The sequence below is a fragment of the Nocardia sp. XZ_19_231 genome (assembly GCF_015355705.1).
In the GTDB taxonomy this organism is placed as follows: Bacteria; Actinomycetota; Actinomycetes; order Mycobacteriales; family Mycobacteriaceae; genus Nocardia; species Nocardia salmonicida.
The window spans coordinates 173,015-288,357 of record NZ_JACUZI010000001.1 but is presented as its reverse complement, the minus strand read 5'-3'; the positions used below and the strand labels follow the sequence as shown (position 1 = coordinate 288,357).

Annotated in this window: 98 protein-coding genes and 2 tRNA genes (2 of these 100 running past the window's edge); 35 read left to right on the top strand and 65 right to left on the bottom strand. The window is 66.2% G+C overall.

Translation table 11 applies throughout. The features are described 5' to 3' along the window. The 3 genes from IBJ82_RS01220 to leuC form a co-directional block, all read right to left on the bottom strand. A protein-coding gene (locus IBJ82_RS01220; protein ID WP_056811975.1) for an HU family DNA-binding protein crosses the window boundary here: on the bottom strand, window positions 1–543 show its 5' portion. The gene continues 105 nt to the left of window position 1, outside the view; 543 of the gene's 648 nt are visible here — the first part of the coding sequence; it begins with the start codon at window positions 541–543; its stop codon lies off the left edge, out of view. 156 nt (window positions 544–699) lie between these two features. Beyond that, window positions 700–1,308 carry a 3-isopropylmalate dehydratase small subunit gene (gene leuD / locus IBJ82_RS01215; RefSeq protein WP_194824116.1) on the bottom strand — a complete coding sequence of 203 codons (609 nt, stop codon included), beginning with the start codon at window positions 1,306–1,308 and terminating at the stop codon, window positions 700–702. A 34-nt stretch (window positions 1,309–1,342) separates the two neighbouring features. Beyond that, entirely contained in the window at window positions 1,343–2,767 is a 1,425-nt protein-coding gene (leuC, locus tag IBJ82_RS01210) for a 3-isopropylmalate dehydratase large subunit (RefSeq protein WP_194824115.1), read from the bottom strand. Window positions 2,768–2,830: 63 nt separating this feature from the next. Between leuC and IBJ82_RS01205 the strand changes: the two genes are divergently transcribed. Further along, window positions 2,831–3,532 (top strand): IclR family transcriptional regulator, encoded by a 702-nt coding sequence (locus IBJ82_RS01205; protein ID WP_194824114.1) that lies wholly within the window; start codon window positions 2,831–2,833, stop codon window positions 3,530–3,532. A 51-nt stretch (window positions 3,533–3,583) separates the two neighbouring features. On the opposite strand, the gene IBJ82_RS01200 is transcribed toward IBJ82_RS01205, so the two are convergent. From IBJ82_RS01200 to IBJ82_RS01185, 4 genes are all read right to left on the bottom strand, one after another. Next, a tRNA-Glu gene (locus IBJ82_RS01200) sits at window positions 3,584–3,656 on the bottom strand. A 28-nt stretch (window positions 3,657–3,684) separates the two neighbouring features. Continuing rightward, window positions 3,685–3,756: transfer RNA gene (locus IBJ82_RS01195), tRNA-Gln, on the bottom strand. A gap of 191 nt (window positions 3,757–3,947) precedes the next feature. Next, window positions 3,948–5,423 (bottom strand): glutamate--tRNA ligase, encoded by a 1,476-nt coding sequence (gltX, locus tag IBJ82_RS01190; RefSeq protein WP_194824113.1) that lies wholly within the window; start codon window positions 5,421–5,423, stop codon window positions 3,948–3,950. A gap of 19 nt (window positions 5,424–5,442) precedes the next feature. Further along, window positions 5,443–6,216: a fumarylacetoacetate hydrolase family protein gene (locus IBJ82_RS01185; protein ID WP_056811986.1), complete on the bottom strand. Its 774-nt coding sequence runs from the start codon at window positions 6,214–6,216 to the stop codon at window positions 5,443–5,445. 303 nt (window positions 6,217–6,519) lie between these two features. Between IBJ82_RS01185 and IBJ82_RS01180 the strand changes: the two genes are divergently transcribed. Next, the gene (locus IBJ82_RS01180) at window positions 6,520–7,695 is read left to right on the top strand and encodes an MFS transporter (protein WP_194825102.1); all 1,176 of its coding nucleotides are present in this window, start codon (window positions 6,520–6,522) and stop codon (window positions 7,693–7,695) included. A 154-nt stretch (window positions 7,696–7,849) separates the two neighbouring features. Here the strand turns inward: IBJ82_RS01180 and IBJ82_RS01175 are convergent, their stop codons facing one another. Next, window positions 7,850–8,857 (bottom strand): 3-isopropylmalate dehydrogenase, encoded by a 1,008-nt coding sequence (locus IBJ82_RS01175; protein WP_194824112.1) that lies wholly within the window; start codon window positions 8,855–8,857, stop codon window positions 7,850–7,852. Between the two features lie 118 nt (window positions 8,858–8,975). Continuing rightward, window positions 8,976–10,574 carry a phosphoglycerate dehydrogenase gene (gene serA, locus IBJ82_RS01170; protein WP_194824111.1) on the bottom strand — a complete coding sequence of 533 codons (1,599 nt, stop codon included), beginning with the start codon at window positions 10,572–10,574 and terminating at the stop codon, window positions 8,976–8,978. Window positions 10,575–10,709: 135 nt separating this feature from the next. Between serA and IBJ82_RS01165 the strand changes: the two genes are divergently transcribed. After that, the gene (locus tag IBJ82_RS01165) at window positions 10,710–11,513 is read left to right on the top strand and encodes a nucleotidyltransferase domain-containing protein (protein WP_194824110.1); all 804 of its coding nucleotides are present in this window, start codon (window positions 10,710–10,712) and stop codon (window positions 11,511–11,513) included. A gap of 72 nt (window positions 11,514–11,585) precedes the next feature. Here the strand turns inward: IBJ82_RS01165 and IBJ82_RS01160 are convergent, their stop codons facing one another. Beyond that, the gene (locus tag IBJ82_RS01160) at window positions 11,586–11,789 is read right to left on the bottom strand and encodes a cold-shock protein (RefSeq protein WP_056812000.1); all 204 of its coding nucleotides are present in this window, start codon (window positions 11,787–11,789) and stop codon (window positions 11,586–11,588) included. 420 nt (window positions 11,790–12,209) lie between these two features. On the opposite strand from IBJ82_RS01160, the gene IBJ82_RS01155 reads away from it, so the two are divergent. Next, complete coding sequence (locus IBJ82_RS01155) at window positions 12,210–12,992, top strand: MHYT domain-containing protein (RefSeq protein WP_194824109.1); 783 nt, start codon at window positions 12,210–12,212, stop codon at window positions 12,990–12,992. Between the two features lie 13 nt (window positions 12,993–13,005). On the opposite strand, the gene IBJ82_RS01150 is transcribed toward IBJ82_RS01155, so the two are convergent. Next, on the bottom strand, window positions 13,006–13,209 hold the full coding sequence (locus tag IBJ82_RS01150) for a cold-shock protein (RefSeq protein ID WP_194825101.1): 204 nt from the start codon (window positions 13,207–13,209) through the stop codon (window positions 13,006–13,008). Window positions 13,210–13,377: 168 nt separating this feature from the next. On the opposite strand from IBJ82_RS01150, the gene IBJ82_RS01145 reads away from it, so the two are divergent. Next, window positions 13,378–14,670 (top strand): hypothetical protein, encoded by a 1,293-nt coding sequence (locus tag IBJ82_RS01145; protein ID WP_194824108.1) that lies wholly within the window; start codon window positions 13,378–13,380, stop codon window positions 14,668–14,670. Here IBJ82_RS01145 and IBJ82_RS01140 read toward each other — a convergent pair. Beyond that, window positions 14,660–15,103 (bottom strand): NUDIX domain-containing protein, encoded by a 444-nt coding sequence (locus IBJ82_RS01140; RefSeq protein WP_194824107.1) that lies wholly within the window; start codon window positions 15,101–15,103, stop codon window positions 14,660–14,662. The genes IBJ82_RS01145 and IBJ82_RS01140 overlap by 11 nt on opposite strands. A gap of 75 nt (window positions 15,104–15,178) precedes the next feature. On the opposite strand from IBJ82_RS01140, the gene IBJ82_RS01135 reads away from it, so the two are divergent. Continuing rightward, entirely contained in the window at window positions 15,179–15,823 is a 645-nt protein-coding gene (locus tag IBJ82_RS01135) for a hypothetical protein (RefSeq protein ID WP_194824106.1), read from the top strand. A 17-nt stretch (window positions 15,824–15,840) separates the two neighbouring features. Here the strand turns inward: IBJ82_RS01135 and IBJ82_RS01130 are convergent, their stop codons facing one another. Together IBJ82_RS01130 and IBJ82_RS01125 are read right to left on the bottom strand one after the other, a co-directional pair. Further along, on the bottom strand, window positions 15,841–16,104 hold the full coding sequence (locus tag IBJ82_RS01130; protein WP_194824105.1) for a hypothetical protein: 264 nt from the start codon (window positions 16,102–16,104) through the stop codon (window positions 15,841–15,843). A gap of 161 nt (window positions 16,105–16,265) precedes the next feature. Next, window positions 16,266–17,144, bottom strand: a complete 879-nt coding sequence (locus IBJ82_RS01125; protein ID WP_194824104.1) for a hypothetical protein — start codon at window positions 17,142–17,144, stop codon at window positions 16,266–16,268. A gap of 224 nt (window positions 17,145–17,368) precedes the next feature. On the opposite strand from IBJ82_RS01125, the gene IBJ82_RS01120 reads away from it, so the two are divergent. Next, window positions 17,369–17,887 carry a hemerythrin domain-containing protein gene (locus IBJ82_RS01120; protein ID WP_194824103.1) on the top strand — a complete coding sequence of 173 codons (519 nt, stop codon included), beginning with the start codon at window positions 17,369–17,371 and terminating at the stop codon, window positions 17,885–17,887. A gap of 65 nt (window positions 17,888–17,952) precedes the next feature. On the opposite strand, the gene IBJ82_RS01115 is transcribed toward IBJ82_RS01120, so the two are convergent. Next, the gene (locus tag IBJ82_RS01115; protein WP_194824102.1) at window positions 17,953–19,110 is read right to left on the bottom strand and encodes an MFS transporter; all 1,158 of its coding nucleotides are present in this window, start codon (window positions 19,108–19,110) and stop codon (window positions 17,953–17,955) included. Between the two features lie 77 nt (window positions 19,111–19,187). Here IBJ82_RS01115 and IBJ82_RS01110 point away from each other — a divergent pair, with 77 nt between their 5' ends. Then, complete coding sequence (locus IBJ82_RS01110; RefSeq protein ID WP_194824101.1) at window positions 19,188–19,934, top strand: helix-turn-helix domain-containing protein; 747 nt, start codon at window positions 19,188–19,190, stop codon at window positions 19,932–19,934. Window positions 19,935–20,011: 77 nt separating this feature from the next. Here IBJ82_RS01110 and IBJ82_RS01105 read toward each other — a convergent pair whose 3' ends face one another. The 9 genes from IBJ82_RS01105 to IBJ82_RS01065 all read right to left on the bottom strand — a co-directional run bounded on the left by IBJ82_RS01105 (window position 20,012) and on the right by IBJ82_RS01065 (window position 41,118). Then, on the bottom strand, window positions 20,012–20,455 hold the full coding sequence (locus IBJ82_RS01105) for a hypothetical protein (RefSeq protein WP_194824100.1): 444 nt from the start codon (window positions 20,453–20,455) through the stop codon (window positions 20,012–20,014). Between the two features lie 124 nt (window positions 20,456–20,579). Further along, window positions 20,580–22,943 carry a UvrD-helicase domain-containing protein gene (locus tag IBJ82_RS01100; RefSeq protein WP_370585096.1) on the bottom strand — a complete coding sequence of 788 codons (2,364 nt, stop codon included), beginning with the start codon at window positions 22,941–22,943 and terminating at the stop codon, window positions 20,580–20,582. A gap of 247 nt (window positions 22,944–23,190) precedes the next feature. Then, window positions 23,191–24,927, bottom strand: a complete 1,737-nt coding sequence (gene drmB, locus IBJ82_RS01095) for a DUF1998 domain-containing protein (protein ID WP_228536384.1) — start codon at window positions 24,925–24,927, stop codon at window positions 23,191–23,193. Then, complete coding sequence (locus IBJ82_RS01090) at window positions 24,927–28,151, bottom strand: helicase-related protein (RefSeq protein WP_370585095.1); 3,225 nt, start codon at window positions 28,149–28,151, stop codon at window positions 24,927–24,929. Before IBJ82_RS01090 ends, drmB begins: the two co-directional genes overlap by 1 nt. Further along, window positions 28,148–29,959 carry a UvrD-helicase domain-containing protein gene (locus tag IBJ82_RS01085; RefSeq protein ID WP_370585094.1) on the bottom strand — a complete coding sequence of 604 codons (1,812 nt, stop codon included), beginning with the start codon at window positions 29,957–29,959 and terminating at the stop codon, window positions 28,148–28,150. The genes IBJ82_RS01090 and IBJ82_RS01085 overlap by 4 nt, the downstream gene beginning before the upstream one ends. 2 nt (window positions 29,960–29,961) lie before the next feature. Next, window positions 29,962–34,575: a DEAD/DEAH box helicase gene (locus IBJ82_RS01080; RefSeq protein WP_194824098.1), complete on the bottom strand. Its 4,614-nt coding sequence runs from the start codon at window positions 34,573–34,575 to the stop codon at window positions 29,962–29,964. 413 nt (window positions 34,576–34,988) lie between these two features. After that, entirely contained in the window at window positions 34,989–36,143 is a 1,155-nt protein-coding gene (locus IBJ82_RS01075) for a DNA cytosine methyltransferase (protein WP_194824097.1), read from the bottom strand. 494 nt (window positions 36,144–36,637) lie between these two features. After that, complete coding sequence (locus tag IBJ82_RS01070) at window positions 36,638–39,589, bottom strand: Z1 domain-containing protein (RefSeq protein WP_370585093.1); 2,952 nt, start codon at window positions 39,587–39,589, stop codon at window positions 36,638–36,640. Then, window positions 39,586–41,118, bottom strand: a complete 1,533-nt coding sequence (locus IBJ82_RS01065) for an ATP-binding protein (protein WP_370585092.1) — start codon at window positions 41,116–41,118, stop codon at window positions 39,586–39,588. Before IBJ82_RS01065 ends, IBJ82_RS01070 begins: the two co-directional genes overlap by 4 nt. 302 nt (window positions 41,119–41,420) lie before the next feature. Between IBJ82_RS01065 and IBJ82_RS01060 the strand changes: the two genes are divergently transcribed. Continuing rightward, window positions 41,421–41,636, top strand: coding sequence for a hypothetical protein (locus tag IBJ82_RS01060; protein ID WP_056812051.1), 216 nt, complete (start codon window positions 41,421–41,423; stop codon window positions 41,634–41,636). Then, window positions 41,633–42,904 carry a hypothetical protein gene (locus IBJ82_RS01055; protein WP_228536383.1) on the top strand — a complete coding sequence of 424 codons (1,272 nt, stop codon included), beginning with the start codon at window positions 41,633–41,635 and terminating at the stop codon, window positions 42,902–42,904. Before IBJ82_RS01060 ends, IBJ82_RS01055 begins: the two co-directional genes overlap by 4 nt. A gap of 6 nt (window positions 42,905–42,910) precedes the next feature. Here IBJ82_RS01055 and IBJ82_RS01050 read toward each other — a convergent pair whose 3' ends face one another. Both IBJ82_RS01050 and IBJ82_RS01045 read right to left on the bottom strand, forming a co-directional pair. Beyond that, a complete protein-coding gene (locus IBJ82_RS01050; RefSeq protein WP_194824096.1) occupies window positions 42,911–43,288 on the bottom strand; it encodes a hypothetical protein in 378 nt (125 codons plus the stop codon). A 37-nt stretch (window positions 43,289–43,325) separates the two neighbouring features. After that, on the bottom strand, window positions 43,326–44,285 hold the full coding sequence (locus IBJ82_RS01045; RefSeq protein ID WP_194824095.1) for a YafY family protein: 960 nt from the start codon (window positions 44,283–44,285) through the stop codon (window positions 43,326–43,328). A gap of 89 nt (window positions 44,286–44,374) precedes the next feature. Here IBJ82_RS01045 and IBJ82_RS01040 point away from each other — a divergent pair, with 89 nt between their 5' ends. Beyond that, the gene (locus IBJ82_RS01040; protein WP_194824094.1) at window positions 44,375–44,902 is read left to right on the top strand and encodes a DinB family protein; all 528 of its coding nucleotides are present in this window, start codon (window positions 44,375–44,377) and stop codon (window positions 44,900–44,902) included. Here the strand turns inward: IBJ82_RS01040 and IBJ82_RS01035 are convergent. Continuing rightward, on the bottom strand, window positions 44,862–47,351 hold the full coding sequence (locus IBJ82_RS01035; protein ID WP_370585091.1) for a tetratricopeptide repeat protein: 2,490 nt from the start codon (window positions 47,349–47,351) through the stop codon (window positions 44,862–44,864). The genes IBJ82_RS01040 and IBJ82_RS01035 overlap by 41 nt on opposite strands. A gap of 175 nt (window positions 47,352–47,526) precedes the next feature. Between IBJ82_RS01035 and IBJ82_RS01030 the strand changes: the two genes are divergently transcribed. The 3 genes from IBJ82_RS01030 to IBJ82_RS01020 all read left to right on the top strand — a co-directional run bounded on the left by IBJ82_RS01030 (window position 47,527) and on the right by IBJ82_RS01020 (window position 49,249). Further along, the gene (locus tag IBJ82_RS01030; protein WP_194824093.1) at window positions 47,527–47,982 is read left to right on the top strand and encodes a carboxymuconolactone decarboxylase family protein; all 456 of its coding nucleotides are present in this window, start codon (window positions 47,527–47,529) and stop codon (window positions 47,980–47,982) included. A 32-nt stretch (window positions 47,983–48,014) separates the two neighbouring features. Further along, window positions 48,015–48,470 carry a nitroreductase family deazaflavin-dependent oxidoreductase gene (locus tag IBJ82_RS01025; protein WP_194824092.1) on the top strand — a complete coding sequence of 152 codons (456 nt, stop codon included), beginning with the start codon at window positions 48,015–48,017 and terminating at the stop codon, window positions 48,468–48,470. 125 nt (window positions 48,471–48,595) lie between these two features. After that, window positions 48,596–49,249, top strand: coding sequence for a hypothetical protein (locus tag IBJ82_RS01020; RefSeq protein ID WP_194824091.1), 654 nt, complete (start codon window positions 48,596–48,598; stop codon window positions 49,247–49,249). Window position 49,250: 1 nt separating this feature from the next. Here the strand turns inward: IBJ82_RS01020 and IBJ82_RS01015 are convergent, their stop codons facing one another. From IBJ82_RS01015 to IBJ82_RS01005, 3 genes are read right to left on the bottom strand one after another with little or no spacing between them, the layout of a single operon-like run. Then, window positions 49,251–50,624, bottom strand: coding sequence for a VWA domain-containing protein (locus tag IBJ82_RS01015; RefSeq protein ID WP_194824090.1), 1,374 nt, complete (start codon window positions 50,622–50,624; stop codon window positions 49,251–49,253). After that, window positions 50,624–51,508, bottom strand: coding sequence for a MoxR family ATPase (locus IBJ82_RS01010; protein ID WP_194824089.1), 885 nt, complete (start codon window positions 51,506–51,508; stop codon window positions 50,624–50,626). Before IBJ82_RS01010 ends, IBJ82_RS01015 begins: the two co-directional genes overlap by 1 nt. A 54-nt stretch (window positions 51,509–51,562) precedes the next feature. After that, window positions 51,563–52,288, bottom strand: coding sequence for a TetR/AcrR family transcriptional regulator (locus IBJ82_RS01005; RefSeq protein ID WP_194824088.1), 726 nt, complete (start codon window positions 52,286–52,288; stop codon window positions 51,563–51,565). Window positions 52,289–52,398: 110 nt separating this feature from the next. Here IBJ82_RS01005 and IBJ82_RS01000 point away from each other — a divergent pair, with 110 nt between their 5' ends. After that, entirely contained in the window at window positions 52,399–53,061 is a 663-nt protein-coding gene (locus IBJ82_RS01000) for a hypothetical protein (RefSeq protein ID WP_228536381.1), read from the top strand. Here the strand turns inward: IBJ82_RS01000 and IBJ82_RS00995 are convergent. The 5 genes from IBJ82_RS00995 to IBJ82_RS00975 form a co-directional block, all read right to left on the bottom strand. Beyond that, the gene (locus tag IBJ82_RS00995) at window positions 53,031–54,389 is read right to left on the bottom strand and encodes a DUF2252 domain-containing protein (protein WP_194824087.1); all 1,359 of its coding nucleotides are present in this window, start codon (window positions 54,387–54,389) and stop codon (window positions 53,031–53,033) included. The genes IBJ82_RS01000 and IBJ82_RS00995 overlap by 31 nt on opposite strands. Before the next feature lie 110 nt (window positions 54,390–54,499). Further along, window positions 54,500–55,579 (bottom strand): DUF4185 domain-containing protein, encoded by a 1,080-nt coding sequence (locus tag IBJ82_RS00990; protein WP_194824086.1) that lies wholly within the window; start codon window positions 55,577–55,579, stop codon window positions 54,500–54,502. A gap of 158 nt (window positions 55,580–55,737) precedes the next feature. Continuing rightward, window positions 55,738–56,739 carry a ketol-acid reductoisomerase gene (gene ilvC / locus IBJ82_RS00985; RefSeq protein WP_174551969.1) on the bottom strand — a complete coding sequence of 334 codons (1,002 nt, stop codon included), beginning with the start codon at window positions 56,737–56,739 and terminating at the stop codon, window positions 55,738–55,740. Window positions 56,740–56,813: 74 nt separating this feature from the next. Further along, a complete protein-coding gene (gene ilvN / locus IBJ82_RS00980; RefSeq protein WP_019048314.1) occupies window positions 56,814–57,317 on the bottom strand; it encodes an acetolactate synthase small subunit in 504 nt (167 codons plus the stop codon). A gap of 76 nt (window positions 57,318–57,393) precedes the next feature. After that, window positions 57,394–59,322 (bottom strand): acetolactate synthase large subunit, encoded by a 1,929-nt coding sequence (locus IBJ82_RS00975; RefSeq protein ID WP_194824085.1) that lies wholly within the window; start codon window positions 59,320–59,322, stop codon window positions 57,394–57,396. Between the two features lie 315 nt (window positions 59,323–59,637). On the opposite strand from IBJ82_RS00975, the gene IBJ82_RS00970 reads away from it, so the two are divergent. Both IBJ82_RS00970 and ilvD read left to right on the top strand, forming a co-directional pair. After that, the gene (locus tag IBJ82_RS00970; protein WP_370585090.1) at window positions 59,638–60,405 is read left to right on the top strand and encodes a PH domain-containing protein; all 768 of its coding nucleotides are present in this window, start codon (window positions 59,638–59,640) and stop codon (window positions 60,403–60,405) included. A gap of 290 nt (window positions 60,406–60,695) precedes the next feature. Beyond that, on the top strand, window positions 60,696–62,537 hold the full coding sequence (gene ilvD / locus IBJ82_RS00965) for a dihydroxy-acid dehydratase (RefSeq protein WP_194824084.1): 1,842 nt from the start codon (window positions 60,696–60,698) through the stop codon (window positions 62,535–62,537). A gap of 69 nt (window positions 62,538–62,606) precedes the next feature. On the opposite strand, the gene IBJ82_RS00960 is transcribed toward ilvD, so the two are convergent. After that, window positions 62,607–64,226 (bottom strand): DHA2 family efflux MFS transporter permease subunit, encoded by a 1,620-nt coding sequence (locus tag IBJ82_RS00960; protein WP_194824083.1) that lies wholly within the window; start codon window positions 64,224–64,226, stop codon window positions 62,607–62,609. An 86-nt stretch (window positions 64,227–64,312) separates the two neighbouring features. Between IBJ82_RS00960 and IBJ82_RS00955 the strand changes: the two genes are divergently transcribed. Then, window positions 64,313–64,804, top strand: a complete 492-nt coding sequence (locus IBJ82_RS00955; RefSeq protein ID WP_194824082.1) for a MarR family winged helix-turn-helix transcriptional regulator — start codon at window positions 64,313–64,315, stop codon at window positions 64,802–64,804. A 68-nt stretch (window positions 64,805–64,872) separates the two neighbouring features. Further along, a complete protein-coding gene (locus IBJ82_RS00950) occupies window positions 64,873–65,985 on the top strand; it encodes a sorbosone dehydrogenase family protein (protein WP_194824081.1) in 1,113 nt (370 codons plus the stop codon). A gap of 110 nt (window positions 65,986–66,095) precedes the next feature. Here the strand turns inward: IBJ82_RS00950 and IBJ82_RS00945 are convergent, their stop codons facing one another. Then, a complete protein-coding gene (locus IBJ82_RS00945; RefSeq protein ID WP_194824080.1) occupies window positions 66,096–66,947 on the bottom strand; it encodes a DoxX family protein in 852 nt (283 codons plus the stop codon). Window positions 66,948–67,260: 313 nt separating this feature from the next. Between IBJ82_RS00945 and IBJ82_RS00940 the strand changes: the two genes are divergently transcribed. After that, window positions 67,261–68,382 (top strand): PQQ-dependent sugar dehydrogenase, encoded by a 1,122-nt coding sequence (locus tag IBJ82_RS00940; RefSeq protein WP_194824079.1) that lies wholly within the window; start codon window positions 67,261–67,263, stop codon window positions 68,380–68,382. 119 nt (window positions 68,383–68,501) lie between these two features. Here the strand turns inward: IBJ82_RS00940 and gatB are convergent, their stop codons facing one another. The 6 genes from gatB to IBJ82_RS00910 form a co-directional block, all read right to left on the bottom strand. Then, a complete protein-coding gene (gene gatB, locus IBJ82_RS00935) occupies window positions 68,502–70,007 on the bottom strand; it encodes an Asp-tRNA(Asn)/Glu-tRNA(Gln) amidotransferase subunit GatB (RefSeq protein ID WP_194824078.1) in 1,506 nt (501 codons plus the stop codon). A gap of 44 nt (window positions 70,008–70,051) precedes the next feature. Next, a complete protein-coding gene (locus tag IBJ82_RS00930) occupies window positions 70,052–71,431 on the bottom strand; it encodes a S9 family peptidase (protein ID WP_194824077.1) in 1,380 nt (459 codons plus the stop codon). 38 nt (window positions 71,432–71,469) lie between these two features. Next, window positions 71,470–72,504 carry an ATP-dependent 6-phosphofructokinase gene (locus tag IBJ82_RS00925; protein ID WP_194824076.1) on the bottom strand — a complete coding sequence of 345 codons (1,035 nt, stop codon included), beginning with the start codon at window positions 72,502–72,504 and terminating at the stop codon, window positions 71,470–71,472. Between the two features lie 28 nt (window positions 72,505–72,532). After that, the gene (locus IBJ82_RS00920) at window positions 72,533–73,417 is read right to left on the bottom strand and encodes a hypothetical protein (protein ID WP_194824075.1); all 885 of its coding nucleotides are present in this window, start codon (window positions 73,415–73,417) and stop codon (window positions 72,533–72,535) included. Between the two features lie 108 nt (window positions 73,418–73,525). Then, on the bottom strand, window positions 73,526–74,335 hold the full coding sequence (gene fdhD, locus IBJ82_RS00915) for a formate dehydrogenase accessory sulfurtransferase FdhD (RefSeq protein ID WP_194824074.1): 810 nt from the start codon (window positions 74,333–74,335) through the stop codon (window positions 73,526–73,528). Window positions 74,336–74,360: 25 nt separating this feature from the next. After that, a complete protein-coding gene (locus tag IBJ82_RS00910) occupies window positions 74,361–74,531 on the bottom strand; it encodes a hypothetical protein (RefSeq protein WP_165610217.1) in 171 nt (56 codons plus the stop codon). A 151-nt stretch (window positions 74,532–74,682) separates the two neighbouring features. Here IBJ82_RS00910 and IBJ82_RS00905 point away from each other — a divergent pair, with 151 nt between their 5' ends. After that, the gene (locus IBJ82_RS00905; RefSeq protein WP_194824073.1) at window positions 74,683–75,183 is read left to right on the top strand and encodes an NAD(P)H-dependent oxidoreductase; all 501 of its coding nucleotides are present in this window, start codon (window positions 74,683–74,685) and stop codon (window positions 75,181–75,183) included. Between the two features lie 48 nt (window positions 75,184–75,231). On the opposite strand, the gene IBJ82_RS35250 is transcribed toward IBJ82_RS00905, so the two are convergent. The 3 genes from IBJ82_RS35250 to IBJ82_RS00890 are packed head-to-tail and all read right to left on the bottom strand — an operon-like array spanning window position 75,232 to window position 80,149. Further along, window positions 75,232–78,099 (bottom strand): protein kinase, encoded by a 2,868-nt coding sequence (locus IBJ82_RS35250; protein ID WP_370585089.1) that lies wholly within the window; start codon window positions 78,097–78,099, stop codon window positions 75,232–75,234. Window positions 78,100–78,143: 44 nt separating this feature from the next. Next, window positions 78,144–78,833 carry a response regulator transcription factor gene (locus IBJ82_RS00895; RefSeq protein ID WP_131816592.1) on the bottom strand — a complete coding sequence of 230 codons (690 nt, stop codon included), beginning with the start codon at window positions 78,831–78,833 and terminating at the stop codon, window positions 78,144–78,146. Beyond that, on the bottom strand, window positions 78,830–80,149 hold the full coding sequence (locus IBJ82_RS00890) for a sensor histidine kinase (protein ID WP_194824072.1): 1,320 nt from the start codon (window positions 80,147–80,149) through the stop codon (window positions 78,830–78,832). Before IBJ82_RS00890 ends, IBJ82_RS00895 begins: the two co-directional genes overlap by 4 nt. Window positions 80,150–80,306: 157 nt before the next feature. Here IBJ82_RS00890 and IBJ82_RS00885 point away from each other — a divergent pair, with 157 nt between their 5' ends. Genes IBJ82_RS00885 through IBJ82_RS00875 form a run of 3 tightly spaced genes read left to right on the top strand, consistent with a single transcriptional unit; the run spans window position 80,307 to window position 83,869 of the window. After that, window positions 80,307–80,630 carry a hypothetical protein gene (locus IBJ82_RS00885; protein WP_194824071.1) on the top strand — a complete coding sequence of 108 codons (324 nt, stop codon included), beginning with the start codon at window positions 80,307–80,309 and terminating at the stop codon, window positions 80,628–80,630. 27 nt (window positions 80,631–80,657) lie between these two features. Beyond that, complete coding sequence (locus IBJ82_RS00880) at window positions 80,658–81,380, top strand: ABC transporter ATP-binding protein (RefSeq protein ID WP_228536380.1); 723 nt, start codon at window positions 80,658–80,660, stop codon at window positions 81,378–81,380. Beyond that, window positions 81,377–83,869 (top strand): ABC transporter permease, encoded by a 2,493-nt coding sequence (locus tag IBJ82_RS00875; protein WP_194824070.1) that lies wholly within the window; start codon window positions 81,377–81,379, stop codon window positions 83,867–83,869. The genes IBJ82_RS00880 and IBJ82_RS00875 overlap by 4 nt, the downstream gene beginning before the upstream one ends. An 83-nt stretch (window positions 83,870–83,952) precedes the next feature. Here the strand turns inward: IBJ82_RS00875 and IBJ82_RS34425 are convergent, their stop codons facing one another. Then, complete coding sequence (locus IBJ82_RS34425) at window positions 83,953–86,529, bottom strand: protein kinase (protein WP_370585088.1); 2,577 nt, start codon at window positions 86,527–86,529, stop codon at window positions 83,953–83,955. A 156-nt stretch (window positions 86,530–86,685) separates the two neighbouring features. On the opposite strand from IBJ82_RS34425, the gene IBJ82_RS00865 reads away from it, so the two are divergent. Then, the gene (locus IBJ82_RS00865) at window positions 86,686–87,582 is read left to right on the top strand and encodes a hypothetical protein (RefSeq protein WP_370585087.1); all 897 of its coding nucleotides are present in this window, start codon (window positions 86,686–86,688) and stop codon (window positions 87,580–87,582) included. Between the two features lie 10 nt (window positions 87,583–87,592). Here IBJ82_RS00865 and IBJ82_RS00860 read toward each other — a convergent pair whose 3' ends face one another. After that, a complete protein-coding gene (locus tag IBJ82_RS00860; RefSeq protein ID WP_056812133.1) occupies window positions 87,593–88,258 on the bottom strand; it encodes a response regulator transcription factor in 666 nt (221 codons plus the stop codon). A 78-nt stretch (window positions 88,259–88,336) separates the two neighbouring features. Then, entirely contained in the window at window positions 88,337–89,500 is a 1,164-nt protein-coding gene (locus tag IBJ82_RS00855) for a sensor histidine kinase (RefSeq protein WP_194824069.1), read from the bottom strand. 167 nt (window positions 89,501–89,667) lie between these two features. Between IBJ82_RS00855 and IBJ82_RS00850 the strand changes: the two genes are divergently transcribed. Then, on the top strand, window positions 89,668–90,426 hold the full coding sequence (locus tag IBJ82_RS00850; protein ID WP_194824068.1) for a hypothetical protein: 759 nt from the start codon (window positions 89,668–89,670) through the stop codon (window positions 90,424–90,426). A 40-nt stretch (window positions 90,427–90,466) separates the two neighbouring features. Beyond that, window positions 90,467–90,898: an SRPBCC domain-containing protein gene (locus IBJ82_RS00845; RefSeq protein ID WP_056812143.1), complete on the top strand. Its 432-nt coding sequence runs from the start codon at window positions 90,467–90,469 to the stop codon at window positions 90,896–90,898. An 83-nt stretch (window positions 90,899–90,981) separates the two neighbouring features. Here the strand turns inward: IBJ82_RS00845 and gatA are convergent, their stop codons facing one another. Continuing rightward, entirely contained in the window at window positions 90,982–92,469 is a 1,488-nt protein-coding gene (gene gatA / locus IBJ82_RS00840; protein ID WP_194824067.1) for an Asp-tRNA(Asn)/Glu-tRNA(Gln) amidotransferase subunit GatA, read from the bottom strand. Next, the gene (gene gatC / locus IBJ82_RS00835) at window positions 92,466–92,762 is read right to left on the bottom strand and encodes an Asp-tRNA(Asn)/Glu-tRNA(Gln) amidotransferase subunit GatC (RefSeq protein WP_194824066.1); all 297 of its coding nucleotides are present in this window, start codon (window positions 92,760–92,762) and stop codon (window positions 92,466–92,468) included. The genes gatA and gatC overlap by 4 nt, the downstream gene beginning before the upstream one ends. A gap of 235 nt (window positions 92,763–92,997) precedes the next feature. Here gatC and IBJ82_RS00830 point away from each other — a divergent pair, with 235 nt between their 5' ends. Then, the gene (locus IBJ82_RS00830; protein WP_194824065.1) at window positions 92,998–93,648 is read left to right on the top strand and encodes an amino acid-binding protein; all 651 of its coding nucleotides are present in this window, start codon (window positions 92,998–93,000) and stop codon (window positions 93,646–93,648) included. A 4-nt stretch (window positions 93,649–93,652) separates the two neighbouring features. On the opposite strand, the gene IBJ82_RS00825 is transcribed toward IBJ82_RS00830, so the two are convergent. The 3 genes from IBJ82_RS00825 to IBJ82_RS00815 all read right to left on the bottom strand — a co-directional run bounded on the left by IBJ82_RS00825 (window position 93,653) and on the right by IBJ82_RS00815 (window position 95,782). Further along, window positions 93,653–94,168 (bottom strand): GNAT family N-acetyltransferase, encoded by a 516-nt coding sequence (locus IBJ82_RS00825; RefSeq protein ID WP_194824064.1) that lies wholly within the window; start codon window positions 94,166–94,168, stop codon window positions 93,653–93,655. Window positions 94,169–94,237: 69 nt separating this feature from the next. Further along, window positions 94,238–94,582 (bottom strand): hypothetical protein, encoded by a 345-nt coding sequence (locus tag IBJ82_RS00820; protein ID WP_194824063.1) that lies wholly within the window; start codon window positions 94,580–94,582, stop codon window positions 94,238–94,240. A 21-nt stretch (window positions 94,583–94,603) separates the two neighbouring features. Then, window positions 94,604–95,782 carry an ATP/GTP-binding protein gene (locus tag IBJ82_RS00815; RefSeq protein WP_370585086.1) on the bottom strand — a complete coding sequence of 393 codons (1,179 nt, stop codon included), beginning with the start codon at window positions 95,780–95,782 and terminating at the stop codon, window positions 94,604–94,606. 169 nt (window positions 95,783–95,951) lie between these two features. Between IBJ82_RS00815 and IBJ82_RS00810 the strand changes: the two genes are divergently transcribed. Next, complete coding sequence (locus IBJ82_RS00810; RefSeq protein WP_194824061.1) at window positions 95,952–96,305, top strand: hypothetical protein; 354 nt, start codon at window positions 95,952–95,954, stop codon at window positions 96,303–96,305. Between the two features lie 23 nt (window positions 96,306–96,328). On the opposite strand, the gene ligA is transcribed toward IBJ82_RS00810, so the two are convergent. The 4 genes from ligA to IBJ82_RS00790 all read right to left on the bottom strand — a co-directional run bounded on the left by ligA (window position 96,329) and on the right by IBJ82_RS00790 (window position 102,086). Further along, window positions 96,329–98,452: an NAD-dependent DNA ligase LigA gene (gene ligA, locus IBJ82_RS00805; protein WP_370585085.1), complete on the bottom strand. Its 2,124-nt coding sequence runs from the start codon at window positions 98,450–98,452 to the stop codon at window positions 96,329–96,331. Window positions 98,453–98,552: 100 nt separating this feature from the next. After that, on the bottom strand, window positions 98,553–99,605 hold the full coding sequence (locus IBJ82_RS00800; RefSeq protein ID WP_228536508.1) for a methionine synthase: 1,053 nt from the start codon (window positions 99,603–99,605) through the stop codon (window positions 98,553–98,555). A 142-nt stretch (window positions 99,606–99,747) separates the two neighbouring features. After that, window positions 99,748–100,866, bottom strand: a complete 1,119-nt coding sequence (gene mnmA / locus IBJ82_RS00795; RefSeq protein WP_194824059.1) for a tRNA 2-thiouridine(34) synthase MnmA — start codon at window positions 100,864–100,866, stop codon at window positions 99,748–99,750. Then, entirely contained in the window at window positions 100,863–102,086 is a 1,224-nt protein-coding gene (locus IBJ82_RS00790) for a cysteine desulfurase family protein (RefSeq protein WP_194824058.1), read from the bottom strand. Before IBJ82_RS00790 ends, mnmA begins: the two co-directional genes overlap by 4 nt. Window positions 102,087–103,155: 1,069 nt before the next feature. On the opposite strand from IBJ82_RS00790, the gene IBJ82_RS00785 reads away from it, so the two are divergent. Genes IBJ82_RS00785 through IBJ82_RS00770 form a run of 4 tightly spaced genes read left to right on the top strand, consistent with a single transcriptional unit; the run spans window position 103,156 to window position 105,593 of the window. Continuing rightward, window positions 103,156–103,494 carry a WXG100 family type VII secretion target gene (locus IBJ82_RS00785; protein ID WP_194824057.1) on the top strand — a complete coding sequence of 113 codons (339 nt, stop codon included), beginning with the start codon at window positions 103,156–103,158 and terminating at the stop codon, window positions 103,492–103,494. Further along, window positions 103,494–103,796 carry a WXG100 family type VII secretion target gene (locus IBJ82_RS00780; protein WP_194824056.1) on the top strand — a complete coding sequence of 101 codons (303 nt, stop codon included), beginning with the start codon at window positions 103,494–103,496 and terminating at the stop codon, window positions 103,794–103,796. Before IBJ82_RS00785 ends, IBJ82_RS00780 begins: the two co-directional genes overlap by 1 nt. Before the next feature lie 5 nt (window positions 103,797–103,801). Beyond that, window positions 103,802–105,127, top strand: a complete 1,326-nt coding sequence (locus tag IBJ82_RS00775) for a hypothetical protein (protein WP_194824055.1) — start codon at window positions 103,802–103,804, stop codon at window positions 105,125–105,127. 22 nt (window positions 105,128–105,149) lie between these two features. After that, window positions 105,150–105,593 (top strand): hypothetical protein, encoded by a 444-nt coding sequence (locus IBJ82_RS00770; protein WP_194824054.1) that lies wholly within the window; start codon window positions 105,150–105,152, stop codon window positions 105,591–105,593. Window positions 105,594–106,580: 987 nt separating this feature from the next. Here the strand turns inward: IBJ82_RS00770 and IBJ82_RS00765 are convergent. Both IBJ82_RS00765 and IBJ82_RS00760 read right to left on the bottom strand, forming a co-directional pair. Beyond that, window positions 106,581–107,027 carry an ester cyclase gene (locus IBJ82_RS00765; protein ID WP_194824053.1) on the bottom strand — a complete coding sequence of 149 codons (447 nt, stop codon included), beginning with the start codon at window positions 107,025–107,027 and terminating at the stop codon, window positions 106,581–106,583. A 196-nt stretch (window positions 107,028–107,223) separates the two neighbouring features. After that, window positions 107,224–108,207, bottom strand: a complete 984-nt coding sequence (locus tag IBJ82_RS00760; RefSeq protein ID WP_194824052.1) for a YafY family protein — start codon at window positions 108,205–108,207, stop codon at window positions 107,224–107,226. A 62-nt stretch (window positions 108,208–108,269) separates the two neighbouring features. Between IBJ82_RS00760 and IBJ82_RS00755 the strand changes: the two genes are divergently transcribed. Next, the gene (locus IBJ82_RS00755; RefSeq protein WP_370585084.1) at window positions 108,270–109,316 is read left to right on the top strand and encodes an epoxide hydrolase family protein; all 1,047 of its coding nucleotides are present in this window, start codon (window positions 108,270–108,272) and stop codon (window positions 109,314–109,316) included. Window positions 109,317–109,427: 111 nt separating this feature from the next. Here IBJ82_RS00755 and IBJ82_RS00750 read toward each other — a convergent pair whose 3' ends face one another. The 5 genes from IBJ82_RS00750 to IBJ82_RS00730 form a co-directional block, all read right to left on the bottom strand. Next, a complete protein-coding gene (locus IBJ82_RS00750) occupies window positions 109,428–110,465 on the bottom strand; it encodes an oxygenase MpaB family protein (protein ID WP_194824051.1) in 1,038 nt (345 codons plus the stop codon). 14 nt (window positions 110,466–110,479) lie between these two features. Then, entirely contained in the window at window positions 110,480–111,133 is a 654-nt protein-coding gene (locus tag IBJ82_RS00745) for a TetR/AcrR family transcriptional regulator (RefSeq protein WP_194824050.1), read from the bottom strand. A 63-nt stretch (window positions 111,134–111,196) separates the two neighbouring features. After that, window positions 111,197–112,033, bottom strand: a complete 837-nt coding sequence (locus IBJ82_RS00740) for an alpha/beta fold hydrolase (RefSeq protein ID WP_194824049.1) — start codon at window positions 112,031–112,033, stop codon at window positions 111,197–111,199. 50 nt (window positions 112,034–112,083) lie between these two features. After that, a complete protein-coding gene (locus IBJ82_RS00735; protein WP_194824048.1) occupies window positions 112,084–113,757 on the bottom strand; it encodes an FAD-binding dehydrogenase in 1,674 nt (557 codons plus the stop codon). Next, window positions 113,754–114,377: a TetR/AcrR family transcriptional regulator gene (locus tag IBJ82_RS00730; RefSeq protein ID WP_194824047.1), complete on the bottom strand. Its 624-nt coding sequence runs from the start codon at window positions 114,375–114,377 to the stop codon at window positions 113,754–113,756. The genes IBJ82_RS00735 and IBJ82_RS00730 overlap by 4 nt, the downstream gene beginning before the upstream one ends. A 102-nt stretch (window positions 114,378–114,479) precedes the next feature. Between IBJ82_RS00730 and IBJ82_RS00725 the strand changes: the two genes are divergently transcribed. Further along, a protein-coding gene (locus tag IBJ82_RS00725; protein ID WP_370585083.1) for an MBL fold metallo-hydrolase crosses the window boundary here: on the top strand, window positions 114,480–115,343 show its 5' portion. It continues 234 nt past the right edge of the window; the window shows 864 of its 1,098 coding nt (coding positions 1–864); the start codon lies at window positions 114,480–114,482; its stop codon lies off the right edge, out of view.

Sequence of the window (115,343 nt, the reverse complement as noted above, 5' to 3'; positions counted from 1 at the left end):
CTTCTTGGCAGGCGCCTTCTTGGCCGCCGTCACCTTCTTGGCGGGCGCCTTCTTGGCCGCCGTCACTTTCTTTGCCGCCGTGGTCTTCTTGGCGGCAGGTGCCTTGGTGGCGGCTTTGCGGGCCGTGGTCTTCGCGGGACCCTTCGACGGCGTCGCCTTCTTGGCCGCGGTCTTCTTCGCCGCGGTCTTCTTGGCTGCCGCCTTCTTCGCCGCCACCGGGGCATTCACGCCCCGCTTGACGGCAGGCCCGGACGAGGCCAGCTTCTGCTTACCCGCGATGACCGCCTTGAACTGTGCGCCCGGTCGGAAGGCAGGCACCGAAGTGGCCTTCACCTTCACGGTTTCACCGGTACGGGGGTTACGGGCAACCCGGGGAGCACGCTTGCGCTGTTCGAACACACCGAATCCGGTGATGGTGACGCTTTGACCCTTGTGCACGGCACGGACGATGGTGTCGACAACATTCTCGACAGCCGCAGTAGCCGTCCGCCTGTCCGTACCCAACTTTTCGGTCAGAACGTCGATCAGTTCCGCCTTGTTCATTGAATCCTCCGCAGACTAATGGCCCGTCGTCGGACCGACTAGGTACCACGGTAAACCCAGTTTGAGCAAGAGTCTATGTGCCACGCCAAAATTCATGTGGTTTAGCACACGTCCAGCTACCGCCGCCCGGGAAGCCCGCCTAAGCGCCCCAGCTGATTACGCCCGTGAAATAGGCTCCGGCAGCGTCACGGGTTTCCATGACGGCCTTCCCTTTTCGAACTCGCCGATGACGTCGGCCTGTCGCAGCGTGAGGCCGATGTCGTCCAAACCCTCCAGCAGACGCCAGCGGGTGTAGTCGTCAATATCGAACGGCAACACGACGGTTCCCGCTGTGACGGTGCGAGAGGACAGGTCGACAACCAATTCGATGCCGGGCTGTTCCTCGATCAGCTTCCAGAGCATTTCGACATCGTTCTGTGACATCTGTGCGGCCAACAACCCGCCCTTACCCGCATTTCCACGGAAGATGTCAGCGAAACGAGACGAGATGACCACCCGAAAGCCGTAGTCCGACAGCGCCCACACAGCGTGCTCTCGCGAAGAGCCGGTGCCGAAATCCGGGCCTGCCACCAGCACGCTGCCACGGTTGAACGGCTCGTTGTTGAGAATGAACTCCGGATCGGCACGCCAACCGGCGAACAAGCCGTCCTCGAAACCCGTTCGGGTCACGCGCTTCAGGTAAACGGCGGGGATGATCTGATCGGTGTCGACATTGGACCTGCGCAGCGGCACACCGATGCCTTTGTGAACGGTGAAGGCTTCCATAACGATTCCCTTTCGATCTGTGGTGATCGGTGGCTCAGGCCAGATCAGCAGGCGAGGACAGGGTTCCACGGACCGCCGTAGCGGCCGCGACCAGCGGCGAGACCAGGTGCGTGCGACCGCCCTTGCCCTGCCTGCCCTCGAAATTGCGGTTCGAGGTCGAGGCGCAGCGCTGGCCCGGTTCGAGCTGATCGGGATTCATACCGAGGCACATCGAGCAGCCCGCCTGACGCCATTCCGCGCCCGCGGCGGTGAAAATCTCGCCGAGTCCTTCCTTTTCCGCCTGCGCGCGCACCCGCATCGAGCCGGGCACAACCAGCATTCGCACGCCGTCGGCGACCTGGCGGCCCTTCAAAACATCGGCGACGGCGCGCAGGTCCTCGATCCGGCCGTTGGTGCAGGAGCCGACGAATACGGTGTCGACGCTCACCTCTCGCAGCGGCATTCCCGGCGTCAGGTCCATGTACCGCAACGCCTTCTCGGCGGATTCACGCTCGTTCTCGTCGGTGATCTGGGCCGGGTCGGGCACATTCGCGCCCAGCGGCAGGCCCTGGCCGGGATTGGTGCCCCACGTGACGAACGGGGTCAGCGTGTTCGCGTCGATGTGGACCTCGGCGTCGAACTCCGCGCCCTCCTCGGTGACCAGCGCGTCCCAGGAGGCCACTGCGGCATCCCAGTCGGCTCCCTGCGGAGCGTGCGGGCGGCCCTTCAGGAATTCGTAGGTCACCTCGTCGGGACCGATCATGCCGGCGCGAGCGCCCGCTTCGATGGACATGTTGCAGATCGTCATCCGCGCTTCCATCGACAGCTTGCGAATCGCCTCGCCGCGGTACTCCAGCACATAGCCCTGGCCGCCGCCGGTGCCGATCTCGGCGATCACGGCCAGGATCAGGTCCTTGCTCGTGACGCCGGGCGCCAATGCGCCGTCGACGGTGATGGCCATCGTCTTGAACGGGCGCAGCGACAACGTCTGGGTGGCGAGCACGTGCTCGACCTCACTGGTGCCGATGCCCATCGCCAGTGCGCCGAACGCGCCGTGGGTGGAGGTATGGCTGTCGCCACAGACGACGGTCATACCGGGCTGGGTGAGACCCAGCTGCGGGCCGACGACGTGCACGATGCCCTGCTCCACATCGCCCATCGAGTGCAGGCGCACGCCGAATTCGGCACAGTTGCGGCGCAGCGTGTCCACCTGGGTGCGCGAGATCGGGTCGGCGATCGGCTTGTCGATATCGGTGGTGGGGACGTTGTGGTCCTCGGTGGCGATGGTGAGATCGGTTCTGCGCACCGGCCGGCCGGCCGCGCGTAGCCCGTCGAAGGCCTGCGGGCTGGTCACCTCGTGCACGAGGTGCAGATCGATGTAGATCAGGTCGGGTTCACGGGAGGAACCATCGCCTTCGCCTTTGGCGACGACGTGCTGTTCCCACACCTTCTCGGCCAGTGTGCGAGCGCGCTCGGCCATAGCTTGATCACCTTTCGACGGGCATACTTGGTATCTCAGCATTTGAGACGTTAGTATCGTTCTATGAGACAGCATAGCGGTATCGGTGTTCTCGACAAAGCCGTGGCGGTGCTCTACGCCGTCGCCGACGAGCCCTGCGGTCTCAATGACCTGTGCACCCGCACCGGCCTGCCGCGTGCCACCGCGCACCGGCTGGCGGTCGGGCTGGAAACGCACCGGCTGCTGGCGCGCGACGGCAACGGATTGTGGCGGCCGGGGCCCGCGCTCACCGAGTTGTCGGCGGGGGCGGCCGATCCACTGGTGGAGGCCGCGGCTGCCATTCTGCCCCGTCTACGCGAGATCACCGGCGAAAGCGTCCAGCTGTACTGCCGCGACGGACACGCCCGCGTCTGCGTCGCGGCACTGGAGCCGCCGGTCGGCCTGCGCGACACCGTGCCGGTCGGTTCGCGGCTACCGCTCACCGCGGGTTCGGCGGCGAAGGTGTTGCTGGCGTGGGCCGATCCCGAGTTGCAGCGCACAGTCCTCGCCGACGCGGTGTTCGGCGACCGAGCGCTGGCCGAGGTGCGCAAGCGGGGCTGGGCGCAGAGCGCCGCCGAGCGGGCGCAGGGTGTGGCGAGTGTGTCGGCGCCGGTGCGCGATGCCGGCGGGGTGATCGTGGCCGCCGTTTCGGTGTCGGGACCGATCGATCGAATGGGCCGCAGGCCGGGCGCGCGCTGGGCCGCGGATCTGGTCGCGGCTGCCGAGGCACTGCACAAGCGATTGTAGAAACGAAGAAGGCCCCCGGTCGCATTCGACCGGGAGCCTTACTTTGCTTTGTAGCCCCGACGGGATTCGAACCCGCGCTACCGCCTTGAGAGGGCGGCGTCCTAGGCCGCTAGACGACGGGGCCAGGACGATCTCACCAGGGTGAAACCTTGCTGGGGTACCAGGACTCGAACCTAGAATGGCTGTACCAGAAACAGCTGTGTTGCCAATTACACCATACCCCAAAGACCGAAACGCCCGACCTTGCAATCTCCACCGAGTGGTTGTCGGTGTTGCGAGGCCGTGTTCCGCGGCGATGAGAAGATTACCAAACACTAGGGGGTAAACTACAAATCGCCTGGTCAGAACCTGCTTTTCGGCTGTTTTCGCACCCTGGGAGCGGATGCGGCGCGGTGGCCGCATCCGCTCCACCCAGCTACTGCGCGGCAGGAGCCCAACCACGCGCGGCACGCAGCCGATCGAGCGAGGCCTCGCGGCCCAGCAATTCCATCGACTCGTACAGCGGCGGGCTGATGTGCGAGCCCGTCACCGCGACCCGCACCGGCGCGAATGCCTTGCGCGGCTTGAGCCCCAGATCGTCGATCAGCGCCTTTTTCAGCGCCTCCTCCAGTGCCGGAGTGGTCCACTCGCTCAGCGGCTCCACAGCGGCGATCGCGGCGTCGAGCACCGGGTCGGCCTCGGCGCCGAGGTTCTTGGTGCCCGCCGCTTGGTCGATCGCGAACTCCTCGGGCGCGACGAACAGGAATTTCAGCAGGTCCCACGCGTCACCGAGCACCACGATGCGGGTCTGCACGAGTTCGGCGGCGACCAGGAAGGCCTTCTCGTCGATTTCGGCGCCGATGTGGCCCTGCGCGGTGAGGAACTCGCGCAAACGGTGACCGAAATCGCCGGGCTCGAGAAGACGAATCTGCTCGGCGTTGATCGCGTCGGCCTTCTTCTGATCGAAGCGGGCCGGATTCGAATTCACCGAGGAAATATCGAAAGCCGCGACCATTTCCATCATGGAGAACACATCGCGATCCTCGCCGATGCTCCAGCCGAGCAGAGCGAGGTAATTCAGCAAACCCTCGGGGATGAATCCGCGGTCGCGGTGCAGAAACAGATTCGATTCCGGGTCGCGCTTGGACAGTTTCTTGTTGCCCTGGCCCATCACGAACGGCAGATGCCCGAACTCGGGCGTGAACTCGGCAACCCCGATACGCTGCAGCGCGGCATACAGTGCGAGCTGACGCGGCGTCGAGGAGAGCAGATCCTCACCCCGCAACACATGGGTGATCCGCATCATCGCGTCGTCGACCGGATTCACCAATGTGTAGAGCGGGTCGCCATTGCCACGGGTGAGGGCGAAATCGGGAACGGTACCGGCTTTGAAGGTGGTTTCCCCGCGAACGAGATCGTTCCATCCGAGATCTTCGTCTGGCATCCGCAATCGGACCACCGCGGGGCGGCCCTCGGCTTTGTACGCCGCGATCTGCTCGGCGCTGAGATCGCGATCGAAATTGTCGTAACCGAGTTTCGGATCGCGACCGACAGCCCGGTGCCGGGCCTCGACCTCCTCCGGCGTCGAGAACGCTTCATAGGCCTCGCCCGCCTCGAGCAGCTTGCGCACCACATCGAGGTGCTGATCGCGGCGCAGCGACTGCCGGTAGGGCTCGTAGGGTCCGCCGACCTCGGGGCCCTCGTCCCAGATGAGGCCGAGCCAGCGCAGCGCGTCGAGCAGCGCGCGGTAGGAATCCTCGGAATCGCGTGCGGCGTCGGTGTCTTCGATGCGGAACACGAACTTGCCGCCGTGGTGGCGTGCGTATGCCCAGTTGAACAGCGCCGTGCGCACCAGGCCGACGTGCGGCGTGCCGGTCGGCGACGGGCAGAAACGAACCCGGACTTCAGTCATGACTCTCTTCTCCGCTGTATCAGCGCTTGGTGGCAACAGGATTGGTGAGGGTACCGATGCCCTCGACGGTGACCGACACGTTCTGCCCGGCCTGTAGCGGACCGACGCCTTCCGGTGTGCCGGTGAGGATCACGTCACCGGGCAGCAGGGTCATCACCGAGCTGATCCATTCGATGATCTTCGGAATATCGTGCAGGAACAGCGAAGTGCGGCTGCGCTGGCGGACCTCACCGTCGACTTCGGTGGTGATCTCCAGATCGCTTGGGTCCAGCGCGGTTTCGATCCACGGGCCGAGCGGGCAGAACGTGTCGTAGCCCTTGGCCCTGGTCCACTGGCCGTCGTGGCGCTGCTGATCGCGAGCGGTGACATCGTTGGCGACGGTGTAGCCGAGGATCACCTCGGATGCCTTCGCCGCCGAGACGTCCTTGCACGGACGGCCGATCACCACGGCCAGCTCGCCCTCGAAATCGACCTGAGAAGAGCTGGGCGGCAGGATGATCGATGCGTTCGGGCCGATGATCGACGTATTCGGCTTGATGAAGATCACCGGGTCCACCGGCGCCTCGCCGCCCATCTCGGCCGCGTGGGCGGCGTAGTTCTTGCCGATGCAGATCACTTTGCTCGCCAGGATCGGCGCCAGCAGGCGGATATCGGCCAGCGGCCAGCTCCGCCCGGTGAACGTCGGCGAGCCGAACGGATGTTCGGCGATCTCCTTGGCGACGGCATCGCTTCCGTCGCCCTCGATGCTCACGAAAGCAACTCCATCGGGACTGGCAACTCGACCTAAGCGCATGCCCCGGAGTCTATCGAGACGGGGCTACCTGCCCGAACGCGCCCGTGATGCGGCCGGGGTCGCTCGATAGCGGTTCGGAAGAAGTGTGGACAAGCTCACACCGGTGCGATTCGAAGCCACTGCCCGCGTGCGGGATTCGCGAGTGCCGTGATGTGACCCGTCAGACACCTCTCCGGTGGGCAAGATCCACGGGTCATCGGTGTAGCGTGATCATCAATGTTCAAACAATGAGACATCAATCTCAGATAGTGAGATGCAATCGTGCAATCCGGCGAGGTGAGAATCGTGACAGACGCGCGGGCGATGGTCGAAGTAGCGCAGATCGGTGACGGCAGACGCTGGTTGATGCTCGCCCTCGGCGTCTTCGCGCAGACCTCGAGTTCGATCTTCATCCACGGCACCCCGTTCCTGCTGCCCGCGCTCACCGCTCGTGGCGATTCGCTCGCGTCCGCCGGCGCGCTGGTGGCACTACCGACCGTAGGTCTGGTCTGCACCCTGATCGCGTGGGGGTACGTGGTCGACCGGATCGGCGAACGCATCGTGCTGGTAGCGGGAACGCTGCTGATGTTCGCGGCAGGCGTCGGCGCGGCCGTGGTGGACGACCCGGTCGCGTTCGGCGTGCTGCTGTTCGTGGGCGGCATCGGCGCTGCCAGCTCCAACGGCGCCAGTGGCCGGGTGATCGTCGGCTGGTTCCCGCCGGATCGGCGCGGCCTGGCCATGGGTATCCGCCAGACCGCGCAACCGCTGGGTGTCGGCATCGGCGCGCTCACCATTCCGTGGGTGGCCGCACACCACGGCATCCCCGCGGCCCTGTTGGTGCCCGCGCTGATGGCCGGTGTCGCCGCGATCGGCTGCCTGGTCGGCATCGTCGACCCACCGCGACCGGCGGCGAAGGCCGCCGACCGCGCCAACCCCTATCGCGGGGACTCCACCCTGTGGCGCATCCACGGCGTCTCGATCCTGCTGGTCGTCCCCCAGGCCACCCTGTGGACCTTCGGCCTGCTGTGGCTGCACGTCGACCTGGGCTGGTCACTGGCCGCCGCGGGCGCGCTGATGACCGCCACCCAATTTCTGGGCGCCGCGGGAAGAATCGGCGCGGGAGCCTGGTCGGACCGAGTCGGCTCCCGCCTCGGCCCCCTGCGCCAGGTAGCCATCGCCGCCGCGGTCGCCATGGCCGCCCTGACGATCACCGCCTGGACCGACTGGTGGTGGGTCGCCGTCCCCCTGATGGTCGCGGCTTCGGTGATCTCGGTGTCCGACAACGGCTTGGCCTTCACCGCCGTGGCCGAAATCGCGGGCCCGTTCTGGAGCGGCCGAGGCCTCGGTATCCAGAACACCGGCCAGAACCTCGCAATAGCCGCCGTCCCACCACTTTTCGGTGCCGTCATCACAGCAACCGGCTTCCCCGTGGTGTACGCCTTGGCGGCGGTCGCCGCTGCGGCAGCGGTGCCCTTGGTACCCAGAGGACCCCGAAAGTAGCTGCGCGGCACGGGCATCACGGCCCGCGAATTGCGTTCCGGCACAGCCGAATACCTGTATTCCTCACTCGCCGAACGTAGTTCCGCTCGTACCCGCAGATGACAAAGGCTCGCTCCGGCATTCAGCCGGAGCGAGCCTTTCGCGTGCGGTGGGATCAGACGATGGCCGCGATGCGGTCGCCGACCTCCACGGTGGAGGCGGTACCGGTGCGCGAGGCAAGGTCCTTGGCCACAGCGGATTCGATGCGGGCCGCGCCCTCGGTGTTGCCGAGGTGGTTGAGCAGCAGCGAAACCGAGAGGATGGCGGCGGTCGGGTCGGCCTTGGACTGGCCCGCGATGTCGGGGGCACTGCCGTGGACCGGCTCGAACATCGACGGGTTGACGCCCGAGGCGTCGATGTTGCCCGAGGCGGCCAGGCCGATACCACCGCTGACGGCGGCGGCGAGGTCGGTGATGATGTCGCCGAACAGGTTGTCGGTGACGATCACGTCGAAGCGGCCCGGGTCGGTCACCATGTGGATGGTGGCGGCGTCGATGTGCTGGTAAGCCGTGGTCACCTCGGGGAATTCGACGGCGACCTCGTCGACGGTGCGCTGCCACAGCGAGCCGGCGAAAGTGAGCACATTGTTCTTGTGCACCAGGGTGAGGTGCTTGCGGCGGGCCTGCGCGGTGGCGAAGGCGTAGCGCACCACCCGCTCGATGCCGAAGCGGGTGTTGTTGGAAACCTCGGTCGCCACCTCGTGCGGCGTGCCGACGCGGATCGCGCCGCCGGTGCCGGTGTAGGGGCCCTCGGTGCCCTCACGCACGACCACGAAGTCGATATCCGGGTTGCCCGACAGCGGGCTGGTGACACCGACGTGCAGCTTCGACGGACGCAGGTTCACGTGATGGTCCAGCGCGAAACGGGTCTTGAGCAGCAGCCCACGCTCGAGCACACCGCTGGGCACCGACGGATCGCCGATCGCGCCGAGCAGGATCGCGTCGTGCTGCTTGAGCTCGGGCAGCACCGACTCCGGCAGGATCTCCCCGGTGCGGTGGTAGCGCGCGGCGCCCAGGTCGTATTCGGTCTTCTCGACCCCGGGCACCACCACGTCGAGCACCTTGAGCGCCTCGGCGATGACCTCGGGACCGATGCCGTCACCGGCGATAACTGCGAGTTTCATGAACTAGCTCCGTTCGAAGTCGGGGCGGACCGTGCCGCGCCGGGATACAGGTGCGCGCCGCCACCGTGAGGTGACGGCGCGCAGCTGCCGATGTCCCGGCTGTACCGGGACGAACAACTCAAACCAGGTCGACCAGGACGACCTTCGAGGCACCGACGGCCTCGGCGATCGCGGTCTGCACCTCGGCGGGAACCTCGGCGTTGACGCGCAGCACCACGGTGGCGCCTTCGGCATCCACGTCCTGGCTCAGCTGCGCGGCCAGGATGTCGATCTCGGCCTCGCCCAGCAGGGTGCCGATCTTGCCCAGCGCGCCCGGCTTGTCGCTGTAGTTCAGCACGGCCAGGTTCAGGCCCTCGGCGCGCATGTCGTAGTTGCGGCCGTTGATGTTGACGATCTTCTCGACCAGGTTCGGCTCGGTCAGGGTGCCTGCCACGTTCAGAGTCGAACCGTCGCCGAACACGGCGCGCAGGTCGACAACGCTGCGGTGGGTCGGGCTCTCCGACGCGGTGGTGACGGTGGCGGTGATGCCACGATCCTTGGCCAGCGCCGGGGCGTTGACGAAGGTGACCTGGTCCTCGACCAGCGCCGAGAACACACCGCGCAGCGCGGACAGTTCCAGCACGGCGACGTCCTGCGCGGACAGCTCGCCACGGACCTGCACCTCGACACTGACGGGCAGCTCGCTGGCGATGGCGCCCAGCAGCGCGCCCTGCTTGCGGACGACATCCAGCCAGGGGGCGACCTCGTCGGTCACGGCGCCACCGGTGACGTTCACCGCGCCCGGTACGAACTCACCGGCCAGCGACAGCAGCACCGACTTGGCGACATCGGTGCCCGCGCGGTCCTGAGCTTCCGAGGTGGAAGCGCCGAGGTGCGGCGTCACGACGACCTGCGGGAGGTCGAACAGCGGCGAGTCGGTGCACGGCTCGGTCTCGAACACATCCAGACCGGCGGCCCGCACGTGGCCGGACTTGATGGCGTCGGCGAGCGCCTGCTCGTCGATCAGCCCACCACGGGCGGCGTTGACGATGATGACGCCCGGCTTGGTCTTGGCCAGCGTCTCGGCGTTGAGCATGCCCTTGGTCTCGGGCGTCTTCGGCAGGTGGATGGAGATGAAGTCGGCGCGCTCGAGCACCTCCTCCAGGCTCAGCAGCTCGATGCCGAGCTGGGCGGCGCGAGCGGGCGAGGTGTAGGGGTCGTAGGCGATGATCTTGGTCTCGAAAGCGGCCAGACGCTGCGCGAACAGCTGACCGATGCGGCCGAGGCCGATCACGCCGACGGTCTTGCCGAAGATCTCGACACCGTTGAACTTGCTACGCGCCCAGGTCTTCTCCCGCAGGGTCGCGTCGGCGGCCGGGATCTGGCGCGCGGCCGAGAGCAGCAGCGTGACAGCGTGCTCGGCGGCGGTGTGGATGTTGGAGGTCGGCGCGTTGACGACCATCACGCCACGCTCGGTGGCGGCGGGCACGTCGACATTGTCGAGGCCGACACCGGCCCTGGCGACGATCTGCAGCTTCTTGCCCGCGTCGAGCACCTCGGCGTCGACAGTGGTGGCCGAGCGCACGAGCAGCGCATCGGCCTCGGGGACCGCGGCGAGCAGCGCCGGGCGGTCGGGTCCGTCGACCCAGCGAACCTCGACACCGTCACCGAGTGCGTCGACGGTCGACTGGGCGAGCTTGTCGGCGATCAGAACTACAGGACGGCCTGCTTGGCTCACTGTGGGGTACTCCTGGGGAAGAATGGGGGTCGGCAGTTACCGCGGCCCAGAATAGTCGCCCGAACTTCGGCTGCCCTTACCCCCCTGCCCGAAAACCGGGTGAACCCTGGGCGCCGCCCCCTCTACCATCACCGCATGTCCTTGCGCACCGTCCCCGAATCGATGGACCCGGCCGTGGTGGCCGCCGTCGACACAGAGCTCGATCGGGTGGCGGCCGAGCACAACGTGTCCATCCGGCTCGCTATCGAAAGCGGCAGCCGTGCTTGGGGTTTCCCCTCGCCGGACTCCGACTACGACTGCCGTTTCGTGTACGTGGCCGGCCTGGACACCTATCTGTCCCCGTGGCGCACCCGCGATGTGATCGAAACACCGCTGATCGGCCTGCTCGACGTGAACGGCTGGGATCTGGCGAAGGCGCTGCGCCTGTTGGTGGCGGGCAACGCGGTGCTCGTCGAATGGTTGATGTCGCCGATCGTCTACCGCGGTGACGAGGCGTTTCGCACCCGACTGCGCGAGGTGGCCACGGAGGTCGCCGATCGCGACCGGATCGCCCGGCACTACCTGCACCTGGGCGCGCGCCAGTGGGCGCTGTTCGACCGCAACGGCGGTTTGAAGAAGGTGTTCTACGCGCTGCGGCCGGCGATGGCGCTGCGTTGGTTGCGCGAGCACCCCGGTGCCGCGGTGGCGCCGATGCACCTGCCGACGCTGATCGCCGAGTGCGAGCTGCCGACCGACCTCGTGTCGGCGATCGCCGAGCTGACAGATCTCAAGTCGAAGACGAGAGAGATGGGTTCGGCGGCCCCGCCCGCGCTGATCACAGCGTTCATCGACGCCGAATTCGAGACAGCCAGAGTGGAATTCGCCGCGCGCGGACCACGCGATCTCACCACATCGATGGCCGTCACCGGTGAGTTCTTCCGCGCCGAAGCGCTGCGGTGACTACCCCTGAATAGCAGAAACTCCGCACCATCCGGTGCGGAGCTTCACATTCGTACGCTGGTCAGCGCAGAATCAGATGGCGCGAACGTCCTGCGCCTGCGGGCCCTTCTGACCCTGACCAACTTCGAACTCCACGCGCTGGCCCTCTTCGAGGGACTTGAAGCCGGAGCCGCCGATCGCGGAGTAATGCACGAAGACGTCCGGGCCGCCTCCGTCTTGAGCGATGAAGCCGAAGCCCTTTTCGCCGTTGAACCACTTAACAACACCCTGTGCCATTTCAAAAACCTTCTGTAGATGAGCTAGGTCCTAATAGTCCGGCCCTGGTCTCGGTGTCCACCATGCCACGATCCGACGAATTCGGCCACATCGCACAGTGCAAAGTGTGCGAACTGTGAGGAACGCAACCCTCGGATGCTGCCAGCCGGCGCTGTCACGGACGTGACGCAGCCCGCTTTTTCGGGCGGATGCTCAGCGTATGCCGAGGTAGTTGCTCCGCGGATGCCGGATCAGCTGTGGACGCACGCACCGAACCGACTGGAACGCTTCACCATCGAGAACCCTACGCATTGTGACGAGGCACCGTCAGCAACCCTTTACATTTTCGATAAACCCAGTACGGCAAATTCTCTACCAGCGTATTTTCCGAGTTCGTGAGGGATCGCACGCCTCGCCGAGAAATCACGCAAGGAGTAGACGGTGCTGGATATCAACCATTTCACTTACGGCTGGGTGACCCCCCTGCTGGCCTATGCCATGTCGGTCGTCGGGTCGATGCTGGCGCTGCGTTGCATGGTTCGCTCGCGCGCATCGGGCATGCACGGCGGCTGGCTCACCGCGGCTGCGATCGCACTCGGTGGTACCGGCATCTGGGTCATGCATTTCATCGCGATGCTCGGTTTTTCGGTACACGGCGTGACCATCCGCTACAACGTCCCCATCACCTTGTTCAGCGCAGCCGTGGCCATGGGTGTGGTGTGGCTCGGATTGTCGATCGTGGTTCGCCGCAGCTGGGACAGCGTCGCGTTACCGGTCGGTGGCACGATCACCGGACTCGGTGTCGGGGCCATGCACTACGCGGGCATGTACGCGATGAAAACCGACGCCGAGATCATCTACGACCCCGTCGTGGTCGCCGCGTCGCTCGCCATCGCGGTGATCGCCTCGATCGCGGCGCTGTGGTTCGCCCTGCACATCCACGGCTTCCTCGCCACCATCGGCGCCGCCGTGCTGATGGGCGTGGCCGTCACCGGCATGCACTACACCGGCATGTTCTCGATGAGCGCGCACACCAGCGCCCACGTCGCCCATGCCACCGGCGCCAGCGCCGCCCAACTGCTCACGCCGCTGATCATCGGTATCAGCATGGTGACCATGATCCTGCTGATGCAGGTCGGCATCACCGAGGCCGAGGACCCCAACCTCACCCGCCCGGTCCACGGTCAGCGCGCGAGCCGCTTCTGGCCGAGCGGCCAGAACTGAAACTCTCTTCTGATCACCCGGCCCGCACATCGTGCGCTTCGGGTCCGCGCCGAGTCTCGGTGACGGTGTATTCCACACGCTGACCGTCGCGCAGCGTGCGAAACCCCCCGCCGACCAGCTCGGTGTACTCGACGAACACGTCTGGTCCACCGGCGTCGGGAGTGATGAACCCGAAACCCTTACCGCCGTCGAACCAGGTCACGACCCCGCTCGGCATCATCGGCCTCCGACTCCTGTGCCTGCCAACCTGATTCGTCAATCGTCGCATGCCGGTGCCCGCGACACGAACGGCATTCGATTCGAGGAGCCGATCGCCCGGTGACGAAATGGATATGCTCCGGACACGGTCCGCCCGGATCGGGTCAGCCGCGAGAACGGGGATTCGGTGCAGCCTTCGACCGTTCGCTGCGCGGCCGAAACCGTCACGATCTTCGTCGCCACCTCGGTCGCGGCGCTCGCGATCATGCTGCCGATCAGTTTCTCGTCGTTGGCGGCGTCGCTGCATGTCGACCTGCTGGTGTTCAACGTTCCGCGGGCGATGACCGGTGCGGCGTTCATCGCGGTGATCACCGCCGCCGTCACGGTGGCCATCGGCAGCCCGCGAACGGCCCGCTGGACCGCGCTGATCGCGCTGGTCGGCATCTTGGTGAACCATCTCGCGTTGATCCCGGACAGCGCCGACGGCCAACTCGACGTTTTGTCGCTGCCCACCTTGAACTTCATCGACGCTCTGCTCGCGGGTGTTGTCATCGGCGCGCTCGCGATCGCCGTCTGGAACGACCCGCTGCTGCGAACCGTCTACCTGTTCGGCACGCTCGGCGGCACCATCCTCGGCGACCTGACCCAGTCGCCCACCGACCCGAACTCCGACGGTTTCAGCGGCGCGCTCGGCGGCACGCTGCCCCTGTGGTTCATCGCGGCCAGCGTGCTCGCCCTCGCCTACTTCGCGCTCACCACCGCGGCCTCGCCCCGCTGGAGCACCGAAACCGCCATCCCCCTGGCCCCCGTGTTCGCCGCCGTCGTCGCCTACACGGCGACCATCATCACCGCGCTCGCCGTGGCATCCCACAAGACCAGCGCCCCCTATCTGATCATCGCCTCGATCGCCGCCATCGCGACCGCGGTCGCCGCCGCGCTGATCCTGCCGGGACGCGACGGCCTTCTGGTCCTGCTGATGAGCAGTTTCTCCGTCGCGGGCAGCCTCGTCACCACGCTGCCGCGCTCCAGCTGGATCGACGTCGCCACGCTGGCAGCCACCGCCGCCGGCCTCCTGATCGGCATGCGCACACCGCGTCCGCTGGTAGCCGCGGCGAGCGTGCTCGCCCTGGCCTGCTTCGTTCTCGCCGCCGACGTCTTCGCCCCACCCGCCACTCTCACCGCCACCTTCGGCTGCCTCGCCCTCGGCGCGGTAGCCGGGTACTGCCTCGGCACGTCGGTTCCGCAGAGCCCCCCGTCCGGGACCGTCGGCCTGGCAATCCTGTTCGTGCCCTCGATCGGAGTCGCCCTGAGCGACAGCAACTTCGGCCACCTCGCCTATTCGTCGTCCTGGTACCGCACCGCCGACGTCGACCGCGGTGTCGGCCCCGGCGTGGTCGCGATCGTCGTTGCCCTCGGCTGCGCGATCGCAGTCCTTGCCCTGATGCGCCACCGCGCCGCGCCGCCGACCGTCAGCCCGTAGTCGATTCCCACCCGTACTCCGAAAATGCTTGCCCGGCTACCACTTTGCCGATGCCCACTCGGCAGTAGTCGACGATCTCGCCGGGCAAGCCCGCGGGATCGAACCATGCCAGTTCCGAACACTTCTCGGGCTCGCGGTTGGTGACCGGACCCGTCCAGCGCCGCACGGTGAAGAACATCTGCACCCGCTCGTCACTGTGCAACACATGCGCAAATTCCACATCCCGAGCATCGATCTCGACGCCCACCTCCTCGCGCGCCTCCCTGATCAACCCGGCCACCACCGACTCCCCCGCCTCCAGATGCCCCGCAGGCACATGGAACAACCCGTCCCCGAACCCCGTATTCGCCCTGCGCCCCAACAACACCCACCCCTGCGCGTCGACCAACACCAGATGCACCCCCACCAGCACCCGATACTTCTCCACCGTCACCCCTCCTGAACGATTTCCCCACCCGAGAACTTCGAGACCGTGACTGCCACAAATGTTTCGGGGTATACCCACACTATGAGTTTCCCGGTGTCCTTCGGGGTGGCCCAGGTCGGTCTCCTGGCCATGATCGCCCTCGCCGTCGCCCTGCTGATCACGGCCGCACTGGCCGCCACCCGCCGCCGCGGACCCAGAGCCGTTCTCGGCCGCGCGGTCCCCGGCGCCGCCATCCTCGTGGTCGCGGTCCTCCTACTCTGGATCGCCACCCTCCTACAGACCTACCTCGGCCTCACCGGCGAAATCAAAGCCGCCCACGTAGTCGCCAAACCCGTTGCCGGCCAAGAACACCAACTCGACCTCGTCCTCACCCAGTTCGACGAAGACGGAAACGCGAGCCAGCCGACAACACATCGCATCGAGGGCGACATGTTCGCCCTACAGTCCAACATCGTCGAACTCGAACCGTGGGTCAACGCCCTCGGCTTCCACTCCGGCTACAAGCTCAGCCGCCTGTACGGCCAACGCCTCGACGGCAAATCCCCCGCCCAAGACCACACTTTCCTCAACGGCGGCGACCGCGACTTCTTCGAAGACATGAACGAAGACCGCTGGTACACCAACCCCTTCGTCCGCTCCGCCTACGGCAACGCCGTCATAGCCACCCCCGGCGAATACGACGTCTACATCTCCCGAGACGCCATCAAAGTCCGCCAAACGGACTGATCCGCGCGGGAAACCGCTCAGTCGAAGAGTTCGCCGGCCCCGGTCGCGGTCACTGCCTGCAACAGCCATGCGTTGAGCTGATCGAGGTCGGCGGTCTCGGCGAGGAGTTTTCGCTGGGCCGAAGAGAGCTCGATCCCACGACCGGTGAGTACCGTCAGCACCGAGCGCGCGACTCCCAAAGAGAGCCCTTCCTCGAGCGCCTCCGCACGGCCTTGCTCACGCCCCTGTGCACGCAACCGCTGAGCAGATTCCGAACGGAAGAACGACAGATCCGTGTCCATTTGTCCCTCCAAAGCTGGGCTGCGTCGACACCATCTACCTACTCGAAACAGGCCGTGAAATCCTCGCCGAACCCACGCTGCTGTTCACCGAGTTCGCGGAGTAGACGACGCCCGCGGCGATCGAGCGGGCCGGGGTCGACCGCCCCGGCAGCACTCATAGCTCAGTCGAAGAGTTCGCCCGCGCGGGTGGCGGTCACTGCCTGCAACAGCCAAGCATTGAGCTGATCGAGGTCGGTCGTTCCAGCGAGCAGCTCGCGTTGGGCCGCCGAGAGCTCGATTCCGCGACCAGTGAGGACAGTCAGCACCGAGCGTGCGACTCCCAAACCGACCCCCTCTTCGCGTCCCTGGGCGCGCAGCCGCTGAGCAGACTCCGAACGGAAGAACGACAGATCCGTTTCCATTTTGTCCCTCCAAAGCTGGGCTGCGTCGGTATGTGAAATTCCCTGTTCGATGAGTTCAGCGTAGAACGCGGTCTCACCATCCAATCCGTGTCGCCGGAACGCGATGATGATCGACTCCAGTATCGCACCGATCTCGGGCTCACGGGCGTGAGTAATCGCCGACAGTGCAGCAAGAGGCAGGTCGGCGAGGACATCCGCCGGGTCAGTGATGGCAGGCACGTTGTGTGGGCCGAGGACGATGGGCAGCACAGTGAAGCACGTCCAGCCCCGATACGTGAGCGTCAACGGCTTGCTCGCCCAGGTGGCGGTCTCCTTGTCGTGGCAGACGACCACCAGCACCACAGGCAACCGATACTTGTTGTGCAGGAAAGTCACGTAGTACGACCACGCGGCTACCCGCGAGTTGTCGCTGCTCGATTGCGCCTCCACAATGAGCAAGAACTCATCCACCGCGGTCGTGACCCGCAGGATCGTGTCAGCCCGCCGTTCAACCGGCGCCGTCTCCGTCAGGTCGACCGAAATCTGTTCCACTGCAACGGGATCAGGGAACGGAAGGTCGAGCACACGGAAGGCATGACCGACCGCCGCGGCGTTGTGAGTGAAGATCCCGTGCATCGCTTCATGCGATGAGCTGACCATGCGCGAAGGCTATCAATCTTCGAACGAGAGTTCGAATCGGACAATCGGCACACACGGGCTGCTCTGCGGCGCAAGCGCTTCGACACCTTGAACGCTGAAAGTCGTCGGCTCGAACCGGAGACGCTCACGCATGGACTTGGGTGAATGAACGATGTCCCGCCTCGTCTCGCGCGGATGTAATTGATCCAAGACGCGGATCACCCGCAAGACGAAAGGTCAGGCAGATGTCCGAACGCGATGTGGCCATGATGCACGCAGCACACGACGCGTTCCGGCGCGATCTCCGAGCGCTTGCCGCCGCCCCGGATCGTGAGCGCTGGAAGCAGTTTCGTACCCAACTGACCGTCCACCACACCGCGGAGGACGTCGTGCTCTGGCCGAGTCTGCGCCGCCGCGGCGTGGACGCGCAGTTGGTCGAGCAGATGGCCGCTGAACACGACCGAATCGATCCCCTACTGGCACAGGTGAATCGGACATTCGATACCGCGGGGCCGGACGCCGCGCGACCGACGCTTGTGGCACTGTCCGAGCTGTTGCACACCCACTTGCGGCACGAAGAGCAAGAAACTCTGCCTTTGATCAACGACCGAGAATGGTCGCTGCTCGACCGAGAGATGCGCCGCCGCATCGGACTCCGCGGTATTCGGTCCTATTACTCGTGGCTGCTGCGGGATGTGGAGGGTGAACGCCGCCGCAGGGCACTGTCCACGATTCCCCGCCCGCTCCGTTTGGTGATCTCGTAGACGAAGAGTTCCCTCACCCATAGGCTGCGCGACTCGACCGTTCATGGTTGCTACCTCGGTATCGGCTATCTTGCCGATGGGCTCGAATATTTCACTGCCGATACAGATTTAGGCGTGACCGGTTCGGGCAGTGTGCGGAACAGCAGCCAACTCAGAGCGGGCATCAGAATCAGAGGGGTCAGCGCGGTTCGCAGCGACGTTGCGTCGGCGATGCCGCCGATGAGGGGCGTGGCCAAGCCGCCGATACTGACGGTCAGTCCGAGGGTGATGCCGCTGGCGGTGCCCACGCGCGTGGGCAGGTAATCCTGGCCGAGAGTCACTTGCAGGGAGAACGGGATGTACAGGCCGACAGAGGTCAGCGCGACGAAAAGGTACATCGCCGGTCCGGGAATGAACATGATCCCGGCGATGGCGGCGACGGTCAGCAGGTAGGACCAGCGGGCAACGGTGACCCGGTCCCATCGGTCGGCCAGCGTGCCGCCCAGCACCGAGCCCACCGCGCCACCGAGGTAGAGAACAAACAGCGCCGCGGTGCCCGCTGTCATGCCGCCGCCCATCCGTTGCTGGGCGTACAACGAGATGAACGTGCTCAGGCCGACGAAAGCGATGGATCGAAAGACCACGGCCAGCGACAGTTTCACGAACGATGCCTTGTCGTCGGTACCCGGGCCGACAGCATTGCCGGAAACGACGAAGGTCGGCGTGCGCAATGCGCGCAGGACAGGCAGACACAGCACACTGCCTGCCAGGGCCGGCACCATCAGCAGGGGCGATAGGCACAGGCCGCCGGAAAAGACGACGGCAGTGACCATGAGCGGCGCCGCCGCGAAGCCGAGGTTGCCGCCGAGCGCGAACCAACCCATCGCGCTATGTCTGCCCTGGCTGACGAGCCGCGCGACGCGAGCGGACTCAGGGTGGTAGGCCGCTACTCCTACCCCCGACACGGCCACGAACGCCAACGTCAGCGCGTACGAACCACTCAGACCGCTCAGCGCGATGCCGAGTCCGGCCACGATCGTACTAACCGGAAGGAGCCATGGCATCGCCCATCGGTCCGTGAGCAGGCCGAACGCCGGCTGGGCAACCGAGGACAGCAGCGTCGCGGCGAGCACGATGCCCGACACCGCGGCGTAACTGTAAGCGTGCTCTGCGACGAAGAACGGCACGAGCGCGGCGACCGAACCCTGGTAGATGTCCACGCAAGCGTGGCCGGTCGAGAGCATGATGATCGAGCGGTTTTTGCCACGTCACCATGCTCATCGACGCGCGATGTGTCGTGCTTCCGATAAACTGCCAACAAATGACGGAAATCCGCCACATGCCCGTAGCGCCGACCCGCACTCAATGGCTGATGCCCGGAGGCGCCATCGACGCGCACCGTCACGACGACCACCAGATCGTTTACGCGGGCCGCGGCGTACTGGCCGTGACGACAAACGCCGGTGCGTGGATCGCGCCGAGCACGCGCGCCATCTGGGTGCCCGCGGGCACTACGCACGCGCACCGGGCTCATGGCGAGCTCGAACTGCACCTGGTCGGCCTACCCGCCGCCGACAACCCGCTCGGCCTGGACGACCCGACCGTCCTCGCCGTCGGCCCCCTCCTCCGGGAACTGATCCTCGCCTACACCCACAACCCGGACGACGACAGCCCCGAACGCGAACGACTGCGCGCGGTACTGCTCGATCAACTGCGAGCGTCAACCCAACAGCCCCTGCATCTGCCCACACCGACTACCCCTCAGCTGCAAGCACTGTGCGGAATCCTGCACGCGAACCCTGCCGACGACCGCAGCCTGGCCGCACTGGGTCGGCAGATCGGCGCCAGTGACCGCACCCTGTCCCGCCTCTTCAAAGCCGATCTGGGCATGAGCTTTCCGCAATGGCGCACCCAACTGCGCCTGTATCACGCCTTGGTCCTGCTTGCCGAGAACACTCCGGTAACCACTGTGGCGCACCTATGCGGCTGGTCCTCGGCCAGCGCATTCATCGACGTATTCCGCCGCACCTTTGGACACACCCCTGGATTGCGCCAACGATGCCAATAGAGAGCCCGTTCGGTATGGCTTCCACATAAAGTGCCAGGCGAAGTTCATCTGTTTCCAGGTGCGCAGGATCGACCGGATCAGGTGGGGGCTGCCGCCGAGAGCTGCGCGGCAGACATAGATCTGGTCGAAGGCTGCTTCGCCGAGGATGTGGAGTGCGGTGTAGGGGTCTGAGACTGTGGGGCGTACACGAGCTGGGCTCGCCGCCACATGCGTCCGAGGAAGCGGCGGGTGGGATCGCAGCCGAGGACGCGGTCGCCTGGGGGATTTGGGTAGCGCCAGTGGGCGACGTCGGGGAGAACGACGAGCGCTAGAAGAGCCCAGACTTCGCCGGAGGCTGCCTCGGCGGGCGAGATTCGCATCTCACGGTGCAGGGCTAAGGCGAGCTGCAGGTCGAGGCTGTTCTTCTGCTTGGCATCTGACGGTTCAGGGAAGCCGGACTCTTTGGCCAAGTCGATGACGATGTTGCGCAGGAGCTGGAGCTTGGCCTGCTCGATCCGGGTGCCACCGGTCGCGACGAACACCCGCTAAGCTGTCCGCGAGCGACCAATGCGGAAGCGATGCATCCACGGTCCATGGTGCTACCGAGCGGAATATGCTGCACCACAGTAAGTCTCATTGCCATCCGAACGATCCTGACACAGGCTCTCAGTAGGTTTGCAAGGAACTGGCGGTAAATGAGGACAGCTCCTTTGTCCACACAACTGCCAGCCGCTCACGAGCCCGTGACCCCGCCACATACAGTAGATTTCGCAGCTTGTTCTCCTCCAACTCCCGCTCCGGGCCTGTCATTTTCTGCACGTAGAAGGGCGGGAAAGTGTCGGCGCCAAGCCGAGCGAGGACAACGGCACGGAACTCGAGGCCTTTCCCACGGTGCATCGTCATCACGCGAACCGCCTCACCGAGCTTGTCCTCGTCTGATCGATCAGTGACAACTACACTCTCTACACCACAGGCTGTCAGCGATTCCGCGATGTCGTTCACAGCCGTGCGGTCGAAAGCGAAGACAGCGATGTCGGACAGTGCGATCCCATCCTTGACGCAATCGGCGATCTGTTCCGTGATTCCCCCGTCCTCTTCGGCGAGATCCTTGAAGCACCGAGACACAGGGACCGGCCCATCGAACACCGACCGCGCGCCAGCGAGCGTGTCCGCGGCGAGGTCGAGGTCGTCAACATCCGCGTCGACGACCTTTAGACACCACTGCAGGATCTCTTTGGAGGTGCGGTAGTTGATGGTGAGCCTGCGTGATCGCCCCCGAGTCTCGATCCCGTAGCGGGACAGCGGCGCCGGGCGCCCGTAGATGCGCTGGTGTGCGTCACCGACGATGAAGAGGTCGTCGGTGCCCGGCGCGACGAGTGCACGCAGCAGCTTCCAGTGCGCGGGATGTAGATCCTGAGCCTCGTCGATCACGGCGTGGCGGTATCCAAGCTGATCCCGCAACGACGGGTCGGCGACCAACATCGCGGCCGCCTGCGAGGCGAGCTGGGTGAAAGTCATTAGCCCCCGTGAGCGCATCAGGCGTTCGAACTGCTCGATCACCTGCCACACGTCGGCTCGCTGCGACCTGGTCAAGCGCTGGCTACGCCCACTACGGGTGACGCGGAGGTAGCCGGCCTCGTCCGAAATCGCGTTGCCGAGAACCACCTGGGACCACTCATCGGTGAGAACCGCAGGATCCCACTGGCCGACCGCGACCAACGCCGCGCTCGACCAGAGCTCCAGCACCTCGGCGGCGTCAGCTGCAACGAATTTGACCGAACTCACGGCCTTGCGGCGCACGTCCGAGGCGGTGACCACGCTGCGGGCCAGTGAGTCGATATTTACGACGTCGACCCGATCGACGATGTTCGGTCCCGCCAGCTGCTTCAACTGAGATTCGATTGTGCGGGACAGGTTCTTGGTGAACGTCGTGAACAGGACCTTATGCGTCGACGAGTCCGCTTCCAGTCGGCGCGCGAGGTGACGGGCCCGGTGAATCGCGGTCACTGTCTTCCCGGTACCTGCGCCGCCAGTGACTCGGAACGGTCCGTTCCATCCCGTGTTCTGGGCGAGCTTGCGCTGCAATGGATGCAGCCACACCCTCCACTTCGCGAAGTCACCTTCGAGTACGGCCCGAAGTTCTTCCTCGTCTTCGCCCGCGTATGTGGTGAAGCTGAGTCGTGACAACGGACGCTGCAGCGCAGCGTCGAGGTCGTCGACGTCGACCTGGCCTGGATCCTCGATCACCAGGTCCGCCCAAACCTCGTCAGGGCTCTTGCCATAGGCGAGGTCGAGTACCGCGTTTGCCTGCGAAGAAGGCAACGCATCGGCGATCGCCATGAGATCGTCCTCGTCGGTCACCTTCTTGAGCTGTTCGGCGATCTCGGGATCGACACCGAACCGTTCCAGGTCCCGCTGCTTGACCTTGGCCGGCATGATCGGTTTTGTAGACGGTCCGACCGGCTCCGTGCTGCGCGCCTTGTCTACGGCATCCTCGAGCGCGATGGCGTCGAACAGCTCAGCGGCGCCGGTCTTGGCGTTGACCTGGAAGGTGAGCTTACTGGCGTAGTCGTATGCGGCATCATGCTTCTTGACCGCGACTAGATACAAGATGCTGGTTCCGTCGTCCTCACCGGCGACCATGAGAACAGCGCGGTAGTGGTCGGTCACGCGTGCCGTTCGCACCCGATTGTTCTGCGCCAGCTTCGGAATCTTGTAGTCGAGTCCCGGAGCCTCTGGGTCCCGCTGGATCTTCATGATGAAGTCCACAACGCGCTGCTTGACGCTGCCCTCGAGTCGGTCGTAAGAGCGGTCGAACAGGTCGTGCATACGCACTTCGGCCTTCACTGCGTACTCCCCTTCACCGTGTCCTCGATCTCGCACGCAAGCGTATCGGGGTCGAACGATCCTTCCGCGCTTCCGTGGAATCCACCGTCCGACCCTGCCAGACAAGCCAATTGTCGGCTCGTGGTAATCGTCGACTATGGCAGTCACCTTGGTGTGGCGACAGCCCCAGTCGCCCTGCCACACGGCTAGTCAGTGCCAATCTCGATACCCGGCTCTGGCACTTCGCGACCCTCACTTGCCATGGTCGTGACCAGGTGCGCCAAGACCGGGTCGGTGTAGTCGCGCATGACAGTCCATTCTGGGCCCAGCTCGATTGACGTGTCGCTCGATCGTTAGCTACAACATCTCAAACCACAAGGTCGTCGATTCGGTGCTTGCAGTGTCGGCACCTGCGGTGCACTCGGGGCGGGCTGTACCGCTCCCTTGGGGATCAGCATGCAGCGACGAATACGCTGAACAGGCCCTCAGACTCCTCGTCCCGCTCATGGGTCCCGAAGAGCAGCGCCCGGTCCAGGAATGTGTTGTGCAGTTCGCACGATGTTTCCGGCACCAGCACACAGGCATGGCACGCTGCCAGATTGAGAGCGTCCGTGCCCGAGGCCGTCGACTCGATACATACCGGGTCCGACGAGCACCAGGCCAGCCGTGTCAGCCCCTCTCTGAGTGCGGCGGCGAAGCTGTCCGGCGACGCTTGCGCCGCCACACCGCCGAGGCTGCCTGCCGAGTCCGAACTCGCCGTGTACACGAGGATGCCTGCCATATCGTCGTCGACGTAGAGGCGCTCCCGCAGTGAGGCCGCCGGGTAGCCGGCGTCCAACGACAGCTGGTCGATGAGGATATGCGCAAGTGTGTGCACGGCGACTTCGACAATGTCGACGCGCGGCGCTTCAGGGCGACCGAATTCGGCTGCTCGGCGCCCCGCCGCGGTCTGGAGCCTCTGTCGCCTGTCCTGGGCGAACGGCTTGGCAGCCCAGTCCGCGAGCCGCTGCCGATCGAGTGCGATGAAAATACCCTCGCCGATCACCTCGATCGCAGGCAACCAATGTGTGCGATTGCGGGACAGGTCGCACAAGCCCTCCGCGCCAGGCTCCGTCACGCCGTCGAGACGCGAGAACCCGTACAGCGCGCGAACCTCCCGCAGTCGAGTCACCTTGCGGATCTCTGTGAGCAACTCCGGCAAGGACGAGTCCCGCCGCATCGGCACGCATACGAAATCCGACTCGATTCCGATGTCCTCCCGCCCGGACATCAGAGCAGTGAACTCGTCGCGACGCAGCTCGTCTTCACCGAAGTCGGCGTCGTCCTCTGCGCCACGCCGGCGATCGATCTCGGTAGCGATGTCTGCGACCTTGTACTTGCCATTCGACGACTTAGCGATGTTGTCCAGCACCCTCTGTGGAACCGGGTCGATCCCCTCGAGCAGGACCCAGTGTTTGTCGACCAGTTTCGCCAACGCTTCTGAGTACGGCGGAATGGAGATCGCCGACCGTACGGCTGGGAACCAGACGTTGGAAGCACCGCGCTGGAGTACTCGAGGAATATCAGCGCAGTCCTGCTTCGAGTCGGCACCTAGCCACGGCCGTATTCCACTGCAGGTTCCGAACTCGGCGAGCGCTTTCGGTCCGAATGTCCCGTCTAGAGACTTCGGAGTGACGCCGCAGCTGCACTTAAGAACGAGGTCCGCGAGCGACGAGGTTCGGCCGAGGGAGACCATCTGCATGTCGTGCTTGGTTCCTTCCCCCCACACCGCACCTTTGTGGAGCCACCGGAAGTACGGGAATTCGTCGATGTGCCCCCTCGAACAGGCCGTGATAAGCCGAAACGGTGTCAGTAGTGGCTTTTCCTTGCACTGAGCGCATTTCGCAACGTTCCAGTCCTTCGCCAAGTCGTAGAGCGACCCGATGCGGCGGCACTTCGGATTGGGGCAGACCTGCGTCAGCGGAAACCGGATCACTGGCACATCACGCGCCGTGCCTGCAGGAGGCGCCTTCAGTTCGGCAACGCGAAGTGAACGAGCCAGCCGAGGCTCGCTCACCGGTCGGGCCCGATTCTCGTTCCACTCGTCGAGTCCAACGATCATGTAACTGGTTGTCTCCGACGGAAACAACCCACCAATTCCGTAGGTGCTGAGAAGTTGACCCCTACGGGCCTTCGCTCCGGTTGTCATCAGTTCCTCTTCATCGCAATCTGGTACAGGCCACTTTCGGCATCGACTTCGCGCAGACTGCGCATCGTCGGCCAGGGGGCTTCTTCCTGCGAGTACTCGATGTGGTCATTCGTCAGCGCATCGGCGGGGTCGACCAACAGCGCAGCGTCGAGGTTGCGGGCATTCTGGTATCGCATGTTCGGTTTCGCCTCGCCTGCCTCGGACCACACGTCCAGGAGTTCGTTGACCTGGCGCACGGTGTCTTCACGCTCACGTTCGCTTTCCTCATCGGCAGGTTGGGTCGGATCCGTGAGGACCACGCGAGCGCGGTCGGCGATGAGATCGGCGATCCTGCGGAGGTCATCCCAGTTGCTGTCGGCTAGGTAGGCGGCAGTATCCGGCGCGAGCCCGGGGACGAGCAGTCGGGCCATCGACACCAGCACGCCATGCAGACCTCGGTCGCGGGCCCTCGCCGCGAACGGCGTCGCACTCGTGGCCTCCACCGCTCTATACAACGCCTGGTGGTAAGGCACGAAGCTCTCGTAATGCGAACGATCCCGCGAGCGAGCGGCATTGAAGATCGTGACTACGAGGCCAGGGAATTTTCGGCCGACGCGGCTGGTCGCCTGGATGTACTCGGAGCTCGACTGCGGCTGCCCCATCACTGTCATCAGTCCCAGGCGGTCGATGTCGACACCGACGGAGATCATGTTGGTCGCCAACACGACATCGTCTGGCTTTCCGTCCGCAAGTGTCGCCTCGATGCGCTTGAGGCGCTCCGGAATCTCCGAGGACGCAACGCGGCTGGTCAGCTCGTTGGCCGGCTTCAATTCCCGGCCCGTAGAGCCCTTCCTGTTCGCCACCAGCCGCAACCGCTCGCGAACATCGCCCTCCACCTGGAGATTCGCACTCCCAAGCACACGAAGGCTGTTGAAATAACCGAGCAGTGTCCAGTACGGATCGCGCGTGGTGTCGTCACCATCGATATCCTTGGCCGCCTGCAACAGCGCCGAATACACGCGCACCATGAGGGAGGCGTGGCTGGACGCCGGCGACATCACACCGACGTAGCAACGCGTGCCGTGTGTGTCTCGCGGTGCAGGCTCGGCAAAGAACGACTCGTCCGGGTTGATGCCCGGCGGCGGGAATTGTGCTGCACGTCGAGCGAATACGGATCGGATCTGTTTTTCCGCTCTACGGATCGTCGCAGTCGACGCGATGACCTTCGGACGACCACGATCATCGGACTCCGACAGCGGATCCGCCGAGCAGGCCGCGTCGACGGCAGTCTCGTACAAGCCCACCATCGAGCCCAACGGACCTGAAATGAGGTGCAACTCATCCTGGATTATCAGGCTCGGAGGGTGTCCGACACCGTCGCGGGCAAACAGCTTGCCGACATCGTCTTTCCACGCCATCGCAGCGAACTTGTCGACCGTTCCGAGGATCAGTTCAGGGCGTTCCCGATAGATGTCCTCGTCGACGACGTGCACCGGCAGCCCGCTCGCGAAGTCGCATCCGACGGCTTCGCACGCGATCTGAAGGTGTCGTTCCGGCACCTTCACCACCGCATAGTTGTTGTGGTCAAGCAGGGTTCCGCACCAAGGACACTGTGTCAGCTGGACCGGATTCTTCTCCTGCAACTCACGTCCCGAAGAGAGATCACGAAGGGATCGACGGGCCTCATCCAGCGTATTGGGCGTGCCACCGCTACCGACCCACAGTCCAATCGAGAACGACAGATTGCCGATGTCGCTGTTGGTCTTGCGTACCGTCTCCAGGGAACACATCAACATCGTGGCGCGCTCGAACTGCTGAATAGTGAGCAGCCGCAGCGTATAGCGCATGATGACAGCCACACCCTGCGCATCGCGGTCGTTGAGCCTGCGTTGCAAGATCGAGAACGCGACGAGCCCCAGGTATGCCTCGGTCTTGCCTCCACCGGTGGGGAACCAGAGCAGATCTGCAATCTCCCGATCAGGGTGATGCCGATCGGCCAGTCCCGGGAGGTTCAGGAGGATGTAGGCGATCTGGAACGGGTACCAGCGGTCCTGCGCGCCGTCACCGACACTTCCCTTGGCCCCTCGGCGAACCCAGTCCTGACGGGCACGCTGCAATTGCATCGCCTGGTTAGACAGGCGGAAAGCCCGCATGCTGACCGGGTCGTCGCGAAGCAGATCGATGCCCGCCTCGATCCGATCGGATGCCGTATGAGCAGCCGCGACGTGCCTGCGGGCGACGCCGAGCAATTTGCCGGGGACATCAGCCTCGCCTGAGGAAAGCTCACCATCGAGACCCTTGATCCACTCGCGGTACCGGGCCGCCAATCCACGCAGACTCGCAATGACCTCGTCATCGGAACCTGTTGCCAGGAAAGACATCCGTAGATTCACGGACTCATCCAGAATTCCAGGTCGCGCCCGCGGCACCTCGTACGTGGGCAGGAATGTCGTCGCAACCCGATCCACGGCCGCACCCGTCGCTGCCGTACCCCACTCGACAGCGCAGCCGTGACCGATCGCGAATGTACGCTTGTTGCGGTACAACAAGGCCGAGCTGTCGAGATCCTCGTCGTGCCCGATATTCATGTGGCTGGTGCGATCTACGATCGCTGGCGCGGCAGTCGAGATCGTGAGTCCCACCTGGAACCATGCCTTGTCGTCGCGCAGTTCCCCCTTGATGGCCCGATTCGTATTGCGCAGAGCCACCGAGACAGTCGAAACACCGTCACGCGCAGGTCGCACATACACATACAGCTGAAGTCCGTCGACGACATCGTCTGTCGGTCCGACTACGCCTGGCGCCCTGATCGACACGGTCATCGGCTCGATCGACAAGGGCGAGCGCTGCCAATCGTCGGACCGCTTCTTCTTTGCATCCGGATCGTTGTCGTCCACTGCTACTGCGGTGTAGCCCGCGCCCTCGATACCGATGGTGATGTTTCCTGCGTCAGCGAGTCGGACGCTGAATGTGAGGCCAACCGACGACGGGTACCGCATCAGCGCCTGCGCGACGGGGCTGTCCTCAGTCGCATCACCGTCGGCATCGGCACCGTCGGGGTCGGGCGACTCCTGTCGTCGTTCGTCGATCGGCCACAGCGCGCCGACTATGTACCGGTCGAGCGGCGCCTCCGAGATGATCTCGTTCTTACCGCCGCCCGGACCGATCACATCCGACGCCAGCTCTGCGACCATCTCGCTCCTGAATCGGTACATCTCATCCAGAGACGTGTCTAGCGTGCTCACGAAATCTCCTCCATGTTCGACCAGTCAGGTTGTGCCAGACCGATAACTCGCGGAGCGAGCCAGAATCCGGAGTAGCTGACATCCAGTTCCTGTGAACGTCGCGGGTGCCCGGCAACGGTTTCCACCGATACGAGCGACAGGCCCGACAGCTCCGCAGGCCACGAACCACCTTGCATACTGAACGCTTTGACGAACGACTCGTTGAATCCCTCGCTCGTACGTCCGATCACGCGGCCGTCTTCGGCACGGAGAACATAGGAGGGCAGATCCGCCGTGGACCGCTCCATGTCCAGACTCGCCACCACAGGCACGCCCACGAGATCAGTAGCGTTGAGGTTTGTTTGTACGATATGTGCGTCACACTGAACCGCGACCGGGACATCGATCTCAACATCCCGGTACTGAAACTCGACCGCCTTGGTACGTTTCTTGGTCGACTTCCATTTGTTAACCCGTTCCAAGATACGGTCGGGCAGCCAATTCATCTCCTGGTACAAGGCGTACGTCCGCGGTAGCTCACACCGGAAGATCACCTCCCGGGCCCGGCTCAACGCCACATACCGAGCCCGGACAACCGCCCAAGGATCATTATCCGGCCACGCATATGTACGGTCGACGAGGAAGACTCGATCGAACTCGAGCCCCTTAGCTCTGTGCACCGTGGACACAATGACGTTGCTCGAGTCAGGCTCGGTCAGGGTTAGCGGAACAGTCCCTGATTTAACCAACGCCCGGATTCGCAACAGGTTCAAAGCATCGATTTGGCGCGCGTTACCTTCCGCGGCCTTGAGTAGATACCAAGCAGCCTCGCCCAGTTCTTGCCCGAGGATCCGTTGGAGTGCCTCCTCGACTTCTGACCGTCGAACAACCGGCCCGTCCAACGAACCCAGCGCCTGACCCACCCACTTTGCGGCACCGAAGTCCTGCGCCTGGCGGCGGACAGCATGGCGAATACCGTTCTCGTTGAGGTACTTCGAAACCCGGAGAACCTCGCCGTTCGTCGCGCACAGAACAGCGGTGGTAGTCCCATCGACTGACAGCATGTCAGCCCAGTCGTCGATCTTCCCCAAAGAGAGCAAACTCGATTCGAACTCGTCCACTAAGACTGTGGACTCGCGAGCATCGGACAAGTCACGCAGCCGGTTGCCCAACTCGACAACCTTCAGAGGGTCAGAACCTCGCGCGCGGTAGTTCTCTCCGAGCCCGACGGTGGTCGCGCCGAACTCCGAAGCGAGCGCCTCGAAGATCTGCTGCGACGACGTCTTACTCTTCGATGTGGCGAGCTGGAAATCGTATACGCCCTGTAATGGGTCGCCGAGTGCGGTGACACCTACCTCATCGTTCAATCTCCGCAGAAGCGCCAGCACGAAATCCGCACGATCGCCGACAAGATCCTGCACCTCGTCCATGATGATGTGCCGAAGCAACTCCACCGCGAAGGGCGCCTCGTCGGATTCCTCCAGGACCTTCGTCGCCTGCCGGATGCGTGCTTCAAACGAGCCGACGGGTTCGATGTCCGCATCGAGCAGCAGCTGGCCAGCGAACGAATCGAACGTCCGTACGTTCGCAGCGGCAACCTCCCTGAGATCGAGGCGAGTTCGAACCGCGGATACTGCCGCGCGCGAGAAACTCAGTACCAGGATTTCCGTCGATGCAGACAGCTGCTCTGCCTCGACGAGAAAACCGATCCTCGCGGCGACTACCTCCGTCTTACCCTGCCCGGCACCGGCGATCACCACCAATCGGTCGTTGATGGGAGCGCCGACTACGACCCGCTGCTCATCGTTGAGCTCCAATGGCTCCGACACCGTTACCGCCTCCACAGTCCGTCGAAATGGTGAAATGCGAGCTGGGTCCCGAACGCCTCGATGTTGTCCCGCACGTTCACGATGAGGACCTCCTCCGAACCGCCATTTGCGGGCCCGCGCAGTCCACGACCGATCATCTGCTGGTAGCGGTTAGGACTGAAGGTGGGCCGTGCGACATACACTGCGCCCACTTTCGGTGCGTCGAATCCCTGCGATAGCACGTTGTAATTGGTCAGCACCCTGATCTCACCGGAGCGGAATTTCTGGATCAGGCGTCTGCGTTCCGGAGCGGGCGTAAACCCATCGATCGACGCGGCCGGGATGCCGCCGTTGGCCAGTACCGCAGCGAGCACCTGCGCATGCTGGACCGAAGCAGCGAACACCAGTGCTGTCATATCCGTCGGCAGGTCTTCCAAGGAATCGAGAATGGCGCGGTTCCGGTCATGATCTGCCGCAACGGCGTTCAAGTCGATGCGGTAGTCGTCGAAGTGCATCGCCTCGGCCTCTGATGCCCTGCGTGATGTCCCCGGCGTCAAGGTCATGCCGTCGAGCTCCAGATGCTTCACCCGCGCCAGGATCTCCATCTTCTGCAACACCTCGTGCGGATCACGGTCGAAGACGCCGTCGGTCAGCAGATTAGCGTCGTAGCGATTGATGAGCGCCTTCGTCTGATCCTCGTTGTGTCCGCGGTACGGACTCGCCGACAGCCCGAGCAGTGCCCGATCACGTTCTTTCGTTCCGCGCTTGAGCCACTTGAAAAGCTCCGTATAGGTCTTGCTGATCGACGTATGCGCCTCGTCCACCAGCACGACCTCAGCATTCGTCAGCCATTCGTGGTTTCCTCGACGTGCCAATGACAGCAGCTTGGCGTCGGTGGCCACCACGAGATGCGCTCCGTCGTCCGCGGGTGCCGCATCGTTGGCTCCCCACAATCGGCTGATAGTCAGGCGTGCACCCGCAGGCGCCACCGCCGACCACGTATAGGACCAGGTGTCAACAGCCTGTTCACACAGTTCTTCCGACTGCGCGATCCATACGATCAGCGGCTCGGTGTCGGACTCCCGGACGTAGCGGATGAGCGACTCCACCGCCACTCGCGTCTTTCCCGACCCCGTCGGAAGGGCCACGATTCCGCGGTTGTTGCCGCCCGGCCTCAACAGTTCGAGCACGTTCGTCACGACCCGCTCCTGGTAGTCGTGAAGTTGTGGAAGGGCGACCGGTCCGATGACCTGGAAGCGAGCGGCGGGTGCCGAAACCCGCGAACCCGCATAGTCAGGCGACAGCCCGAGTTCCTTCACTGCCGTCGTGGCCTGGACACCACCCGACAGCTTCGGAAGGACGACACCCTTGTCCTCGATCGCCGGGGCGAGTCGGCTCAACAGACCGGAACCACGGGACGCACGGGCCATTCCGGCGATCTCATTGGGTGTCAGTTTCTTGCCGCGGCGTCGCTCCGCCAGCGCCTTCGCACCCGCCGGAATTTCCTTCTCGAGTGCCTCCACACCGGCGAGCATCACGAGCTTGCGGTCCTCGTTGGGTTCGGCCTTCACCTGCTGACGCAGCCGTATCGCCTCCCCACGAGCACCGATGTTATGGATCTTGTACCGCTCTGTCGGCGAAACCGGTAGCCGGAGCTCCGCTAGGACCAGTTCGAGCAAACGATCATCGGACAGGTCGTCACGGAAGTAGACGGACTTCTCTCCGTCCCGAAGCAGCGTGTGCTCTGTGACGGAGCTCCCCACACCACTATCGGTAGAAAGCTCGACCGACACTTCCGAGCACGGGATCAGGATGACATCGGGCACGGTCGGAACGAACGCGCGAAGGCCCGGAAACTTGTCGGCGAGGGAGATCGGATCACCCGATGCTGCGGTCATGACCGTGCGGCTGACGACCGTGCGCGCGTCGACGAGTCTCCAACGGTGCATCAAAGTCGTCATTGCACGTTCGTCGTCGGCGAACACGACCGCATATCCAGAGGCGCACATGGCGTCGTAGTCCGGTCGACAGTCGGTCACATACGTTTCCTCCGGCGCCGTGAGAGTATTCGAGGCTCCATGCGTCACGCTGATCTCATCGGGCGCAGACGCTCCCACGACGGCGGCGCGGGAGTACAGGATGTTCAGTCGAGACTGGTCCAAGTAACGCCATGGCCGCGCCAGAATCCGTTCCCATCCGCGTGCGTCGATGCGATCGGTCAGACCCAGCAGCTGCGCATGCTCGGGCAGGACCTTCGCAACGGGCAACACGGTGTCCGGCACGTCGGCAATCGTGGTGAAGGCATCGCTGACCGCTCGCAGGCCGAATGCCGTGTCCACCACGCCATGCTGCCGCATCCACCAGACCGCAGGATTCGTAAACGGCATGGAGAGCCCTGCAGAGCTTGTTGAGTCCAGCATCCACGGCTTGGTGGAAACGCGGAGCACGTGATCGGTCAGTGCCTGACGTCCCTCCTCGCTCAGCTGCTCGACTAGGTCGAGTCCACGAAGCGTGGTACCGGACAGTACGCGAACTCTCGCCGCGGTGACGCGGTGCCCGTGGTCCGCCACCCAGGTCACATAAGCCGCCCGGGCCGCCTCCTCCCAGGCCGCGAACCACGACTCACCCCTTTCCGGGTGTCCCAGTTTCGGTTCGGACGACGACCCGATCGCCCGCAGCAGTTCGAGATCGCCTGCATGGAATGCGGTGTCGACGGTGTGGGCTGCATCGCGAGAACCGTCAGCTGGCACGATGACGCCAGGCAGCAAGCTGTCCGACACCCGTTCGACGCGCCGCGCCAAGGTACGCACAGGGGTGCTACCCGCGCCGAACGCTGCCGACAGCACAGCAGCAGCATCCGTTACCGGCAGACCGCGGGTCAGGTTCCAGAGCTCTTCGACCATCGCGCCGGTGACGGTCGAATCGGTCATACGGGCGACGTGGGAACGCAACCGGCCGAGCTGATCGAGCCGGCCGATGCCGAGTGCAACCAGCGCCGCCGAGGCTTCACCGTCGGCAACGACGGCCGGGTGCACGAACTCGGCCCCCGTCTCCGCATCCGACTCCGGCAGGAAGATCTTGCCCGGGGAAGGGAGCCGCAGGGAACCGTCCGCCGCGAGGACGAACTTCGCGCGTCGCATGTCGAGCATGTGGTCTGCTGCGTCACTGTCGACGAGTCGAGCGAGCTTGATGGCTTCCTGTGATCCCGTCACACCCGCGCTCGCCGCGAGGTCCCGCAACCACTCGCCCACATCACATGCCTTCGAACCAACCAGGCCCACAAGACGTTCCGCCTTGGCGCGCCGTTCCGGCGTCCGATCGACGGACCCGTGCACCCAACCCACCGGCCGGCCCTGGACGGATGCCCAGCGCGGCTTCCACGAATCGAAATCGGAGAGAAAGGCGGGTTGGAGTTTGATCTTCGCCGGATGCGTAAGCCTGCGCTCCATGTCGGGCAGACTCGGTACACGCGACACTGCCTTCAAGATCGGCTCGTTGATCACGTCATCTGCCCACGACCGACCTTCCTTTCCGCGGCTCGGCAGCACGTCGAGAATCGATCCTGGATCCTGTGGATCCACGAGTTCGACCAGATTCGCGCCGATCAGCTCAGGCAGAACCGATGTCAAGATCTCACGGTTGTAGAGCCCGTCGAGAATGTCGTGCCGGTCCTCGTTGGTCTTGAACGCCGCATTGACGATTCCGGTGAGGGTGGTTCTCGAATTCGTCGGGAAGTAGGACCAAAACGATCCGACCTTGTTGCGCCCCTTCAACGGCACGGCCCAGGCGACGTCTACGACGCCTCTGCCCGAGATCTCACCAGCATCTTTACGAGCGGCGGGGCTCGGTGTGTGCGAGGCGCGGAAGACGTTCCACACACTTTGGAGGTTGCCTGACGTCAGGACGGTCCTACTGCCATCGCGCTCGGCAGACCAGCTCTGATGGTCGCCGGAATCGTCATTCCGAAGGTCTATCGTGTTGACGTGTTCCGCGAACAACAGGAACTCGGGCGGGAACGCCAGCACCTTGTCGCCGAGCCAGTCTACGTCGCCGACGAGGGGAAGTCGCACGATCGTCGCCGCCCACTTCATCAGGTCGGCAAGCACCGCATCGGATTCGGCCAACTCGCTTGGGTCGAACGGAAAACCGAGGCGCAACACCGGGGTTCGACGTACATCCGGATCAATTGTGCGTACCAGATTGGCGCCGGCCGCGCGGTCGAAGCGCACTGAGACACCATGGCTGATGATTTCGGGTGCGTCGCAGATGCCGAGGACGGACTTGAAGCCCAACCCAAACCTGCCGATCTCCTCATCACGCTTGCGGGAGATGTGCGATGCCATCAACGTCTCGATGCCCGTCAAGGTCAGTGGAGACCCCTCGTTCGCGCAGTACAGAACGCCGCCCGACAGCACGAGCGCAATACGGCCGCCCGCGAGGACCAACGCGTCAGCGGCATTCTGCACCAACTCGTGGAGCTGCTTGCGGCCGTAACCGCCCTCGATGTTCGACAGCTCGATACCTGCATCCTGCTCGATCAGGTTCGGCTTCGCCCGGTAGGCCGCGAGGCACTGTTCGGTTTGACTCCTCACATGATCGGCAAGCGCCCCCACGGGGCCGATCCACTTCTCTGTCAATGCTTTTCACCTCTGGCTCGTCAATCCGTTCACGGCCGCCCCCGACCTGGTGTCGCCTGCGGTATGTCGACCGACGTCCACGCCTCGTTACAGCTACTTCGGGGCGCCCGGAGCCGAGCCCTATAACATTGCCAGATCCTACCGACAAATTGGTGGGATTACTTAAGCCTGGATCATCGAAAGTTGTTGTGGTGCCCGCGCTCCCATCATCTCCTGCCGTGACTCCACGGTCGGATCGACCCTGTCCGCTGACTTCCCACCTCGATCTGCCGACTCAGAACCTGATCACTTCAAATTTGCTGTGGTATCTCAGTCTCGGTGACACCGGCGGGAGCCGTTCGCTCGCCGTGATCGCCGGGTGGACCGTTGACTCATCACCCGTTTGGGTGCCGATTTGTTACCGAGGTCATGTGCTATCCGGTTACTGGAGCCAGCTCTCGAAGGTCCCTCAACCTCAAGTCCTCGCACCCAGCAGTCTCGTAGAGTTCGATACTCCTGGCCTGCTTTCGAGCCGTCGTCGCCCAGTCTGTCCTTACTGCAGCATCGAGAGACTCGGTCGTAGGGCATTTCGAAAAGATCGCCGCACTGAGGACGTGCGCAGCCAACCTTGGTGGGATCGCGTTACCGACCTGCTGCGACAAATCTCGACCCGACCATGGAAAGCGGCGTGGAAACGTCTGCAGTCGGGCGGCGTCCTCGATCGAGACATGACCGACGTATTCGTCTTTTAGGTCGACGAATCGATTTCTCGACACTTTGCCGGTCACTGTGTACGCAGGTTCGTCGTACCGGCGCCGCCCTCGAGCCTCGGGGCGCCCCCCTGAGCCATAGTTCGATACCACCTCGAACTTGTCCTTTCGCTCCAGCGCCTCCGCCATGGACACCCAAGGGAGTGGTATCTCCCCCCCCGGGCGCTGGCCACGGACATACCGCTGATGGCTAGCTACCGGCCAGACGAGCTCGCGGTCCTTCACCGCCATGAGGATCGCACGACGACGTGTCTGCGGTACCCCGAATTCTTCGGCGCACAACACCCTCGCATCCGCCGAGTAGCCCATTGCACGGAGGACGGCTCGATACTCCAACCACAGCGGCAGCACTGTCGGCACCTGCTCGAGGACGACCGCCTCATATGGGCTTCCTGCCTTGTCCGCGGCGAGAATCCACCGAAGTGGTTCGAGCACAAGCGCCGTCCGCACATCTTGCATCCTCGCCAGCTCGGCGCGGACAGCCTCGTATCCCTCGCGGTGCATTTTGCCGATCAACCTGTGGACCTGGTGCAGGCGATCGCGGCCTGCACCCGATCCCGCCACCGAGTAGGTCTGACAAGGAGGCCCACCTGCCAGGAACTTGGCGCTGGGGTAGAAATCGGGATCCCGATCTCGAACATCGGCCTGGTCGGTCTGCAAGCCCGCTTCGGCGCGAGTGGCGCACGCCTCCGAACTGGTCTCGATTCCGATCGTCGAGACGCCCAGCCAATGGGCCGCTACATCGAGACCGCCCGGCCCTGCGAAGAGGTCGACCATTTCGATATCGGCGCCTGGGGCACCCGGCCTGGATACGTTCATCCAGCGATCTTATGTGGAACGCTCGACCCCAGCTCAGGTGAGCCTTTTGACGGTGACGTCGGTGGAACCGCCATCACGAGATCGAACTCGCCCGCCCTCGCTGCGGCAACGGCCTACTGATCAAGTCGCCACTTCGTCCAGTGAACTGAACAGCGATGTCAGCGGCGGGACTCGCGCAGTCGTCGCCAGTCAGGGGGCTGGTGCAACCTATTCCGATGACACAGAGAAGTTCCCGGTAGGGCCGACTCGGACTGGCTCCACCGTGGTTACCACAGCTTTCCTAAGGTTCCTGGCTCTGTCCCAGTCCTGGGCCTCGCCGAGTGATACCCGGCACTCGTACATGCGTGACCAAATGACCTTGACGACGACTGACCGGCGGACCTCGCGTCAAGGGTGCATCCGCACCTTGCAGTACCCGGGGTGCCCGCACTCCCTCCGCTCTTCGGCTCCCCGCTTGAGTTTCGGGTACTCGCCCGACTGAATCGGAGGTACGGTTACTCCTCTGAATCGACGATCACACTCTCGCTCCCCGCGTCGATTGTCGTGAACCGCACAGCCCGTGAATCCCGGCCCCGGGCCGTCGACGGTGCGACGAAACCGAAGGTAATCACCAGCTTGCCTGCGTCGATGGTGCCGTCGGGGCGGATGTCGGTGACGTTGTGCGGCTCGATGACCGGGTGGACGAGCACGGCTCCTCGGCGGGGTGCGACGAGGGATTCGGTGCGGGGGTCGGTCGAGTCGGGGAGGGCGTCTGCGATGCGGCGGGCGATGGTGCGGTGCCAGTTGTAGCTGATGGCTCCGAAGAGAGGGTCACGGCGGCGAGCTCGGTGCCAGCGCGGGAGAGTTGTTGTGCCGAGGCGGATTCGGTCGTCGTGGGAGGTTCGGGATGGGGCGAGGACGGCCCAGTCGGTGACGCTGCCGTCAGCGGTGATCGAGCGGAGGTATTCGAGGTCGGGGGCGAATTGACGGGAGGCGCGCCAGCGCACCGTGTCGATTAGGGCGAGAAAAGTTGTGGCAGGGATGATCGCGTGGTGAGCGCGGAGAAGGTGGCTTTGCTGGCCGTCGGGGAAGTGGTAGGCGAATTCGTCAGTGTGGGTAGACAATACGTCGAAGATGGGTTGCCAGGTCGTGACGTTATGGCGTAGGTCGGCGACGGCGGTCGGGTAGGCGGTGGGTTCGCGCCAGCGGCCCGGTGAGCGCACTTCCACAAGACGCGCGTTGTACATCTTGTTCTTGCTGGTGGGCGGTAGCAGCGGGAGGTGTTGGGAGACCAGGGGTGGGACCTGGGCGGGGGTCACCTGAGGTTCGCCGTCGACGGTCTCCGCGTACTGCTCGAGTTCGTCGCGGAAGGCGTCCTCGTCCTGGCAGGTGGCCTCGAAGGCTTGGTAGAGATCGATGCCCTTGTTACCGGGGCCGGTTTCGTCGCGGCCGATGTAGAGGCGGACCAGGTCACGGTAGCCGCGTCGGAAGCCGAACCAGCGGCCCATTTGCATCAGTGCGGACATGTTGGCCGCGCGGCGGCGGAAGTAGGAGACCGTGAGTCCCTCCACGGTGAAGCCGCGGGAGAGTTTCTGGCCGCCAATCAGGATCTTCCAAATCGCGCGCTTGTCGAAGTCGGCCTCGCCGGTTTCCACGGCAGTGTCACCGTTGACGACGATGATCGGTTTCTGGTCGCCACCGATGCGGATGACCGCGGGGCTGATGTGTGGGCGCAGATCCTCGAAAGTCGTTGGGACCGGATAGCCTTCGGCACGCGCCGCGGACACATGGGCTACGTCGGTGTCGAACAGCCCCCGGAGTCGGGCGTGGCCGCTGGGGCCGGAATAGTCTGCGTCCCACCATACTTGGGTAACACGCGCCAACAGGTGACGATGGTCGGCGACCCAGCTGGACTCATGGATCAGCATGGTGTGATGCTGAAAGTAGCCGTCGCCGAGTCCGTTCGCCTCGCGATAGACCTTCATCGCCGCAGCGAGGACGAACATGTCGACAGCCTTGCGCAGTGGTTCGGTGTCGTCTTCGTCGGCTACCACCACATCGCGGACATGAGCCATCTCGTTCGAATTGCGGTATGTGCGTTCGTCTTCGGGAACTTCGGAGTCGATATCGTGGAAGTCGGTGGCACCCATGTACCCGGTCGGGCGAGCCAGCGACAGCAGGAAATCCTTGGGGAAGATGTCCGTGGCGTCGCTGGGATCGATGAAGACATTGGCGTACGGGGTGGCGGTATAGCCGACGTATTGGGCGCGCGGCAGCATGGTGAGCAGATTGGATACGCACTGGTTGATGGCTGTGCGTTCGGTGTCCGGTTTGGCGCGGGTGGTGTTGATCGACGCCTCGTCGGACTCGTCGTCGATGATCAACACGGGGATCTCGGCCAGCGGGGTCTTGATCTTGCGTAAGTCCTTGACTAGCTTAGTCAGCACCGACTTGTTCTTCTTCACCACCATCAGCCGGGCCGCGGCGAGGTGCAGGTTCGCCTGATCGTAGAGCGGGAGCGAGGGTTCGCGCTTCTCGAACTCGAGCGCGTAGATCCCCTGCTGCAGGCTGCGGTAGTCGTTGTCTCTGGTCGTCATTCGGTGGATGTCGAAACCGCCCATGATCGACGGCAATTCACCGAATTCGAGGAAGCGGCGTTGGATCCAGGCAGGGTCGTCGCTGTAGTCGGATTCGTAGTCGGCGGCGCCCCGCAGGATGTTCTCGCGGCCGACGAGTTCCATGTCGAGGCGGCGTTGAGTCTGTGCACGCAGCAGGTTGAGAGTGCCGCTGAGCACGATCACCAGGCGGTAGCCCGCGTCGATCGACTTGGCGATGACGCCGGCGAAATTAGCGGTCTTACCGGACTGCACATAGCCGACCACCAAACCCTTTGTCTGGTAGGCAGTCACACTGGTCGGGTCGGCGAGCCGTTCGACGACGTGGTCGGTTGCGATATCGAGATCGGCGATCGCTTCCGGCGACCAATGCCGAGTCGCCAGCGAGAGTCGGTAGTTGTTCCAGTAGCCCTCACGGCTGTGCCGCGACATCTGCCGCGGACGCAGGTGATACCAGGGTTCGAATTTCGCACCGATCACCACAGGCCGCGGCAGCGTCGAAATCGGCGCGTTGGCTTCCAGCAGTTTGGCTGTCGCGGGATCGAGTGCGAGCCGCGTGTAGAGGTGCGCCCGGCGTTCTTCGGTCCGGGGTGCGGCGTCGGACCAGGACGGTGCCACCGCGAAATCCCACTGATAGAACTGGGCTCGCCACATCGCGACCAGCGGATCTGCGGGCAGCGCCGCGAACAGCGCCTCGCGGAAGTCCTCCTCGTTGGCACACGTCTCGGCCGCGGGCAGCTCGTCTGCCTGGTAGCGCATCGACCGCAGTAGTCGGGTTGGTCGTGTGCCCGACATCTCGCCGAGCACCGCCCGATGCAGTTCCAGCCTGGCCGTGGCCAACTCCTCGCTCACGCGTCCACCTGGTCGAGCTCGGCGCGGGCGGCGGCCAGCAGCACCGACTGCCACAGCACCAGATTGTCCTTGGTGCGCGGACCGTTGTATTCCTTGCCGAAAACCTCGTGCAGCAGGAAATACATTAGCGCCTTCATCATCGGGGCGTCGTTGAGGCTGCCGCGCCGACCACCGAGGATCGCCGAACGGAACCGGCGGTTCAAGGCGATGGTGCGGGTTTCGCGGTCGATCTCAAAGAAGACCTCGTCGGAGAGCTTGCGCCATTCGATATTGACCGGCTCCTCTCCCTGCAACGACGGCAGCTCTTCGTCGAACGTTTCGCGGACAGCGGGGGCGAAACCTCGCCCGGGAGGGATCACCGGTTTGCGGACCGCACCCGCGCGCTGCCTGGCCTCGCGGTAGATCCGCTGGGCATTGGCGAGATAGTCGCTGAAGGTCCTGCCCTGGTCATCGGCGGCCTCCTCGACAGCTTCGACGAACTCCGGCGAGACCTCGACGCCTTCCTTCTTCACGGTCAGCCGGAACGTGTCGCCGAAATCGGCTGGTAGGTCGACGTCGACGCGCGCCAGCGACAGGTGCTGTTCGGGCTGGCGGAAGTTGTTCCAACCGCCTGCCTGCACAACGCGCCCGTTGCGATAGAAGTAGAAACCTTGGCGTTCGAGCACGCTGCCGACTGCTTTGTACTCGCTGAGCGAGGATTTCGGTGGCCAGATGTGCGCGGTGAGTTCCATCCGGCCGAACGAGGCTAACTCGGCGGCGAAACGTCGCGGGTATTCGTGGTGGCCCGACACCGAGTAGCCGAACGGATTCAACGCCACCACCCCGAAATTGGCGTAGATGTCGCCGGTGCGGATGTCTTCGACAGCGATGGTGATGTTGAAGTCAGGGCGGTCGAGAAAGCGGTGCAGTTGCAGCCCGAGATGTAGGCCGAGACGAGCGATGGTGCGATCCAGATACCGGCCGGTCTGGCCCGCACCGACGTTTTGCGGAAAGTCCTTCACGCCGTCCCAGCGAATCACCGTGCCCTGCCAGGTGATCGGACAACCCTGATAGCGGTCGATCAGCGATTGTGCATAGCTGGGCTCGACGATGTCACACTGAAAACCGGTGCGGGCCTTTTCCATCGCCCACCGCCGACCGGCCGGCCGACTGCTCCTCGTCCGGCTGACCACAGTGACCGACGAGGCCTGGCTCAGCGACGCCGATTTCAGGCCGGTGCCGAACATCCCCAGCGCATCCGGTGCGTAGTCGCGACGCCCGCCGACCGTCATGGCGACATCGAGTTCGGCTTCGGACATGCCTCGACCGTCGTCGATGATCAGCAAGCTCACCAGGTTGTCACCATCGCGCAGGAAGTGCACGACCACGTCTTTCGCGCCTGCGTCGATCGAGTTGTCGACGAGGTCGGCGACGGCTGCTTCGAACCCGTAGCCCTGGCTCGTCAGCGCCTCCATATAGCGAGCGTCCGGGGGTAGGTACTTGCTACCGCTGGTCGGAACGTCGAACTGCCAATCTGCCGTTATTTCCACCCGTGCCCCACCATCGGTCGTCGAAGACTGTCGCACAGGAGGATCCGCCGACCGCGGCCGCTCGTTACAGAAGTGCCCGGCTGGTCGGTGTACGCGACATCGTGATGAATTTACGCGAGGGCTGTGTCATTCGGAACCAATCATGCACCTCTCCATGTCGTACGCCATACAAGGTGGTACGTCGGTTTACATGTACCTGGGCTGGGGTTTTCGTTGTCATGCACAGTGATTCGGCGAAGTCGTAGCGCGCGACAGCGGAAAGGGGGACCCTCGGAGTAGAGATCGGGTTACCCAGGAGCCGCATGACTGTCAGAAGTGACCGTGAAGGTGGCTTGCCGGAGACACTGCCCGCGTTGGAGCAGCTGCCGGCGGATGAGGCTCGGGATCTGTTCGAGTTGATGAGGGCCGCGAGTACGTTCGAGGCGGCCGCGTTGGACAAGTCCATCGATTCGATGGTCTCTGCGTTGCCCCGGCCGTTGCGTCGGGTGACGAAGAAGATCATGTTCGGCGGCAGATGACCGACCTGATTACTCGGGCGCAGTTGATTCTGTTGGCTCGCACGTTGCATGTCCATCCTCAGCGGTTGGACCACCTGCGGTATCTCGGGGCCGATCGGTTGCATGCGCTGAATCAGCAGATTTCGGGGGTGTTGTTCGATCAGCACACGGAGACGTTTCGGCGGATCAGTTCGTTGGTGCCGTTCATTCCGTTGACCATGTCGATTCCGTTGGTGCAGAAGCTGATTCCGCCGATGATGACGGGGCGGGCGGCGGGGTCGGTGGGGCTGGATCATCCGGGCAAGGCCGCTGAGACGTTGATGCTGCTCGATGCGGGGTATGCGGCCGATTGTGCGCCCTATCTCGATCCGCGGGCCATCGAGCAGTTGGTCGATCAGATGGCGCCGGGGCCGATCGTCGAGATCCTCAACGAGCTGCTGCGGCGGCGCGACTTCATCACGGTTGGTCCGTTCTTGGCTTGTGCCACACCGGAAGTGCTCGCCGCTGTCGAGGTGGGGGTGCGGGATGACGCCGGGCTGATCTTCTCGGCGGCGTTTTCCTATGACGTGGACGTACTGAGTGCGGTTATTCGTCAGCTGCTCGATGGGCCGCACAAGCGGGTTCCGCGGATGGCGCAGACGGTGTTGTCGGGTCCTTCCGACCTGCAACATGCTGCGCTGTCGGTGTTTTCGAGGTGCGCGCCCGATGTGATCCGCCGGGTGGGCGACATTCTGTTCGGGAGTGCGCAGCCCGGTGATGTCGCGCGACTGGTGCGCAACGCGCTGGCGCTCGGCGCGGTGCCCGAATTCCTCACGCTGGCGGGGTATCTCACGCCGTTGGGGCTGTGGACGTTGGTCGGTAATCCGGTGTTCAGAGATCCGGATGTGGGGGTCGATCTGGTCGCGCCGATGGACGGGCGTGAGGATGCGGAGAGTTGGCGTGGGCTGTTCACGTTGATGTCGCGAATGGACGACGATGTCAGGAGCGCTGTGGGGTACGCACTGGCTTTGCTCTCGGAGTCGGCGGTGGCCGAGTTGCCCGCGCGGGCGACCGAAACTGGTTGCTGGCCTGCGTTACTCGATCTTGTCGCAGTTTCCGGAGAGCGGGGACAGTCACGGTTCGGAGCGATCTGGGCGCAGTTGGGGCCGGAGCGGCGGGCCTATCTGCATCGGTGCATCACCGAGCTCAGGTACGACACCAGGCTGGCCGAGATCACGGCATTGGTCGAGCCGGTGGAGGTGGACCTGCTGTTCTATCAGCGAAGGCAGAAGGGGCGGTATCGCGGCTGACCCGGGTCAGCCCTGCCATCGGCCCCAATCCCGTTGGGCGTGCAGCACAGCGGGGTCGACGACACCCCAGATCCGGATCTCGAACCGATATTCCCCCGGCTGGGGCTCGAGGAGACCCTCCACCGCGTGTACCCCGAGGGTCGGAGAGAGCACCCGGCGTAGTCCGAGGACGTTGGCCCATTGATCGACCACCCGGCCCGGGTGCTGCGAAAGATGGCTACCGGCTTGACCTTCGACGGACAGGACGGCCTCCATGCTGTCATCGCTGGTCACCGACGGCGCGACGAACCAGGTCAAGGGCAGCAACCCGGCTGCCTTGCCGAGTTCGTTGAGGTGCTGGGCGACAGCCGTCTCGATCGCCGAGCTCAGCTGGGACAGATTCATGAGTTAGGTATAGCGCGCCGACGCAGACGGGGCGAATTCATGGCTGAGTGCGGGTGAAGCGGCTCCCCCACTCCCGCAGCTGCGTAACCAGTTCCGGTGGGCCGAGAACGCGGAAATCCGCTCCTACCTTGCCCAGCAACAGGATCGGCCAGTCTAGCTCGTCGACAGTCAGTTCTATGTGGGTGCGGTTGTCAGGGAGGGCGGTGATGGTGCACCAGCGGCCTACTCGGGTGTGGACGTCGGTGGCGGGGGCTTCTATCTCGGCGGTGACGGTGTAGCCGGATCGGCGGGCGCCGATGGCGTTTCGGACGAAGGTGGCGGCGTCGGGGGCCGGGAGGGTGCGGGGGCGGAAGCGGGTGCCGGTGGTCGCGGAGGCGGTGAGGCGGTCTACGCGGAAGGTGCGCCAGTCGTGGCGGGTGAGGTCGTAGGCGACGAGGTACCAGCGGCGGCCCTGGGAGACGAGGCGGTGGGGTTCCACTTCTCGGGTGCTGGTTCGGCCGTCCGCGGCGGTGTAGGTGAAGGTGAGGCGTTCTTCGCGGCGGCAGGTGAGAGCCAGATCGGTGAGGACGGCGGGGTCAACGTCGGAGAGGGGGACGGCGGTCCAGGCCGAGGATTCGGTCATGGCGCGTAGGGCGTCGACGCGGCGGCGTAGGCGGGTGGGTAGGACGGTGACCAATTTGCCGAGTGCGCGGATGGAGGGTTCGGCCAAGCCGTCGCCCGCACCCTGGGAGCCTGCTTGCAGGCAGACGGTGATGGCTACCGCTTCGTCGTCGTCGAGGACCAGGGGTGGCAGGGCGGCGCCCGCGGCCAGTTGGTAGCCGCCGTCGACACCGGGGCGGGCGTCGACCGGATAGCCGAGTTCGCGGAGGCGGTCGATGTCGCGGCGCAGGGTGCGGGCCGAAACACGGAGGCGCTCAGCGAGTTCCGTGCCGGGCCAATAGCGATGAGTCTGCAGCAGCGACAGCAGTCGGAGGGTGCGTGCGCTCGTATCGGCCATATTCCGATTATCTCGCAATTGCGGACAGAAACTGGCCGCAATGGGTTCTACCTTGGGTTTCACCACACCGACAAGCAAAGGATCCGCTCATGACCAGCAGCATCCAGATCGACACCGAGCGCACCGACATCCTCGAGATGCTCGCCAAGCACCGGCACTTCCTGCGCTTCACGGTCCGCGATCTCACCGACGAGCAGGCGGGTCTGCGCACGACGGCCAGCGAGCTGTGTCTGGGCGGACTGATCAAGCATGTGGCCGCGGTGGAAGCGAATTGGGCGGGTTTCATCCTCGACGGGCCCGCGCAAGCCCCCGATTTCTCCTCGATGACCGAGGAGCAGATCGCGCAGTGGGGCGAAATCTTCCGGATGCTGCCCGGCGACACGCTCGAGGGTGTGTTGGCCGAATACGAGCAGGTGGCCGCACGCACCGATGAGCTCGTGCGCACCCTGCCCGATCTGAACGTGAGTCAGCCCCTGCCGGAGGCGCCGTGGTTCGAGCCCGGCGGACGCTGGACCGCACGCCGCACGCTGATGCACATCATGACCGAGACCGCCCAGCACTCCGGCCACGCCGACATCATCCGGGAATCGCTGGATGGAGCGAAGTCGATGGGGTGATGTCGGCGAAGAGAGACTCGGCTGCCGCACGGTGTTCGGTGGCGGCAGCCGGGTCCGTCGCGTCGAGGACGTCGGCGATGCCCTGGTGGGCTGTCGCCTCCTCGAAGCGGTGGCCCAGTTCCGGTGCCAGGGCCAGGGTTTGGCGATAGAGGTCGAGGGCCTCGTCGGATAGTCCTGCGAGACGGCAGGTTTCGGCGTAGCTGTTGAGGAAGTGGATCTTCCAGTGGTCTTCGAAGAGGGCGTCCAAGAGAGCGAAGGCTTCTCGGTGGCTGGCGAGCGCTTCTTCGTAGCGACCCATTTCACGCAGGGCGACACCCCGGCAGTTCAGGCACCAGGCTTCGTTGTGTTTGTGGCCGTCTTCGCGGGCGAGGGCGAGGGCGCGGTTCAGGTGGTCGAGGGCTTCTTCGGGCTCGTCGGCCGCGATCGCCACGCCGAGGGTGATCTGGGCCTGGAGCGACGGGTTGACGGTAGGGATTGCGAGGGCTTCGCGGGCCAGTTGGGCGGCCCGGTCGCGCTGACCCAACTGGAGCATGGCCCAGGCTTCGCCGGCGATGGCGTCGGCGGCGCTGGTCGGGCAACCGCCGGTGGTGTAGAGGTCGCGGGCTTGCCGGAACAGTTCCAGCGGTTCTTCGATACTGCCTTCGTCCCAGCGTAATTGGGCGCAGCGCATCGTCAGTTCGGCGCGGGGCAGCGGGTCACCCACTTCGACGACCAGGGGCGCGGCGGCGGCGTAGGCGGCGGCCGCTTCGGTCATGCGGCCCGCGTTGTAGCGGGCGAAACCCAGGTCGCTGTGCGCTTCGGCAAGTTGGCGTGGATCGCCGAGATTCTGTGCGGCGGTGAGGGATTGCTCGAAGAGCGCGTTGAGATGTGTGGTGCCGCAGCGGCGGGCGAAGAAGGCGCGCATGAAACGTGGCAGTTCGCACACGTGGGTGTCGGCACCGGCTTCGACGGCGGCATAGAACACGGCCATCAGGTTGGTGTACTCGGCGACGAACCAGAAGAACGCGGCGTCACGACCGGGGAAAAGCGGTAGCTCGGCGGGCGGCGAACCGGCGGAGACGGGGCGGGTCGGCGACAGGAACGGCATGGCGGTGTCGGCGGCGGCCGCGGTGTGTACGTAGTAGTCGAGGATGCGGTGCAGGGCGCGTTCGCGGTCGGCGGGGGTGTCGTGTTCGAAGGTGGCGGTGCGGGCGTGTTGGCGGACCAGGTCGTGGAGGCGGTAGCGGCCGTCGGCGGGTTGCTGGACGAGATGCGCGTCGAGGAGGTCTTCGAGCATGGTGCGGGCGCTGCGCAGCGAGACGTCGGCCACGGCGGCGGCGACGTAGTCGGTGAACGTGGAGCCGGGGATCAGGCCGAGCAGCCGGAACAGGCGGCGCTGGTCGCGGTTGAGCTGACGCACCGACATGCCGAAGGCGGTGTCGAATTCGCTGGCGCCCTCGGCCATTCGCTCCACGAGGATGCCGACCGACCAGCCCGGGCGATGCCGAAGTCGAGCGGCCGCCAAGCGCAGTGCCAGGGGTAGGTTGCCGCACAGGCGCAGCACTTCGGCGGCTTGCTCGGGCTCTTTGGCCAGCCGTCCGACGCGAGCGTCGCCGCTGGCCCGCACCAGCAGTTCGGCACTCTCCTCCGGCGTGAGCACGTCGAGGGTCACCGGCGGGACCTCATCGAGTTCGAGCAACCGGTTGCGACTGGTGATGATGACCACCGACTCGCCCGCGCCCGGCAACAGGAGGCTGACCTGCGCGGCATCGGCGACATTGTCGAGCACGACCACAGCGCGCAACCGGGCGAGCTCCGAACGCCAACAGGCCGCTCGCAGTTCGACTTCCCCGTCCTGCGGCACCTTCTCCGAAGGCACCTGCAAGGCGGCCAGCAGCGCTCGAAGGGCGGCGTCGGGGTCGAGCGGTTGGCGTCCGTCGGTGAAGCCGTGGAGGTCGAGATACAGCTGGGCGTCAGGGTATTCGGCGGTGAGTTGATGCGCGGCGTGCACGGCGAGGGAGGTTTTCCCGACGCCTGCCATGCCGTCGATGGCGACCACGCGGTCGGCACGGACGGCGGCGAGCACGTCGGCGAGTGCCTGCTCACGGCCGGTGAAGTCGGGCACGTCGCGGGGCAGGTCGTTGCGTGGCGGAGGTGGGGCGTCGGCCGGTGGGCTCGGCGGAGCGGGCTGACGGCTGGTCTTCGGCGGAGCGGGCAGGGGGTTGTTGGCGCGCTCCCAGAGCGGGCGCAGCGGGCGTGGGTCACGTTTGACCAAGCGGCACAGCTCGAGGACCGCGAGCCACGGCGGGACCGTCTGGCCGCTGAGGTAGCGCGAGAGCGAGGACGAGCTCAGGCCGGTGTCGCGGGCCAGGGCGCGCACGCCACGGCCGGAGAGTTCCTGGATCAGTCGCAGCCGCGAAGCGAGCTCGTCCTGCGGGTATGCCCGTGCCGTCTGCTGTTGCACAACCACCGTGTTCCACTCCCGTTGTCCCGGCCTGCACCAGAAATCTCACGACCGACAAGCCGGTGGTCAGGGCCGTTTTCCGCTGTCCCACAGTGTCCCACAGCCATTCTTTTCCACCGTCGCACGGGCTGTTATTGAGACACACCGCAAGCAGCGGACAAGAGCGAACAAGGAGAACGACATGCAGTCTCGGATGAAGAACCCGGCCATGATCCTCACCGACGCGATGGGCCCGATCCAGCAGGTGCTCAAGGCCGTGGAGACCGGTGGCGTGGACGGCGAGATCTTGGAACTGGTGCACCTGCGGGTGAGCCAGATCAACGGCTGCAGCGCCTGCGTTCTCGGTGGCACCACCACCGCGCGCAAGGCGGGCGTCAGCGAAGACCGCCTCGCCACCGTGGTCGCCTGGCGCGAGACCCCGTTCTTCTCCGAGGAGGAGCGGGCCGCCCTCGAGCTCGCCGAGGCCGCCACGCGGATGGCCGACCGTCCCGACGCGGTCACCGACGAGATCTGGGACAGCGCTGCCAGCTACTTCGACGAGAAGCAGCTCGCCTCGATCGTGCTGATGATCGGTGTCACCAACATGTTCAACCGGCTCAACGCCAGCACCCGTCAGATCGCCGGCGCCTGGGGCTGAGGCTCCCCCTCCCTGTGAAAGGAACTGTCACCATGTCTTCGAATCAGCAAGCGAGCGAGAGCAATGCACACAGCGGATTCTCTCGCTGGATGCAGCACCGGATGAACGCGCGGATGAACCGCAAGATCCGCCGCGGCAAAGGCACCTTCATGGGGATGGATGTGCTGATCCTGCACACGGTCGGTCGCCGCAGTGGCCAGCCGCGCGACACCCCGATCTCCTGGTTCCCCGGCGAGGACGAGTCCTGGCTGCTCGTCGCCTCCGGCGGCAAGGACGGTCACCCCGACTGGTTCCTCAATTTGATGGCCAACGCCGATCAGGCAACCGTCCAGCTACCCAGCGGCGATACCGTCGCGGTGACACCGCACGTGCTCGACGGTGCCGAGCGGGCAACCGCCTGGGAACGCATCACCACCGCCCAACCGCGCTACGACAAGTACCAGACCAAGGCCGGGCGCGAGTACGCCGTCGTGCGGCTGAGCGCCTGAGATACGGATGTCGGTTGCGCAACGGAAGCCGAATGGCCTGCTGAACAGTCATAGACTGCTCAGCAGGCACGGGCGACCGAGCGCCTGATGGGGACCGTTCGGCCGCTGCGAGAGCGGAGGCGAACATGGGCTATCCCGGCTATCCCGGATACCAGCAAGCCATGCCACCGCCGCAACGGCCGTCACCGTGGCCGTGGATTCTGGGGGCACTGGTGGTTGTCATGGCATTGGGAGTCGGCGTGATCGCGGTGGGAATCATCGTTCTGCAACGTGACCGCAACTCCTCGACCGCCGCCCCTGCCCCCACCGCCGCGACCATTGCGGCCTCGGCACCGGTGCCGGTGCCTGCCCCTGTCCCGGCGCCCGCCCCCATAGACCTCCAAGCCCAGGCTCTCGATACCTTGCGCGCACAAGCCGATGCCGACCAGCCCTTCGTCAGCGCGGGGGTGGCCAACCGGTGGGTGCCTCAGCTCTCGGCCAAACAGCCGGGATTGGTCGCGCCCGACGTCGACGGGCAGATGGTGAACTGGACCAGCAGCGAGATCCTCGCCCAACATCAACGGATGCGCGCCCAGTATCCCGGGGCGCGACTGGTCTGGAGCGACGACTGGGCCACGTTCGACCTGCAGGGATGGTGGATAACGCTGGCCGGAACGACCTACAGCGATCCCGACTCGGCCAATGCCTGGTGTGACGCCAGGTCGATCCCCGTCGACGAGTGCTTCGCCAAACTCGTCAGCAATTCGCGCACCTCGGCGGGCACCACGAAGTACCGCTGAATCAGGCGGGCAGCAGTCTGCCGATCACCTCGGCGAGCTGGGCGACATTGCGACATTCGTGCATGGTGACGATCTCGGTGTAGTCCTCGGCGGCCGAGTCACCGGTCGACCACGAGCGCGACGGCTCCGGGTTGAGCCAGTAGACCGCCTTCGCGCGCTCGGTGATCGCCTGCAGCGCGGCGAGATTCGGGTCGGTGCGGTTGGTGCGGGCGTCACCGAGGATCAGCACGCAGGTGCGTGGGCCGACAGCGTCGAGGTAATGGTCGACGAAACCCTGGAGGACCTCGCCGTAATTGCTGGATCCGAACCGGGCGACGCCGCCTTCGCGCACGATGTTCTGCGCGAAGCCCGGCGGCGGCGGTTCGCCGGGGGTGAAGTACTGGGTGATCTCGGCGCAGGTGTCGACGAAGCCGAAGCTGCGGACCTTGCTGAACTGGTCCTGCAGGGCCTGCACCAATTGCAGGGTGAATTCGGCGAAACCACTCACCGAGCCCGAGACATCGGCCAGCACAACGAGGTCGGGGCGGCCGCGCTTGCGGGCGCGCAGTACCGGATCGACCGGGACACCACCGGTAGCCATGGAACGACGCAGGGTGCGGCGCAGGTCGATCTGGCCGCGGACCGCCTTCTTGCGGCGCACCGCCAGTCGGGTGGCGAGCTTGCGGGCCAGTGGGTGCACGAGGCGGCGCATCTCGGCGAGGTCCTGTTCGCGGGCGCCGAGGAAATCCGTGCGGTCCGCGGAGTTCTCGACACCGCGGCGGGCGATGTAGTCGGTGCCGCGCAATTCGGCCGAGCGCAGGCGCGCCTCGGTTTGCACATCGGTACGGAACCGGTCGACCCGTCGGCGGGCCTCGATGGTGCGCACCGCCGTGTCGAACTGCCCTGTGCCACCCATGGTTTGAGCGAGCTGTTCGGAGATCTCATCCGGGCGTAGCGATTTCATGGTCAGGTACGAGGACCAGCCCGCACCGGAGGCCTGGGAGACCCGGCCCGCGCTCTCCCCCGCACCGCCGTAGGCACCGAAGGTGTTGAGTGCTTCGCGGGCCAGTTCGGCGGTGTCTTCGCCCTGGACGAGGGTGGCGATCAAACGTTCACGCAGGTCTTCGGCGTTCTCGCTCGGGCTGGCGGGTGGCAGCGAGACGCCGAGGAAGTACAGGTCGAAGAGTTGGTCGAAGACTTTGCGTTGGCCGTTGCGGCGGAGCAGGCAGGCGGCCAGACCCGCGCGCAGGACGCGGGGGTCGGCGTCACCGAGGGCTACGATCGCGGCTGCCGCGTCGATGGTTTCACTGGGACCCGCGTGAATGTTGTGCTCACGCAGCAGGGTGACGAAATCGACGAGCCGAGCGCTCGTGGGAACGAAGCGCGAAGGGCTCATCACTGCACGCTGCCGTCTGCCTGGTCGTCGAGACCGAGCCGATCGATGGCGATGCGATGGTCCGACTGGTACTTCAGCAGCACCCCGAGTGTCGAGCGGACCACACCGCCGGTCAGCGTCCGCGTTCCCAGAGCGACCAAAGTTCTTGCCCAGTCGACGGTTTCGGCGATCGAAGGCGCCTTGCGCAGGGAGAGCTGCCGTAGCGCGCTCACCGTCGCCACCACCGGTTCGGCCAGCGCGGCGTCCAGCTCGGGAACTTTAAGCGCGACGATCGCCTTCTCCAATTCCGCTGTCGGATAGTCGATATGGAGATACAGGCAGCGCCGTTTCAGCGCTTCGGACAGGTCGCGGTGGGCGTTGGAGGTGAGGATGACGAAGGGCTTGCGGACGGCGGTGACGGTGCCGAGTTCGGGGATGCTCACCTGGAAGTCGCCGAGGACTTCCAGCAGCAGGCCCTCGAGTTCCACGTCGGCCTTGTCGAGTTCGTCGATGAGCAGGACCGTGGGGTCGGGATTGCGGATGGCGGCCAGCAGCGGGCGGGCGAGCAGGAATTCTTCGGTGAAGACGTGGTCGCGGGTGCTGTCCCAGTCCTCGCCGGAGGTGGCGGTGATCCGGAGCAGCTGCTTGGCGTGGTTCCACTCGTATAGGGCACGGGCCTCGTCCACGCCCTCGTAGCACTGCAGGCGGATGAGCTCGGCGCGCACCGCGGCGGCGACAGCCTTGGCGAGCTCGGTCTTACCGACGCCCGCCGGTCCCTCGATCAGCAAGGGCTTGCCGAGGCGGTCGGCGAGGAAGACCGCGGTCGCGATATCGAGGGACGGCAGGTAACCGGCGGCTGTCAGCCGGTCGGTCACCTGGTCCACCGAGGAAAAGAAGTTACTCATCGGTAATGATTGTATCCACTGCCGCCCACCCGGCGGCGACGCGAGTCCCGGTGACTACGACCGCGGCTTTTCGGCCGTGACGACCGCGGCGGCGACGCCGTCCAGGATGAGGTCGAGACCGAAGGCGAAATCGCCCGCCGCCGACTCTTCGTCCGGAGGGAGCTCGGCGAAGGCCTGATCCGCGAAGAGGGCGGCGATCTCAGGCAACCGGGACAGGTCGAGGGTCGACACATCGCGCTGGTACACGTCGAGGGATTGAGCCTCGCTGCGCTGTTCGGCGCCACGCTGCTCGGCCATGTGACGGTCGGTGACGAACGCCTGACGGACGTAGCCGCCGATCACGGTGATCGCACCGATCTTGGCACCCCAATCCAGCTGGGTCTCACGCAAGGCGGCGAGGCCGGCATTCATCCACGCGAGGGCGTTGATACCGCGGGGCGGGCCCGTGATGGGGATCTGGGTCAGCCACGGGTGACGGGCGAACACTGCTCGCTGACCGGTCGCCCACTCACGCAGGGCGGGGCGCCAGGCCGCACCGATGACGGGAGGCGGGCCGAAGGCAGTGTCGGCCATCAAGTCGGTGAGGCCGTCTTTCGAGCCGATGTGGCGGTAGAGCGACATCGGTGTGACATCCAGTGCGGCAGCCACTTTCGTCAGCGAAGCGGCGCGCAGACCTTCGCGATCGGCGAGCGTGATGGCCGTCGCGACGATGCGATCCGCGTCCAGTTCGGCCGGACGGCCGACGCGCGGTCGGGCCGGACCGGGCTGCTTGCTGGTCACGTTCTCCTCATTCGTTCGGGGTTCCCCCAACTTAACATAGGGGTTATAGTTTAAGTCTTATACTAATTCGGAGCCGAGCAGAATCGCTCGGCGGCGAGGGGCGAACAACTGTGGACATCAACCAGATTCAGCGCATCACCGGAGCAGCTGCCTTCGCTGGAGCCGGCTGCACGCTGATCGAACTACCGCTGTACTTCGTGTACTCGGGGGCACCGCCGGACGCGAATGTGCTCACCCGATGCCTGCTCGGACTGATCGGTGTCACGCTGTTCGTGGTGTTCATGAGCGGGCTCGCCGCTGTGGTGCGACACCGTGACCCGGAACGGGCATGGTTCGGGTCGCTGGCCGCCGCGGCCGGAACCGCCTGGCTCACCGTCGTTCTCGTGTCGACCGGCCTCGAGGTCGGTGCGGTGATCGCGGCGCCCGAACCGATCGACCCCACCATCACCGTCACCGGTACCTACATCCTGTACGGGACCGTCTCGCGACTGCTGGAAGGATTGTTCCTCGTGGCCTTCGCCATCGCCGCCGCACGGCTACTGCCCCGCTGGTGCATCGTGACCAGCTGGGCGCTCGCGGCGGTGAACTTCGCGTTCGTGCCGTCGCTGTTCTTCGGGAACACACCGGCCGACTTCTATGCGGCCAACGGGTGGGGCACCACGGCGACCGTCGGCGGGCTCACCATGCTGTGGTTGTTCGCGATCGGCATCGCGCTGTATCAGTCGGCTCCGAAAGAGGCCGATCAGTACGGGTTGTCGGCGACTTCCACCTGACCGTCCTTGATCGCGGCCATCAGCAGTCGATAGTCGGCCATCGTCTGATCCGCATACGACATCGCGAAATCGCTCAGTGCCGTGTCGAACTTCTCGCTGCCGCCGATATAGGCGTCGATGGCCAGCGGATCGCCGGAGCGGCAGTGGGCGCGGGCCAGCACGCCGCCGCAGACAGCGCCGTAGTTGGACAGTTGCCGGTGGGTCAGATTCTCGATATCGACAGAACCCTTCATGTCGCGGAACTGACGCCAGTAGTGATGCACGCCTTCGGGGCCGGTGGCCCAGCCGAGGAAGATGTCGCTCGACGCCTGCATCAAGCGCTGACCGGCGACGACGCGATGTCCCTGATGCTTGTATCGGCTCGCCTTCTGATACGGCGCCAGCACCGAGGTGTCGGCCTCCTTCAGCTGCAGGAACAGCGGAGCGCCGGACTCCTTGTCCATCAGCAGCGCGATGAAGCATCGGGTGCCGACGCTGCCGACCCCGACGACCTTCACGGCGGCCTCGACGAAGGCGTAGCGGTTGAGCAGCACGCGCATGTGGTCGGGCAGCGTGCGCCGGTATTCGGCGAACAGCGCCTTCACGGTCGCCGCGTCGGGGGAGGTGATGGGCACCAGCAGCGGCGGCTGATTCTTGATCCGCGGAATGCCGTCGGCGTCGGTTTCGGTGAGTTTGTCCAGTGCTTGCAGACTGGTGCGCTTCTTGGCCGAGGCGATCGTCTTCTCGGCCAGCTTGCGGCCCTTCTTCTTCTGGACCAGCTCGAGGACCTTGTCTGAATCGACCCGGTCGTACCAGATCTCCAGACTGTCCTGCTCTGTCATCGCCTCGATGCCCACGCGATAGCCGCGGGCAGTCGCCTCCGCCGCCGATGCCGCGTCCTCATCGGAACAGCCGTTGTTGAGCGCCGCGACCGCGACACTGGCGACCAGGCGTTTGACGTCCCACTCGAACGGGCCGGGCAGCGTCTCGTCGAAGTCGTTCACATCGAACACGAGATTGCGCTCGGGAGTGCCGAAGAGCCCGAAGTTCGACAGATGCGCGTCGCCGCACAGTTGTGTGATGAGCCCCGTATCCGGACCGCTCCCCAGGTCACTGGCCAGGACCGCCGCGGCACCCCGCAGAAAGGTGAACGGCGACACCGCCATTCGCGCCATCCGGATCGGCACCAGCGACGGCACCCGGCTCTCGTTCTGTTTCAGCAGAATCGCCACCGGGTCCTCCCGACCCGGTTCCGGCTTCCACTCCCCCAACGCGGAACGAGAAACCCGCTTCCGCGCCGCTTTGCCGACCTCCGCCGCCTGCCGATCGAAATCCTCAACCGTCGTCATCGAGCAAGTCTCGCGCTACCGGGCCATTACGGCAAGGACCAGTGGATAACCATGCGGTGACAGAGTGCGCCACCGCCCAGCTATCGACCGTCGACAGCAAGGGGGTGGCGCTACGGACCGAGCCGCCTGCGCCACTCGTCGACTCGGCGGACGAGCTCCTGCCACCAGGTCAGATGCGGGTCCGGTGGTGGAGTCGGCCGAGGCTCGGGCGTCGGTTCGGGGTCGGGTACCGGGACCAGCACCTTCCGGCGAATCCCGGTGCAGGTGAACTGGGTCGCCCGATAGGGATTCCCGTTCTGCGCCCACTCGGAGACGATGAGGGTGAACTTGCCGTCCTCGAGCCTGCTGTAGGGGTGTATGTAGCCGCCGTACAGGCGCGGAACCGTGTCGACACCGCGCGGCATCCCGGTTATCGGCCGGTGTGTGTGGGTCGTGATCCAGTTCGTGTTGTCGATCCGGTCGCCGACCTTGACGAAGATCGAGTAGTCCCCCGCGTCGAATCCGGAGATCACGGCCCTGTTCTCGACATAGCGCAGGCAGATCTCGCCGAATTGCCAACCGGGCAGGATCGGCGTGGGCTCACGGTTCCAGGCCCAGTTGTCGCCATCCCAGCCCCAGCCCTGCCAGGCGTGTGGATCGGACAGGTCTTCGACCGGCGCGCGCCACAGCAGCATGTCCTTGTTCCTGGCCAGGCCGCCGGTGGAGATGATGTGCACCCAGTCGCTGCGCGGGTCCTTGGCCCAGGAGATCATCACCCGCTTGCCGGCGAAGGCGCCGCACCAGAACTTCGCACCGCGGCGGGCCCAGGTGACGCCACTGTCGTCGGAAGTCCATATCTCGCACCACTTCTCGTTGCCAAGGCCCTGGGTGTACATGACCCACAGGTAGATCCGGCCGTCGATGGTCATCGCGTCACACGGCAGGACGGTGGAGTATTCGGCGTTGTCGTGCTGGTAGTCCCACAGCTGGCGGCCGTCGGTGCCCGGCGAGGTGGCCATGACGATCGGCTCGGCGGGGTCTCGCTGGGACGTGCGAGTGATGATGGGGGAACGCCAGTTCCCGATGCCACCCATCGGTGGGCCGTACGGGCCGTCCCCGGAGAACGAGTCGCCCCAGACGAAGCCGACATCGCCATTGGGCAGCTCGAACGGAATCGCGAGATCGCCGCCACCGAGGTCAGCCGAAGGCACCGGGTTCAGGTCCGTGACGCGAATGACACACCCACTCCGGTCGGCTCGAGCCGAAATCGTTGGGCCGGTGTTGGTTCCGTCACGCCACCAGGTTACGTCAGCATGCCGAAAGGCCCGCTCGCACGTGGCGAACGGGCCTTTCGAGACGCGGTGAAACCTTACGCGGTTTCGGTGATCGGGCGGTCGACCCAGCTCATCAGGCCGCGCAGCTTGGCGCCGGTGACCTCGATGGGGTGCTCGGCGTTCTCCTTGCGCAGACCCTCGAGCTCCTTGTTGCCGCCTTCGACGTTGGCGACGAGACGCTTGACGAAGGTGCCGTCCTGGATGTCGGTCAGAATCGCCTTCATGCGCTCCTTGGTGCCGGCGTCGATGACGCGCGGGCCCGACAGGTAGCCACCGAACTCGGCGGTGTCGGAGACCGAGTAGTTCATGCGGGCGATGCCGCCCTCGTACATCAGGTCGACGATCAGCTTGAGCTCGTGCAGGACCTCGAAGTAGGCCATCTCGGGGGCGTAGCCCGCCTCGACCATGACCTCGAAACCGATCTTGACCAGTTCCTCGGTGCCACCGCAGAGCACGGCCTGCTCACCGAAGAGGTCGGTCTCGGTCTCTTCCTTGAAGGTGGTCTTGATGACGCCGGCGCGGGTGCCGCCGATGCCCTTGGCGTAGGACAGCGCCAGGGCCTGGCCCTCGCCGGTCGGGTCCTGATCGACAGCGATCAGAGCCGGAACGCCCTTGCCGTCGACGAACTGACGACGCACCAGGTGGCCGGGGCCCTTGGGGGCGACCATCGCGACGGTGACGCCGGCCGGAGCCTTGACGAGACCGAAGTGGATGTTGAGGCCGTGGCCGAAGAACAGCGCGTCGCCGTCCTTCAGGTTGGGCTCGATGTCGTTGGTGAAGATCGACGCCTGAGCGGTGTCGGGCGCGAGCACCATGATCACGTCGGCCCACGCGGAGACCTCGGCGGGGGTGCCGACGGTCAGACCGGCCTCTTCGGCCTTCGGGCGAGACTTCGAACCCTCGGCCAGGCCGACGCGGACGTCGACGCCGGAGTCGCGCAGGCTCAGCGAGTGCGCGTGGCCCTGGCTGCCGTAACCGATCACGGCGACCTTGCGGCCCTGGATGATCGACAGGTCAGCGTCGTCGTCGTAGAACATCTCGACTGCCACTTTGGTTGGTCCCTTCTCGAATGCGGTTAGGAAAAGTTATCGCGGAGGTTGCTGAAAGAGATTCAGCGGGTCGCGGTGATCGACTTGGGGCCGCGGCCGACAGCCACGACACCGGACTGCACGATCTCGCGGATGCCATAGGGCTCGACCATGCGCAGCAGCGCGTCGAGCTTGGAACGGGTGCCGGTGGCCTCGATGGTCAGCGCGTCGGGCGAGACGTCGATCACCTTGGCGCGGAACAACTGCACGGCCTCGATCACCTGCGTGCGCACCGACGCGTCGGCCCGCACCTTCACCAGGATCAGTTCGCGGGCCACCGAGGCATCGGCGTCCTGCTCCACGATCTTGATGACGTTGATCAGCTTGTTGAGCTGCTTGGTGACCTGCTCGAGCGGCAGATCGTCGACGGTGACGACGATCGTCATGCGCGAGATCTCGGGGATCTCGGTGCCACCGACGGCAAGGGATTCGATGTTGAAGCCACGGCGCGAGAACAGGCTCGCGACTCGCGCCAGCACGCCCGGCTTGTCCTCGACAAGGACGCTCAGGGTGTGGGTGGTGCTCATGCCGCCACCTCGCTAGCGCTCGGCGTCGGCACGATCACCATCGTGGCTGTGTCCATGTGGAGCTCGCTGCGCTCGCTCATTCGTCGTCGCCCTTCTCGAATGCGGCCTGCTCGCGTTCCATCGCCTCGTGGATGACGGCAGGTTCGGAAACCGACTCGTCCTCGTCGAAGAGCGGACGGATACCGCGGGCGAACATGATCTCGTCGTTACTGGTGCCCGAGGCGACCATCGGCCAGACCTGGGCGTCCTTGCCGACGATGAAGTCGATCACGACCGGGCGGTCGGTGATGGCCTGTGCCTGACGGATCGCGTCCTCGACCTCGGACTCCTTCTCCACCCGGATGCCGACGCAGCCCAGCGCCTCGGCCAGCTTCACGAAGTCGGGGATGCGCAGGGAATGCGTGCCGAGATCGGTGTTGGAGTAGCGCTTTTCGTAGAACAGGGTCTGCCACTGGCGGACCATGCCCAGGTTGCCGTTGTTGATCAGGGCGACCTTGATCGGCACGCCCTCGATCGCACAGGTGGCCAGTTCCTGGTTGGTCATCTGGAAGCAGCCGTCACCGTCGACCGCCCAGACCTCTTTCTCCGGCGCGCCCATCTTGGCGCCCATGGCCGCGGGAACCGCGTAACCCATGGTGCCGAGACCGCCCGAGTTGAGCCAGGTGCGCGGGTTCTCGTACTTGATGAACTGCGCGGCCCACATCTGGTGCTGGCCGACGCCGGCGCAGTAGACGGCCTCGGGGCCCGCGAGGCGACCGAGGGTCTCGATGACGTACTCCGGCGAGACCGAGCCATCGCTGGGGGTCTTCCAGCCGAGCGGGTAGTTCTCGCGGATGCCGCTGAGGTAGGCCCACCATTCGGTGAGGTTCAGCAGCGGCGCGGCACCGGTCTGCGGATCGGCCTTGAGGGTCTCGATCAGCTCGACGATGACCTCACGCGCGTCGCCGACGATCGGGACGTCGGCGTGGCGATTCTTGCCGATCTCGGCCGGGTCGATGTCGGCGTGGATGATCTTCGCGTCGGGGGCGAAGGAGTCCAGCTGACCGGTGACGCGGTCGTCGAAACGAGCGCCGAGGGTGATCAGCAGATCGGACTTCTGCAGCGCGGCCACCGCGCCGACGGTGCCGTGCATGCCGGGCATGCCCATGTTGAGGGTGTGGCTGTCGGGGAACGCGCCCCGCGCCATCAGGGTGGTGACCACCGGGATGCCGGTGAGTTCGGCCAGCTCGAGCAGTTCGGCCGAGGCGTCGGACTTGATGACACCGCCACCGACGTAGAGCACGGGCTGCTTGGACTCCAGGATCATCCTGGCGGCCTCGCGCACCTGCTTGCCGTGCGGCTTGGTGACCGGGCGGTAGCCGGGCAGACGCATCTCCGGCGGCCACGAGAACGTGGTCTGGGCCTGCAGGGCGTCCTTGGTGATATCGACCAGGACGGCGCCGGGGCGACCGGAGGCGGCGAGGTAGAACGCCTCGGCCAGGGTGCGCGGGATGTCGGCTGCGTCCTTGACGAGGAAGTTGTGCTTGGTGATCGGCATGGTGATGCCGGAGATATCGGCTTCCTGGAACGCGTCGGTGCCGACCAGGCTCGACGGCACCTGGCCGGTGATGGCCACGATCGGGACCGAGTCCATCTGGGCATCCGCCAGCGGGGTCACCAGGTTGGTGGCGCCGGGGCCGGATGTGGCCATACACACACCGACCTTGCCCGAGGCCTGCGCGTAACCGGTCGCCGCGTGACCGGCGCCCTGCTCGTGGCGCACCAGGACGTGACGGACCTTCTTCGAGTCGAACAGCGGGTCGTAGACAGGAAGGACCGCGCCGCCGGGAATGCCGAATACCGTGTCGACGTCGAGCTCTTCGAGCGACCGGACCACCGACTGCGCGCCGGTGACGCGCTCGGGCGCGACCTGACGACGGGTGGGGTTGGTCGCCGGACTACCGGGGGTAGCTGAAGGCGCTGACCTGCGGGCCGATGGCCCGGGTCGTGCGGTTGGTGCACTCACCGTCTTGGTTCCTCACTGTCTCGTTCTGACTCGGACTGGCCCGGAAGGGCCGCTGGCATTCGCCCGAACACAAAAAAGCCCCCGCCCAGCACATGGCTGTTCGAGGGTGGCGCGTCGCAAACGCGAGCTGACGTATTGACTAGACAGTCAGGCTCGACGCTGGACGCGCCGGCCGATTACGAGCTCGTTTCGAATCACACGTACGACGTTAGGCGCGCGTACTGCGTCGAGTCAAACAGGCTTTCCGCTCCGGTCCCATTCTGTGGGACTCGAGTGGTTGCGTGGGTCCGTGTACCAAGATGCGAGGATAGGTGGGTGTCATCACCGCATCAGTCCGTGCCACCGGCTAAATCGTCCCACACCACCGACGAGGGAACCGATACGGGTCGCCCGTCGCGACCCGGCGGCCTGCGCGCGGCCGGCCCGGGGCGGCTCGCGGCGATCGGGGCAGTGGTACTGGCGTACCTGATCTTCGTCGTCGTCGGGACCGTGCAGGACTGGTCGCTGGGGGTGCGGGTCGGGTTGATCGTGCCAGTCGCGGTGATCGTCTGGCTGCTGGTGCCGCGCAAGGCGAACACGCCCACCCCCGGTGTGCACGTGATCGGCGTTCCCCGATTGGCCTATATCGGCGTGCTGGTGCTGGCGCTCTGCGTGTTCTTCGCGTTCGTCGGGTGGCCGGCCGGCCTGTGGTGGTTGCTGCTGTTCCCGGTGCTCGCGGTGTTGTGGGTGACGCGCACGCATACGACCGTGTCCGAGGCCGGGCTGGATCTGAGCTCGGTGATCGGGAAGAAGAAGCACCTCGACTGGCCGCGGGTCAAGGGGATCAGCATTCCCAAGCGCGGATACGTGCGAGCTCGGCTCGACGACGACTCCGAGGTGAAGTTGCCCGCGGTCGGGTACGACCGGCTGCGTGAGCTGATCGAGGCGTCCGGGGGTCGGCTGCCCGATGTGTTCGCCGCCGCCGAGGCGGCCGAGGCCGAACGCCTTGCCGCCGAGCGGGCTACGGCGAAGGCGGAATCCGACGCGAAGGCCGAGGCCGAAGCGAAGGCCGAATCGGAAGCGGAGCCGAAGTCCGAACAGTGACCGTGGGCACTGCGGGAATCAGCTCGACGGCGTCGACCGTTGTAGCGGTAAGCTGACGGCGACCGGGCAACCCCGCGCCGACGGCACCACCGCGGCGACACCCTACGGAGCGACACTCCCGCCTCGAGCCCCGGTTCCATCCCCCGCGGACCTACCACCGGCGCGACGCGACCATCGCCCGCCGGAGTAACGTTGCGGGTTGCCGGACGCACCGCGTACGCGCGTGCCGCGCAGGTCAGCCCCCTGCTCGCACGCTTGCCACGCACCCAGCGACATTTACGAGGACTTCAATGCCACCGCTTCGTTCACGCACCACCACCATCGGCCGCAATGCCGCGGGCGCGCGCTCGCTCTGGCGCGCGACCGGCATGACCGACTCCGACTTCGGCAAGCCGATCATCGCGATCGCGAACTCGTACACGCAGTTCGTTCCGGGTCACGTGCACCTGAAGAACATGGGCGACATCGTCGCCGAAGCCGTCCGCGCCGCCGGTGGCGTGCCGCGCGAGTTCCACACCATCGCCGTCGACGACGGCATCGCCATGGGTCACGGCGGCATGCTCTACTCGCTGCCCTCGCGCGAGATCATCGCCGACTCCGTCGAGTACATGGCCAACGCCCACACCGCTGACGCGCTGGTGTGTATCTCCAACTGCGACAAGATCACTCCCGGCATGCTCAATGCCGCGATGCGCCTCAACATCCCCGCCGTGTTCGTCTCCGGTGGGCCGATGGAGGCCGGTAAGGCCGTGGTCGTCGACGGTGTCGCGCAGGCGCCGACCGACCTGATCACCGCGATCTCCGCGAGCGCGAGCCAGGTGGTGTCGGAAGAAGGGCTCAGCGAGGTCGAACAGGCCGCGTGCCCGACCTGTGGTTCGTGTTCGGGCATGTTCACCGCGAACTCGATGAACTGCCTGACCGAGGCACTCGGACTCGCGTTGCCCGGCAACGGTTCCACCCTGGCCACCCACTCGGCGCGTCGTGCGCTGTTCGAGCGGGCGGGCACGGTCATCGTCGATATCGCCAAGCGCTGGTACCAGGACGACGACGCCTCGGTGCTGCCGCGCAACGTGGCCAACGCCAAGGCCTTCCGCAACGCGATGGCCCTCGACGTCGCCATGGGCGGCTCGACCAACACCGTGCTGCACACTCTCGCCGCCGCGCAGGAGGGCGAGATCGACTTCGATCTGCAGAGCATCGACGAGATCAGCCGCCGGGTGCCGTGCCTGGCGAAGGTGTCGCCGAACTCCGATTACCACATGGAAGACGTGCACCGCGCCGGTGGCATCCCCGCCATCCTCGGTGAGCTGCGTCGTGGCGGGCTGCTGGAAACCGACGTCACCACCGTGCACACCACCTCGTTCGAGGAGTACCTCGACACCTGGGATGTGCGCTCGGGCAAGGCCTCCGAGGAAGCCGTCGAGCTCTTCCACGCCGCCCCCGGTGGCGTGCGCACGGTGGAACCGTTCTCCACCAGCAACCGCTGGTCCTCGCTCGACACCGATGCCGCGGGCGGCTGCATCCGTGACATCGAGAACGCCTACACCGTCGAGGGCGGGCTGTGCGTGCTGCGCGGCAATATCGCCCCCGACGGCGCGATCCTCAAGACCGCCGGCATCGACGAAGACCTGTTCACCTTCGAAGGCCCGGCCGTGGTGGTCGAGTCGCAGGAGGAGGCGGTGTCGATGATCCTGGGCAAGAAGATCCAGCCCGGTGACGTGGTCGTCGTCCGCTACGAAGGCCCCGCGGGCGGTCCGGGCATGCAGGAGATGCTGCATCCGACGTCGTTCCTCAAGGGCCTCGGCCTCGGCAAGGTCTGCGCGCTGATCACCGACGGACGCTTCTCCGGTGGCACCTCGGGTCTGTCGATCGGGCACGTGTCGCCCGAGGCCGCGTCCGGTGGCGTGATCGGCCTGGTCGAGAACGGTGACCGCATCCGCATCGATGTGCACACCCGCGCGCTGGAAGTCCTTGTCTCCGACGAGGTCCTGGCCGAACGCCGCGCGAAGATGGAAGCCTCGGAGCGCCCGTGGCAGCCGCTGAACCGCGAGCGCACGGTCACCACCGCCCTGCGCGCCTACGCGGCGCTCGCCACCTCCGCCGACAAGGGCGCGGTCCGGCACGTGCCGTAGGAATCATCGAAAGACGAACGGCGTCCCTCGAATTCGAGGGACGCCGTTCGTGTCTTCGCCGTATCGGGATCAGACGAGGGCGGGTTGTGTTGTCGACGTTGACGACTCGTCGTTGCGGCCGGTTTTGGAGGGGATCAACGCAGTGGCCACGAGGCCGAGCAGGACGAAGCCCGCGGCCAGGTAGGCGCCGAGGTTGACGCCGGCGGTCATGGCGGATCGGCCGGCGGTGGCTACCTCTTGTGTATCCGGTTGGGCGGCGAAACCTTCGATCGCCGCGCCCGCGCTGCCGGTGATGGCGTGGGCGTATTGCTGGGCTTGGGCCGGTGGCGTGCCTGCGGCGGTGAGGTCGTCATCGACATTCGAGCTCAGTGTGGTGAAGAAGATGGTGGTGAGCAGGGCGATGCCGAGGGCGGAACCCAGTTGGCGGAACGCGCTCTGGATGCCGGACGCCTGGCCGTTGTCGGCTTCGGGGATGTCGGCCAGGACGACGTTGGTCACCTGCGCGGTGGCGAAACCGACGCCGATGCCGTACACGCACAGGACCACCGCGATCGACCACCATGAGCTGTCGGTGGCGGCGAAGAAGCCGAGCGCCGCCAGACCGACGACCTCGAGTCCGAGACCGAGGCGGACCATGTTCAGCGGCGATGCCTTACCCGCCAACCCGAAGCTGGCGCCGCTGGCGATGAAGCTGCCGATGGCGATCGGCACCAGGGCGAGACCGGCCTGCAGGGCGCTGTAACCGAGGGTGAACTGCAACCACAGCGGCAGCACCGCGACGATGCCGAACTCGCCGAGACCGATGATCAGGGTGGCGATATTGCCGTTGCGGAACGAGGCGAGGGAGAACAGGCTCAGGTCCATCAGCGCCTTGTCGGCATTGCCGCCGCGGCGCAACAGCACCTGCCTGACGACGAAACCGCCCAACGCGAGCACGCTCAGTACGAGCGCGACCAAGACCGGCGAAGGCCCACTCCCCCAGGTGAATCCGGCAATGCCCAACGGATGAATGGTGGTGATCCAGCCGTAGGTGCGTCCCTCGACCAGCCCGAAGGCGAGCAGCCCGAGACCGAGCACCGACAGGATCGACCCGAGCACATCGAGTCGGCCCGCGACCTTCGGCGACGGCGCGATGCACGCCAGCACACCGACCACGATCAGCACGGCCAGCGGCACATTGATGCCGAACGCCCAGCGCCACGACACATGTTCGGCCAGCCAGCCTCCGAGCAGCGGACCGAGCGCGGCCGCCGCACCGATCGTGGAACCCCACACGGCAAAGGCTTGACCACGGGCTTTGCCGGTGAAGTTGGCGTTGAGCAGGGCCAGGGAGGTCGGCAGGATCATCGCCGCGCCCGCACCCTGCAGGAATCGGGCGATGACGAGCAGTCCCCCGTCGGGGGCGAGCCCGGCCAGGATGCTGGTCGCGCCGAACACCACGACACCGGCGACGAACACCCGGCGCGCCCCTACCATGTCGGCGATTCGGCCGACCACCAACAGCAGGGCCGCGAAGACGATCGCGTAGGACTCCTGAATCCATTGCGCCTCGGTGGAACCCGTATCCAGGTCACTGATGATCGACGGGATGATCACGTTCACGATCGTGGTGTCGACCACGATCAGCGCCACGCCGAGGGCGATGGCGATCAAGCCGAGCCATCGGCGGATGGACGACTCTTGACTCATCGCACACTCCTAGTTCCATGGTGGAATATTTCCATGGTCAAAGTATATTCGAAGCAATAGGATGTCAAACGATGCGAAAGGAACCTATGAGCCAGACGGACGCTCGAGCCCAGCACGAACGGCTCGACGAAGGCCTGCGTGCCTACGGCGCGAACTACCGGGAGTTCACCCGCCGGTTCGCGACCTGGCTCGGGTTGCACTCCACCGACGCCGAGGCGCTGATCGAGATCCTCACCGCGGAGGAACGCGGGAGCACGCTCTCACCGGCGCGACTCAGCGAACGGATCTCGTTGTCCAACAGCGCGACCACCGCGCTGCTGAACCGGCTCGAACAAGCCGGTCACATCGTGCGCAGCAGAGAGCACGACGACCGTCGCGTCATCACCTTGCGCAGCACCCCGCGCATTCACACCCTCGCCGACGAGTTCTTCGGTCCGCTCGGCACAAAGGTCGACACGGTCATGGGCAACTACTCCCCCGAGGAACTGCGGCGGTTCGAGGACTTCGTGACCGAGCTACAAGCCACGATGACCGCCCACCTGACCGAACCGGCCCCGCCGCAGCCGCAGCTCAGCTAAAAGGGCCGGTGTTGCCCCACCCGCATCGAGCGGGTCATCCGTACTGTCCTCCCGTTAACGTCTGTGCCATGAGTTCGGGAATCGCGGGCCGCGTGGTCGGCTTGGCACTTGGCAGCGTTCTGTTAGCCGGATGCGCACGATTCGACGAGTCGGCGTCGACTCCGTTCACTGCCGAACCGTCGTTTCGCGGGGGTATCACCGAACCGCAGGGGCCGCCACCGTCGTGGGCGCTGCGGCCGAAAGGTCCGTGTATCGATCCGGATCCAAATGTCGTTGCGACGTGTCTCGACTCGAGTGCCGGGCTGGTCAGCTTGGGCGGCTACGCGTTGGTCGCGGAGCGGCGGACCGGGCGCATTATGCAGGTCACCCTGGTTGACCCGAGCGTGCCGCAGTTGCCGCCGGTTGAGATCGCCGCCATTCAAGTCGATGCGACGGGCGACGGCGGCCTGTCCGATATCGCGTTGTCCCCGACTTTCCGGGAGGACGGGCTGATCTACGCGTATGTGACGACGCCGAGCGACAACCGAGTCGTACGAATCTCCGAGGCGGGCACCGTGAAACCGATTCTGACGGGAATCCCCAAGGGTGCCGACGGGAATCGCGGTGCGATCGAATGGGCATCGCCGACCGCGCTCATGGTACTGACCGGTGATGCTGGAAATACCAGTGCGGCAAACGATCCCGGCTCGCTCAGCGGGAAGATCCTTCGTTTGGACAACCCGTCGCCAGGAACCAATACCCCCACGGTGGTGGGGTCCGGGCTCGGTGCCGCGGGTGATATCTGCCGCGACGGCAAGAAAGGCATGTGGGTCACCGACCGCACCGCCACCGAGGACCGTCTGCAACATCTCGGCGCGGACGGAGATCTGAGCGTCGCGTGGAGGTGGGCCGATCAGCCCGGTGTCGGTGGATGTGCCGCTACCCGCGATGGCGTCGCGATCGCGTTAGCCGAGGGGAAAGCTCTAGCCTTCGCCACAGCCGACCCGACAACCTCTGCCGTCACCGTCGCGCCCTCCAGGATCGCGCAGAACATGTACGGCAAACTGCTCGGCGCGGCACCCAGCTCCGACGGCAGCATTTGGGTCACCACCACCAACAAGACCGGTGACACACCAGGCGAATTCGACGATCGTGTCGTAAAAATCCCACCTCTGGGTGTTCAGCCAGTGGGACAAGAGTAGGTGGTCGCCCGAGCCGAGCCCTTGGTCGCGACGATCCCCCAGGCGAGGCGAGGCCTCCCCGGCCGACGTACACGCCATCGCACATCTGGCCGAACCCGCGCCGCCGCTGCTCAGCTAAAGGGACCGATTCCCTTCAAAGGATTGCCGCCGTGGAGGAACCAGAAGGTGAGGATGGCGGCGGCGATGGCGAGTAGGACCACTACGAAGGAACCGTAGGAGGGGCGGGTGGCCCAGCCTCGGGTGCGGTCGAAGGACCAGCGGCCGGGGCCGGTGAGGATGATCGCCAGGGCGGAACCGGCCAGGACGGAGTCGAGTTCGACGCCGGTGGGGGTGCCCGCGTTGTACTGGAAGCCGGGGACCATCCCTTGCTTCCACATCCACGCGTTCAAGATCGTGGCCAGGACGGCGCCCGCGGCGAGCGGGGTGGCCAGACCGATCACCAGCAGGATGCCGCCGCCGAGTTCACCGGCGATCACCAGCGCGGTCGACAGTGACGGGTAGTCCCAGCCGCCGCTTTCCATCATGGTTTCGGTGCCGTCGAGGCCGGGGCCGTGGAACCAGCCGGTCAGCTTCTGTAGGCCGTGGTAGATGAAGGTGTAGCCGACCACCAGGCGCAGCACGAACAGGCCGAGATCCAGGGTGCCGCGACGGGCCTCGCGGTTGCGGCGCTGCAAGCGGACGGTGGCCGCCGAGGCCGCGGACGCGGGCGGAATCGTCGCGTACCCGTTGTCGTCGTCGCCACTGCGGCCGGTTTTGGCGGTGCTCGCACCGGGAACCTCGTCACCGGGGTCGAGACCGAGGTCCTCGTCGGTGCGTGGAACGTCCTTCGGATCCGGCTTGCGCATCTGTGTCGTCGGTGAGTCGAACGGGCTGGTCACCGGGCGACCCGCCGCCGACGCGCCCTGCCCGGCCGGTGCCGAACCTTCGGACTTCGGAGTGTCATTCGACTTGTCATCGGTCACCGACTCACCTTATGACGTGCCGTCGCAGTGCGCCGCCCTTCCCGGCAACGGGCGTGTCAGCCCCGCTCGACTGCCGGTGGCGTCCGGACCGATGAGTTCGGCCGTCCCCGGCTCGCCCTGTGCCGGGGACGGCTGACAGATGTAATCGGACGCAACGGGCGCGTCGGACCCGCACCGGTGCCGGTAACGGCTGACAGATGTATTCGGACGCAACGGGGGCGTCAGGCCCGCACCGGTGCCGGTAATGTCTGACAGATGTATTCGGACGCAACGGGGGCGTCAGGCCCGCACCGGTGCCGGTAACGTCTGACGTATGAGTTCGGGAATCGCGGGCCGCGTGGCAGTCGGGGTGGCACTCAGCACCGTTTTGCTAGCCGGGTGCGCCCGTTTCGACGAGTCGGCCTCGAGTCCGTTCACCACCGAACCGCAGCTGGGTGGGTCCGGCGCGGAGCCGAAGAAGCCGCAAGACGAGCCCTCGCAGCCGCCGCGTCCGACCGGACCGTGTATCGATCCCGATCCCAACGTCATCGCGACCTGCATGGAATCGGGCGCCGGGCTGATCACGGTGGGCGAGGGCGCCTTCGTCGCGGAGCGCAAGACCGGGCGGATCCTGCAGGTGAAGCCGGTCGACGCGAGCACACCGCAGGAGACGCCGGTGGAGATCGCCAGCGTGCCCGTCGACGGGTCGACCGACGGCGGCATCTCCGATATCGTGCTCTCCCCCACCTTCGGTGAGGACGGGCTGATGTACGCCTACATCACCACCGGTAGCGACAATCGGGTCGTCCGACTGTCCAAGGGCGGGGCGGCCAAGCCGATCCTCACCGGAATTCCCAAGGGCGCCAGCGGAAATCGCGGCGCACTGGAATGGTCGACGCCGACGCAGCTGATGATCCTCACCGGCGACGCCGGAAACCCCGGCGCCGCAGCCGATCCCGGCTCGCTCGGCGGCAAACTGCTCCGCTTGGACTCGCCGTCGGCGGGTGCGAACAAACCGCAGGTGGTGGCGTCGGGAATCGGCTCGGCCGGTGACATCTGCCGCGACGGCAAAGACGGCATGTGGGTCACCGACCGCACCGCCGCCGAGGACCGCCTCCAACATCTGGGCGCCGACGGCACTCTCAGCGTTTCCTGGACCTGGCCCGACCACCCCGGCGTCGGCGGCTGCACGGCCACCGGCGACGGTGTGGGCATCGCACTGAACGAGGCCAAGGCCCTGGCCGCCGTCGCCGCCGACCCCACCACCTTCGCCGTCACCACCGCCCCCACCCTGATCGCCCAGGACAAGTACGGCAAGCTCCTCGGCGCCACCGCCAGCGCCGACGGCAGCATCTGGGTCACCACCACCAACAAAACCGACGGCGAGCCAGGCGAATTCGACGACCGCGTCGTGCGCATCCCGCCGCCGCAGGGTGGAGCAGGCGGCCCGGACTAGAAGCGCAGGTATCGCACGTACATGGGTAACTCACCGGGTATGTGCGAACCGGTTCACTTCACTTCCGCCGGTCGCCGACGGAAGTGAAGTGGCGCCTAGGTCCGGCCTGAAGACGCGGGCTAAGTACAGGCCGCGATGACCAGGTCGCGGACTCGGGCGGCGTCGGCCTGGCCACGGGTGGCCTTCATGACGTCGCCGACGATCTTGCCCGCGGCGGCGACCTTGCCCGAGCGGATCTTCTCGGCGATGTCGGGGTTCGCGGCGAGGGCCTTCTCGACCTCGGCCTGCAGGGCCGAGTCGTCGCTGACCATGCCGAGGCCCTTGGCTTCGACGATGGCGGCGGGTTCGCCTTCACCGGCGAGGACGAAGTCGACGACCTGCTTGGCGACCTTGTTGTTGACGGTCTTGGCCTCCACCAGCGTGATCACCGCGGCGACCTGGGCGGGGGTGATGGGCAGGTCGGCGAGGGCGATATCGCGTTCCTTGGCCTTCTCGGTCAGGTAGGCGACCCACCAGGAGCGGGCCTCGTTGGCGGGTGCGCCCGCCTCGACGGTGGCGATGATGAGGTCGAGGGCGCCGGCGTTGACGAGGTCGCGCATGACCTCGTCGGACAGGCCCCAGTCGGCCTGGATGCGGGCGCGCACCAGCCACGGGTACTCGGGGATGGTGGAGCGCAGTTCCTCGACCCACTCGGCCGCCGGGGCGACGGGCTCGAGGTCGGGCTCGGGGAAGTAGCGGTAGTCCTCGGCGGTCTCCTTGCGGCGACCGGCGGCGGTGGAACCGTCGGCTTCCTGGAAGTGGCGAGTCTCCTGGATGATCTCGCCGCCCGCGGTGAGCACGGCGGCCTGGCGGCGCATCTCGTAGCGCACCGCGACCTCGACGCTCTTGAGCGAGTTCACGTTCTTGGTTTCGGTGCGGGTGCCGAATTCCTTGGCGCCGATCGGCATCAGCGACACGTTGGCGTCGCAGCGCAGCGAACCCTGCTCCATCTTCACATCGGAGACGTTGAGCGAACGCAGCACCTCGCGCAGCGCGGTGACGTAGGCGCGAGCCACCTCGGGGGCGCGCTCACCGGCACCGGTGATCGTCTTGGTGACGATCTCGATCAGCGGCACACCCGCGCGGTTGAAGTCGAGCAGCGAGTGGCTGGCGCCGTGGATACGACCGGTCGCACCGCCGACGTGCAGGGACTTGCCGGTGTCTTCCTCCATGTGCGCGCGCTCGATCTCGACGCGGAAGATGGACCCGTCGTCGAGGGTCACGTCGAGGTAGCCCTCGGTGGCGATCGGCTCGTCGTACTGGCTGATCTGGTAGTTCTTCGGCTGGTCGGGGTAGAAATAGTTCTTGCGCGCGAACCGGCCCCACGGGGTGATCGAACAGTTCAGCGCGAGCCCGATGCGGATAGCCGATTCGATGGCCTTCTCGTTCACCACGGGCAGCGAGCCGGGCAGGCCGAGGCACACCGGGCACACCTGGGTATTGGGTTCGGCGCCGAACTCGGTGGGGCAACCGCAGAACATCTTGGTCGCCGTGGACAACTCGACGTGGACCTCCATGCCGAGCACCGGCTCGTACCGGGAGATGACATCGGCGTAATCCATCAACTCGACCGTGGGTGCGCTCATACGAGCAGTCTAGGTAAGCCCGCCGACGCACTCGGCCGGTGGTCCTAGCGAGGCGGAACGCGCTGGGTGAGCCAGTCGGTGACGTAGGTGAGCACGGCGGGGTCGATGGTCGTCTCGATGGTGGAGTATTCGCTGGGTTTACCGGTCGCGGTGGGCTGCATCAGGTGGTTGAGGCCGGGGAAGGTGTGCACGGTCGCGCCGGGGGCGCCGGCGAGATTCTCCCGCATCGGGCCCTCGTTCTGGGTGGCGAGGACCTGCTGGTCCTTGTCGCCGAAGAATGCCAGCACCGGTACGCGCAGCGCCTGCAACGTCGGCTTCGGGTCGTGGGTGATGAACGAGGTCATGTACGGGGTGTTGAACCCGTCGACCACCTGCTGTGGCGCGCGTTCGGCCTCCGGCAGGGAGTCGTTGTGCCGCTGGGTGAAGGCCTTCGCGCCCTCGATGTCGCCCGCGCGCAGCAGCGTCGACCAGGTGGTGACGTAGGCGACCTGCTGGTCGATCTGGTCCTGCGGTGCGCCCGACGAGGCCATGATCACTTCGTTCTGCTCGATGAGCACGTCGGCGCCCGGCACCGACGGGCCCGCCATCAGGACCGCGAACGCGATATCGGTGCCGGGCAGCGCGGCGACCATCGGCGCGAGGTAGCCGCCTTCACTGTGCCCGAACAGACCGACCCGAGCCGGATCGATCTCGGAGCGGGTGCGCAGGAACGCGACGCCCGCGGCCGCGTCGGCGGCGAGTTCGGGGTAGGTGGCGGCGTCGAGGGTGCCGCCGGTGCCGCCGACGCCACGGTCGTCGGCGCGCAGCACGGCATAGCCCGCGCGGGTGAAGGTGTCGGCCAGCAACTGGAACGGGCGGTGGCCCATCAACTCTTCGTTGCGGTCCTGCGGGCCGCTGCCGGTGATGAGCAGCATCGCCGGGAACGGGCCGGTGCCTTCGGGTTCGGTGAGGGTGCCCGCGATGGTGATGTCGCCGTTGCGATAGGTGACGTCCTCGCTGCGGTAGGGGTACGGCGGTTTCGGGTCCTGGGGGCGGGCGGGTTCCTCGATCTTGCCGCGCTGCAGCGTGACCGGCGCTTTCTCCCCGGACTGGACCCAGTCGCCGGCGATCCGGTCACCGTCGAGTTTGCCGCGGAAACCAGGGTCGCCCGGCACGTCGGGGAGGGTGAACTCCACCCGGTCCGGTTCGGTGCGAACGTCTTTCAACGGCGCCTCGCGCACACCCTGGACCGGGATGTCGATGGTGGCCGACCCGTCCTCGGCGAAATTCACCCCGATCGCGATCGGCTGCCCCGGCACCTCGATGTCACCGTGCCAGCTGCCGTGCACCGTGGGGGCCGCCACGTCGTCCGAGGACTGCGAGCACCCCGCCACCAGTGCCGCGACGACGAACAGAACCGAAACGACCACTCGACCGGTGCGCATGACCCCACCGTACCGACTGTGCGAGAACCGAGCCGCTCTCAGCCGAAGAAGGCCGACGCCTCACTGAGCCGTTCCGGCGGAACGCGTTTGAGCTGCTTGGTCGCCTCCGACAGTGGAACCAGCCCGATATTGGTGCCGTGCAGCGCCACCATCTGACCGAAATGCCCCGCGTGCACCGCCTCCGCCGCATGCACCCCGAACCGCGTCGCCAGGATCCGGTCGTAGGGCGTCGGGCTGCCGCCGCGCTGGATGTGGCCCAGCACCGTCGTGCGGACCTCCTTGCCGATGCGGCGCTCGATCTCCGAGCCCAACTGCTGGGCGACCCCGGTGAACCGCTCGTGGCCGAACTCGTCGATCCCGCCCTCGCGCAACGCGAATCCGGAATCCGGCGCGGGATGCGCACCCTCGGCGACCACGCAGATGAAGCTCTTGTCACCGCGCTGGAAGCGGGCCTTGATCATCGCGCACACCCGGGACACGTCGAACGGTTCCTCGGGCACCAGGGTGAGATGAGCGCCTGCGGCGATACCGGAATTCAGCGCGATCCAGCCGGCGTGGCGGCCCATCACCTCGACCAGCATCACCCGCTGGTGGGATTCGGCGGTGGTGTGCAGGCGGTCGATGGCTTCGGTGGCGATCGACAGTGCGGTGTCGTGGCCGAATGTGACGTCGGTGCAGTCGATGTCGTTGTCGATAGTCTTGGGCACGCCGACCACCGGCACGCCCTCGTCGGCGAGCCAGCTCGCGGCGGTGAGGGTGCCTTCGCCACCGATCGGGATCAGCGCTTCGATGCCGTTGTCGTCGAGGGTCTGTTGGATCCGTGGCAGGCCGGCGAGCAGCACGTCAGGGTTGGTCCGTGCGGTGCCGAGCATGGTGCCGCCCTTGGTGAGCAGGCGGTCGGTGCGGTCGTCGTTGTGGATGCGGATCTTTCGATCCTCGAGTAGGCCGCGCCAGCCGTCCTCGAAACCGACGACGGCATCGCCGTAGCGTCCGTTCGCGGTGCGGACCACAGCCCGGATCACCGCGTTCAGACCTGGACAATCCCCGCCTCCGGTCAAGACTCCGATGCGCATGCTGTTCATCTTGCCGCACCGGCGCCGATCAGGAGCAGTGACCTCCGGCGAGCTCACTCAGGTGCCCCGAGATGAGCGTCGCCATCTTGTCGAGCATGGCCGTTCCGTCGGTGAAACCACCCGTATCCGGTTGCGCGGCGAAGGCGATCGCGATCCGGCCGGTGGGCGAATCGATCAGGCCGAACTGACGGACCAGGTACTTGCCCGCGGGGTCGGGGCCCCAGCCGCCCTTGAACTCGGCGCTGCCGAACGCGCCCAGACCCCAGTGGTGGCTCGCGATGATCTGCTGCATCAGCCCCACCACGCGTTCGCTCTGCGGTATGCACGGCAGCTGCGAGGCGAAGCGCACCTGGTCGGCCAGGGTCCATTCGGCCTGGCCGTAGATCGACGCGTCGGCGCGGGTGCGGGTCGTCGGCACGTTGGTGCGGATGTCGCCGCCTTCGCGCAGCACATTCTGCACCGCCTGGGCCGCGTCGGCGCCGCCGCCGAGTGAGGCCCACAGGGTGTCGGCGGCGCCGTTGTCCGACGCGGTGATGGCAGCGGAGGCGTAAGAGGCGTAGGAGGCGCTGTTGCGCAGGGCCGCGATGGCGAGCGGCACCTTGATCGTCGACCAGGCCGGACCGGAGGACAAGTTGCCGAAGGTCACCATTTTCTTGCCGCCCACCGGCATGATCGCCAACCCCGCACTACCGCGGAATCCTTGCTGGAGTTCGGTGAAATCGGCCGCCAGGCTGCCCGGCAGCGCGACGGAAAGGGTTTCGTTGCCGACGCCGGGATCGGCGACGGGAACAGTCGTCGTCACACTCGGCCGAGCGGCCTTCGGCTCGCTACCGCAACCCGCGGTGACGAGCGCGACCGCGGCCAGCAACGCGGACAGCGCCACCCGGACGCGATGGCGTCGTTCATTGTTCATTATCTGAAGCATTTTCTTTTGTAAACTCCCCCGGGGCGTTCGGTGCTGGCGACCCGTACCGTTACCGTACTGCGACATATGCCGATCGCCCACTTCGAGCGGTGAACCTCAGGTCAGACGGTGTTCGCCCGTATAGATATTCATCGTTTCGCCGCGCAGGAAGCCGACCAGCGTGAGGTCGGACTCGGCAGCCAGGTCGACGGCGAGTGAGCTGGGCGCCGACACCGCGGCCAGGATCGGAATCCCGGCCATCACCGCCTTCTGCGCCAGTTCGAACGACGCCCGACTGCTCACGACCAGCACCAGATCGTGCGCGGGCACGCGGTTCTCGCGCACCGCCCAGCCGATCACCTTGTCGACGGCGTTATGCCTGCCGATGTCCTCGCGTAGGGCGAGCAGAGTGCCGTCGGCGCTGAACAGACCCGCCGCGTGCAGTCCACCGGTGGCCTCGAACAACTTCTGCCCGGCGCGCAGCTGCTCCGGCAGCTCGCCGAGGGTGTCGGTGCCGATCGACACGGACTCGTGCGGGATCGGGAAGCGACTGTGGGTGCGCACTTCGTCCAGGGCGCTCTTGCCGCAGAGCCCGCACGCGCCCGTGGTGAGAAAATTGCGCGTGTGGATCGGCACCGGATTACGTAGGCGCAGGTCGAGGACGTTGTAGGTGTTGCGGCCTTCACTGTCGGCGCCCGCGCAGTAGCGGGCGCTGACGATGTCCTCGGCCGCACCGATGATGTCCTCACCGAACAAGAACCCGTGCACGAGGTCGATGTCGTTGCCGGGGGTGCGCATGGTGACGGTGAGCGATCGCCCGTCGACCCGGATTTCGAGCGGTTCCTCGACGGCGAGCGTGTCGGGTCGCTCGATCCGCCCGGCCGGGGAAAGGCGGGTCGTCTTGCGCCGTGCGGTGACTCTGCTCATCCCATGACTCTGCTCACTGTGTGGGTCAGTCGTCCTGGTCGTCGGCCGCTTTGTTGCGCGCCTTCGCGATCTCGAGCGCCTTCTCCGCGGTGGCTTGGTCCGGGTAGGGGCCCATGCGGTCGCCGTACCAGCAGGCCTTGCCCTGTTCGGCCTTGTGGTGCTTGAGGCAGTAGTACCACTCGTTGTCGTCAGCCATGCCGACAGTATGCAACGTTTCGCATACCGCCGTCTCGAATCCCTTCCGTGATCTCGGCGGTAGAGAATCCAAGCGAGGCACACAGCACCGAGAGCGATCAGCCGATGATGAAGAGCGTGAACGTGACTGTCACACCGTCGAAGGGCAACTGATGTCATATCTGCTCGCACTCGTCGCCGAACCCGGCGAGAACTCCACCGTGCAACAGTTGGCGAGCGAGACCCAGCGGGTCGCGATCCGCAACAACGTCGACGTGGTGAGCCTGGCCGAGCTCGACACCCTGCCCACCTATCGTCCCGCGATCGATACCGAGGACGAGCGACCGCCGATCGCGAACCAGCTGCGCCGCTCCGCGCTGGAAGCCGACGGTGTGCTGCTGTTCGCGGCCGAGGGCGCGAGCGTCCCGCCGCTGGCGGCGAATGTGATCGCCTGGCTGGCCAATCCCCAGTCGGCGCCGACTGTCGCGGGCAAACCGGTCGCGGTGATCACGGTGGGACCCGGCGAGGCGGTCAATCAGGACCTGGCGGACGAGTTGCGTGAGGCAGGCGCCGCGGTGGTGGCCGACGGTGTGTCGATCACCGGGTCGTGGAGCGATCCGAACACGGTGAGTCTGCTCGGGGACACGGTGGTCGCGGTCGCTTCGGCGAACTGAGATCGTTGTCGGCCGCGGCCCCGAAGTAGGGGCCGCGGCCGTTGTGTGTCAGTAGACGTAGACCACGGCGTTCTCGCCACCGGTGCAGGTGACGAGCTTGCCCGCCGGGGCGCAGGTCATCGTGTAGGTGCGCCCGGTCACCGGGCTCGTCGCCACCACGGAGCGCGCTCCCGAGCCGCCACCGGCGTAGGCCTCCCGGACCGCCTCGGCGAAACCGCAACTGGTGACCCCGCTGCCGACCGCGACCTTGCTGTAAGAGCCTGTGCCAGAACCTGATTCACAGAGCTGCGCGCCTACCGGCAGGGTGACCGGTCCCGCCGAGGTGGTGGGAGCGGCGGTGGTCGCGCGGGGGGTGGTGCCCGCAGGCTGACCAGAACCACCCGGCGCCTGCGAAGTCGCTGCCGCGGTAGAGGTCTGGTCGGGTTCGGCGGCCGACATCATGCGCCAGCCGATCGCACCACCGACCGCCAGCACCACCACGGCGAGGACGCCGACCAGCACCGGCAGCAGGACCGATCGTCGGCGACCCGAATCCTGGTGCGCCCAGGCCGGATCGGGACCATAGGCCGGGTCGGGACCATAGGCGGGATCGGGACCGTACCCGGGATCGTAGGCCTGGTCACGGTAGGCGTGATCACCGTAGGCGCTGGGCGGTTCGTCGTAGTTGGAGTACGCGTTCTCCTGACCCACGTACTGCCGGGTCGCGGCCGAGCGCGCCGGATCGTCGAACTCCGGCGAAGCCTGATGCGCGGCGAAAGGTGCCGCGCCGCCACGGTATTGGTGCGTCGGCTGCGAGCGCTGCGGATCCGGTTCGTCGGCGCCGTAATGCTGGGTCGGCGCCGATCGTTGCAACTCGGCGGGGTCGTACTGTTCGGTCGGCGGACTGAACTGCCCGGGCGGGCCACCGAACCGGTCCTCGGAGTAATCGTCGAAATGCTCAGCGGGACCGCCGAATCGGTCGTGCGGATCGTCGAGGTCGGCCCCGAATTTCTGCGTCGGCGGCGCGAAGCCCGCGGGCGGATTCGACGCGGGGGTGAATTGCTCGGTCGGTGGGCCGAACGGTGCCGGGGCGGGGAACCGGGGGTCGGGGTTCGATGCCGCGACGTTGTATTGCTCGGTCGGCGGAGTGTACGCGGCAGGGAGGGGGTGTTCGCCGGAGTAGCGCTGAGTAGGTGGTGCCCGGTGTGGCTCCTGGCCGACATGCTGAGGCGGAAGCCGGTGCGGGCCGGTGGGCGCCGGGTAGGGGGTCGCTGACGTGGGACGCGGCGGTTGCACGAGGGGAGCCGACGTTTCGCCCGGCTGCGCGCCGTCGTAGAGGTGCGCGTCCGGGAACGGGCGCATCCGCGGGAGGCCCTGATCGGGAGTGTAGGCCGGTGGCGGCGCGGGAGCTTCCGGCTCATCGGCCGACGGGAGGGGGGTGAAGTGGGTGTCGGCGGGCCGGATTTCGGCGGGGCCCGTCGGCTGGATCACCGCGGGAATCGAGATCTCGCCCGTGCCCTCGGCGGGAATGCGACGGAAACCGGTGGTGTCGGTTGCGCCGGGACGTGTCTCGGCGGGTGGGCGGATGATCAAGGTCGGCTGAGCGCCGGTCGCGGCCGACTGGCTGCGCGAGGTCTCCACGCCACCGGTCGCGGTTACCGCGCCGATCACACGGAACTCCCCCGTCGGCGTCGGCACCTGATCGACGTTTTCCGGCTCGTCCGAGTCGGGCGTTGCCTTCCGGGCACCACTCGCCGAACCGATGGGCACAGCACGCGCCGGACCGGTCGCGGAGGGGACGCCACGCTCGGCGCCGGGGGGGACACCGGGCGGCGACCCGGCAGCACCACGTCCCGCACCAGCGGCGAACCCGGCTGCGGCGGCGAACCCGCGTCCGGCCCCGGGCGCGGAGCCTGGACCACCGGGCGGATAACCAGCGGGCGCTCGGTCCGGAGCACCAGCGGGACCGCGGAGCGTGGGCCCTTGCGCAGAACCCGGAGTCACATCATGCCCACCGGGGACTCGGCGTGCCCCGGCGTAAGACGCGAAAGCACCCGACGGGGCTGGCGCGGGAGCGGGAGCGGGAGCGGCACCGTCGCGTACGGCCGAGGCCAGCGCTCGGCGAGCGGCGACAGCCAGCTCACCGGCCGATGCATACCGATCCGCGGGGTCCTTGGCCATGCCGGTCGCGATGACGTCGTCGAGTGCGACGGGTATCCCGTGGAGCAACTCACTCGGACGCGGCGGCGCCTCGGACAGGTGCGCGCGAACCAGCACGCTCATGCTCGCGGCGGGGAAAGGCGAAGCGCCGGTGAGGCATTCGTGCAGAACGCAGGCCAGCGAGTACACGTCGGCGCGATGCGAGACCGGGCCGACGTCGAAGCGTTCCGGCGCCATGTAGATATAGGAGCCGACCGCCATCCCGGCCTGGGTCACCGCGCTGTCACCCTCGGTGTGCGCGATGCCGAAGTCGGCGAGGTAGGCGAAATCGGCGGGCGTGACCAAAATGTTGGCGGGCTTCACATCGCGATGCACCAGGCCGCCCGCGTGGGCGGCGTCCAGCGCCGCGGCGATCTGCTCGACGACAGCGACCGCGCGGTCCGGGCTCATCGGCCCGCCCCCGCGCAGCACGGTCCGCAGGTCGTTGCCGGGCACCAAGCGCATGTCGATGAAGAGGACCCCGTCGATCACACCCCAGTCGTGGATCGGGATGACATGCGGTTCGGCCAGCTTGGCCGCGGCTTGGGATTCGCGGCGGAATCGGAGCTGGTAGGCCGGGTCCTGCGCGAGCTCCTGCGCCAGCAACTTCAGAGCGACCACTCGATCTTTGCCGGTGTCGTAGGCCTCGTAGACCTCGCCCATTCCGCCCTTGCCCAGCATCGACCGCAACTCGTACGGGCCGAATCTGGTCCCCGCCCGTGACCCAGGTGCTTGCACCAGCGTCCGCCTCCCACTTCTGGCAGGTCCGCCGGGCCTGCTTCTCAGTAGGAAGATTCTCCCGGTGTCACTACGCCGTGGTCAAACGCGAACACGATCGCGGCGGCCCGGTCGCGTAGGTCCAACTTGCCGAATATGTGTCCGACGTGGCTTTTCACTGTGACTTCCGAGATCCCGAGTTCGGCGGCGATCTCGCTGTTGACCCGGCCCGAGGCGATCAATTCGAGCACTTCGTACTCGCGGGCGGTGAGTTCGCCGAGCCGACGGTCGGTTCGGGTACCGACCGGTTTCACTGTTCGGTAGGCCGTGAGCACCCGTCCGGTCACCGAGGGATCGAGCCACGCGCCCCCGCCTGCCACGGTGCGGACCGCGCGGATCAGATCCTCCGCGGGCGAGTCCTTGAGCAGGAATCCCGCGGCGCCCGCGCGCAACGCGCCCGAGAGCAGCTGATCGTCGTCGAAGGTGGTGAGCACGAGGACCGGCGGAGCATCGGGGCGGGCACGCAGCAACCGGGTCGCATCTATGCCGCCGACCCGCTTCATGCGCAGATCCATCAGCACCACATCGGGTCGCTGGGTGGCGACGGCGGCAGCGACCTCGTCGCCGTCGGCGCACTCGTTGATGGTGAAACCGTCGCGGCGGCGCAGGATGCGGCGCAATCCACCGCGCACGAGTTCCTGATCGTCGACCACGAGCACTGTCACCAACTGCTCGATCGGCGAAGCGGTCGTCACGTGTCCTCCTGCGGTTTGTTCCAGAGCTTGCCCGGCAGCATGGTCGAGAGGGCGGCGCACGTGCCCGATCGCAGCGGGAAGCCGACCCGCACCGTCCAGGCGTCGCCGCCGTTTCCCGCGGTGATCTTCCCACCGAGCAGTTCGGTGCGTTTGCGCATGCCGCGCAGTCCCATCCCGGTGTCGCGGCGTGGCGCGGGCCCGAGCGGAAGCGGATTCGACACGACCAGCACCGCCGCGTCGGCGGTGACATCGAGGCGGACCGTGGCGGCGGTGCCGGGCGCGTGTTTGGTGACGTTGGCCAGCGATTCCTGGCCGATCCGGTAGAGCGCGTGGCCGATGGCGCCGGTGACGGTGTCCAGCTCGCCGGTGCGCGCGTAGTCGACGGTGAGCCCGGCGCGGCGGAAGTCGCCGACGAGCTCGTCGATATCGGCGGCGCCCGGCTCGGGGGCCATCTGCGCCGGGCCCGCGTCGAGCATGCCGACGGTGCGCCGGATGTCGGCCATCGCCTGGCGACCGAGGCGTTCGGCCTCGACGAGCGCTTCCACCGCCTCGGTGGGGTCGTCGTCGGTCTGCAGTGCGCGCCGGGCGGCGGTCAGGTGCAGCAGGGTGATCGAGAGCGAATGGGCGATCACATCGTGGACTTCGCGAGCGATCCGGCGCCGTTCCTCGTCGGCGGCCTGGCCGGAGCGAATGGTTTGATTCTCCCGTTCCTGGTACAGAAACCTCCGCTGATACTGCAGCAGCACCCCGACGAACATGCCGAGCAGAATGCCGATGACGTACATCGGTAGCCCTTGCAGCCGCTGCCCCGGCTCACCCCAGTGCACATGCCCGGCGAGGTCGAAGGCGACCAGTTCGAGGATCGCGAGCAGGGTGAACCCCACCGTCATTCCGCGGGAGGCGACCGCGGCCACCTCTCCGGCGACGATCACCAACACGAACGGCGCGAAGTCGGCGTTGACCGGTTGCAAGAGGAACAAGCCGCACGACAGCAGCGCGCTCGACTTCAACAGGAAGGGGTGCGGGTTCACGCCGAAGATCGCGAACAGGGGGATCGGCAGGAACGCGGCGGCCATCGCCAGCAACGGCAGCGGGCTGGGGAAGTAGGAATGTCGCTGGATCACCGCCGCGCCGGTGACCACCAGCAGCGCGAGGTCGGCGCCGAGGATCACCGCGGGCGGATAGTCGTAGGGCAACGATTCGATGCGTTCGCGGGCCGTGGTGAACGCACGTGACGCCTCGGCCTTGGCCACGAACCGCTGCCGCAGGCTCGCACGGCCCGGCGCCTTCGCGGGGATGGCGTGGCTCACATCCATGATGTAAGGCTAGTCGCCGCCTACCGGGCGTAGCATCGTCCCGCGAACGGTACCGATGTCCTACCGCAGTAGGAGAAGAAGTCGGGTCCCCGGCACGACGATTCGACCTCGCACCGCCCGTAGCGTTCGGTTCACCCGCTCACGGAAGGTGAAGCCCATGACCTGGACCGATCTGCACCACCGCACCGAGATCGTGCACACCGTGCTCGCCAGGGCCACGATCGACCCGAACGACCCCGCGCTGTTCGCCGGCATCGCGGAGCTCGACACACTCTTCGGCGGCATCGACGGTCTGCTGCAAGCCCTGGCCAACCGCTGGGACAACCATCTGCGCGTCAAGCTCGAACTGGCCGAGATCGACGGCCGCACCCCGATGGAGGCCTATCTCGAGCTGGCCGCCGAACAACCGGCGCTGCGTGCACTTCTCGACGCACGCACGGCGATCGGGCAGACTACCCGCGACCGCGCTCTCGTACGCTGAAATCCGAAACTCCCTGGGGGACAAGATATGCCCGACATCGAATCGCCACAGCAGCCGATGCTGGAGTTGACCCGGGTGGTCAAGCAGTACCGGGTCGGCGATCAGGAGGTACGCGCGCTCGACGAGGTGAGCATGCGCATCGAAGCAGGCCAGTTCACCTCGATCATCGGCCCTTCGGGTTCCGGCAAGAGCACCCTGCTGCACCTGCTCGGCGCGCTCGACCGCCCCGACGAGGGCTCGATCCGCTTCCGCGGCACCGAGATCGGCGATCTCGATGAGGACGAGCAGGCCGCGTTCCGGCTCGAGCAGGTCGGCTTCGTCTTCCAGTTCTTCAACCTGCTGCCGACCCTGTCGGCATGGGAGAACGTGGCCGTCCCGAAATTGTTGGACGGCACCGGATTACGCAGGGCGAAGCCGCGCGCACTCGAACTCCTCGACCTCGTCGGCCTCGGCGATCGGGCTCAGCATCGGCCCGGGGAACTGTCCGGTGGGCAAATGCAGCGGGTGGCGGTGGCGCGGGCGTTGATCATGGATCCGCCGCTGATCCTGGCCGACGAGCCGACCGGCAACCTCGACTCCAAGACCGGCGCCGCGATCCTCGCCCTGCTCGGCGACATTACGGCGCAAGGTAATTCGGTCGTGATGGTGACCCATGACATGAGTTCGATCGACTACTGCGACCGGGTGATCACGTTGCGCGACGGCCGGATCGGCGCCGACGAACTGTCCTCCGCGCGGGTCGACGCGTGATCGGCGCGGCATGGGATCGGCTGCGGCTGTTCAACTTCGGTGAACTGCTCCGCCATCCCGGGCGCACTCTCCTGTCCGGGGCGGTGATGGGGGTATCGGCGGCGTTGATCGTGGCGGTGCTGAGTATTTCCGGCTCGGTCACCGGATCGGTCGACAAACTCACCAAGGGCCTGGCAGGCACCGCCGAGCTCGAGGTCACCGGCATCACCGACGCGGGATTCGACCAGTCACTGCTCCCCCGGATCGGGGCGACGCCCGGGGTGGCGACGGCGGTGCCGATGCTGCGCGGGACGCTGGGCGCGGGCCCAGATCGGGCACTGCTGATCGGGGCCGATCAGACGATCGGGGCGCTCGGCAGCGATCTGGCCGGGCCGATGTCGCAGTACACCACCAAGCTGCTCAGTACCGAGCGCGGCGTGCTGGTCGGCGCGGCTATGGGCCTGCGCGAGGGTGACCCGGTGCGGATCGGAGCAGGCACGGCCAAGGTGGCCGCCGTCCTGGACTCCGAGGCGACCGACCGGCTCAACGGCGGCCACGTGGTGGCCGGGCCGCTGCCGCTGATCCAGATTCTCACCGACCGGGTCGGCAAGCTCGATTCGGTGCAGATCGTCGTGCAGCCCGGCACCGATGTGGGGGCCCTGCGCACCGCGCTCACCGAAGCGGTGGACGGGCGTGCCGTGGTGGCCGAGCCGAGTCTGCGCACCGCGCAGGCCGGTGGCGCGATCCAGATCATGCGGTATTCCACGCTGATGTCGTCGGCGGCGGCGCTGATCGTGTCGGCCTTCCTGATCTACAACGCGATGAGTATGGCGGTGGCGCAACGCAGGCCGACGCTGTCGCTGTTGCGCGCGATCGGTGGCAAGCGTGCGCCGATGGTGCGCGATCTGCTCGTCGAAGCGGCGATGCTCGGGCTGATCGGTGGGGCGATCGGTGCCGGGATCGGTGCGCTGATGGGCCGGTTCGCGATCGGCAGGCTGCCCGCCGCGATCGTGCAATCGGTCGAGGCGCGGACCGAGTTCCAGGTGCCGAATTACGCGATACCCGTGGCGATCGCCGCCTGTGTGGTGGCGACGGTGCTGGCGGCGTCGATCGCGGCCAGGCAGGTGTACAAGGTGGCCCCGGTCGAGGCGCTGGCCCCGGTCGAGGCCAGCGATGCCGCCGCCACCAGTTCGACGCTGCGCTGGGCGGGGCTGGCCGCCGGGCTACTCCTCGGCGCCGCGGCGATTGTCGTCGCTTTCCTCGATCTCGGGCGGCTCTCGCTGGCCGCGATCACCATGTCGTTCACCGCGACAGTGTTTCTGTGTTTCGCCGCGACAGGGCCGATCGTGCGCGGGTCCGCGGCGATCGCCCGCTGGTTCGGTGCGCCGGGCGCGCTCGGGGCGACGACGCTGGAACGCGCGCCCCGCCGCGTGTGGGCGACCGCGATGACGGTGATGATCGGCGTCGCGGCGGTGGTCGCCCTCGGTGGAGCCGCGGGCAACATGGTGAAGGCGGCGACCGATTCGTTCGAAAGCCTCGGCGACACCGACCTGTACGTGAGTCCGAGCCCCGTCGAACAGTTCCCGACCGGCCCCGTGCTGCCCGACGGTCTGGCCGACCGGTTGGCGGCCGTGCCCGGTGTCGAACGGGTGAGCCCCGGCCAGATGGCCTTCGCGACCATCGGCAGCGGTCGGGTGATGCTGCAGGGTTATCCGCCCAGCACGTCCGACACTCGCCTCGGCGCGGTGGACCGGGCGGTGATCGATCGGATGGAGCGGCGCGAAGGCGTGGTGATCACCCGCGACGTCGCACGTTCGCTCTCGCTGTCCGTCGGCGACGAGATCACCATGCCCACCCCTTCCGGTGAGCGTAAAACTGCTGTGCTGCAGGTGATTCCGTACTTCACCGCGGTCTCCGGCGTGGTGATGATGAACCTCGACCAGATGCAGGAGTGGTATCAGCGGCCCGGTGAGACGATCCTGTCGATCCACTACGCGCCCGGCGCCGACCCCGACACGGTGCAAGCCGCGGTCCGCGCGATGGTCCCCCAGGAACTCCATGTCGACACCGGCGCCGCCATGGTCGACGCGATCTCGTCGAGCGTCCAGCAGGGTGCGGCGATGAGCAACATGATCCTGTGGATCGTCGTGCTGGTGGCCACGGTGGCGCTGCTGAACACCCTGATGCTGTCGGTTCTGGAGCGACGCAGAGAGTTGGGGGTGCTGCGGGCGATGGGCACCAACCGCAAGTTCCTGCTGCGCTCGGTGCTGGCCGAAGCCGCGGGCATCGGATTCATCGGCGCGGCAATCGGTCTCGTCGTGGGCATCGCGGTGCAGTATCTGGCCACCGTGGCGATCGGTCACGCGATGACCATCGACATCGTCTACCGCCCGAGCCCGCTGATCGCGGTCTACGGTGCGGTCGCACTGTGCCTGGCGCTGCTGGGATCGATCCCGCCTGCCTTGCGCGCGGCCAGGATGCCGATCGTGGCCGCCCTGGCCGTCGACTGAAGTAGGTCGCTGCGGCGTCAGGCATGTCTGCCCTACGCCGCAGCGACCGGTGTGGTCAGTGCAACGTGGTCAGGCGTTGTCGATCAGAGGGGCACTTCGTCCCACCACGCGACGACCTCGTCCTGTGCGGAGGGGCGTGGGGCTCCGCCGGTGCCGCTGCTGCCCCGGCGACTCACCACGACAAGGTAATTCGCCCGGACCGAGTCGTCGAGGAAACTCAGCGCCTGATGCGCGGTCTGTGTGCGGGTACTCGCCGGATCCTGAATCACCCACCGCTGCAACGAGAACGGCACGCCGTCCTTGTCCCCCGCGTAGCGAACCGTCGCGGGCAGCGCCTCCAACACCGACCGCGCCTGGCTCGTGTTCGCGTACTCCAGCACCAGGTAACTCACCGAACCCGCCTGATCGTCCGCCCGCTCGCACTGCCACCCGGTGGCAATCGGAGTCCATTGCAGCGCGGGCTCTTTCCACGCCAACTCACTGACGTCACGCACCCCCACACACCGCGCCCCTCGATACCCCATTCCGCCACTCATCTCCCCCTGCGGAACCAGGGTCGGAAAAACCCGCCGGCTCTCCGCGAACGAATCCGCGACCTCCGCCACCGAATTCGACGGCCCGGTCGCGCCGCCCTCCGCATCGAGATCGCCGTCGCCTCCCGGCGACACCACAACAACCACCAGAGCGACGACCAACGCCACCAGCACCAGAACCAGCGCCACCAGCAACACCCACCCGAACCGTTGCATCCCCGATACCCGCCGCGGCACCGGCCAATGCCCCCGATGCGGCACCATCCAAGGCGCTCGCTGTCCTGGTCGCGCCACGGCTGGCTGCGGACCCGCACCACCCGGCACGACCCCACCGGGTTGCCCCGCTGCGCCAGGCCGACCTACCTCACCCGGCTTTCCCGCACTGCCCGACTGAGCGGCACCGCCCTGCTGCCCCACACCACCTGGCTGCCCCACTCCGCCCAGTTGGGTGCCACTACCCGACTGCCCCACATCACCTGGCTGTGCGCCACTACCCGACCGACCCGCGCCACCCGACCGGGCGGCGCCTCCCGGCTGACCCGCGTCGCTCTGCGATGCACTGCCCGGCTGTTTTGCCTGGCTGGACTGGCCTGCCGCTGCGTCGGGCGCCACGAGCCCCGCGGGGGCCGCGTTCGATGTCCCAGCGATCGACGTCACCTCGGTCATGGCCTCCGCGTTCGCCGCGTCCAACTCGCCCGCGTCGCGCATCGACACCACATCGGTTGCCGCAGTCGCCGATACCTCGTCTGAATCCTCGTCGGCGGGCGTCTGCCCGCTAGCCGATCGAGCCACTATCGCAGGCCGCTTGTCGAGAGACAGTGGGCTGGAAGGTGTTCCGGAATCTTCCCCCGTCGTCGGAGTCGCTTCGGCGGTAATCGGAGCAGGCTGTACGCCAACCGATGGCGGCGTAGCTGATGTCGCGGCCGATGGCGAAGCAGCGGACATAGGCGTCGCGCCCGGCGCACCGGGCGCAGATTGCCCCCTATTCGGCTGTGCAGCAATGGGACCCGCTTCCGCACGCTGGACCACCGGAGGCACCTCCCCAGGCGGCACCGCAGGGCTGGGCGCAGCCGGTCGCTGGGCGACCGGCGGGACGGCCCCGAACGGCCGGGAGGGCGGTTGCCAATGAGGTTGTGGCGCAGGCGGAATCGGCGGGGCTTGGTAGCTGGGCTGCGCCATACCGGGCTGCGCCATACCGGGTTGCGCGAAGGGCGCGACAGGTCCTTGCTGTGGAGCGGGCGGATAGTAGCCGGGCGCCGGGTTGACGGGTGGGCGCGGCAGGACCGGCGGAGTCGTGGAAGTCAGCGCTTGGCGGGCCGCCTTGGCGAACGACACGCAGGAATCGAACCGTGCCGCAGGATGTTTCGCCATCGCGGCGGCGAGAACAGCGTCCATGATCGGTGGTAGACCCGCACGGCGCAGCGCGAGGGGCGGCGGCGCGGCGTAGAGGGTTCCGCGGATGATCTCGTTCGGGTCGGCGGAGTCGAAGGGCGCCAGCCCGGTGAACAACCAGTACAGCGAACACGCGAGCGAGTACTGGTCGGAGCGGTGGTCGAGTTCGGCGCCGGTCATCTGTTCCGGCGACGCGTAAGCCAGTGTCGCGGTGAACATTCCCTGCTGGGTGAGGTGGGTGGAATCGGCGCGCAGGCGGGCGATGCCGAAATCGGTGAGGAAGACGCGTTCGCCCTGGCCACTGGTGGAACGGGCCAGCAAGATGTTGGCGGGCTTCACATCGCGGTGCAGCACTCCCCTGCTGTGCGCGTAATCCAGCGCGTCGGCGACCCCCTCGATGATCTGCACGGCCCGTTCGGGCGGCAACGCCATCGGGTCGACGGTCGCGGCGTCGATCCCGTCGACGTACTGCATGCTGATCCAGAGTTGTTCGCCCTCGGTCCCCCGGTCGTAGACGGTGACGATGCCGGGATGGTCGAGCTGGGCGGCGAGATCGGCCTCCCGTTCGAACCGCGCGCGAACTCGCTCGTCGGCGAACAGATCCCGGTTGAGCAGCTTGAGCGCGGTCAGCCGATCCAGGCGCGGATGCCGGGCCAGATACACCGTGCCCATGCCGCCCTGGCCCAACATCGCCTCGATGGTGAACCCGGCGAACACCTCACCGATGTCGTGCACAGTGACCCCCTTCCGACCGTGTGACCACGCTCATTCGAATTCTCGCCGAAAATCGGTGAAACTTGCTAACAGTCGTCCGGTAGCGTCCGGGCGCGCTCGACGAGAAGTTTGCACCGCCGAAGCACACGCGCACGGGGTGGTGGGGAGGATTCGGTGGTGAAGTCGACCGGAACGGCGGCTGCCTGTCGCAGGCTGCTGCTCTGTGGGGTGCTGGCAACGGCCGCACTGGCCACCTCGTGTGCCACGCCCGGCACCCCGAAGGCGGTGAGCGCGCCCACGGTTACCGTCAACAGCGAAGACGCCTGGCATCCGGGACTGTCCATCGTGCTGCCCGATTCGCTGGCCGCGGAGTTCACCCAGCTGCAATCGAAGCTCCCCGGACAGGTGGGCATGGCCTTGATGCCGGTCGGTGGCGGCCGGATGACGATCTACGGCGACTGGACCACCGGCATCGCCTGGTCCACGATGAAGATCCCGCTCGCGGTCGCCGCGTTGCGCCACGATCAGGACCAGTCGATCTTCGAGATGGCGCAGGCCGCGATCACGGTGTCGGACAACGACGCCGCCGAAGGTCTGTGGGAATCCCTCGGTGACGCACCAGAGGCCGCCGACGCCGTGCAGCAGATCCTCGACGAGGCGGGCGACGCGGCCACCGGAAAGACGGGCACCCGCACCGAACTCGACGGCACCGCCTTCGGTGGCACCGAGTGGTCGCTGGCCAACCAGGTGCGGTTCGCGTCGCGGCTGCCGTGCCTGCCGCAGGCCGAGGTCGTCACCTCGCTGATGGGTGAGATCACCGAAGAACAGGGCTGGGGTCTCGGTCTGCTGGACAACACCGAGTTCAAAGGCGGCTGGGGCCCCGACGACATCACCGGAATCTACACCGTGCGCCAGTTCGGACTGGTGCCCGTCGGCAGCGGGCAGCTCGCGGTAGCCCTTGCGGCGCAGGCCGATTCGGGATCGTTCGACGACACCACCGCACTGCTCGACCGGATGGCGCTGCTGCTGGCCCGGCACCTGCCGGAACTGCGCGGCGGGGTCTGCCCGCGCTGAGCGCGCCGGCTCAGCCGGGAACGACCAGGCCGGATTCATAGGCCAGGACCACCGCCTGGGCGCGGTCGCGCAACCCGAGCTTCGAGAACACTTTGGACACATGGGTTTTCACGGTCTGCTCGGCCACGAACAGCGCCGCGGCGATCTCGGTGTTCGACAACCCCTTCGCCACCAGTTCGAGCACCTCGCGTTCGCGCGGGGTCAGCGTGCCGAGCGCGGGCGCCGGGGCGGCGCGTACCGAATTGCGCCTGCGGGTGACGTCGGCGATGAGCCTGCGGGTGATGGTGGGCGCGAGCAGCGCCTCACCGTCGGCGACCACCCGCACCGCGCGCACCAATTCCTCGGCGGGCGCGTCCTTGAGCAGGAATCCGCTCGCGCCGATACTCAGCGCCTCGTAGACGTAGTCGTCGATATCGAAGGTGGTGAGCATGAGCACCCGCACCGGCGGATCGAAATTCGCGGTCAGGATCGCACGGGCGGCGTCGAGACCGTTCATCTGCGGCATCCGCACATCCATCAGCACCACATCGGGACGCAGCCGCTTGGCCTCGGCCACCGCCACTTTGCCGTCGGGTGCGTCGCCGACGACGCTGATATCGGTCTGCGCGCCCAGCAGGGCACCGAAACCCTGGCGAACCATCGCCTGGTCGTCGGCGATCAAAACGGTAATAGCCACCCAACCACCTTAGAGGGCGCAGACGCGAAGCGTTCCTCGGTCTTTCGCGCACGGCCGGAGCGAACGCGGAGGTACGCCTCAGTGGGTGGGCAGTTTCACGGAGACCTCGAATCCGCCGGTGAGGGTGGGCGCCGCGTGGAGTTCACCGCCGACCGCGACGACGCGGGTGCGCATGCCGTCGATGCCGTGACCGCCGCCCGCGCCTGGCTGCGGCACCGTGGCGGTGGCGGCGTTGTGCACGGTCACGCTCACCACGCCGGGCTCGACCGCCACGGCGACCTGCACCGCCGCGCCCGGTGCGTGCCGCGCGCAGTTGGCCATCGACTCCTGCACCACGCGATAGACGACCAGCCCGGTCGTCTCCGGCACCGAATCCAGATCCCCGGTCACCGTCCAGTCGACCGGCAGACCCGCGCGCAGCGCCGACGCGCACAGGGCGAGCACATCGGCGGCACGCGGCTGCGGCGCGTGTTCGGGCAACTGGCCATCACTGCGCAACACCCCGAGCAGGCCGCGGATCTCGTTGAGCGCGGTGCGAGCGGTCGCACCGATGGATTCGAATTCGGCCCGCGAGGCCTGGTCGAGATCGGTGATCCGGTACGGCGCTGTCTGCGCCTGCACCACCACCATGGACATGTGGTGGGCGACCACATCGTGCAGGTCGCGGGCGATGCGCGCCTTCTCCTCGAGGATCGCCCGACGCGCGCGCTCGAGTTCGGTGACCTCTTCCTGCCGCTCCAGCTTGCGCCGCGAGGCCAGCAGGATCCGCACGAGATAGCCGAACAGCGCCAGCGCGCCGAACCCCATCGCCCAGCCCCAGAGCGGACCGCTCTGCGACCCGGGCATGGTCGTGGCGAACAGCATCGAGGTGGCCGCCCACGCGACGACCACGATCGGCACCGAGGCTCGCAACGCCACCGCGAACAGCAGGACGAACAGCACGATGACGTGCACGACCTGGAAGGGCAGGTCGTTGTCCGCGCTCGGCTGCAGGCCGATCGAGAACAGCAGCGCGGCCCCCGCGGAGATCGCCCAGCCCATCGCCGGGTTGACCCGCACGAACAGGATCGGCAAGGCCGCCAGTGCCGACAGCAGTGGCGCCACGACCGGCGAGACCTCGTGGGTCACGAACAACGTCGGCCAGGCGATGCTGTACAAAATCAGCGCGACCAGCACCGTTGCGAAGTCGAACCAGGTGCGCGCGGGTATTCCTCGCGCGGCGGGGCGCAGTGGTGCGGACATGACAGTCAGCCTACGAACCGTCCGGTCACCGGACCTCATACCCACGAACCGAATACGACCCCCTACCCTGGTGTGACCCCGGCGCCGGGCATGCCACCCGCGCGCCCCGATAAACCGGTCCGCAGCGGGATACCCGCCGCGAGACCCGCTCCTTACTGTCGGAGGCCATGAACACCCCGCTTCGCCCGGTACCCGCCGCTGCTCGGGCCCGTACCGCAGATTCCGCCGCCTCCGCGCCGTCCCCCGCTCCCGCGCAGCACCGTCGTCGCAGCGGTGTCGCGCTGTGCACGGCCGGGCTGGCCATGGCCGCCGCCGTGGTCATGTCGGCACCCGGCGCCATGGGCACCACCCCTGGCGGTACCGAGAACGTCGCGGCCGCCGCCGCGGTGCGCGCTCTCGTCGACGACAGCCCCGACGCCACCTCGCTCATCCCCCGCGATTTCGGCTACAAGTTCGGCTACGACCCCGCGCCGCAGGACGGTCTGCTGGTGAACCCGAACGGCGGCTGCTCCTCGCCGGTGACGCTGCCCGCCGAGTTCGAGTCGGCGTGCAAGGCCCACGACCTGGGCTACGACGTGCTGCGCTACGCCGAGCGGATCGACGAACCCCTCGGTGGATGGGCGCGCCGCTCGGTGGACGCGGCGCTGAACCGGCGCATCCACGCCTCCTGTCAGCAGCGCGACGACGAGTTCTCCCGGGCCCGCTGCGGCGTGATGGCCGATATCGCGTTCACCGCCGTGGACGTGAACTCACGACGCCAGGAGTACGGCGCACCGGTGGTGGAGAACGTCTTCGCCCAGTCCGACCCCGCCGACCGGCCCAACCTCTGGCCGCTCGCCCGCACGGTCCTCGGTTTGTTCGCGGTGACGGCGGCCTCGGCCGTGATCATCGACGGGATGCGCAAACTGCGCCGCCGGTTCGCTTGATCCAGTTGCCGAAAATTAGAACATGTCCTAGTTTTCACGCATGTCTCTAGTCATCGACGAAACGATCGAGATCGACGCCCCCGCCGCGAAGGTGTGGGAGGTGCTCACAGATTTCGAGCGCTACGGCGAGTGGAACACCTTCTGCTACGAGGCGTCGAGCACGCTGGAACCGGGCTCGACCATCGACATGCAGGTGAAGCTGGGCAACAACCGCCGTCCACAGCGGGAATGGATTCGCACCCACACCCCGGGCGTCGAGTTCAGCTACACGATGAAGCCGGTGCCGCTGGGCGCACTGCACAGCCTGCGCTCGCACACCGTGGTGCCGCTCGGCCCCGACCGGTGCCGCTACGAGTCCCGATTCACCCTCGCGGGCTGGTTGAGCCCCGTCGTCACGTTGGCGCTCGGCAAGGATTTGCGGGCCGGTTTCACCGCGATGACGGCGGGCGTCGGCAAGCGCGCGGTGGCGTAAGCGCCCACTGCCGAAGGACCCACAACCAGAAGCGGGGCGCGCCGATTCTTTCGAATCGACGCGCCCCGCTCGTGCGACTTCTCTCAGACAGCGCTCGGGGTCGGCAGCGCGCCGCGCGCCACCTCGTAGGCCGCGCCCACCCGGTACAGGCGGTCATCGGCCAGCGCGGGCGCCATGATCTGCAGACCCACCGGCAGGTTGTCGTCGGCCGACAGACCTGACGGCACCGACATGCCGGGGTGGCCCGCCAGGTTGGTCGGCAGGGTGCACAGGTCCGACAGGTACATGGCCAGCGGGTCGTCGACCTTCTCGCCCAGCTTCCACGGCGTGAACGGGCTGGTCGGCGAGACGAGCACGTCGACCTGCTCGTAGGCGGCGTCGAAGTCGCGCGCGATCATCGTGCGGACCTTGAGGGCCTGGCCGTAGTAGGCGTCGTAGTAGCCCGCCGACAGCGCGTAGGTGCCGATCATGATGCGGCGCTTGACCTCCGGGCCGAAACCGGCCTCGCGGGTCAGCGACATCACCTGGTCGGCGCTGTGGCTGCCGTCGTCACCGACGCGCAGGCCGTAGCGCATGGCATCGAAGCGCGCCAGGTTCGACGACACCTCCGAGGGCATCACCAGGTAGTACGAGGACAACGCGTACTCGAAGCTCGGGCACGACACCTCGATCACCTCGGCGCCCAGTTCCTTCAGCACCGCGACCGCGGCGTCGAAGGAGGCGAGCACGCCGGATTGGTAACTGTCGGAGTGCAGTTCGCGCACCACACCGATGCGCACACCGGTCAGGTCGCCGTTGGCACCCTGTTTGGCGGCCTCGACGACGGGCGCCACCGCGACGTTGCGCGAGGTGGAGTCACGCGGGTCGTACCCGGCGATCACCTCGTGCAGCAGCGCGGTGTCGAGCACGGTGCGACCACACGGGCCACCCTGATCCAGCGACGACGCGCAGGCGACGAGGCCGTACCGGGAGACGGTGCCGTAGGTGGGCTTCACGCCGACCGTCGCGGTGACCGCGGCGGGCTGACGAATCGAGCCACCGGTATCGGTGCCGATGGCCAGCGGCGCCTGGAACGAGGCCAGTGCCGCCGCCGAACCGCCGCCGGAACCGCCGGGGATGCGGGTGGTGTCCCATGGGTTGCGGGTTGGGCCGTAGGCGGAGTTCTCGGTGGACGAGCCCATCGCGAACTCGTCCATGTTGGTCTTGCCGAGAATCGGGATGCCCGCGGCGCGCAGCCGGGAGGTGACCGTCGCGTCGTACGGCGACATCCAGCCCTCGAGGATCTTCGAGGCGCAGGTGGTCGGCATGTCGGTGGTGGTGAAAACGTCCTTGAGCGCCAACGGAACTCCCGCCAGCGACGAGGCAGGGCTATCGCCCGCGGCGAGCGCGGCATCGACCACGGCGGCCGCGGCCAGTGCCTCCTCACCCGCGACGTGCAGGAAGGCGTTGAGCTCACCGTCGACCTTGCCGATGCGATCCAGATGCGCCTGGGTGACCTCGGTGGAGGACACCTCGCCGCCGTGGATCTTGCTGGCCAGCTCCGCAGCCGACAGCTGGGTCAACTCGGTCATTCGCCCTCTCCCAGGATCTGCGGGACCAGGAAACGCTGTTCTTCCACCGCGGGCGCCTGGTCCAGCGCCTGCTCGGGAGTGAGGCCGGTGACGACCACATCGGACCTGGTCACATTGGTCGTCGGGTTCGGCGACGCGGTGGCGGGGACATCGGCGGCGACCTCGGTGATGGTCTGCACGTGGCTGAGGATCGAATCCAGCTGACCGGCGAACTGGTCGAGTTCGGCGTCGGTCAACGCCAGCCGGGACAGCCGGGCGAGGTGAGCGACCTCGTCGCGGGAGATTGCGGGCACCGCGGGACCCCTTTCGGCTTCGGTGGGCAGTATTCGGTACAGCCTAATTGGCGGGTCCTAGAGGTTTTTACGCGCCCGTCCCCGCACGTCGGACGCACCCGCCTCGCACGAAAGTTCGCGCATGTCGCGCCGATGGGGTCATACTTCGGGTCGAGAACCCGCGTTCAGGGGTGTAAGTATTGCTTCACCGGGTATTCGTCTCGAACAACCCCGGCCGTTATGGAAAGGAACGCACGTGTCATACCTGCTCCGCGTGCAACTTCCGGATCGACCGGGAAGCCTCGGCTCCCTCGCACTCGCCCTCGGCAGGGTCGGCGCGGACATTCTCTCGCTCGATGTCGTGGAACGCGGCGCCGGCTTCGCGATCGACGATCTCGTCGTCGAAGTCCCCACCGGAGCACTGCCCGACACCCTCATCACCGCCGCGGAATCGGTGCGCGATGTGAGCGTCGACTCCATTCGCCCGTACTCCGGCGTCCTCGACACCCACCGCGAACTAGAACTGATAGACCAGGTCGCCAGCGCCCGTGACGATCGCCTCCAGGTTCTCGTCGACGGCTGCCCCCGCGTGCTGCGCGTCGGTTGGTCCACGATCATCGGCTTGGGCCCCGCGGGCGCCTACCGCATCGTCGGCAGCCCGAGCGCCCCTGAGACACAAGCGGGTTCGGCCCCGTGGATGCCCATCGAGAAGCCGATGTGGCTCGACGGCGAGGCCGACTGGGTGCCGGAGATCTGGCGCGACATGGACACCAAACTCGCCGCCGCTCCGCTGGGCAACACCGGTAGGTCGCTGCTGCTCGGCCGCCCCGGCGGACCCGACTTCCGCCCGTCGGAAGTGGCACGGCTCGGCTACCTCGCCGGCATCGTCGCCACCGTGCTGAACTGATCGCTCAGCGCAGCGCGAGCCGCATCACGAACAGCTGCAGGCCGTCGTGGGTGGCCCAATCGCGTTCGGGGACACCGACGAAGCCGAGCCGCTCGTAGATTCGGTGGGCGTCGACCATCGAGAACATGGTGGTGAGCGCGACCGCTTCGAAGCCGTTCGATTTCGCCTCCTCGATGACGGCGCGAACCAGAGCGGTGCCGACACCGAGTCCGCGCGCCTGCTTCGACACCGCGAGCATGCGGAACTCGAGTTCACCGGGCTGGGCGATCTCCGCATACCGCGAGCCGGGCTTCGCGACAGTGAGCGAGCCGACGACCAGGCCGTCGTGCACGGCGACGAGCACCTCGGACTCGGTCGCCCGGCGCGCGACGTCAGCGAGTTCGCGCACGTAGTCGTCGCGCTCGGTGACATAGCCGTCACCCACGTACACATCGACGGTCAGCGCGGCGACCGCCTCGTACTCGTCGGGGAGAGCGGGGCGGATCAGGAGTCCGGTGGTCTGGTCGTCGGTACCGTGCATTCCGAAATGATCCCACCTGGACGTTTATGAGTTCCGCTCACCCATGCCGGGAGAGGCCGGTGAGGTCGCTCAGGAGCCGAGGTAGGGGCGAAGGCCGGGGTGCTCGGCGTGCCAGTCGTCGGGGTTGTGGGGCGGGTAGACGATGGCGAGGTGGTCGCCGGGAGCGGGCCAGTGGGCGGCGTCCCAGGCGAAGCGGCGGTAGACGACCTTGCCGGTGATCGACGGGCCGGTGAGGGTCCCGGTGATCGTCACGTAGTGCTCGCCGATCATCGCGGGCAGCGGGCTGACACCGGTCACATACAGCGACCCGTGTTCGAGGCCGGCTCTACCCCGGCCGGTCCGTCCGGCGACGACGGCACCGATCGTCACCACCAGCATCGTCACCAGCGCTGCCGCCATCACCACTTCGAGCATGCGCCCATGCTAGGCCCCCGGCTACAGGGGCGTGAGCTCGCTGACCCCCTGCTCGCGACGCACCTGCCACACGGCGGTGCGGGTGCGTTGGGAGCGTCCGTTGCCGCGGTCGATCAGCGCGCGATCGGCGGTGGTGTAGATCAGTTGTGCGCCACGGGCATTGGTCTCCGGGTTCTGGAACAACTGGACGAGCCGGTCGGTCTCCTCGACCGGCAGGCCCACGCCCAGATCGTCGACCGCGAGCACCTGACCGGTGTCGAGGGCTTCCAACATGGCGGGCAGCACGCGCAGCAGCGAACGGGTGGCGGTGGATTCGTCGGCCAGCTCGAACGGGACGTCGATGCCCTCGTGCACCAGGCTCAGCCCCGCGCCGCGACGGTCGACCATCCGTCGGTACAGCGCGTCCCGCGCCGCCCGAAGGGTGCTCAGTTCGCGGTCGACCAGAATCTGCTCGGGATGGTCGAGATGACCTGCCAGCGCACCGATTTCGGCATCCAGATCCCGCAGGTAGTCCGCGTACATCGGATCGTGTTCGGCGACGAGCAGATCCTCGATCCCGAGATCGGCTGTGCGCAACAGCATCAACAGACGCGCCGCGTTGTCGGGCGAACGGGAGATGTGGCTGCCGAGGTCGTGCGCGAGCGCATCGGTGTCGACATCACCCTGCTGCACAGCCAGATTCGCCGCGAACCATCGATACGCGGGCACCAGCGCCTCGGCGTACATCTGCCCCGCCAGACTCAACAGCAGGGCGTTCGGCCGCAGCAACGGCACCAGCGCCGCCACACCGTAGCGAGCCGCCTCGAACATCGGCCCGATCTTCACCTCGTCACCGATGCGTTCGAACACGATCCGCTTGCGCGACCGAGGATGGGTATACAACCACTCCGCGACCACATCGGCATTGTCGAGCCGGAACCCATAGGTATAAGGCACGCCTTCGGCAACGAACCCCGCGACGAATTCTGTTGGGCGCTCGGCGAACCCGAGGTGCGGTCGGCGCACCGGCCCCGCATACGGGTCCCACCCGCTCACCGAGTTCAGCACCGCATCCCGCATCTGCCCGAGCGCGTCGATCACGCTCGTCTTCCCCGCCGCCGCTACCCCGTGCACCGCAGTCACCGGCACCGCCAACGGGCCGCCCGCGCCTTTGGTCAGCCGCAATTGCTGAGATTGGGCCAGCGATCCGTGGTTCGTCACCTGAAAACTGCGCAGCAAGGGTCCGCCTCTCCGAGATTCCTGGAAAGACTAGGCGACGCGGGGTATCGCCGACGCGGCCGAGTCACCGTGTCTGTGCGCTGCTTGCCGCGCCACGAGGTGGCCCGGTCCCGTAGGCTGGCCAAAATTCGCGGAGAGGCGGGACAGTGTGATGGCCGTTCGAGTAGTAGTTCGCGGAGTCGTCGTCGCGGCGGTGACGGCGGGAGCGCTGGTTCCGGCCGCGCTGCTCAGTGCGCCGAGTGCGATGGCCGATCCGTGCCCGACCGGAACCGCACGGGTGTTTTTGGGCAACTCGACCAACTCTTGTCAGGGTGCGGGGTCGGTGTCCTACACCGAGGCGCCGGTGTCGAAGGTGTGCTCGATGACCAGCACCGACGTGACGGTCGAGATCCAGACCAACATCAAGAAGCGGCCGCTGCGTACCCAGGAGCTCAGCAACGGGCAGTGCGCGTCGTTCGATATGAAGACCCAGATCGGCAACACCGTCACCGTGACGCCGAACTGAGCTGTTCGCGGCGGCGCGACCGGCTAGTCCTGCACGGCCGAATCCTCGACCGGGTCGATCCTGACCGCGTCGGGACCGCCGTCGAGCAGCAGCCGGAAACCGTCTTCGTCCAGGATCCGGACGCCGAGTTCCTCCGCCTTGGCCGCTTTCGAACCGGGCGCCTCGCCGATCACGACGAACGCGGTCTTCTTCGAGACCGAGCCTGCCGCCTTGCCGCCGCGGACGAGGATCGCTTCCTTCGCGCCGTCGCGGGTGAAGGTCTGTAGAGAGCCGGTGACGACGATCGACAGGCCGTCGAGGTTGCGTTCGATGGATTGATCGCGCTCGTCCTCCATCCGCACCCCGGCCGCTCGCCACTTGTCCACGATCGCGCGATGCCAATCGACGGTGAACCATTCCAGCACCGCCGTGGCGATGGTGGGGCCGACGCCGTCGGTGGCCGAAAGTTCTTTTTCTGTCGCGGATTCGATGCGCTCGAGGCTGGCGAATTCGGCGGCCAACGCGCGGGCCGCGGTCGGACCGACGTGGCGAATGGACAGCGCGACGAGCACCCGCCACAGCGGAGTGTCCTTGGCGGCGTTCAGGTTGTCGAGCAGGCGGGCACCGTTGGCCGACAGGGTGCCGTCCTGTTTGGTGAACAGCGGCACGCCGAGCAGATCCTGCGCGTCGAGGGCGAACAGGTCGCCTTCGTCGGTGATCGCGCCCGAGGTGAGCAGGGCGTTGGCGGCTTCGTAGCCGAGGGCTTCGATGTCGAACGCGCCGCGACCGGCCAGGTGGAAGACACGTTCGCGCAGCTGGGCGGGGCAGTGCTGCTGGTTGGGGCAGCGGATGTCGGCGTCGCCCTCCTTCGCCGGGGCGAGTTCGGTGGCGCACTCGGGGCAGTGCGTCGGCATGACGAATTCGCGTTCGGCGCCGGTACGCGCGTCGACGACGGGCCCGAGGACCTCGGGAATCACGTCACCGGCCTTGCGGATGGTGACAGTGTCGCCGATCAGCACGCCTTTGCGCTTCACCTCGGAGGCGTTGTGCAAGGTGGCCATCGAGACGGTCGAACCGGCGATCGAGACCGGCGCCATCACCGCGAACGGGGTGACCCGACCGGTGCGGCCGACGTTCACCGCGATGTCGAGCAGCGTGGTGGTGGCCTCTTCCGGCGGGTACTTGTAGGCGATGGCCCAGCGTGGGGCGCGTGAGGTGGAGCCGAGGCGGCGTTGCAGGGCCGTCTCGTCGACCTTGATCACCTGACCGTCGATCTCGTGCTCGATGTCGTGGCGATGTTCGCCCCAGTAGGCGACCCGCTCGACCACCGCGTCGATGCCCTCGACCAGACGGGTGTGCGCCGAGACCGGCAGGCCCCACGCGGCGAGCGCCTGATACGCCTCGTGCTGGGACGACGGGCGGTAACCCTCGATGCGGCCGAAGCCGTGACAGATCATCCGCAGCCTGCGCTGGGCGGTGATCGCGGGGTTCTTCTGACGCAGCGAACCAGCGGCGGTATTGCGCGGATTCGCGTACGGCGGTTTGCCCTCGGCGACGATCTGGGCGTTCAACGTCGCGAAATCCTCGAGCCGGAAATACACCTCGCCGCGTACTTCGAGCAGCTCCGGGATCGGGAATTCGTCGGTCGGTGTGAGCTCGGCGGGGATGTCTTCGATGGTGCGCGCGTTGAGGGTGACGTCCTCCCCCGTGCGCCCGTCGCCGCGCGTCGCGCCGCGCACCAACTTGCCGTTCTCGTACACGAGGTTCAACGCGACGCCATCGATCTTGACTTCGCACAGATAGTGCAGCTCGGACCCGGTTTCGGCTTCCACTCTGCTCGCCCAGGTACGCAGCTCGTCGTAATCGAACACATTGTCCAGCGACAGCATCCGCTCGAGATGATCGACCGCGGTGAACTCGGTCGCGAAGCCACCGCCGACCAGCTGCGTGGGCGAATCGGGAGTCCGCAGATCTGGCTGCGCGTCCTCGAGAGCCTGCAACTCGCGCAGTAGGGCGTCGAACTCACCGTCGGTGATGATCGGCGCGTCCCGCAGGTAGTAGCGGAACTGATGCCCACGCACCTCGTCGGCCAACTGCTGCCACCGCACCCGCTGCTCGGGCGTAGCCGCTTCGGCACTCACAGAAACCGCGCTGTCGCTGTCACTCACCCACTAGAGGTTAGTCGAGCCCACCGACACATCCGCCGAACGTTCCCGCACGTCGCAGCCGTGCGGGCACGGATTTTCGTTCAGAGCGGCCGGTACCGCGTCACCGATGATTCCGACCCGACCGCGACTGTTCCGGGCGCTCGACGGTGAGCGACTCCGGATCTTCGGCGAAGGCGCGGGCGACGTCGGCGGCCAGGGCGAGGGCCTTGCGAGACCAGGCGAGCGGGGCGCCCGCCAGACCGCAGGTGGGGGTGACGAGAACCTGGGTGAGAGCCGACCGTGGGAAGCCGAGGTCGTCCACGAGTCGGACCGCGGGTTCGGCGACAGTGCGCCAAGTGAGCGGGCTCGTGGGCGGTTCGGTGGGGACGAGGCCGAGGGCCAGCTTCTTGCCGGAGTCCACGGCTTCGCCGATGTCGTCGAAATCGGCGGTGGTGATGGTGGCCGCGTCGAAGGAGAGGGCGGTGGCCGCGGTGCGGCGCAGGGTGGGCAGGGCGGGGCGGGACGTGCAGGTGTGCAGGATCACCGGGCCCGGCAGGGCGTTGATCACGACGTCGAGGAAGTGGATCGCCTCGGGGCCGGGCAGCGCGCGGACGGTGTTGAGGACGCTCGGGCCGGTCAGCGATCCATCGAGCACCGTCGTGAGCTGCGGTTCATCCAGTTGCACAACCACTTTCGCTCCGAGTCGTTTACCGATCTCGGCAGCGTGCAGGGCCAAGCCCTCGGCCAGCGAATCCACGAGGTCGCGCAGCGCACCGCGATCGGTGAGGATGCGATGACCACCGGGCAGTTCGACTTCGGCGGCGAGGGTGAGCGGTCCGACCGACTGGATCTTGATCGCTCGACCGGAGCCGACGAGACCCGCTGTCTCCCAGGCTTCCTCGATCGCATCGAGATCTACGCGCACGAAATCACGGGCCTTGCGAGAGATCGAACCCGGTCGGTCGGCGAGCCGGTAGCCGCGGGTGGTCGCGTCGAAACGCAGGTCGACCAGGAGCGCGGAGGCGCGTCCGATCATGTCGGCGCCGATCCCGCGTTCGGGAAGTTCGACGAGGTGGGGCAGTTCCGGCAGTTCACCGATGATGGTGGTCGCCGCTTCGAGTGGATCGGTGCCCGGCCAGGAACCGATGCCGGTGGCGAACGCCCCGGCGAGCAGGTCGACCGGCTCCGCTGCGGCCGGGTCGTCGGACTGCTCGCTACCACGCCGCAACGTCACGCGCTCAACACCTTTCGTGTCGTATGGGTCGGTGGTCATCCTGCCGGGTGCCCCGAAGATCGGCGCACCCGCCACGACACAATCAGGCCGAGGCCGCCGACGAATCGGACTCGATGCCCGCGGTGCGGTCGGTGCCGTTGATGGTGCCGCTGCCGATCACGGTGTCGCCACCATCGTCATCGGGCAGGTACAGCACGATGGCCTGGCCCTTCGCGACGCCGGTGAGCGGCTCACGCAGTCTGGCGACGAAGCCGTCACCCTCGGGCTCGACCACAGCGGGCGCGGTCCCACCGTGCGCGCGAACCTGCACGACGCATTCGACCGACGAGGTGGGGCGCACGCCGGAGGTCCAGATCGCGCGGTCGGCGGTGATGACGTCGACCTGCAGATCCTCGACCGAACCGACCTTGACGGTGCCGGAATCGGGGTCGATCCCGGTGACGTAGCGGGGCTTGCCGTCGGCGGCGGTGTGGCTCAGGCCGAGGCCCTTGCGCTGGCCGACGGTGAAACCGTGCACACCCTCGTGATTGCCGAGCACCGTGCCGTCGGAATCGACCAGGGCGCCGGGCCGGATGCCGATCTTGGCGCCGAGGAAGGCGCGAGTATCACCGGAGGGGATGAAGCAGATGTCGTGACTGTCGGGCTTGTTCGCCACTGCCAGCCCGCGCTCGGCGGCTTCCTCGCGGATCCGCGGCTTCGGGGTGTCACCCACCGGGAACATGGCCCGCGCGAGCTGCTCGGCGGTGAGCACCGCCAGCACGTAGGACTGATCCTTGTCGGCATCGACGGCACGACGCAGCACGCCCTCGTCGAGCCGGGCGTAATGCCCGGTGACCACGGCATCGAAGCCGAGAGCCTTGGCGCGGTCGGCCAGCGCGGAGAACTTGATCTTCTCGTTGCAGCGCAGGCACGGGTTCGGGGTCTCCCCCGCGGCGTAGGCGGCGACGAAATCGTCGATCACGTCTTCCTTGAAGCGATCGGCGAAATCCCAGACGTAGAAAGGGATTCCGAGCACATCGGCGGCGCGACGCGCGTCACCGGCGTCCTCCTTGGAGCAACAACCGCGCGACCCGGTACGCAGCGTGCCCGGGTTCGCCGACAGCGCCAGATGCACCCCGACCACCTCGTGGCCCGCGTCCACGGCCCGCGCCGCGGCCACCGCCGAATCGACACCACCACTCATCGCGGCGAGAACTCTCATCTGACACCTCCTCTAGCGCCGGCCAGGCCTGCGGCCCTGGCTCGATCGATGACCTGCGGCAGCACGGTCAACAGTGTTTCGACATCGACCTCGGTCGACGTGTGACCGAGGGTGAAGCGCAGCGAACTGCGCGCCTGCCACGGTTGCACACCCATCGCGATCAGCACATGACTGGGCGAGGCGACCCCCGCGTTGCAGGCCGAACCGGTCGAGCACTCGATACCGGCGGCGTCGAGCAGCATCAGCAGCGAGTCACCCTCGCAACCGGGGAACGTGAAGTGGGCGTTACCGGGCAGTCGTTCGGCCGGACCGTTGAGCACGGCGTCGGACACGGCCTCCTGGACACCGGTGATCAACTTGTCGCGCAGCACCCGCAACCGCTCGGTGCGCGCGGGCAGCGCGCCGACGGCATCGCGCAGCGCGGCGGCCATGCCGATCGCCGCGGCCACATCGGAGGTGCCCGAGCGCAGGTCGCGTTCGTGTCCGCCGCCGTGGACCAGCGGCACACACGGCACACTGCGGCCGAGCAGCAGCACACCGATTCCGTGCGGACCGCCGACCTTGTGCCCGGCCACGCTGAGCGCGGCCAGCCCGCTTGCGGCGAAGTCGACCGGGACCTGGGTCACCGCCTGAATGGCGTCGCTGTGCATCGGGATATCGAATTCCTGTGCGACAGCGGCCAATTCGGTGATCGGCTCGATGGTGCCGACCTCGTTGTTGGCCCACATCACGCTGACCAGCGCCACCTCGTCGGCATGCGCGGCCAGCACCTCGCGCAGCACCTGCGGCGAGACGACGCCCTCGGCGTCGACCGGCAGCCAGCTCACCTGCGCGCCCTCGTGCTTCTCCAGCCACTCGACAGCATCGAGCACCGCGTGATGCTCGACCGCGCTGGTGACGATCCTGGTGCGCCGCGGATCAGCCGCCCGACGCCCCCAGAAGATCCCCTTGACGGCGAGATTGTCGCTCTCGGTGCCCCCGGAAGTGAAGATCACTTCGGACGGTCGAGCACCCAGATCAGCCGCGATCGACTCGCGCGCCTCCTCCAACGACCGCCGCGCCGCCCGCCCCGACCCGTGCAACGACGACGCGTTACCGACCGCCCCGAGGGCAGCCGTCATCGCCTCGACCGCGGCGGGCAACATCGGAGTGGTCGCCGCGTGATCGAGGTAGACCGTCTTGGGCGCACCGTTGACCGGACCCGAATAAGCCGACTTCATGACCGACAAAGCCTATACCACCGCTGACCTGGTCATCTTCGGGGTCCACCCCTGCTTTCTACGATTTTTCGACGATTTACCCACGATTCACAACCCGAGTGAGGGTGTCGAATATTCCCCGATGCATCCCATAGTGGGTTTACGACCAGGACAGAGCAGGCACAGCGTCACCTCGCCGGAATCGCCATGCACCTCGGCGTGCCTCATCCTCGGTATCTCATACGGGGCGATCTGCCGATCTGCTTCCTTCACACTCGCGGCAACAACGGTTGGGTATCCTCTCGGTTCACGGTCTCCGCCGGATCGAACTCGGCTACGAAGTTCCACTACATCGCACGGGAGTCGAGGACCAACGACCTATCAAGGGCCACTGACTTCACTCGCCGCGTTGGCAGATGGTCCGGCTGGATCGAATCGCGTTTCTCGGGAGCCTGGTATGTCACCGAGCACCACCGATTTGCGGGCCAGCCCCCATGGCGACTGCTCGTCCGGCCACACTTTTTGAGCCGCGAACGCGCCGCTCGGTGTGGCCATTCACCCAGGCCACGAACCCCATATACCCAGTATCTCACCGGGAAGTACTACCGATGCACCGCCGGTACGCCACCGCGGTGCGGTTCCCGCCGACGCTGTGGTAGGCAACGATTGACACCAGAACACGTTTCGCGAAATCCGTGGCGAAGATCGAGGTCGTGATTTCGCAACGATCCGATCAGGTCGCCAACCGGAAACGTCGCCAAACCCTGGCGTGGAGTCGCGACTCGCTACGACAAGCGCGCCAGCGCCTACCGGGCAGGGATCGTCATGGCCCTTGCCGTGGAGTGGCTGAAGCTATGCGGAGACATGACCGTCGACGTTCGCGGTGACCGGATCGCACGCGACTCATGGACGTCCGTCCATCAGTCGCCGAACTGCCTCAGCACTCCTCAGACTGCGGGGTTCCGCCGTTGACACGGTCGTCGAGGTCGAAGAACAGCAGCCCGCGGTCCGACTGGTGTGCACCTCGGCTGTTGTGTTTCCGACTCTGCCGTGGCTAAGCTTTCCCCGTTGTCTTGATGAGGGGGCTCGCGTGTCAAGTGAGAACGATACGCCCGGAATAGTTTTCGCGATGGTTCCAGGCGAGGTAACTGATGCCGGTGTCTACATCCAGCAAGTCGCGGATTCTCTGATCAACGGTCTTAGTTCGCTTGACCGCGAGGTATCGAGCGTCCTTGACAATTGGAACGGTGCCGCGGCAGATGCATTCGGGGATGGCTGGACTGGAACCAAGAAGGGCGCCGCCGACGTGTTGAACGCTCTCAGCACCATGGGTGGACTCTTGGGTGTCGCAAGCAAAACCGTTGCCAACCAAGACATCTCGAATTCCATCAGCCTGAGTTCGCTCGACCTACCAGAACTGAACATGTGATGGTCGACGACTCACGTGACTTCACGTTCGATATCGATGAGTTAGACCAGCTCGTCACCCGCGCCAATGGATTCATTGGGTTCCTCACCGAAAGTCTCGACGGAATCAACCACCGAATCGCCACCGTCCAACAAACGTGGCAGGGAGCCGCTGCCACCGCACAGGAGGAAGCCTACCGGGAGTGGGCAACCGGGGCAGCCGCGGTGGTCGAAGGAATCACTGATATGTACAACGCCGCCGTCACCGCCCGCGACGCCTACAGTGCGGCAGCGGAGATTAATTTGAGAATGAGTGGTGGCTGAACTCAGTGGGCTCGATCTCCCCGCAGTCGTATGAGAGCGCGGCCAAGGAATGCTACGACCTATCGGAGAAATTCCAAACCGTCTACAATTCGCTGCAAACCGTCCTTTTAGAAACCAGCGCTATGGCCGGTGGCTACCAGGCGGTCAAGACGTGGTCGAAAGCCTACGACGACCGCGCCGCCGCAGTGACTCTGGTAGCGACCAGCTTCGCGTCGGCCCTGCAACACTTCGGGGACATATTGACCGCGGCTGGCCACAACTGGAAGTGCGGGGAGTACAAAGCCAATCGCGACCCCGACAAGGGTGACCCACCGGCCTTACCCAGTGGCTTCCCCTCGGAATTACCCTATGGCGCGGGCGCAGTAATCGGCGTCGCGTCATCGGGAACCAACAGTCGCGGACTCGAGACAGACTGGACCGAACTGCAAGACAAAGTCACCGCGCTTGTCGCTGGTGGCGAAGTCCCTGACGGAGACACCGACAAGCTCTCGCGCGCCGCAACCTCATGGAAGACCTTCGCTCAATCAGACCCGGCATACGGCGGCAAGGGACGACTATTAGTGGTCGCCTCCGGGCTCGAGCGTGGCTACGGATCCAATGTCCCGGAAGACATCCCGAACCTCGCAGGGCACCTTCGTACGCTCGCTACCAGTGTCGGCGAGATCGAAGCCGCTGCCCGCGACATCGCGGCCGCAGTCGACGCCCACACGGTTGCTTTGACGACGATGCGTTCGGACATGAACACTCAGTTCGCCATGGTGGTGGTCGTCACCGCCATTCAGATCGGGCGTTCGATGGTACAGGTAAAAGAGCCACCAACGAAGCAAAAGACACCGAGCAAGCAACAGACACCCAGCGAACGCCAAGAAGAGATCGACTTCCTGAACCAGGCTGCCGGAGCTTTGGCTGGTCCCGCCAACACATTTCTCACCGCGCTTAGCGGCTTTACGTTCACCACAGCTGTGCTGACAACGGGTGGACTGCCGACTATTGCCGAGTTGGCGATTCTGATAACCTCGATCGATGACGGAGCCCTCGGAGGGACCGATCCTGTCACGAAGGAAATCGCAACAAAGATTGCCAACCACGCGAATGGGCGCGCAGAACAAGGCGATGGGTCACATTACGTCGCCGGCGTTCCTGCTACAGGGTTAGCTGAGTACGTGCGCAAGGTCCTTGACGGCGAAATATCGACTGAGCAGAGATATCTCAGCAATGGCCGGACCGCCTACTGGGACAAGGAAAAGGGTGTGTTGACAATCGAGGACCCGCCTGGTGGAACCGTATTTACACCGGCAGAAGGTCGAGAGAAGTTTGACAATATCAAGTAGGCGTAGCGAGGATAAAGTTACCATGCAACCGAGTGCAAATTTTGTCATCGATGGTCCAACATTCGAGATTATCCGACAGGTTACGACCGAAATTCCCAATTTCCGGGGAACGCTGATGTCCGAGCAAGGCTGGACCTACGAAATCGATCGTTTTCTGTGCGGGGTAGTGCGGTCACTCCCATGGGATCTCAATCCAGGCTCCTGGGTAAGAATTTCGATCGTCGAGGAAACTGACCTCCTGCCGGAGATACCTCCTAAACCTGAACTGCCACTCGAAGCAGGCGAGGAAGCGGTGCGATATATTCCTAGTCATATCTGTGAACTGTGGCCACGCCTTCTCAATGTCGCATGGGTAGGCTTGGGTCCCCTCGAAGCCCGCTACCGAACTGGCTACCACGAGTCGGAGATAACCACCGCATTAGCGACCTTCACCGACAGCATCAGGTCGGCCCTAAAAGGGCGATAGAGTCAGACTTGTTGGTGTAAATCAGCCCTCGCGTGCTTCCGTAGAGCGGCGGCAGTGGCGTGTGCTGATCATCGGCTCGGGGCTGCTCAAGCAGTTTAGCCTGTTGCGGCCGGTCAGCTCGCAGAAGCGATCCAATTGCCGGTTGCCAGCGACACGGAGCGTCGAACTTCTTCGGCATAGGCGCGCATTGAGGGTTGAGTGTCACATCGTCGCCGACGGCGTGCCGCCAGTACTTGCCGTGGCAACCTTCGGAACTCGGCCCGCGGCGCGGTAACACCTTGTGAGGTTGTTGTGGACGATCAAGGTGAGTGGGTGCTCGGTTCCAAGAAGTTGTTCGTGCTCAACGACATCGCGTTCGCCGATGCCGAGTGCCACTAATATGTGACGTCTCAAGACATTCTTATCCGTTCATGCTCGATTGAGTCGTCGCTGACCTCCTGTCCACGAGCGTCTACAGGGACCCTCGCCACTCAAGCCCAAAGCATCGCAACCGAAACAGGTGAATCGCAGGCGAACATTTGCACCGTCTCAGACCAGTGCGGAATCCACCTCGACAACCAGTCGACCAGTGCAGTTCCCAGGGCAACCGAGTTCCCATCCTCGGTGTGCCCGGCGTGGGCACACCGAAGATGGCATCAGGAACCAGTCCGTACCGGCGGACCGGCATCGTCAGATCGAATACGAATCCGCGATGACCAGGCGTTTTCCGGTTGCCATGTTTTGCGTGTCCCGCCGGGGACGCGAACCTGCGACAGCCCCTCCGACAGGCGATGGATCCAGGATTTCCACCGCTCACCCATGCCTCAGGTTGGACGCTGGTGTTCAGCAATCCCCCATCCCCGGTCACGGGGTTACCATCTTCCATCGTCGGCGTTTCTACGATTTCTACAGAGGCTGGGAAACCGTTCGATCAGACCGACCTCAGCTCCTCATCGCGTGCGTACACTCGGACACCAGACACACGCAGACAGCCGGCCCTGTCCCGAGTCAGGTGGTCGCGGAGTGTGCCGACGGGACTACGCCGAGTTGCTGCATCATCCCGAGCGTGTCCCAGGATGCCCAACTCTCGACGATCTTGCCGTCCCGGAAACGATTGATCGTAATTCCCTGAACGACTGCCGATTTGCCGGTGGCGGGCATGCCCATCATCTCGCCGTCATTTGTTCCTGTTCCCGTCCAGCGGGTAGTGACGAAGTCGCCTTCAGCGATTTGTTCGTTGACGAGGAATCGTTGGTCCGAGAAAGCGGCGAGATACATCTGGACGAGCCGTCTGAGGCCGTCGGGACCATGGACCTCGGCGAACGGATTCTGCGGATCGTGGTCGATGGCGTCGGTGGACATCAGCTCGTCGAATACGTCGAGGTCTCGCGCGTTCCACGCGTCGAAAAGGCGCTTGGCTGTCGCTTTGTTCTGCTCTGACATGGCGTTTCCCAACTAATAGTGACGCCGAACCGGCGAGGGGGCTCGCCATCACTACGGGCAGCCTTCGCCGCGCCCGGCATTCAGCATGGTGTGACGGTCGGGGCGCGATGCAGGAGAGCGCTGCCATCACGGAGGATGCTCGCCCCGATGGTGCCCGGCAGGCATTCAGCGCCCACGGGTCGCAAACCTTGAAGCCGGTATACGCACATCATTCTGCGCCTTTTTCGCCGGCAAGGTAAGGGGCGGCGCCCGCCGCGCGGCGCAATCTCGTCGCCAGGCGGTCGAAGGCCATCGCGAGCTCGTCTCCGTCGATCACCTCGATGTCGACGTCGAGCTGTGTCAGCCACAGCGCGAGCCGGTCCGGGTCGTCGGAACCCAGCTCGACACGGCACGTGGACTCATCGACCGCCTCGATATCGACCGGGATGGTGATCTTCGCGGCGATCTCGGCGGCGGGAGCATGCACGAGTACCCGGGCGCGGTACTTCCAGCCCGCTTTGCTGACGCGTCCGACGACGTAGGCGACGACATCGTCCGCCGGGATCGCGCGCGGCTGGAACCGCGCACTCGTCGGTGCGTGCGGCACCATGCGGTCGACCCGAAAGACCCGCCAGTCGTCCCGGTCGATATCCCACGCGAGCAGGTACCAGAACGGCCCCCAGCTCACCAGCCGTTGCGGTTCGGTGTGGCGGGCGCCTTCGCCGCCGCCGTACTTTGTGTATCCGAACCGGAGCCGTTCGTGGGCGCGGATCGCGGCGGCGACCGTGCCGAGAACCGAAAGATCGAGCGGCGGCTCGGCCCCTGGAACGACGCTCGTCGCCTCGCGTACCGCCTCGACGCGCCTACGCAGGCGTGAGGGCAGCACTTGCTCCAGCTTCGCGAGCGCGGTGAGCGATGTCTCTTCGACTCCGAGCCGCTGGGTCGCAACCGCACCCAGTCCGACCGCCACGGCGACAGCCTCGTCGTCGTCGAGCAGGAGTGGGGGCATTGCCGTTCCGGCGGCCAGCCGGTATCCGCCCGCGACGCCGGGACGCGCGTTCACGGGATAGCCGAGCGAGCGCAGCTTGCCGATGTCGGCGCGCACAGTTCTCGTGCTCACATCGAGCCGGCCGGCGAGCTCGGAGCTCGTCCAGTCGCGCTTGAGCTGGAGCAACGACAGCAATTCGAGCAAGCGGGCCGAGGTCTCCAACATTTCTCGATCATTTCAGCAATTGCGGAAGCTAACCTGCCGCATTACCCGGGAACGTGGATGTCATGAACGAGAACGCACTCACACCGTTTCGCATCGACATCCCGCAGGCCGACCTCGACGATCTTCGCGACCGGCTGGCACACACGCGCTGGCCGATCCCCTTGCCGGGCCGAGACGATCGCACCGACTTCAGCCGGGGCATCCCGCTGGGGTATCTGAAGGAGCTCGCCGAGTACTGGCGCGACGGGTTCGACTGGCGTGCGCAGGAGGCGAAGCTCAACGAGTACGAACAGTTCACGACAGTCGTCGACGGCCAGACGTTCCACGTCGTCCACGCGCGATCGGCGAACCCGGAGGCCACCCCGCTGATCCTGAACCATGGCTGGCCGGGCTCGTTCGTCGAGTACCAGCGACTCATCCCGCTGCTGACCGACCAGTTCCACGTGGTCGTCCCGGCGCTGCCCGGCTTCGGTTTTTCCACCCCGCTGTCAGGGACCGGCTGGGAGCTGGCGCGGACGACGGACGCCTATGCCGAGATCATGACGCGTCTGGGCTACGAGAGGTTCGCCGCCCACGGCACCGATATCGGTTCGGGCACCACCGGCCGCCTCGCGGCGCTCTACCCGGAGCGCGTCATCGGCACGCACATCGGGGCCGACCCCCGGTGGCTCGGGTTGGTCGGCGACAAGTTCCCTTACCCCGAGGATCTGTCCGAGGACGAGATCGCCCAGATCGAGGCAGTGCGCGCCGAGGACGCGGCCGAGCGCGGGTACCTCGAGATGCAGAACCACCGTCCCGACACGATCGGTGCGGCGCTCACCGACTCGCCGGTCGGTCAGCTCGCGTGGATCGCCGAGAAGTTCAAGACCGGGACCGGCGGCGCCTTCCGGACGCCGGACGAGTCGGTCGACCGCGACCAACTCCTCACCAACATCAGCCTGTACTGGTTCACCCGCAGCGGCGCGTCGAGCGCGCAGTTCTACTACGAGGGCGAGCACTCCGGACTCGACTGGGTCATGGCCTCCGGCGTGCCGTCCGGATGGGCCGTGTTCGACACCCACCCGCTCATGCGCCGCGCGTTGGACCCGTGGAAGGCGGTCGACCACTAGAGCGAGTTCACCGAGGGCGGTCACTTCCCCGCGATGGAGGCGACGGAACTGCTCGCCGACGACATCCGCACCTTCTTCCGCGGCATTTCCTGACCTCGTCGCGAAGCGGTGTCAGCGGAAGCTGAGCAGAGGTTCGGCACCGTCGTGGTCTGCGTGGTCAGGTAGCTCGGCATCACCGCGGGCGGTGCGGATGGCCGCGTACTGCTCGGCCGGGGTCGGCACACCGAATTCGGCGCGTGCCTGCTCCGGGGTTCGCACGACCGGGTTCTTCGGCGCCACATCGCACAGGATCGGGTCAACCACCGGTGCGGTGTGGGGGCTGGCGGTCGCCACGATGAACCGCTGCGCGGACACGCTGCGGTCGAGCGCACCGAACATCACTCGCATCACCGCGGTGATGGCGGTGTCGGTGAGCGCGTTCTGCCGGATACCGGCCATCGTGCGCATCCACCGCGGCAGTGTCGCGATGGTCGCCGCCCGGAACAGCACCCGGTTGACCTCGGCGAGCGGGCGCATTCCCCGGCGCTGCGGCACCATCAGCCTGGCTCCGTCGAGGAGGTGGTCCACATGCTCCTGGGTCACGACCCGCGCGGCCAGAACCGGCTTCATGCGTTCGTAGTAGGCACGCATCTGCTCTCGCGAGCGCGGTACCGCAGCGGGATCGATGGTCTGGAACTGTGCGGCGCGGGCGCATTCGGCCCAATACCGGAGGTCGTCTTCTTCGCTCAACGGGCCGGGGCCGAACTTCTCGTAGCAGTACAGCACCGAATGCCATGCGGTCAGGTGAATCCACAGCTGAGCGTCGGGATCGTTGGCGTCGTAACGCAATCCGCTGATCGGTTCGATGCCGGTGATCTTGGCGTGGATCCTGACCAGCACCTGCGAGGCTTTCAGCACCGAGGCCGTATCGCCGAAGACCAGCGTCGCCATGTACTGCAACGTCCGGTCGAAGCGGATATCGGGGCGGTGCAGGACCGCGCCGGTGTCGGCGACCGAGGCAATCAGGAACGGTTCGAACATCTCTGTCACCACGGTGCGCTGGAACGCCACCGACAGTGTGGTCGGGTACCGGAACACTTTCCAGGACACCGAATCCGGGCCGAAGAATCCGTAGTCCTGGTGGGGTACCACGTCGTTGTGGTTGCTCATCGGGGTCGTTCCTCTCACTGCCGAGCCGCTTCGTCGGGCCCGAAGATCATGGGGATCAGGGTGCGGCGCGCGTACGCGCGCACCGATTCGTCGGTGCGCAGGTCGACACCGTGCTTGGTCGGCATCACCACGCACGCGGCGAACAGCATCGCGACGGTGCGCCCGGCCTCGTCGGAGTCCAAATGCGTTGCCAGCCCGTCGGATTGGGCCGCGCGTAGCTGTTCGGCGACGACCGCACCGCCCAGCGACAGCAGCGCCGCGTCATCGGCCAGCCCCGCCTCGATCAGCGCCTGGGGCTCGAGTGCGGCGACCCGTGCGATCACCGGATGCTCCCGCGCCATCCGCAGACAGGCCACGAACGCCTCCACCGCACGCTCACGGTGATCGGTGCGACCGGCCACGGCCTCGGCCACCGTCTCGGCCATGCGGCGACCTTCACGCATGGTCACCGCCTCGAGCAAACCGTCGAGATCGCCGAAACGGCGATAGATCGTCGCCCGGTTCACTCCGGCTCGCCGGGCGACCGGGTCGATCTTGAGCTTGCCCATCCCCGAAGCGGCGATCTCCGCGACCGCGGCGTCGAGAACCCGCTGTGCGGTCCGGTCGTCGTGTTCGTCGGACCCGCCGCCCATGCCGCCGACGAGGAACGCGGCCACGTTCTGATGCATGCCCTCACGCTAACACCAAAGCAACGTAAGCAACAGTTTGTGTTCAAAGTGTTGCATTGCAGGTCAGTGGTCAGCGTCGGCGAACTCTCCGATCAATCGCGCGACCTGGCCGGGAGTCTCCAACTGGGGTGAGTGGCCGGCTCGGTCGATGACCTCGACCCGCGCACCGGAGACCGCGCGGTAGCGGCGAACGGACGTCTCCGAATTCCACATGCGATCGCGCGCCCCGAAGATCACCAGCGTCGGCAAACCGAGCACGCGAAGGCGGTGGTCCAGGGGGCAGGCAGCGGTGTACGACTCCTTTCCGAGCTGGCAGTGGCGAAACGCGACGAACTTCACGGCTCGGTCGTCGTGGAGAATTTGATCGGGGTCCGCGAAGGCGGTGCGCTGACCGAATCCTGGGGCGAACGCGCGGGAATAACCGAGCCGGACCGCGGGCGCGGGTGGGTGTCGGCGTAGTGCGTGGCCGAGCACCGGAACACGCAGCAGTCTCGTCGCCCTCCCCGGCAAGAACGTGCTGTAGTCGGGGCCCTCACCGATGACGACCACGCGGCGGACCAGCGCGGAGCTTTCCGCCAGAGCGATGGCGACATCGGCGCCCATGGAGTGCCCGACAACCGTGATGTCCTCGCCGATTCCGAGCCGGTCGATGACCTGGGCCACCGCGCGGGCATGGTCGCTGGGATGGTATCCAGCGGCCGGCTTCGCCGACCTGCCGTGGCCGAGCAAGTCCATGCTGACTACGCGGAATCGGTCGGCGAGCAGTGGGGTTATCGCGTCCCACCAGCGCAGCGACGACCCGAAACCGTGCAGCAGCACCAGCGTTGACGCGTGTTCGGACCCGGCGATTCCGACATGGAGAGGACCCGAGTCGGTGTCGAGCAGGATGTCGCCGTGCAACGGTTCCGTGCAGGAGTGAGACGGACGCCGCGGAGCGGGTCGGCGCACGCTCAGACCGATTTTCGGGCGAGTGCGCGACCGGCCGCGCGGCCGGAGAAGATGCATCCGCCCAGGAACGTGCCTTCGAGTGCGTTGTAACCGTGGACACCGCCCCCGCCGAAGCCCGCTACCTCGCCGGCGGCGTAGAGCCCTGTCAGTGGCGTGCCGTCGGGGCGGAGCACCTGGCTGTCGAGGTCGGTCTCGATGCCGCCCAGGGTCTTGCGGGTCAGGATATTGAGGCGGACAGCGATGAGCGGTCCGTGCGCCGGGTCCAGTATCCGATGCGGTGCGGCGACCCGCGCCAGTCGGTCGCTACGTGATCGGCGGGCGTTCTCGACCGCCATCAGTTGCAGGTCTTTGCTGAAGGGATTGTCCAGTTCGCGATCGCGGGCCACGATCTGCCGTTCCATGTCGGCGGCGTCCAGTTGCGGCCCCCGGGCCAACTTGTTCATGCCTTCGACGAGTTCGGCGAGGGTATCGGCCACCACGAAGTCCTGCCCGTTCTGCTTGAACTTCTCCACCGGTCCCGGCGCACCCTTGGCGAGACGATTGCTGAGTACCTGGCGAATGCTCTTGCCGGTGATGTCGGGGTTCTGTTCGGATCCCGACAGCGCGAACTCCTTTTCGATGATGGTTTGGGTGAGCACGAACCAGGAGTAGTCGTGCCCCGTTGCCAGGATCTGCTTCATCGTGGCGAGGCTGTCGAAACCGGGGAAGTGTGGTGCGGGCATGCGCTGTCCGGTCGCGTCGAACCACAGCGACGACGGACCCGGGATGATCCGGATCGCGTGGTCGGGCCAGACCGGATCCCAGTTGTGGATGCCTTCGGTGTAGGCCCACAGACGGTCGCGATTGACGATGCTGGCCCCGGCCTGCTCACTGATCGCGAGCATCCGTCCGTCCACATGCGCGGGGACCCCCGAGATCAGGTGCTTCGGCGCGGCGCCGAGCCGCTCGGTCGGCCAGTTCTTCCGAATCAGGTCGTGGTTGTGGCCGATACCCCCGGAGGTGACGATGACCGCCGGTGCGCGGTATTCGAAAGACCCGGCCTCGGATCGCGACGATGCGACGCCACGTGCCGTGGCACTGCTTTCCAGGACGGTGCCGCGGACGCCGACGCAGGCTTCACCTTCGACGAGGAGCTCGTCGACCTGATGCCGGAAGGCGAAACGGACGAGCCCGGCCCGCTCGGCGCGTTCGACGGGTTCGCGAAACACCCGAACGACCTCTGGACCGGTCCCCCACGTGAGGTGGAACCGAGGCACCGAGTTGCCGTGGCCGGTGGCCGAACCGGAGCCTCGCTCCGCCCACCCCACCAACGGCACAAACCGCAGACCGAGGTCGTGCAGGTATCGACGCTTCTCGGTCGCCGCGAAACGGACATACGCCTCCGCCCACCGGCGCGGCCAGATGTCCTCGCGGTCGAGGCGGTCGAAGGCCGCCGAACCCAGCCAATCCTGTAGGGCGAGCTCATAGGAATCGTTGATGCCCATGCGGCGTTGCTCGGGGCTGTCGACCAGGAACAGTCCACCGAGAGACCAGAACGCCTGCCCGCCCAAGTTTTCGCGGTTCTCCTGGTCGAGGACCAGCACCCGGCGCCCCGCGGCGGCCAGCTCATGGGTGGCGACCAGGCCCGCCAGGCCCGCGCCGACCACGATGACATCGGGTTCGAATGTGTCGGTCATGAACGGATCTCCCTGGTGTGGTGCTCGACGAGCAGGACGAACAGATCGGTCCGACGGGCTCGCGCGGCGTCGGTGTCGGAGTCGATGAGGCATTGCACGGTCGTGCCGTCGTGCACAGCGACCAAGGCGGAACCGAACGCCGCGGCGTCGGTGATTTCGCGCCCCAACTGCGCGACGAGCAGCTCGAGCAGGGGCATCAGCGTCGCGAGGATGGTCTCCTCACGCGCGGCCACCACCCGCTTGAGCGACGGGTTGCGCAGCGCGTGGGCGGTGAATTCGGCCGTGAGCCGATACCACTTGTCGTCGACGGGAATCGTTTCGAGCACCTGCTCGACGACGTCGCGCGTCGACGAGACCCGTGCGCACACCCGGTCGGCGACCAACGCCTCGACGGCGGCCAGCATCTGCGCCGAGCGCTGTTCCCACGCGGCGAGGAACAGTTCGTCCAATGCCGCGAAGTTGGAGTAGAAGGCGCCCTTGGTGAACTGGGCTCGTTCGCACACCTGATCCACCGTGCTGCTGCCGAAGCCGCGTTCGGCGAAGACGTCGAGCGCGGCTCCGATCAGTCGCCGACGGGTCTCTTGCCGACGGCGACTGATCGGAGGGGTCTTCTCTACCATATGGATACTATAAAGTATCGAATACCATTTAGTATCCGATCGGATCGACGGCGAACTGCCCGAAGGCCGGTGCCCGTTTCCGATAGCTGTCAGGATGACCACGTGTCAGAGTTCTCGCGCAGTCCGCGCCCCCTCACCCGGCGCACTCTCCTCGGCGGCGCGATCGGCGCCGGGCTGGTCGCCACCGCGGGCCGGGTCCTCGCAGATCCGGGCGAGCGCATGATCGCCGCGCGCACCCGATTCTTCGGCGCCGCCAACGTCGATCCGGTGACCGGCGCGGTACGCAGCGATCGAGTGATCTTGTCCTGGTTCGGATGCACGAGTTTCGCCGCGGCGCTGGGCGGGACCGTGGTCCTGCTCGACGCCTGGGTTCCCCGTGGCGCTCACAGCGGATACGTCCCGACCACCGTGGCGCAGGTAGGCGAGCTTCGCCCCGAGGCGATCTTTATCGGACACGGGCATTTCGACCACGCCGGTGACGCGGCCGCTTTGGCGCAGGCCTCCGGCGCGGTGCTGTTCGGCACGGCCGAGCACTGTGCCCAGGTGCAGCGCCAGGTCGGGGCGACGGCCTTGCGCACCGTAGTGCTCGGTGACGCTACGTCGGCGCTCGGCCAGACCTATCACCATTCGGTCGGATCGGTCGAGGTGACAGCGGTCCGGCATGTGCATTCGGGACCGAAACCTCCCGACCGCAGCGGCGAGGGTTCCGCACCGTTCTTTCCGGTGCCCGACATTCGTGATTCGATCGCGAACCCACCGCAACTGTGTGATCTCGTCGCACTCGGGTCCTCGCTGTCCGACCAGGAAGGCGGCAGCCTGCTCTACCAGTTCCGGGTGGGTGGCTTCACCCTCACCTGGCACGACTCTGCCGGGCCGCTCACAGAAGCCGCACCCGAGGTGTTCGACGTCCTGAGAGCGCTGCCCGGCAGCGACGTGCAACTGGGCGCCATCCAGGGTTTCAACCAG

What these genes read in the sequence shown, in the direction of transcription:
- leuD (WP_194824116.1), bottom strand. Translation starts at nt 1,308, where the DNA reads ATGGAAGCCTTCACCGTTCACAAAGGCATCGGTGTGCCGCTGCGCAGG.
- leuC (WP_194824115.1), bottom strand. Translation starts at nt 2,767, where the DNA reads ATGGCCGAGCGCGCTCGCACACTGGCCGAGAAGGTGTGGGAACAGCAC.
- IBJ82_RS01205 (WP_194824114.1), top strand. Translation starts at nt 2,831, where the DNA reads ATGAGACAGCATAGCGGTATCGGTGTTCTCGACAAAGCCGTGGCGGTG.
- gltX (WP_194824113.1), bottom strand. Translation starts at nt 5,423, where the DNA reads ATGACTGAAGTCCGGGTTCGTTTCTGCCCGTCGCCGACCGGCACGCCG.
- IBJ82_RS01185 (WP_056811986.1), bottom strand. Translation starts at nt 6,216, where the DNA reads ATGCGCTTAGGTCGAGTTGCCAGTCCCGATGGAGTTGCTTTCGTGAGC.
- IBJ82_RS01180 (WP_194825102.1), top strand. Translation starts at nt 6,520, where the DNA reads ATGGTCGAAGTAGCGCAGATCGGTGACGGCAGACGCTGGTTGATGCTC.
- IBJ82_RS01175 (WP_194824112.1), bottom strand. Translation starts at nt 8,857, where the DNA reads ATGAAACTCGCAGTTATCGCCGGTGACGGCATCGGTCCCGAGGTCATC.
- IBJ82_RS01165 (WP_194824110.1), top strand. Translation starts at nt 10,710, where the DNA reads ATGTCCTTGCGCACCGTCCCCGAATCGATGGACCCGGCCGTGGTGGCC.
- IBJ82_RS01160 (WP_056812000.1), bottom strand. Translation starts at nt 11,789, where the DNA reads ATGGCACAGGGTGTTGTTAAGTGGTTCAACGGCGAAAAGGGCTTCGGC.
- IBJ82_RS01150 (WP_194825101.1), bottom strand. Translation starts at nt 13,209, where the DNA reads ATGCCGAGCGGGGTCGTGACCTGGTTCGACGGCGGTAAGGGTTTCGGG.
- IBJ82_RS01135 (WP_194824106.1), top strand. Translation starts at nt 15,179, where the DNA reads ATGAGTTTCCCGGTGTCCTTCGGGGTGGCCCAGGTCGGTCTCCTGGCC.
- IBJ82_RS01130 (WP_194824105.1), bottom strand. Translation starts at nt 16,104, where the DNA reads ATGGACACGGATCTGTCGTTCTTCCGTTCGGAATCTGCTCAGCGGTTG.
- IBJ82_RS01125 (WP_194824104.1), bottom strand. Translation starts at nt 17,144, where the DNA reads ATGGTCAGCTCATCGCATGAAGCGATGCACGGGATCTTCACTCACAAC.
- IBJ82_RS01120 (WP_194824103.1), top strand. Translation starts at nt 17,369, where the DNA reads ATGTCCGAACGCGATGTGGCCATGATGCACGCAGCACACGACGCGTTC.
- IBJ82_RS01115 (WP_194824102.1), bottom strand. Translation starts at nt 19,110, where the DNA reads ATGCTCTCGACCGGCCACGCTTGCGTGGACATCTACCAGGGTTCGGTC.
- IBJ82_RS01110 (WP_194824101.1), top strand. Translation starts at nt 19,188, where the DNA reads ATGACGGAAATCCGCCACATGCCCGTAGCGCCGACCCGCACTCAATGG.
- drmB (WP_228536384.1), bottom strand. Translation starts at nt 24,927, where the DNA reads ATGACAACCGGAGCGAAGGCCCGTAGGGGTCAACTTCTCAGCACCTAC.
- IBJ82_RS01075 (WP_194824097.1), bottom strand. Translation starts at nt 36,143, where the DNA reads ATGAACGTATCCAGGCCGGGTGCCCCAGGCGCCGATATCGAAATGGTC.
- IBJ82_RS01060 (WP_056812051.1), top strand. Translation starts at nt 41,421, where the DNA reads ATGACTGTCAGAAGTGACCGTGAAGGTGGCTTGCCGGAGACACTGCCC.
- IBJ82_RS01055 (WP_228536383.1), top strand. Translation starts at nt 41,633, where the DNA reads ATGACCGACCTGATTACTCGGGCGCAGTTGATTCTGTTGGCTCGCACG.
- IBJ82_RS01050 (WP_194824096.1), bottom strand. Translation starts at nt 43,288, where the DNA reads ATGAATCTGTCCCAGCTGAGCTCGGCGATCGAGACGGCTGTCGCCCAG.
- IBJ82_RS01045 (WP_194824095.1), bottom strand. Translation starts at nt 44,285, where the DNA reads ATGGCCGATACGAGCGCACGCACCCTCCGACTGCTGTCGCTGCTGCAG.
- IBJ82_RS01040 (WP_194824094.1), top strand. Translation starts at nt 44,375, where the DNA reads ATGACCAGCAGCATCCAGATCGACACCGAGCGCACCGACATCCTCGAG.
- IBJ82_RS01030 (WP_194824093.1), top strand. Translation starts at nt 47,527, where the DNA reads ATGCAGTCTCGGATGAAGAACCCGGCCATGATCCTCACCGACGCGATG.
- IBJ82_RS01025 (WP_194824092.1), top strand. Translation starts at nt 48,015, where the DNA reads ATGTCTTCGAATCAGCAAGCGAGCGAGAGCAATGCACACAGCGGATTC.
- IBJ82_RS01020 (WP_194824091.1), top strand. Translation starts at nt 48,596, where the DNA reads ATGGGCTATCCCGGCTATCCCGGATACCAGCAAGCCATGCCACCGCCG.
- IBJ82_RS01015 (WP_194824090.1), bottom strand. Translation starts at nt 50,624, where the DNA reads ATGAGCCCTTCGCGCTTCGTTCCCACGAGCGCTCGGCTCGTCGATTTC.
- IBJ82_RS01010 (WP_194824089.1), bottom strand. Translation starts at nt 51,508, where the DNA reads ATGAGTAACTTCTTTTCCTCGGTGGACCAGGTGACCGACCGGCTGACA.
- IBJ82_RS00995 (WP_194824087.1), bottom strand. Translation starts at nt 54,389, where the DNA reads ATGACGACGGTTGAGGATTTCGATCGGCAGGCGGCGGAGGTCGGCAAA.
- ilvC (WP_174551969.1), bottom strand. Translation starts at nt 56,739, where the DNA reads ATGTTCTACGACGACGACGCTGACCTGTCGATCATCCAGGGCCGCAAG.
- ilvN (WP_019048314.1), bottom strand. Translation starts at nt 57,317, where the DNA reads ATGAGCACCACCCACACCCTGAGCGTCCTTGTCGAGGACAAGCCGGGC.
- ilvD (WP_194824084.1), top strand. Translation starts at nt 60,696, where the DNA reads ATGCCACCGCTTCGTTCACGCACCACCACCATCGGCCGCAATGCCGCG.
- IBJ82_RS00960 (WP_194824083.1), bottom strand. Translation starts at nt 64,226, where the DNA reads ATGAGTCAAGAGTCGTCCATCCGCCGATGGCTCGGCTTGATCGCCATC.
- IBJ82_RS00955 (WP_194824082.1), top strand. Translation starts at nt 64,313, where the DNA reads ATGAGCCAGACGGACGCTCGAGCCCAGCACGAACGGCTCGACGAAGGC.
- IBJ82_RS00950 (WP_194824081.1), top strand. Translation starts at nt 64,873, where the DNA reads ATGAGTTCGGGAATCGCGGGCCGCGTGGTCGGCTTGGCACTTGGCAGC.
- IBJ82_RS00940 (WP_194824079.1), top strand. Translation starts at nt 67,261, where the DNA reads ATGAGTTCGGGAATCGCGGGCCGCGTGGCAGTCGGGGTGGCACTCAGC.
- gatB (WP_194824078.1), bottom strand. Translation starts at nt 70,007, where the DNA reads ATGAGCGCACCCACGGTCGAGTTGATGGATTACGCCGATGTCATCTCC.
- IBJ82_RS00930 (WP_194824077.1), bottom strand. Translation starts at nt 71,431, where the DNA reads ATGCGCACCGGTCGAGTGGTCGTTTCGGTTCTGTTCGTCGTCGCGGCA.
- IBJ82_RS00925 (WP_194824076.1), bottom strand. Translation starts at nt 72,504, where the DNA reads ATGCGCATCGGAGTCTTGACCGGAGGCGGGGATTGTCCAGGTCTGAAC.
- IBJ82_RS00920 (WP_194824075.1), bottom strand. Translation starts at nt 73,417, where the DNA reads ATGAACAATGAACGACGCCATCGCGTCCGGGTGGCGCTGTCCGCGTTG.
- fdhD (WP_194824074.1), bottom strand. Translation starts at nt 74,335, where the DNA reads ATGAGCAGAGTCACCGCACGGCGCAAGACGACCCGCCTTTCCCCGGCC.
- IBJ82_RS00910 (WP_165610217.1), bottom strand. Translation starts at nt 74,531, where the DNA reads ATGGCTGACGACAACGAGTGGTACTACTGCCTCAAGCACCACAAGGCC.
- IBJ82_RS00905 (WP_194824073.1), top strand. Translation starts at nt 74,683, where the DNA reads ATGTCATATCTGCTCGCACTCGTCGCCGAACCCGGCGAGAACTCCACC.
- IBJ82_RS00890 (WP_194824072.1), bottom strand. Translation starts at nt 80,149, where the DNA reads ATGGATGTGAGCCACGCCATCCCCGCGAAGGCGCCGGGCCGTGCGAGC.
- IBJ82_RS00885 (WP_194824071.1), top strand. Translation starts at nt 80,307, where the DNA reads ATGACCTGGACCGATCTGCACCACCGCACCGAGATCGTGCACACCGTG.
- IBJ82_RS00880 (WP_228536380.1), top strand. Translation starts at nt 80,658, where the DNA reads ATGCCCGACATCGAATCGCCACAGCAGCCGATGCTGGAGTTGACCCGG.
- IBJ82_RS00855 (WP_194824069.1), bottom strand. Translation starts at nt 89,500, where the DNA reads ATGTCCGCACCACTGCGCCCCGCCGCGCGAGGAATACCCGCGCGCACC.
- IBJ82_RS00850 (WP_194824068.1), top strand. Translation starts at nt 89,668, where the DNA reads ATGAACACCCCGCTTCGCCCGGTACCCGCCGCTGCTCGGGCCCGTACC.
- IBJ82_RS00845 (WP_056812143.1), top strand. Translation starts at nt 90,467, where the DNA reads ATGTCTCTAGTCATCGACGAAACGATCGAGATCGACGCCCCCGCCGCG.
- gatA (WP_194824067.1), bottom strand. Translation starts at nt 92,469, where the DNA reads ATGACCGAGTTGACCCAGCTGTCGGCTGCGGAGCTGGCCAGCAAGATC.
- IBJ82_RS00825 (WP_194824064.1), bottom strand. Translation starts at nt 94,168, where the DNA reads ATGCACGGTACCGACGACCAGACCACCGGACTCCTGATCCGCCCCGCT.
- IBJ82_RS00820 (WP_194824063.1), bottom strand. Translation starts at nt 94,582, where the DNA reads ATGCTCGAAGTGGTGATGGCGGCAGCGCTGGTGACGATGCTGGTGGTG.
- IBJ82_RS00810 (WP_194824061.1), top strand. Translation starts at nt 95,952, where the DNA reads ATGGCCGTTCGAGTAGTAGTTCGCGGAGTCGTCGTCGCGGCGGTGACG.
- mnmA (WP_194824059.1), bottom strand. Translation starts at nt 100,866, where the DNA reads ATGAGAGTTCTCGCCGCGATGAGTGGTGGTGTCGATTCGGCGGTGGCC.
- IBJ82_RS00790 (WP_194824058.1), bottom strand. Translation starts at nt 102,086, where the DNA reads ATGAAGTCGGCTTATTCGGGTCCGGTCAACGGTGCGCCCAAGACGGTC.
- IBJ82_RS00780 (WP_194824056.1), top strand. Translation starts at nt 103,494, where the DNA reads ATGGTCGACGACTCACGTGACTTCACGTTCGATATCGATGAGTTAGAC.
- IBJ82_RS00770 (WP_194824054.1), top strand. Translation starts at nt 105,150, where the DNA reads ATGCAACCGAGTGCAAATTTTGTCATCGATGGTCCAACATTCGAGATT.
- IBJ82_RS00760 (WP_194824052.1), bottom strand. Translation starts at nt 108,207, where the DNA reads ATGTTGGAGACCTCGGCCCGCTTGCTCGAATTGCTGTCGTTGCTCCAG.
- IBJ82_RS00755 (WP_370585084.1), top strand. Translation starts at nt 108,270, where the DNA reads ATGAACGAGAACGCACTCACACCGTTTCGCATCGACATCCCGCAGGCC.
- IBJ82_RS00750 (WP_194824051.1), bottom strand. Translation starts at nt 110,465, where the DNA reads ATGAGCAACCACAACGACGTGGTACCCCACCAGGACTACGGATTCTTC.
- IBJ82_RS00745 (WP_194824050.1), bottom strand. Translation starts at nt 111,133, where the DNA reads ATGCATCAGAACGTGGCCGCGTTCCTCGTCGGCGGCATGGGCGGCGGG.
- IBJ82_RS00735 (WP_194824048.1), bottom strand. Translation starts at nt 113,757, where the DNA reads ATGACCGACACATTCGAACCCGATGTCATCGTGGTCGGCGCGGGCCTG.
- IBJ82_RS00730 (WP_194824047.1), bottom strand. Translation starts at nt 114,377, where the DNA reads ATGGTAGAGAAGACCCCTCCGATCAGTCGCCGTCGGCAAGAGACCCGT.